This window comes from Acinetobacter sp. 1424608, assembly GCF_000588255.1.
GTDB lineage: Bacteria > Pseudomonadota > Gammaproteobacteria > Pseudomonadales > Moraxellaceae > Acinetobacter > Acinetobacter nosocomialis.
The window spans coordinates 115344-230686 of record NZ_JFXL01000002.1 but is presented as its reverse complement, the minus strand read 5'-3'; the positions used below and the strand labels follow the sequence as shown (position 1 = coordinate 230686).

Genomic DNA, 115343 nt, shown 5'->3' with positions numbered 1-115343 from the left:
CGCGTCAGAGAACTTATGCGCTTGCGCCAAGAAACCAATTTTTGGGTTTTCGTGGAAAATCTTTTGCCAGCCTGCTGTCATACAGGTCACGAACAAGAAAATAGTCGGAATAATCGTTACCCATACATATTTTTCTTTTTTCATTTTAAACAGAATGACTGTACCTAAAATGAGTGCCATAGAAGCCAGCATTTGGTTACCAACACCAAATAAAGGCCATAATGAATTAACACCACCAAGTGGGTCAATCACACCTTGATAAACGAAGAAGCCCCATCCACCTACTGCAACCGCTGTACCAACTAAATTACCAAAGAATGAACCTGATGCTTTAACCGCAGGAATAACAATACCTACCGTGTCTTGCACCATGAAACGACAAGCGCGAGTACCGGCATCGACAGCAGTTAAAATAAACAATGCTTCAAACAAAATGGCAAAGTGATACCAAAATGCCATCATTTGGCGGCTATTAAAAATTTCAGAAATGATATGAGCCATACCAATAGCGAAGGTAGGTGCACCACCTGTACGTGAAAGAATCGAGCTTTCACCTACTTCTTGAGCCAACACTGTCAGCATTTCTGGGGTAACAACAAAACCTAAGTTACGTACAGCTTCTGCCGCAGTTTCTACAGTTGTACCGAGTACTGCCGCTGGCGCATTAATCGCAAAGTACACACCTGGGTCTAACACTGTCGCACAGATCATTGCCATGATCCCGACAAAAGACTCCATAAGCATACCGCCGTAGCCAATCATACGCATGTCAGCTTCGTTATCGACGAGTTTTGGTGTTGTACCACTAGAAACAAGCGCATGGAAACCAGAGATGGCACCACAGGCAATGGTAATAAATAGGAATGGGAATAAGCTACCTGAGAAAACTGGACCTGTACCATCAATGAAGTGGGTTACAGCCGGCATTTTCAATTCAGGTAATGCAATGATAATACCCACCGCCAAACCAAGAATCCCCCCGATTTTGAGGAAGGTAGATAAATAATCACGCGGTGCTAATAACAACCAAACTGGCAATACCGATGCGATAAAACCATAAATGATGAGACACCAAGTAAGTTGTGTACCCGTTAAAGTGAAGAACTCACCCCAGTACGGGTCTGCTGCAACATGTCCACCATAGACAATTGCCAGCATCATTAAAACAAAGCCAATAATTGAAACTTCTGCAATACGTCCCGGACGGATAAAGCGCATATAAACGCCCATGAACAATGCAATTGGAATGGTTGCTGCAATACTAAAGACACCCCATGGACTATGTGCAAGTGCTTTAACAACCACCAACGCCAGTACGGCAAGGATAATAATCATTACCCCGAGTGCGCCGAGCATCACCACAACACCAGCAAAAGAACCAAGTTCCTGCTTTGCCATTTCACCAAGTGATCGGCCATCACGGCGTGTTGAGATAAATAAAACTAAAAAGTCTTGTACTGCCCCCGCCAGCACAACACCGACCAATAACCAGATCGTTCCTGGTAAAAAGCCCATTTGTGCAGCCAGAATTGGTCCAACTAACGGTCCTGCCCCTGCAATTGCAGCAAAGTGGTGACCGAAAAGCACATATTTATTGGTGGGTACATAATCCAGACCATCGGCTAAACGATGTGCTGGGGTTAAACGTCTTGGGTTTAATTCAAATACTTTAGTTGCAATAAATAGACTATAAAATCGATATGCGATGCTATATACACATGCTGCAGCCAGTACAAGCCAAACCGCGTTAACATGTTCACCACGACTGAGTGCCAGCATCCCAAAAGAAATTGCACCTATAATTGCCACTAGGCTCCAGACCAGCTTGGAGGGAAGCGTAGATTTCGCTTGCATTGTGTCCATTCTTAACCTCTCAATAAATAACTACAGCATTTTTATATTGTTATGTACTGTTTCTCTTAATCCCTGTGACTCTACTCCTCCTTTTTCTTTTTTCCTCTTATACTTTCGCATAAAAAAAGGGATGATTTACATCATCCCTTCGATAATAGTTTATTTTTTAACTATTATGCACGCTCTAAATACTCACCAGTACGAGTATCTACACGAACGCTTTCTTCTTGCTGAACAAATAACGGAACACGAACAACCGCACCTGTTTCAAGCTTAGCTGGTTTACCGCCACCGCCAGATGTATCACCACGTACGCCCGGATCAGTTTCAACGATTTTTAATACAACGAAGTTCGGTGGGTTTACAGTTAAAGGTACACCGTTGAACAACATAATTGTACATTTTTCATTTGAATCGTCTTTTAACCATTTAGCAGCATCGCCCATTGCAGTTTTGTCTGCAGCGATTTGCTCAAAAGTTACAGGATCCATGAAGTTCCACATTTCACCATCGTTGTATAAGTAATCCATTTCAACTTCAACGATGTCAGCCGCTTCTAAAGAGTCACCTGATTTGAAAGTTTTTTCTAATACTTTGCCAGTTTTAAGGTTACGTAATTTTACACGGTTGAACGCTTGACCTTTACCTGGTTTTACATATTCGTTTTCCATGATAGAACATGGGTTACCATCAAGCATAACCTTAAGGCCAGCTTTGAAATCATTTGTAGAATAATAGGCCATGAAAGGCACACTCCAAACTTAACAAGTCAACTATGCGATATAATGCGTTGTTGCATTATCTTAATCGTGTCAAATGATAAACTATTTATACCAAGAGCAAAACTGGCAATCACAACTCAGTGACCTTATTACTGATCCTTCTGAACTGCTAAGCCTACTCGAGTTATCCTCAGATCAGCTATTATCAGGTGCGATTCTGGCTTCTGAAAAGTTTAAATTGCGTGTTCCTCGTGCGTTCGTCGGAAAAATGAACGCTAAAAACCCGCTTGACCCGCTTTTACTACAAGTATTACCTCATCATTTAGAGCTTGAAGAGCATCCTGAGTTTGTAACCGACCCTTTAGGTGAAGAAGCAGCCAACCAGTTACCGGGTGTTTTACATAAATATAAATCTCGTTTTTTACTGACCTTAACAGGCGCATGTGCTGTGCATTGTCGTTACTGTTTCCGTCGTCACTTCCCCTATCAGGAAAATCTGCCAAAAAATGATGATTGGCTCAATATTAAAAATTATATCGAAGCTAATCCTGATATTAATGAAGTGATTTTAAGTGGAGGTGACCCCCTTACGCTTTCTAATCGTAAGCTTGCACTTTGGCTAGAACGCTTATCATCTCTCAAACAAGTTAAGATTTTGCGAATTCATTCACGAGTTCCAATTGTCATTCCAAATCGAATCGACGAAGAGCTTATTTCTTTATTAAAAAACAGTAGGCTGCGTATTATTCTGGTGGTACACTCAAACCATGCTTCTGAACTCGATGACTTTACTTGTTCAAAGTTGATGGAGTTATCTTCGCACCACATTACTGTACTAAATCAGGCTGTATTGCTAAAAGGTGTCAATGATTCTGCTCAAACTTTGACTGATTTAAGTTATCGTCTATTTGAAGCTCGCGTTATGCCATATTACTTACACGTATTAGATAAAGTAAAAGGCGCACAACATTTTGATTTAATGCCATCTGAAATAGATGCGATATATCAAGACGTGTTAGCGAGCCTACCTGGATATCTGGTTCCTAAACTCGTCAGGGAAATTGCGGGCGAAAAGAATAAAACACCGCTTTTTGGGGCTACAACTTTTTGAGTTATATAATAAGTGATGATGAATAATGCACTTTCGGACATTTTTCACAATCAAACCTCACGTACCCGTGAACGGTTAAGCTTTTGTGAAGCCAACATTAAAGATCTTAATGAATGGGTCACTACCCTTTCTATTATGCAATTGGGTGATACTTCAAAAGCGCTATTTACCGCAATTTTGGAGTTAAATGAATTAAATTGCAGTGAAACGCTTCGCTTTGACTTAATTCAAACGCTTCACCCAACTATTAATAATGTTTTGGCAAGCTTAGAAAAAAACTTCTTTAACCAAGGGGTGATTAGTACCGACCGTAACGAGCATATTATTGAGCTGGCAATGCTGCTGCGTTGTTATTTTGCCAGCATTTATTTAAATATTGCACAGACCAGCCACGAGCAGCTACAAAGACAAAAGTTTTCTTTATTTTCTTTTAAACAAAAGAAAAACTTACAAACTGCGCGTATTTTGGCGACATTCCATGCATTGCAGCAACTCACCAACCTTTTATACCAACAGCATATGCTCTACAGCGAACCTGTAAAAGGTCAATGGTTAATTGCTCACCAGCTTTACGAAACAGCTGTTCAGTATAAATATCATTTAACCAATATTAATCATATTCAAGGTGTACAGCATCCGCTAGCCAATATTACACAGGCATATGCTCAGCTGATTTTATTAGATATTTTTAATACCAATCAGATTCGTCAATCAGAAATTCAGGCTTTGTTTCAATGTAGTTTTGACTGGGCACGCATGATTCAAATCTTGCCTAAAGACTCTGCTTTAACTAAATATGTAGTCGATCCGACTAAAGACCATCCGCCTGTATATAACAAAAAGCAAAGCTCAAATTTCAACCCAAGCATTTTCATTAGTACACAAGCCTTGCTTGAGCATGTAACTGCCACCATGCATAAAAATGCTCAATACATGTCTAAAAATGAAAAGATTTATTTGAGTCCAGCACTAAAATTCCACGTTCAAACCATTTTGGGTACCACAGCACAGCGCCGTCATGAACGTTATGAATACAATGCTGCATTGCAAATCTGTTTTGGCTTAAGTACTGCTCATTTTTATTTATCTAAAGCAAAAAACTTTGAAGAAACGCTACAGCTTAACAATAACTATAATCTACAAAGTGAATCGAAAGTTTTATCAAACTTAGAAAAAAAAGAGCAACAGACCAGCTCGTATCAGCGCTTGAGTCGTGAGAGCAAGACGATTTACCAAACTACAGTGCTTGATATTAGTGTTAATGGCTACCGTATTAAATGGTCTGGTGAAGCCCCTAAAAACTTAAGAACTGGCGAATATATTTTAGTCAAAGAAACGCTGCATGGTCAGTGGCGTGGCGGTGTGATTCGCTGGATTAAACAATCGACTGAAAAAAGTCTGGAGCTGGGTTTAGAAATTCTTTCGCAAGCCATGTTCCCTTGTGCCGTACATATTCAGGCAGAGCGCCATACTCGTAATTACCACCCTGCACTATTACTACAAACTCAAAACCTAGAAGAAATACAAAACACGCTTATTTTACCGGGGTCTCAAATTTTTAGAGAGCAACAAACAATTCATTTACGATTGGGGACAGAAGAAATCAAAGTGTATCTACTCAAAGCACAACTCATTACTCAAAGTTTTATTCAATTTCAATTTGAACTTTTGAATGAGCAACAACAACATCTGCTTGATCAGTTCATGCTGAAAAAGAATAGTAACGCGAATAACCAAGATTTATGGGAAGCATTAAAGTGAGAAACTCTTTACTATCTAAAAAGTTAAAACGTACTGAAATACGTTTACTCATTATTGATGATAACCAGTTACGTTATAACCAAATTTTAACTTTATTATCGGGGAATGATTATCAAGTTAATGCCTTATTACTTGATGATTTAAAAAGTTTTGAAAAGCAGTTAAATACATCGTGGGATGTCATTATTTTTGGCCGTGCGTACGATCTGAAAATTGAACAAACTCTCTCCCTTGTTCAAGCCTCAGAACAGCCGCAGCTTCCAATTTTACTTTTACAACCAGATGACTACCAATCATCGCAATATCAAAACTATATTCAAAAAGGTATTTATGATGTAGTTCCATTAGAACCTTTGGACTATTTCTATATTACGCTTGTTCGAGCGCTTTCATATAGCCGCCTTTTACAGAAAGAACAGCGCCTTTTGGCTGAGCTTGATACCATTCATACACATACGCAAACACTGGTCGATAGCAGCCATAAAGCGGTCGCTATTTTTCAAGAAGGTATACATATTAAGGCAAATACCGAATATTTGAATCTTTTTGGTTTCCAGCAAGAAGAAGATATTATTGGTTTGCCGATTTTAGATGTCTTACAACCTAACGATTTAAATATTTTTAAACAACGTTTTAAGAAAATTTCTTTAGGCCAGTTTGATCAAGCACGTTTCGAAATTCAAAGTCAGCATCAAGCTATTTCTGGTAATAATGCTTTAAAACTGGAATTTATTCCGAGCCAAGAAGAAGATGCTGTACAACTGACCATCGACTATCAAGTTGATTTAAAAACACTAGCAAATACAGCACTAACAGAGAAAACGACTGGATTAAGTGCAGCTTGGCCACAGATTAATCGTCATTTATCGACCCACCCTGCCCAAGCAAATGCTCTAGTTCTATTTAGACTTGCACAGTGTCCAGAACGACTTTTTCAACAAGGTTGGCAAACTTTAGGACTTTATTTCAATCAGCTACATGGTTTTTTAAAAGACCATGCTCAGATGCCAATTTTCCAAGTCGACTTGGGCAGTTATGTCGGGATTTTACAAGCTGAAAATAGTACGGTTTTAAATTCTCAGTTGACGAGTTTACAAACTTTGCAGAAAGAACACTTGTTAAAAGTGAATGAGCAAAACTTTTCGGTACAGTTAAAACTTGGCTATGCTCCGCTTAACCAACCATTAACTGAAACTACATTTAGTTCATTACTTAATGAAGCTGAAAAGCAGAACCTACCTCAAGTTACCCCTAAGCTTGAAATAACGCCTATTGTAGAAAAACCAGTTTCGCCGAGCATTGAAGCTGTTCCTCTTGATTTAACGATTGAGCACTTTGAGGTGACTTCGCAGTCTTCTTTGCTACAGCAGTTGAAACAAAAATTAGCTAAAGGTGAGATACATCTTAAGTATCAGCAAATTTACGATAAACATGATGAAGAAACTCATAACTATGAAGTGACGAGTGGCTTTATTGCAGACGAACAATGGCATGATTTAAATGACTTAGCTGAATTAAAAGAAGATGCTGAACTATCAATTCAACTAGATCGCTGGATATTAGTAGAAGCCTGTAAACAGCTTCATAATTTCATTGCTCAGTATCCTAAAGCAAGGCTCATTATTAACCTTAATATTGATATTTTGCTGAAAGATAAAACCTTCCCTGAGCTGATTTCCAAACTGCTTACTATCATTGGTAGTAAACTTGAATGTCCTTTGATTTTGCAATTTTCGGAACAAGCTCTTCATCACTACCTTCCAACAGTTCAACCGCTGATTGGTCGTTTACGTCAACATGGTGCAGAAGTTTCAATCCGAGAATTTGCTTCTTCTATATATAGCGATTCAATTTTACAGCAGCTTGATATCCAGCTTGTAAAACTGCAGTCTAGCAAAACTGATCTATTAAGCTCAGACCAAGGACTCAATAGCTTGCAAGAAAAAGTATTGAACTATTTGACTGTAAAACCAATTGGAATTTTATTAGCTAACTTAAATGACATGAATCTGTTTGCTAATGCATGGAATGTGGAAACACGTTTCTTACAAGGTGATTATTTTCAGAAGAAGCTTGATCGTTTAACAGATGTGCAAGACCAGTAATGGTCTTGTACGCTAAAAACAAAAAAACGGGCATAAGCCCGTTTTTTTGTTTCGTTTTGAAGTATTAACGCTTGATAGAGCGAGACATACCCGCAAAACGTTGTTTGAATTTGTCGATACGACCACCAGTGTCTACATTCTTTTGTTTACCAGTGTAGAAAGGGTGGCAAGCTGAACATACGTCAAGGTAAATAGTTTCTTTACCTAAAGCAGAACGAGTTTCGATTACGTTACCGCATGAGCAAGTTGCAACTAATTTTTCATATTTTGGGTGAATATCGGCGCGCATCGTCGATTACTCCTAATTGAAGAAAGGCTTAAGCTGTCATCGCAATTGATCACTCTCAATTAAATTGAGGAAAGCTTTTTACAAGCAGATCAACACCACAACAGACCATTCTTTTGGCCCACCGAAACCTCTAGGGTTAGAGCTAAGCACAACAAGTGGACAGTATTATACGCCATATAATTTTTTTTTGCGAATTAATCTTGGGATTTAGCCCAGTAATTTGCGATTACTCCACACACCATTAACTGTATTTGGTGAAATATCATAATTGGCAATACAATCATTCCTAAAGGCTGACCAATAAATAAGATTTGTGCCATTGGTACACCACTTGCCAAGGTCTTTTTTGAACCGCAAAAGAAAACAGTAATCTGATCGGCACGACTAAAACCAAAAGCACGCGGTAAATACAGGGCAAGCAACATAATAATAGTCAGTAATACAGAGCAAGCGAGCGCCAAAAGAAGTAAGGTTTTCCAGTTTACTTGATGCCAAAGTCCAGCAACCACCGCCCCACTAAATGCGCCATACACCACCATCAAAATTGAGCCTTGATCGAACGCTTTTACAATACTTGGTACTTTTGCCATATATGGAAAAACATAAGGACGAAGCAATTGCCCTAAAACAAATGGTACCAATAACAACAGCGTAATTTCTATAATAGATGATGTTGGATCAAAGCCATGCTGACTTTGTCCTAAAATAAAGAAACTCACTAAAACTGGTGTAATGAACATGCCAACCAAGTTTGAAAAAGATGCACTACATACCGCCCCTGCTACATTTCCTTTTGCCACTGAAGTAAATGCAATAGAGGACTGAACCGTAGAGGGCAAGAAACACATAAACAGAAAGCCCCAATAGAGCTGCTGTCCCAATAAAGGTAAAAGAATAGGTTTAGCCAATAAACCAAGGGCAGGAAAAATAAAGAACGTAATTGCAAATACCAGCAAGTGCATTTTCCAATGCAAAATACCTTCAATGACTGCCTCACGAGATAACTTAGCACCGTGCAGGAAAAATAAAATTGCAATCGCGACTGTAGTTAGTGTATTGAAATACTGCGCAGCTTGACCACTGACTGGAAAAAATGTTGCTAGTAGCACCATACCAACTAACAAAATTGTAAATCGATCAAGTGCCAAGAACTTCAGCATGTTCACATCCTATGATTATTTTAGACAAATAAAAACCCAGTTGATAAATTGACCATTTGGTCAAGCCTTCATCATACTGGGCTATAAAAATAAAGCTAGGCTTTTAAGACCTAAATCTTAAAGCGCCTGAGTCAATTACTTAATTATTTCTAGCGTTTGCATCTTGCTGAATGAGTTCGATTTTATAGCCATCTGGATCTTCAACAAACGCAATCACTGTTACACCACCCTTCATTGGGCCTGCTTCACGCACAACTTTACCACCACGTGCTTTGATTTCTTCACATGCTTTGTAAGCGTCTTCGACACCAATCGCAATGTGACCATAGGCATTGCCTAAATCATAACTTGATGTATCCCAGTTATGCGTAAGTTCAAGCACGGTATTATTTTCTTCATCGCCATAACCAACAAATGCTAGTGTAAAACGACCTTCTTCATAATCACGCTTACGAAGTAACTTCATCCCTAATACTTCGGTATAGAACTTTAAAGATTGTTCTAAATTGCCTACTCGCAACATTGTATGAAGCATTCGCATATATTTATCTCCAGAAAACCTTCATTCCGATGCTTGTTTAGCCAATAACTTACTTACCCAAATTACAAGTAGTAAAATTGGTAATCCCATCAAGAACGTAACCGTAAAAAAGCCAGAATAGCCTATATGATTTACTATTGTACCTGAGTATCCGCCAATAGTTTTAGGCAGTAATAACATTAATGAACTAAAAATAGCGTATTGCATAGCTGTAAAAGATACACTTGTTAGACTTGAAAGAAATGCAATAAAAACAGCTCCTGCCAGACCCGAAGCTAGATTATCAAATATGATTCCCATAACAAGCCATGTCTTACTGTAAGGTACAACTACTTTTCCTTTCAATTCGATATCAATATTCTTATCAATCGGAATCGCTGGGATATCTGATAAACTCATACGATATTCAGGTTGGATTTCTGATAAATTTTTTTGATAAGTATGAGTCTGAACTAAAGTCTTCGTTTGCCCATTAACCTCATAATTTGCCTGCACACTTATTGCATCAAGCTTAGCAAGTTCTGTCCCTGAAATAACTGCATTCCAGTCACTATTCTTAATTTTACCTTCTACTTTAACTTGTGGATTTAATAAAATATTTACAGATTTTATTTGACTATTTTTCGGCAAATTTAGCAAAGTGCCATGGAGGATTATATCTTTTGCCAACTCATCTTTATATACAAGATTATCACCCCCTATAGCTTGGATATAAATCTCCGGTTTTGGCTCATTTTTGTATAGTTTTAGTGGAATAGTTATTTTTAAAGGTTCAATATACCCTTTAGGTTGCGAAGCAATAGAAACTTCTGCTTGGGTTGTTAAAGTATTACTTGGAAATTTTAAAGACCAGTTCCCAACTTCATCAGGGTTTGCGGTATATACCTGATCACCAATATTAACCTGAACCTCTTGCATAGAAGCACCAGATTTGACTAAACCAACAAAAATTAAATTAGTTGTGCTCGCTAAAATTGCTCCTAACAACATCATTTTCATGACGTTATAACGCTGAGCTAACATCCCTCCGAGAAATCCACCTAATATTACAAAGAAAATCGCAAAAAACTTATTAAACCAAGCAATTTCTTCTTTATCAAAATTTAAATCTAAATAAAACAGATTAGCCATTACCCCAGCAACGACATCTGAAATACGATAGAAACCTATTAATAATAAAATTGCTAAAGCTACTTTTAATCCATATCGCTTAAAAAAGTCTAGTAAAGGTGATAACCATGTTTCTACAACAATTTTTTTATTAATTAAACCAAATTTAATTAAACCCAGAATAACAATAACAGCAATTGAGATACTAATTAAAAACTTAATAACTAAAAGTATAAAAGTTAAAAAAGCATCTTCGATAGAAAATGAATCAAAAATTAAACCGATTTGATAAAAACTAATTCCAAAAACTATGGTTGAAATAACAAAAACCGCAAATAACTGGACATAATCTTTTGCATGATAATGATGTTGTAGGCGCTTAACTACAGGTTCATGGATGAGTAAAGTTGTAATAATTCCTATAATCATCAAACCAGCCATTAATAAATAGGTGGTTCGCCATGCTTCATAAATATAATTACCAACTGCTGTTCCCAAAGAGGCAGCAAATAATAGTGCACCTAATTGAGTAATAATTGTAGCAGTGCGATACCCTGCATTATAGGTTGAAGCTAAAACAGTTTGTATATTTGGGTCTTCAGTTAATTCGATACGGTAAGCATCCACAATAATATCTTGTGTTGCTGAAGAGAAGCCAAGAAAAATAGCAGCCCCTGCCATAATCGTTAAATTTGAGAATGAACCGAAATCAGATGTGTTGGGTAATGGATTTGTAAATGCCATCATACAAATTGCACAAATTACCAAAAGTTGTGATACCAACAACCAACTACGTCTTAGGCCCATTCTTCTGGTTAGATATGGCAAGGGTAACTTGTCTATTAGCGGCGCCCAAATAAACTTAAATGAATAAGCCAAAGCTGCCCAAGAGAACATTGTAATAGTACTTCGGTTAATTCCAGCCTCAGTCAACCAAAATGATAGAGTTGAAAAAATTAGAAAAATTGGAATTCCCGATGAAAAACCCAAAAACAACATAATGATTGCACGGCGATCCAAGAAAGCTTTAAAAGAACTTTTCCACCCTTTCGATTCAGAAATCATTCGTTTTTTATTTTCCATAAATTATAAATGCGTCTATTCAATCGCTTCTTACAATTGCTTTCAAGATTCTTTCTGCAATCAAGTTTTGTTTTGGTGATAAAAGCAGCAAGTTTGCTTGATATTTTATGCTAAACCTGTATACCTTTAATCTTCAACCTTCGTTTTCTTTTGCTGGATATCAACAGTGACACAAAAACTTGATCAAGTGACAACTTCAACTTTATCACTCGCTAAAACAAACACCACAAACGTCACAATAAATGCATTTCCTTCAGCTTTTGAGCAACCTGATATAAAAATGACTTTGGATAAAACAGCCTTAAAACCCGAACAACTTACGCATATTCCAAATTTTGAAAATATTCCAGCCTCAACAAAACGTATAAAACCGCTTAATAACTTTTTAGGACAAGATCGTGCCAAAGCTTCAGTAGAAGCCGGTATTTCTTTACCCTACTCTGGTTATAACATTTTTGCAGTAGGAACGGCAGGTTTGGGTAAACGCACCATGATTAAGCGTTTACTACAACAACATGCGAAAACAATGCCTACTCCAGATGATTGGGTATATGTTTATAACTTTAAGCAAGCGCGTCAGCCAATTGCGCTACGCTTCCCTGCCGGGCAAGGAACCAAGTTTCAACATACTCTTCATCAAACTTGGCAAATTATTTTAAAACAGCTTGAACGCCGTTTTAGTGCTGAGACTTATCATAACCGTATTGAGCGAATTCGTCAGGAAACTGGAGATGAGCAGCAAGAAGCGCTTGTTGAGTTAACAAAAGAAGGCGAAGAGCTCGATTTAAAATTAATTTCTCGAAATGAGAAGCATGGTTTTGTGCCTGTCCAAGTAAAAAATGATCAGGTTCAAGAACTGACCCAAGCAGAAATTGATGCTTTAAATAGTAAACAGCGTGCTGAAATCGCGGCGAATATTCGCTATATGGATAAAAAGCTTGAGCGTCTTGGTTTGCATTTAGGCGATTTAGAAGACGATGCACGAGACAAAGTCTCTGTTTTGAATCGAGACATCGCGACTCAAGTGGTTATGCCACGAATAGATTTAATTTTGAATAAGTATGGTCAAGTTAAAGGGCTTGAAGATTATTTAAAACAATATGCACAAGATGTAATTGACAATGTTGAGCTCATTTTAGAGCAAGAAGAAGATGACTTTGCTCCTGCTATGTTCAATCGTGTACCAGCACGTTATCAAGCAAATGTAATTGTTCCAAATAAACCAAACAGCGGCGCACCGGTTATTTTTGAAGATTTCCCAACCCACTACAACTTGCTTGGTCATGTAGAACAGCTTACGCACAACGGTACAATTACCACAGATTTCACACTCATTCGCCCAGGTGCTCTACATCAAGCGAATGGTGGTTTTTTAATGCTTGAAGCCGAGCAATTACTCGAACAGCCTTATGCATGGCAGGGTTTAAAACGTGCCTTAAAATCAGGTCAACTCAAACTCTCTTCTCTTGAACATATGTTGACGTTAACAGGTTCTATCTCGATAGAACCTGCTGCTGTTCCACTTGATATTAAAGTGGTTCTTATGGCAGAACCTGAGATTTATTATGAAATTTTAGAAGTAGAACCAGAGCTTGGTAGTGTATTTAAAATTCGTGCAGATTTTACCGATACATTACAACGTAATGACGAAAATGAACAAGCTTACATGCAGCTAATTGCTGACTATGTACAAGCAGATAAACTACTTCCATTTGATCGTAGTGCTTTAGCAGCTTTACTTACCGACTCAAGCCGTCAGGCGGAAGACCAAAGTTCACTATCATTACATGCTTCAACTTTGGGTGATCTCATTCGCGAAGCACATCATCATGCATTTAAAGCCAATGAAAAGATTGTAACTGACCAGCACATTAACCTTGCACTACAACATAGACAATATCGCTTAGGCTATTTAAGAGAGCTTTACTGGCAAGATCTGTCGCGTGGAACTCAGTTAATCGAAACTTCGGGCCACCGTTTAGGCCAAATCAATGCCCTCTCCGTTATTCACTATGCAGATGTTGAGTTTGGTTTACCTTCACGTTTGACTGCCTCAGTTTATCAAGGCGGTGGTGATATTCTTGATATTGAACGTAGTGTAGAACTAGGTGGTTCACTCCATGCCAAAGGTGTGTTGCTCATGTCTAGCTTCTTGAAAGCTCACTTTGGCCGTGAACAGATTTTACACTTCTCTGCCGCGCTTGCATTTGAACAAAGCTATGGGCAAGTCGACGGTGACAGTGCAACGGTTGCCGAGCTTTCTGCATTAATTTCTGCAATTAGCCAAATACCAATTGATCAATCATGGGCAATTACCGGTTCTATGAATCAGTTAGGCCAAGTTCAACCAATTGGTGGTGTAAATGCAAAAATTGAAGGCTTCTATGATGCTTGTAAATTACAAGGTTTAACTGGCAAACAGGGTGTCATTATCCCACGTCAAAACATGCAACATTTGATGTTACGCCAAGATGTAATTGATGCAGTAAAAGTTGGTCAGTTCCATATTCATGCGATTGATACGATTGACCAAGCACTTGAAATTTTAATGGCTCGTCCAGTCGGTACACTTGATAAAAAAGGCAAGTACAGTAAGCACTCTATTTATGCGGCTGTAATGGAGCAACTTGAATATTGGCAAGCCATTGAAGATGGTGCAGAAATTGAAGAGGAACCAAAGAAGAAAAAGAAAAACAAGAAAAAAATCAAAAAGCATGAAGAGCTCACAGCTGATGATCTTCCACAAGAGACTCAAGAAGAAGTTGCGACTCTGAAGCAAAAATAGCACTAAGTAAAAAAAGGGCTTGTAATCACAAGCCCCTTTTTATGAATAAGGTAAAATTAGCGAACAATTTGCATGGCCCTTCCGCCAGCCAATTGACTAAAATACTGTTTAAGCGCTTCAACACAACGCTGAATCTTCATTGGCTGTTGATCGTGTTTGGCGATCTCTGCATATAAAGTGAAAGCTGGAAGTTTCCAATCTGGAAGAATTTCAATTAAAGAACCAGCCTTCAATTCTTTTTGAGCATCTAAATATAAAATTCTAGCAATACCATGTCCTTGCTGACATAAGGCTTTAGCAACTTGCAAATTATTACTTTGCAAACGGCTTACCATCTCAATATTTAATTTTTCACCTGTTTTAGCATGCTGGAAGTTAAAAGTGCGTGATTCGTTCATTGCATTGATAGAAAGCAACTCATGGTTGTTTAAATCATTGGGATGCAAAATCGGGCTTGATTGATTGAGATAGCTGGGAGAGGCTACCAAAATCTGATCGACAAAAGCCATAGGAACTACAGAACTACTCTCTTCTACTGGCGTAGAGCTCATACGTACTGCAATATCAATTCGCTCTTCAATTAAGTCGATATAACGATGCCCCACTTCAAAATGAACAGATAAACCGCGATGGGCAGACATCCAGTGAGATAAAGCAGGAATAATGTGCTGAACTGCTAAGTCTGGGGTTGTTGCAATACGCAAATCACCAATCAAGTCATCTCGCAATTCATTGATTCTGATTTTGCCTCTTTCTGCTGCTGCCAACATTTCTTGGCAACTTGAGAAAAAAGCCTGTCCAGCCTCTGTCAAACTAAGTTTTCGAGTAGAACGGTGTAATAAAATTACATCCATTTCATTTTCAAGAGAACGTATTTGCTGACTGACAGCACTTGTTGTAATGCCTAATTCACGTGCCGCACCACTAAATGAACTTTTTTCAACCACACAAGCAAAAACACCCATCGCACGAAGCTGATCTAACATAGGTTTCCTCAAATCTAATTCTAAATTTATAAAAAATGCTTATTGTTGTAATGAAAGCAACCAATTACATTATACGAGGAAACCTATATTTATTGCATTAGCTAATTTGGTAAAAGATTTGCCGGATTGATTGGTTTACCGTCAAGGCGAATTTGGAACTCAAGCATGACACGAGAAGCCCCTGAAGACCCCATTTCAGCAATCTTTTGGCCTGCGGTTACATTGTCTCCACTCTTCACCATCATCTTGCTATTGTGGGCATAGGCACTGATATAGCCATCAATATGTTTGATTAAAACGAGATTACCATATTCTTTTAAACCATCGGCTGCGTATACAACTTGACCGTCAGCTGCCGCATAAATAGGATCACCTTGGTTACCACCGTAACGAATTCCTTTGACATTATTCGCCAAATTAAATCCTTGGATAACCGGACCATTATTTGGTTTCACCCAACGCAAGCTTGAACTTGGAATTGAAGCCCCTACGCTAGTATTGGTTGTTGGTGCAACTGTTCTTGGCGGCGGTGTAGTAACCGTTGTTGTTGGCGGAGTTGTGGTTGTCGGTAATGCAATTGTTTGGCGCTTAATTGGCTCTTGTTGCGCCATGACTTGTGTCGACACGGTTTTTGGTGAAGAAGATTTTTTCAATCGTAATGATTGATTAACATAAATACGATATGGCGGAGCAATATCATTCATCTCTGCAATACTGAGATAGTCCAAACCATAACGCATTGCAATGCCACTTAAAGTATCACCTGAACGAACGGTGTAATAGTTAGGAGCCATTGAATAGCGAGAACTATTATTAATTTGTGGTTTAGAAGCACATCCTGCCATTGCAACAGTAAAACCTACAGCTACAGACAACATCATAATTTTCATTATATTGTCTCTTTGAATATGCGATCTGCTTTGTTGCCCAGTTAAATGCATCGATCTCCCTCACTAAATGCTACAAATCATTTCGGCTAAGAGTACCAAAAAAGTAAGAGGAAACATGTTCCTCTTTTTCTATATTCACAAAGTTATAACATTCGGGCCAAATTATTGACCCAAGCTTGCCTGCAAATCCTCTAAAACCGCATAGTTTGTTGCATCCATCTGAATTGGGGTCACACTCACAAAACCGTTTGCAACCGCAAAAAAGTCAGATTGAATCTGGCTAGCAATACGCTGCGGATCCGTAACTGCTTCACCTGCCAGACCAATCCAGTAAACCTGTCTTCCTCTTGGGTCGACATGACTTGTGATGGGTTTAGACTGAGCACGGCGTCCTTGATAGGTAATTTGTGTACCTTTCAACTGAGGTACATCCGGAATATTAATATTAAAAATATGTCGAGGTGGTAGCGCAGGTAAACCTTTGGCAATAAAGTCATGTACCCATTTGGCTGCTTGCGCATAATCATCTTTATGGTTATATGAACGCACATCAGAACCCGCTAAAGAAACCGCAATTGCAGGCTGTTTCATTAAGCGTCCTTCAAATGCAGCGCCGACTGTTCCCGAATACAGAACATCATCACCTAAGTTTGCACCACTGTTGATTCCACTAACTACCAAGTCAAATTCGAAATCAAACAATCCATTCATAGATAAATAGACGCAATCGGCTGGCGTTCCATTTACAGCCCATACATCTTCAGCAATTTGAATAGGACGTAAAGGGCGATCTAACGTTAACGCGCTCGAAAATCCACTTCTTTCACTTTCTGGAGCAACTACTACAACACGGCCTAATGGTTTTAACGCTTCAGCTAAAGCCTGTATACCTGGTGCAAATACACCGTCATCATTCGCAATTAGAATATTCACAAAAAATCTTTCTCGACAAATAAACCCGAAGGTTTTCTCAATTGAATTATTTGTTGAATTATATATATTTATGCCTCCATAGCATTATAAAATTGTGAAAAAATGAAAACTTTCGCTCCTTTTTTTCAAGTATTGGGGATCAGTATCACATTGTGTACGCAAACGGTTTTTGCTGATGAGGGTATCTCGACACAAGAAGCTGATAGCTTAATTAAAGATGACATTGCATCTACTCAAGTTTTACAAGAAATTTGCCCTAGTTTTGTTGGCGCAAATAAAAATCTTGAAACGAATACTAAAAAGATTATTGCAATGTACCTTGGTGGTTATTCCAATAAGTCAATTACCTTTTCTGCCCTACAAAATGATGCGGAATACAAGACACTTTTAAGTGAAGCTCGCCAAGCGGCAAAAGAAATGGACCACCATGAGCAACACGAACTTTGTCAAGAAGTGGTAAATTACAAAGATTAAGCTTATTTGACTCAATACGCTTTTCTTTGAAGGGTTTTCTGTTTATGTAAAGCAGAAAACCTACATAACAATACATTTTTTCCATTTTTTTAGCGTTTAAATTGTTTAAGCTATCGGCATATTTCAAATTTTTGTTTCAGGTTATCCATGTTTATGAAAAAAAGCTTAGTTCAATCACTTTCTGTTGTTTTACTCATGACAATGGCAACAGTGGGTTATGCTGCTGACAAGAAAAAAACAGCTGAAAAGAAAACTGAAAATGAAAATGTTGTTGAAGTTACGCCGACCAAAGGGACTACACCCGAAGAATTAGCAGCAATTCAAGTACTTTCTGAAATTTGTCCAAGTTTAATTGGCAAAAAAGATGCTGAATTTGCCCAAGGTTATGAGCGCCTTGTAAAAGATTATTTACCAAATGAAGCAGACCCAGTTGCAGCTTTAGAAAAACGTAGCAAAGACAAAAGTTTCAAGAAAGTCTTAAAAGAAGCACGTAATGATGCGAAAGCTGCTGGTAACGAGCAAAACAAGTTAGTTTGTCAAGACGTAAAAGCTTATCAATCGCAAAACTAAATTAGTTAAAAACTCTCTAGTTACAATACTGTTTGAAAAAGCCGACTTCCCCCATAGAAGTCGGCTTTGCTTTGTCCTAAAATGCTAGGTTCTTCTGCTTCACACAAGATATTGGAATTACCTAGAATGACTCGAAAAAGCGCTATTGCTGCACTCCTCCTCTTACCAAGTTTTTCTTATGCAGCAACTGTCTTATCAGCTCCGCCAGAATTAAATAATAAGTCTTATGTATTAATGGATTACGAGACAGGACAGATTCTCGCTTCTAAAAATGAAAATGAAAAGCTTGCGCCAGCTTCTATGACTAAAATGATGACAAGTTACATCATTGAACAAAAACTATTAAAAGGTGAGCTTACCGAGAATGAAAAGGTTCGTATGAACGAATCTGCTTGGTGTAAAGGAAGCAGCGCTGAATCATGTATGTATGTACCATTAAATGGTACTGCAACAGTTTTAGAAATGCTTCGAGGTATTATCATTCAGTCTGGTAATGATGCGTCAAAAGCAATGGCTGAACATATTGCTGGAAATGAAGGTACTTTTGCTCACCTCATGAATCAGGAAGCAAAACGTATTGGTATGACAAATACCCAGTTTATGAACTCTACGGGCTTACCTGCAGAAGGTCATTATTCAACTGCAAAAGATATGGCTGTTCTAGCTCAACATATTATTAAAGACAGCTCAAGATACTACCCAATTTACTCTGAGAAAGAATTTACATTTAACGGTATCAAGCAAGGTAACCGTAATGCGTTACTTTATACTGACCCAAGTGTTGACGGTTTAAAAACAGGCCACACAGATGAAGCTGGTTACTGCTTAACAACTTCAAGTAAACGTGGCCCAATGCGCTTAATCTCAGTTATTTTTGGTACTGACAGCGTTAATGAACGTGCTAACCAAACACGCGCGTTGTTGTCTTGGGGCTTTGCGAACTTTGAAACTGCAAATGTTCAACCTGCAAACCAAGTTCTTGCCAAAGCTAAAGTATGGTTCGGTAAAGAAAATGAAGTTCAAATTGGTTTAGCAGAGAACTTCAATGTCACTATGCCAAAAGGCAAAGCAGGTGGTATAAAAACTCAATTGGTTGTTCAACCAAATTTAAATGCCCCTCTTCAAAAAGGCCAAGTGGTAGGTAAACTTGTTGCAAGTTTAGATGGCAAAGTTATTGCTGAAAAACCTCTTGTTGCATTAAAACCAGTTGAAGAAGCAGGCTTCTTTGCACGCATGATCGACCATATCAAACAATTCTTTAGTAACTTATTCTAATTTTAGAATAGTTCGATTAAGCACTCATGCTATTAGCTTGAGTGCTTTTTTATTTTATACTTCTATTAAATTTTATTTTGATGCTTCTCATGACAAAAAACATCCGTCCTTATTTAGATCATCATCCACAAATTGATCCAAGTTGTTACATTGATGAAATGTCCGTGGTTGTCGGTGATGTTAAATTGGCCGAAAATGTTTCGGTATGGCCTTTTGCAGTCATTCGCGGAGATGTAAATAGTATTCAAATTGGTAAAAATAGTAATGTACAAGACCATTGTATGTTACATGTCAGCCATAAAAATGATGCTAAGCCTAATGGTTCGCCTCTTATTATTGGTGAAGATGTGACGGTGGGTCACCATGTGACTTTACATGGCTGTACTATTGGTAACCGCGTACTAGTCGGGATCAATACCGTCATTTTAGATGATGTTGTTATTGAAGATGATGTGATGATTGGTGCAGGAAGTTTAGTGCCACCTCGTAAAGTCTTAAAAAGTGGTTATCTTTATGTTGGAAGCCCTGTACAACAAGTACGCCCATTAACCGAAAAAGAATTGGCATTTTTACCTTATTCAGCAAGACATTATGTAAAAGTGCAAAATAACCATAAAGATAACCAAACCAATTAGTACATACTCAATTTTTCAAACGATAGAGCTTTTATAGTTCTCTATCGTTTGTAAGATCACCGTAGCCAAAAACCCCTAAATTTCGTATCATACGACTTTTAAATTCATGGTGCTTTTTTATGGCCGCATGGACTCCTCATGTCACTGTCGCTACAGTCGTAGAAAAAGATGGACGCTATCTTTTTGTCGAAGAACATAGCGAAGGTTTTGTACACACTGTGTTTAATCAACCTGCTGGTCATGTGGAATGTGGTGAAACGCTAATAGAAGCGGCTATTCGTGAAACACTTGAAGAAACGGGTCATCATGTTGATATAGATGCCTTACTTGGTATTTATACATATACCCCACCTATGTTTCCGGACCGTACTTACTATCGCTTCTGCTTTTTAGCACATGTCACTCATGTCGAAAGCGACCCAAAACTTGATACAGGTATTGTTTCTGCTGTCTGGATGACTCTAGATGAGCTTCAAGAATCTGCCCGCGCTCGTAGTCCTCTGGTCATTAAAGCGATTGAAGATGCCATAAAAGGACACCATTATCCTTTAGCTCTTATTTATGAGCACCCTTTCTCTCCCTCATTAACTTCTCATTTGGATGCCTAGTCCTATGCAACAACGTGTCATCGTCGGTATGTCTGGTGGCGTAGATTCATCTGTTTCTGCGGCACTCTTACTTCAACAGGGTTATCAAGTTGAAGGTCTCTTCATGAAAAACTGGGAGGAAGATGACGGCACGGAATACTGTACAGCAATGGAAGATTTAGCCGATGCTCAAGCAGTAGCAGATAAAATCGGTATTAAACTTCACACTGCAAACTTTGCGATGGAATATTGGGATCGTGTATTCGAACACTTCTTGGCTGAATATGCAGCTGGTCGTACCCCAAACCCAGACATCTTATGTAATAAAGAAATTAAGTTCCGCGCATTTTTAGACCATGCCATGACTTTAGGTGCTGACTTTATTGCAACAGGTCACTATGCTCGTCGTGCTGAAACTGCATATAACTCTAAAGGTGAAGCATATGCGCCTTTATTACGTGGTTTAGATAATAATAAAGATCAAACTTATTTCTTGCATGCAGTACATGGCCGCGAAATTAATAAAACGCTCTTCCCTGTTGGCGAAATTGAAAAACCGGAAGTTCGTAGAATTGCCGAAGAGCTGGACTTAGCAACTGCGAAGAAAAAAGATTCAACTGGTATATGTTTTATCGGTGAACGCCGTTTTAATGACTTCCTTAAACAATATTTACCCGCTCAACCAGGTAAAATTGTGCTGGATAATGGTAAAGAAGTTGGTGAACATCACGGTCTGATGTACTATACGCTCGGTCAGCGTGGTGGTATTGGTCTGGGCGGTATGAAAGGTGCAGCTGAAGGTGCATGGTTTGTACTTCATAAAGACGTTGCCAATAACCGTTTAGTTGTAGGCCAAGGACATGAACATCCACTTATGCAAAGTACGCAGCTTTGGAGTGAGTCTATTGACTGGGTAGCTGGTGAACAACATATTCCGGCTGAAGGATTACGTTGTACCGCTAAAACACGCTATCGCCAGCCTGATCAAGCTTGCACAGTGTTTATTGATGAAAATAGTGAGCATGGTGTTCGTGTTGAATTTGATGAACCTCAACGCGCAGTTACACCAGGTCAAAGTGTTGTATTTTATTCAGATGAAGTTTGCCTAGGCGGGGGTGTGATTCACCATACAAATGCCCCTACACCAAATTTTATTTAAGGGAATGAATGGCATGGTGGAGTTACCCTTTCAACAATCACAAGCCTTGAATGTTCGCCAAAACCGTGCCCTTGCCTTGGCGGGGGTATTTCAAGCGACCCAGCTTACGCATATGACCGCTATGACAGGTCAACAAAGTATTGGTGAAAGTGGTAACTTCTATTTTGAGCTATTAATAAAGGCGAGTTTAAATATTCGCCCTACAACAAATAATAATACCGTTCAGACATTAGATTTTTTTAATCAATTGGCTGATATTTCTCTAGGTCTTAAAACTCTTGAGAATTGTATTACCCAGCCTTTTACCAATGCGCCCAAATCTCGTTTGCCTAAAATGCGTAGTGCAAAACTTCCTATGTCTTACGCGATGTCACTTTTGCAGCTAGAAAAGAAGGTCTATAGCAATCCTGAATATGTGGCCATTATTGAAAAAGCACAGCAGAAGATTTTAAAACAGCTTTCTTTTTTCGATAATAACTATTTACACCCCAGCATTTTAGCCAATTTGGCACAAACCTATGTTGATACTGCCGGGCAAATTAATCCACGCATTCTTGTTCGTGGTAATGCTGAGGCATTTAAAGATACCAACCATACCAACCGTATTCGTGCTTGTCTGTTTACAGGGCTACAAATGGCTCATTTATGGCGACAACTCGGCGGTAGTTCATGGAACATGATTTTTAGCAAACGTAAATTGCTACAGGATATTCAAGCTCTTGCTCGCTTACAGTACCAAGTTATCTAAGGCTGTAACGAGATTATTTTTGTTTTATGTTTATTCCAGCATTAAGGAATCGTTATGAACGCTTTAACCGCACTATCACCATTAGATGGACGTTATGCCAGCAAATGTGATGCGCTACGCCCTTTTCTTTCTGAGTTTGGTTTAATTCATGCTCGTGTCACTGTAGAAGTGCGTTGGTTACAAGCGCTTTCTAACCGTCCAGAAATTATTGAAGTTGCTCCTTTCTCAGCTGAAACAAATGCAGCTCTAGATGCAATCGTAAGCAACTTCTCTGAAGAAGATGCGAATCGCATTAAAGAAATTGAACGTACAACTAACCATGACGTAAAAGCCGTTGAATATTTCTTGAAAGAGAAAATTGCTGGTATTGCTGAATTACAAAATGCGGGTGAGTTCATTCACTTTGCTTGTACATCAGAGGACATCAACAACTTGTCTCATGCACTTATGCTTAAAAACGGTCGTGAAGTTTTAGTATCAAGCATGAAGCAAATTTTAAATGCAATTTCTGCTTTAGCAACGACTCATGCTGAACAACCGATGTTGTCTCGTACACATGGACAAACTGCTAGCCCAACAACTTTGGGTAAAGAAATGGCGAACGTTGCATATCGTTTAGCTCGCCAAATCAAGCAATTTGAAAATGTTGAGTTACTCGGCAAAATCAATGGTGCAGTAGGTAACTACAATGCTCACCTTTCTGCTTACCCAGATGTTGATTGGCCAGCCCATTCACAAGCTTTTGTTGAATCTTTAGGTTTAACATTTAACCCATACACAACTCAAATTGAGCCACATGACTACATGGCTGAATTATTTGATGCGTTACGTCGTTACAATACAATTTTGATCGACTTTAACCGTGACGTATGGGGTTATATCTCTTTAGGTTACTTCAAACAAAAACTTAAAGAAGGTGAAGTTGGTTCTTCAACTATGCCGCACAAAGTTAACCCGATTGACTTTGAAAACTCTGAAGGTAACTTAGGCATTGCAAATGCTGTGTTGGCTCACTTAGGCGAAAAATTACCAATTTCTCGCTGGCAGCGTGACTTAACTGACTCAACTGTACTTCGTAACATGGGTGTTGGTTTTGCTCAAAGCTTAATTGCTTTTGATGCTTGCTTAAAAGGTATTGGCAAACTTGAATTGAATGCAAACCGCTTGAATGAAGATCTTGACCAAGCTCAAGAAGTTCTTGCAGAGCCAATTCAAACAGTTATGCGTCGTTATAACGTTGAAAAACCATATGAGAAGTTAAAAGCTTTAACTCGTGGTCAAGCAATGACTCGCGACATGATGGTTGATTTCGTAAATGGTAATGAACTTGCTCAAGTACCAAGCGAAGAGCGTGCTCGTTTAGCTGAGCTTACACCTGCAACTTACACAGGTAATGCAGCTGAACAAGCAAAACAAATTAACGATTTAATTAGCAAAATCTAATTAAAAAAATTTGATAAAAGCGAAGCTTAGGCTTCGCTTTTTTATTACACTCATATTCATCAAAAGAAATCTTATTTAGAAAATGATCGAAAAAAAATTTAAGCTTAAACATTATATTGCGCTTAGTCTGCTTTTTATTGCCATTATCATTTCAGGTATACAGCCTCTTGAGTTTGAAGCTTATTTACTTCATCAGGCTGGAACTGTTTTGATGCTGATTCTACTTTTTATTATTTTTAAAAAAATTGGTCTCGATTTTTTAAGTTTTTGTTTTTATTTACTGTTTCTTTTAATCCACGTAATTGGTGCTCATTATCTTTATTCATACGTTCCATACAATGACTGGATTCAGCACATCTTTCATTTTAATTTAGATGGATACATGGGTTGGTCTCGCAATATGTATGATCGACTTGTACACTTTTCATATGGCGCTTTGCTCTACCCTCTTATTTATCGCGTTTTTCAAGTTTGGTTGCCGACTGCACGTCCGTTTTCCCTATTTTTACTTGTAGTTCAATTCGTGATGGCATCGAGTGTTTTTTATGAACTGATCGAATGGGCAATTGCTATTGGCTTATCACCTGAACAAGCGGAAAATTATAATGGGCAACAAGGCGACATGTGGGATGCTCATAAAGACATGTTACTCGCCACAATTGGATCAATTGTTTATGGAGTTATTACTCTTATAACAACACCGAAAATCAAAAATTAGCCATAAATAAAAAGCGCTCATTGAGCGCTTTTATATTTTACATAGAGTCTTTTAAACAACTGGATAAGTCTGTTCTAAAATATTTTGCAAAGGTGAAGAACTCGTATTTGGTAAAATTTGATCAAGATTTGTTGTTTGATCAATTGAAGTATTTACATCAGTTTGCTCAGGTATCTGCGTTGTTTTCAATGCTGTCGATGATAGAAGTTTTGAGACAGGATCTGAATCGTTTAAAGAAGAGCTTTTTAGCAAATCATCTACAGGAACAGTTTTCTGCTGATTCGTAGGCTCAGTTGTCGTACTTTGCGTAACCTTTAAAGTGTGTAACCCAACACTATCTGCTAAAGATGGTGTTTCTGTACTTAAAGTATTGACTGAAGCATCAGCCAGACTCGCGACTTTCGGTGCAACCACATAAAAAGTAAATGGAGAGCTTGCTTCACTGGTCAGCCCTGCTGCATCAGTTTGGGTTAAAGTAATGCTGTGCTTACCAAGAGTTAAATCCTTATCAAAAGTAAATGACCAAGATCTACCAGCCGTTACAGTCACCACCCCAATTGCAACACCATTATCATAAATCGTAAGTGTCGCATTCGCTTCACCTGAACCTGTAAGTTTTGGCCTAGCATCGTCAGTTTCAGAACCTGCTGCAATAGCACCTTTTATGTCACCTACATCATCTTCTACACTATTTAAGATAGGTTTTGTCGGGGGTATGGTGTCTTTTGTCCCCACAATGTCGAGACTTTCAGATCTATTTCCAGCACCATCGATCGCTGAAACAGCACCATGGTTGTTATCAGTTAATGCAGGCGAAATAGTAATCGTAAATTTTCCATTCGCATCTGCCGTTCCAGTACCAATCACTTTACCAGTTGCATCTTTAATTTCAATTTTGGCATTGGCTTCCGCTGTACCAGTTACCGAAGTTCCATCTGCATTAATTTGAGCCGTTGGTTTATCTGGTGCAATCGAGTCAAAGCCCGGCTTAATTTCAACGGGTTTAGACATATTACCGGCTGCATCTTCAACAACCACTGTACCTTTTTGGGATTCTGTTAAAGCAGGTGAAAGTGTAATTTGAAAGTCACCTTGAGCATCGGCGGTCCCACTTCCAATCACTTTACCATCGGCATCTTTTATTTGAACTTTCGCATTTGCTTCAGTTTTACCATGTATTACTGACCCTTCTTTGTTGACTTCAACAAAAGGAGAAGCTGGTGGCACGGTGTCTTTACCCGCAATAATTTTAACTTCTTCAGATTTATTACCAGCAGCGTCTTCAGCAACAACTTTACCGCCCGCTTCACTGGTTAACGGCGGAGGAAGCTTTAAAGAATAAATACCATCTTTATTTGCAAAAACAGAACCTAATACTTTGCCAGTGGCGTCATAAACTGTAATTTTGGCATTTGCCTCTGCCTTACCAGTCAACAATGAACCATCATCGCTCAATTGGGCCTGCGGAACATCTGGAGGTATTGTATCTTTTGTACCTGTCACAACAGTCGCTTTAGAACTATTTCCAGCCGCATCTTGGGCAATAACGTTTAATTTGTCCCCATTCACGAGCGGCTTATCTAATTTAACAGTGTAGTTACCACTTGCATCTGCAACACCCGATGCGACTGTATTGCCTGCAGCATCTTTAAGATAGATTTTTGCATTTGCTTCAGTTTTACCAGTCACTGTCACGGTATCATCAGCAAGCGTAGCTGTAGGAGCAGCAGGTGCGATTAAATCAGGTGCACTTGATGAGTCATCCTTATCATCTTTCTTAAAAGCCCAAAGATATAATCCTTCCGCAGCTAAAACTGCTAAGCCTGCTTTGAGTACATTCCCCATCGTAAAACTTGGATCACTATCAACCGCCATAGTTGCAGCTGCTGGACTCGTACTGGCATAGCCTAAATCTGTAACATGATTTAAGCCTTTATAATCGATCACTTTACCTTGAGCATCGAATTGCGCTTCAACAAATTTTCCATGTTCAGTCGGAAAAACAAGTGAATGCTCTGTTGTATTTGTTGCTTCATTAAAGAAATTTTCTAAGACAATAGTCTCTCCATTTTTTAAATGGATAACTAAGCGCCCACCCTGTTTTTCCATGGATGCAATATCTTTTTGGCTTACACCAATCTGAATAATAGTAGGCTGATTTAAAATTACTTTATTGAGTTGACCATCTTGCAGAACGTCCAAACCCTCTTTGGATGCCACAATTATTCTTGTCATTATTTCCTATCCCGAATTTCAGTTATATTTTTAAATGTGTAACTTTTTAAATGAAACATCTAAAAGCTATTTTATTGTTGCCTAAAATATCAAAATCACTTATCTATCACAATTCAATAAGTATATTTATCAACAATATTTTTTGAATTTTCATTAAAAAATAACTTTGAATAGAGTTTATATAAAACTTATATATTACATTCTTAAATAAACAAAGCTAAAAACTCCCACAAGAAATAAAATGAATAATGTCATAAATTTAGTTATTTTTTTATCTGCCCATGTTATTTTAAGCATCGTCCAACCCTGAAAGCGTTTAGCAAGAATGCTATTTAAAATAAGCGTTGAAAGATGCAATATAACTAAAGCTAAAAATAAGTTTGCGAAAAATGAATGTAAGTCTCTCAAAGCATAAGTAAAGTGTTCTGTTCCGTATCCAAGTGCTACAACAACAGGAATGAGTATGAAAATAAATACAATCGAAGCTTGAAATAGCCCGATACTGAACAATTGAATTGTATTTTTCGAAAAAAGATTGACTGAATTTGTATGGCTAAAGGACTTTTTAATTGCATTAAATGCCATACTGCTCCGCTTCTTTAAGCCAAATGGCGCAGTACTTGAAACACGTGGACTTAAAAAGTGCCAAATAACTCGTGCGGTAATACCAATCAGGAGAATATAACCAAACATCATATGCACCTGATGTAAGTCCTCGTTATCCCCTGTAAAATAAGCACCAACGAACGAAACCATAATAATGATGTGCAAAACTCTTATAAGAATATCAATATGCGATAACGTTTTTGACATCACAAAACTCAAAAATTTAAAAATAATATTAACTTTGGCAATTAAAACTTAAATAAATATTAATCAAATTTGGTTTAATCAATTCCATAAAAAAAGAGCACCTATAAAGGTACTCTTTAGTTAAAAACATATCTTAATTAAAATTTGTTATCGCGCATTTGCACTAAAGTTGAATTCGCTTTTGCCAACGTATCTGCAACTTTATGCATTACTGCTGGAATCAAGCTATCTGCCATTTGTGCTGCTTGTAAACCTAACTTTTCACCCAAAGTCGCCTTTTTGCGTGTGTTAATCACATAGACGTCATGCTGAGGTAACAACGCTAATAGGTATTCATCGGAAGTTTGTAATTTATCTACAAGGTTTAAATCAAGCGCATCTTGTCCATACCAGTGCTCACCTGTAGCAACTTTATCTACATTAAGCTGTGGACGATACTTTTCTACAAAGTGCTTAAACAGGATATGCGTCTGTTGTAGCTCTTCTTCAAATTTCGCTTTACCTTCAGGTGTATTTTCACCGAACATAGTCACAGTACGCTTATATTGCCCTGCTGTGTAAAGTTCAAAGTCTACGTTATGCTCTTTTAAAAGACGATTGAAATTTGGAACTTGAGCAACGACACCAATCGAACCCACAACAGCAAATGGTGCAGAAATAATTTCATTTGCAATACAAGCCATCATATAACCGCCACTTGCAGCGACTTTATCGACACAAATCGTTAAATGAAAGCCTGCATCACGTAAACGAACTAACTGAGCTGCTGCTAGTCCATAACCATGAACCATACCACCTGGACTTTCAAGACGTACCACTACGCGGTCACGTCCAGCTTTAGCGGTAGCTAAAATAAGTGTGATTTCTTCACGGAGGTTTTCAACCGCAGATGCTTGAATATCACCTTTAAAATCTAAAACAAAAATTTTCTGATTGTTCTTACGGCGGATTTTAGCTTCTTTCGCAAGTTGCTGAGCCAATTGTAAAAGCTCTAAACGGCTTGCTGTCGTTTGTGCAATTTTTTTTCTCTGTTCATTTACACGTGCATTTAAATGACTAACACGTATTTCCGCAGGGAGTTTAGGCAAATGGAATAACATAAAATTCTATGCTCATAAGTTTGTCTTTATAGCCTTAAGATGTGGTTCTTTTGATTAAAATTCAATAGCGATTTTGCAAAATAGATTCATTTTCATTTATTAAATAAAAAAAAAGAGCACGAGGCTCTTTTTCTTTTATAACTATAAATTAACCAAAACGACCAGTAATGTACGCTTCTGTCAATTGATGGTCAGGTTGAGTAAATACTTTCTCTGTAGAGTTTACTTCGATTAGATCACCTAAATGGAAGTAAGCAGTACGGTCTGAAACACGCGCCGCCTGTTGCATTGAGTGCGTTACAATCACAATCGTATATTGGTCAGAAAGTTCTGAAATCAGTTCTTCCACTTTTGCTGTTGCAATTGGGTCAAGTGCAGAACATGGTTCATCCATCAAGATGACTTCAGGACTTACCGCAATTGTACGCGCAATACATAAACGTTGTTGCTGACCACCAGATAAGCCTGTACCTGGCTGATTTAAACGGTCTTTAACTTCTTCCCATAGACCAGCTTTACGCAAGCTATTTTCAACAATTTCTTCTAGGTCGTATTTATCACGTGCTAAACCATGTAACTTTGGTCCATATGCAACGTTATCAAAAATAGACTTAGGGAATGGGTTTGGCTTTTGGAATACCATGCCCACTTGAGCACGTAGTAACACTACATCCAGATTCGGATCATAGATATTTTTGTCATCTAAAGTGATCTTACCTGTTACACGACAACCATCAATTGTGTCATTCATACGGTTTAAGGTACGCAGGAAAGTCGATTTACCACAACCTGACGGCCCGATAAATGCAATCACTTCATTTTGATAGATATCTAAATCAATGCCTTTAATAGCTTCGAAGTCACCATAATAAACATGGGCATCTTGTGCACTAATCTTGATTTCGGTTGAGTTTGGCTTTTTTGAAGTATGTGGCTCAAAATGCGAAACATACGAAGTGCCATGATGCAGTTGTGTATCTGTAAGTGGAGATTGTTCAGTATTCACTAACTTATCCTTTTCTAAGGAATTCGTAATATCGATAGTATTCATTATTTATCCTCTATTACCAACGCACTTCGAACTTTTTACGTAACCAAATTGCAAGGCTGTTTAAACCAATCATTAATGCAAGGAGTACGATAATCGCAGCAGCTGTACGGCCTTCGAAGAAGTTACGCAACTCATTACCTTGCCATAAGTAAACTTGAACAGGTAAAGCAGTTGCTTGATCAAATGGAGTGGTTGGAATACTTGCAACGAATGCACTCATTCCGATTAAAAGTAACGGTGCAGTTTCACCAAGCGCATGTGCCACACCAATAATTGAACCTGTCATGATGCCCGGCATAGCCAAAGGTAAAACATGGTGGAAAACGGTTTGTACTTTAGATGCCCCTAAACCAAGAGCAGCTTGTCGAATTGATGGAGGTACAGCTTTTAAAGAAGCACGTGTTGTAATAATGACTGTCGGTAATGTCATTAAACTTAATACCAAACCACCGACAAATGGAGCTGATAATGGTAAATGCATCCAGCCAATGAAAATTGCAGCACCAAGTAAACCGAATACAATTGAAGGAACAGCAGCAAGGTTATTAATGTTGACCTCAATGATGTCGGTAATAAAATTCTTTGGAGCAAACTCTTCAAGATAGATAGCGCTGGCAACACCAATTGGGATCGAGATAATGATCACAATCAACATCATGAATAATGAACCCATGAATGCGCCTGCAAGACCACTAATTGCTGGTGAGCTACGAGAATCCGGATTCTTAAATAAGTTAGTATTAAACGTATTTTCAAGAATACCTTTTGCTTTCAAATCATCTGCGAGCTTACGGATTTCCGGATCGAGCTGCTGCTGGTCATCTGGTAATGAACGGTCAATGTTACCTTTTAACCAGACATCTACGTTAGCATCACCCAAGAAAGTAAGATTCTCTTTTTTACCAATAAGTGATGGATCAGCAAATACCATGTCACGTAAACGATAAGCTTCCGAGCTTGCGTAAAGGCTACGTAAAGAATCACGTTGTGACTCAAGTGAAGGGTCTTTAGCAACTATTCCATTTACGATGAGGCTGTCCCAATCCACCATACCCATTTTTGTTTGCCAATCGACATAACGTTCTTGGTAATGAGCAGGTGTTTCACCTTGTGCACGTACTGGCAACGGACCAGCATCAATCACTTTAGGATCGAAGTAAACTGGTACATTCATACTGGTTTGCCAAAAAGCTGGTAAACCTTTTGCCAAAATACTACCAAACAGTAGCGCTACGAATGCAAGGCCAATAACCACTGCTGATAAACCAGCAATACGGAAAGCTTTTTCTTTACGGTGACGTTTAGCCAATGACTTTTCAATCACTTTTTTACGGCGATCACGTGCTTGAGCAGCAGCTTGTGGATCAAATACGTTCTGATCCATAGGAGACGATGTATTTGATGTACTCATTCGTATTGCTCACGGTATTTACGCACAATGTACAGTGCAACAATGTTTAATCCCAAGGTGATTACAAAGAGTGTTAAACCCAATGCAAATGCCACCAAGGCCTGTGGGCTTGCAAAATCGGTATCGCCAGTTAACTGTTTTACGATGGTTACGGTAACTGTCGAAACAGCTTCAAACGGATTTGCATGTAGAAGTGGACTGTTCCCCGCTGCCAAAACCACAATCATGGTTTCCCCCACGGCACGCGATACAGCCAATAAAAATGCCCCTGTAATACCCGGTAAAGCTGCTGGTAAAACCACTTGGCGAATTGTTTCTGATTTAGTTGCGCCAAGTCCAAGTGAACCATCACGAAGTGCACGAGGTACTTGAGTAATAATGTCATCAGATAAAGATGAAACGAACGGGATAATCATGATTCCCATTACGAAACCAGCAGTCAAAGCACTGGTTGCATTAATTTCAATACCAACATGAGCACCAACAGCTTTAAAAAATGGACCAATAATCATCATGGCAAAAACACCATAAACAATTGTTGGAATACCCGCTAAAACTTCAATCGTTGGTTTTGCCCATGAGCGCAACCATGGTGACGCATATTCAGCTAAATAAATGGCAATCATTAAGCCAACCGGTACTGCAACCAATAAGGCAATACCACTGACCATGAGCGTACCCCATAGCAATGGTAATAACCCATAGCTACCTTCGGCATTGCCTGAAGTACTAAAGCCAGGGTTCCATTCTGTACCAAAGAAAAAGTCGATTGGACTTACAAAATGGAAAAAGTGCATTGCTTCGCCAAACATCGACATTACAATGCCGATTGTGGTCAAAATTGCCACGCCAGAACATAAGATCAAACCAACATTAATCGCACGTTCCACTTGGTTACGTGCACGATATTCTTGGCTAATTTTTTTCTTTGCCCAGACTAGACCTAATAATGCAGCACAAACAACAACAGCAAATTTGGCAAAAGAGCCAATGGTTTGAAATTTTGCATATTGCTGAGCAGCAGCCAACTCATAAGCAGCTGGATGATCACTTACCCCAAAACCAGAAGCAATCGCTTGAACTCGATCAACAAGTACACTTCTTGCTGCTTCATCAAGAGAAGCTGACACAGAAGCTGGAATATTATTAAAGATAATATGATTTAAAATATTTGGTTCAACCAAGTTCCAAATTATCAAAATTAAAAAAGCAGGGATACCGCACCAAAGTCCAACCAGTGCGCCATAATAACCAGGACGAGAATGTAATGTCGCTGAGTTGCTTCCCTTACCTGCTAGGTTACGGCTTTTTCTCAGCCCAAGTTGATATGCAATTGCCACAAGGGCTAACAACACACCGATAAGTAGCAGATTCATGTATTCTCCACTGTTTTCTCAATTGTCATAATTTGGGAAAAACGTGTTAGACAAAAAGGCTGATGATCACTTGGGATCACCAGCCCCTATTCAAAACAAATTATTTAACAGTTTTACCTGCTTTAAAGTCAGCTAGGACTTTAGCGCGCTCTGCATCAGACATCGCGATTAAGCCATCACGCTCAGCTTTAGAACCTTTACCAGTCGCTTTTTTGCTTAGGAAGTATTCTACATACTGTGGTAAACCTTTAACTGATTTTAAGTGTTCGCCTTTCACATAGAAGAATAATGGGCGAGATACAGGATATGTACCATTTAACACAGTTTTCTCAGAAGGAAGTACGTTGTTTACTGATGCTACACGTAACTTGTCACGGTTCATGTCATAGAAACTTAAACCAAACACGCCTACTGCACTTGGAGAAGTTTTTAAGCGAGCTAAAGTTTCTGTATAGTCACCAGCAATTTCAATGACACGACCGTCTTTACGGAAAGTCGAACATGCTTTCTTCTGAGCATCTTTATCTAAGTTTTTGAAGTATTCGTATGATTCACAACCAGCATCAACCATTTTCTCTTGGAAAACTTCACGCGTACCGTGGTTAGACGCAGGAATTACAAGTGTAATAGGTTCATTAGGAAGTGATTTGTCGATTTGATTCCAGTTTGTATATGGGTTTGGAACCAATTTACCTTTTGAAGGCAACTGTGCAGCTAAAGCAGCAAACACATGGTAAGGTTTTAATTTATAAGCTGCTTTGTGTGAGCTAGACGCGAATACAATACCGTCATAACCAATTTTGATTTCTTGAATTTGTTTTACACCAGCTTTATTACAAGCTTCAATTTCAGTGCTTTTAATTTTACGAGAAGCGTTTGCAACGTCGATCGTGTTGTCACCAACGCCTTGACAGAACTGTTTTAAACCAGCAGAAGAACCACCAGAACCTACAACAGGAGTTTTAAATTGAGGGAATGTATTACCAAACTCTTCAGCTACAACGCTGGCAAACGGTAATACAGTTGAAGAACCAGCAATTTGAATCGTATCACGAGCTGCATTTGCAGTCGTTGTTACAGCGGCCCCAGTTACTGCTAACGCAATTGCGATTTGACGTGGATTTAAGCGCATTCTGTTCTCTCTCATTAATGCAATAGGTTGTACGTCACTTTTTGTTTAGTGCTTGTACGCTCTTCGATAGCTGCATTGTGAATAGAAAATATGACAAATAAGTTACAGTATTATGACGCTTTAATGATTTTTATAATGTTCATTGTCACATTTTTAATTTTATTTTATATCAAGCATTTAAACTTATTTTATAAGGCTTAGAGAACCTAATTTTTATATTAAATATGACAATCATCCCAATTACCAAATTTACAATTATTCTTAAATTATAAAAACTTAAAGAATTTAATAAATTGTTATTACAAATTTAATTTTTGACACATTTCTCAAATTTTTAGATGACATATTTGTTTTTAAAAAATTATTTCGTTCAAAGATGAAAATATTATGACAAAAAGATAAACGGTTACCTGCTTTTTGTCAGATAACCGCAATATCACCGTAAATTAAGCTTATCAGTTTGATTGTACTTCTGGCATTGGGACCATTTTTTTACGGTACTTCAAGAAATACATAATGGCTAAAACAGCAAGCCAGATCGGCCCCAAAATCACAGCCAGTCTCATATCTGGAGTCATTGCCATAATAATGAGAATGAAACATACAAAGCTAATAGTTAAATAATTACTCCATGGGCTCATAATGCTTTGGAATTTGGTTTGACGCTTTTGCAATTTCATTGCTTTGGTAAATTTCAAATGCGTGACTGAAATCATAAGCCAATTAATAACAAGCGCAGCCACAACCAACATCATAAAGAGCTGAAAAGCTTGGCCAGGAATTAAATAGTTCACCACCACACAGACTGCTGTGATTGATGCAGACACAACTGCCGCCGGAACTGGAATACCACGGCTATTTACTTTTTTCAAAATTGCTGGCGCATTACCCTGCTCTGCTAAACCATGCAACATACGGCTATTACAATAAATACAACTGTTATAAACCGAAATAGCAGCAATCAAAACCACAAAGTTCAGAACATTGGCAACACTATTACTATTGAGTGACTGGAAAATTAAGACAAATGGACTACCGCCTTCTGCCACCATATTCCAAGGATAAAGACATAAAAGAATACCAATTGCACCGATATAAAAAATCAAGATGCGGTACACAATCTGGTTCACTGCTTTTGGAATTGTTGTTTCAGGTTTTTTGGTTTCTGCCGCTGCAATACCAATAAGCTCTAAACCACCAAATGCAAACATAATGACAGCCAAAGCCATAATAAAGCCATGAATACCATGCGGAAAGAAACCACCGTGTTGCCATAAATTTGCAACACCTGCTTGCGGACCTGCTGAGCCTGAAAGTAAAAGATAAGCACCGAAGCCAATCATACTTAAAATCGCAACAATTTTAATGCAGGAAAATAAGAACTCGGATTCCCCAAAAAAGCGGACATTTACCAAGTTAATGCCGTTAATTAAAATAAAGAAAAATAATGCAGTCATCCATGTTGGAATTTCAGGCCACCAGAACTGTATAAACGTGCCAATTGCACTCAGTTCGGCCATACTTACCAGTACATACAACACCCAGTAGTTCCAACCAGACATAAAACCAGCCATTTTGCCCCAGTATTTGTTCGCAAAATAACTAAAAGAACCACTTACCGGTTCTTCAACAACCATTTCACCTAAATGACGCATAATTAAAAAGGCAATCACTCCTGCAATTGCATATCCTAATAAAATTGAAGGACCAGCCAATTTAATTGTTTGAGAAAGACCTAAGAATAACCCAGTTCCGATCGCCCCTCCGAGTGCGATGAGTTGAATATGTCGATTGGATAAGCCTTGTTTTAACTCGTGCTTATTGTTTGCATCCATAACATTATCTCCAATGTTGGTGTCACTTCCTGTACACCTTTATTCAGCACCACATCCGAAGATCAGAAACCGACCTTCGGACATAAATTGCTTTAATATGAGTCCATTTAATTTTGAGAAGACGTGTCCTATCTTCTATTTAAAACGAGCTTGCATCCTTACATTTAATAGGTTGGGAACGCTCCTTTAAAATTTCGTAGCCACGATCGCCGTAATCAAAACGTGCAATCACAGAAGCAAATTTTTTCAAACTCACCGGGGCATCCATTGCTGGTAGTTTTAATTCAATAAAAGTTAACTGGTCATTTTGCTGAACGTTGTCTAGAACACTCTTTAACTGCCCTGCGGTTTCAACCACATAAGTTGTATGGCCTTTCTTACCGTTAAATACCGCTGGAATTTCAGTGTATTTCCAGTTTTGCACGTCGTTATAGGCAGCGTTTTCACCCATAATTAAGCGCTCAATGGTATAGCCGCCATTGTTCAGCAAGAAAATAATAGGTTTTAAACCATGACGGATAATCGTAGAAAGCTCTTGTACCGTAAGCTGGAACGAACCGTCACCAATAAACAAAATTTGACGGCGTTCAGGGGCAGCCAACAAACTACCAAGCAAAGCCGGTAAGGTGTAACCAATAGAACCCCAAAGCGGCTGTGCAATATATTTAGCGGTAGCAGGCAACTTTATACCTGACAAAGCAGAGTTTGAGGTCCCTACCTCACCAATAATTACATCATCTTCTTTTAAGAACCCTGAAATGTAGTTCCAAAGCACATCTTGGCTAAGCTTCTGTTGCGCTGGAGCTTCAATTACTTTCTGAGGTTGTTTTTCAAGAAGAGGTACTGACGATTTACGTGGCGCAACTTTTTTATTTAGCTCGACAAGTAATTGTCCAATTTCAATACCCGGAAAATCCTGACCAAAAATATTTAAGCCATAAGATTTAATTTCGATGTAATTCTTGATGTCAATTTGATGAGTAAATACAGCTGAGCCTACATCGGTAAAGCGCGCGCCAATACCAATTAAACAGTCAGATTGTTCAATGATATTTTTCACATGCGGTTGGCTTGCCCCACCAACATAAGTTCCGATATAACGAGGTGAACCTTCATCCATAATATTTTTTGCAGTATTCATACCTGCAAATGGAATTGAGCATTTTTGAGATAAATCATTTAAAAGTGAAGTTACGCCAAAAACTGAAGCTTCATTATCAATTAAAAGCGCTGGACTTTGAGCATTCTCAATAATGTCACAAAGTTTGCTCACCACACTTTGCAATAATTCAGGCTCAACAGCTGGATAACTTAAGTCGAGCGGACGCTCACACACTTCAATTTTAACGTGGGTAATATCACCAGGTAGTTGGATGTGTACAGGACGGCGTTCAAGGAAACACTGACGTAACACACGATCAATTTCAGAAGCTGCATTTGCAGGAGTTAAACGAGTTTGGGCAACTGTGAACTCTTTCATACAGTTCATAATATTGTCATAGTTACCATCGACAAGCGTGTGGTGAATTAAAGTGCCCTTTTGAACTGCATGTAAAGGTGGAATACCTGAGATATGAATAAGAGGTACATTTTCTGCATAGGCACCAGCAATACCATTAATGGCACTTAAGTCACCTACACCATAAGTCGTAGCCAAGGCAGAAAAACCGTTAATTCGTGCATAACCGTCTGCTGCATAGGCAGCATTTAATTCATTACAATTTCCAATAAATTCGAGCTGTGGGTCTGCTTCAACTTGTTCTAGATATGAGAGGTTAAAATCACCAGGTACACCAAAAAGATGTTGGATACCCATTTGTTTTAGACGAAGATTTAAAAATTCACCAATTTCTATGAACATTGCTCTATATCCTTTGAGACCAATTTTTATTCCATAGAAAAATAATATTTCATCTATCTTTTAGATTTCGTGCATAATGAAAACGCATTTTAATAAAAATACATGATTTGTGTATCATAAAAGGATTTTATGCAATGGATAAGTTCGACTGGCAAATCATTCAGGCACTACAAAAGAATGGACGACTCACCAATCAGGAAATTGGAGATTTAATCGGTTTATCTGCTTCTCAATGTTCAAGACGACGTCAATTGCTTGAGCAAAAGGGCGTGATTCTTGGCTACACGGCACGCATCCAGCAACAGGCGCTAGGGCTTGAAGTTACAGCAATGATTCACATAAATTTAAGAACACACGAAGCCAAATCACAACAAGCTTTTCAAGAGCTGATTGACGCTGAAGATAACATTCAGGATGCTTTTTCAATTAGTGGTGATGCTGATTTTATTTTAAAAGTCGTTGCTGAAAATTTAGAGCAGCTTTCTCAATTTGTGACTGAAAGATTACTTTCTTACAATTTTATAGGCCATATAAAGTCTTACATTGTTCTGAAAAAAATTAAAGAACAGAATCATTTTTTAATCAAGCCTAAAAGCATGAGCTATCATCACTCTCAATAAAATAACTCAGCTTTTCACTCTTAAAAGTGAAAATAAAAAGGCGGATACTAAATCCGCCTTAAAATTAATATTTAGATTTTACTAATATGGACCGTTTGCCCAATCGTATTTTCAAGCAAACCTTCCAAACCAAATTCAGCGCCTAAGCCAGACATTTTCCAGCCACCAAAAGGTGCATGAGGCAACACTTCTGCATGGGTATTAATCCAAACCGTTCCGCATTGAAGCTGCGTAGCATAGGTCTGTGCGGCTTTAAGATCAGAAGACCAAATTGAACCGCCTAAGCCAAACTCACTGTCATTGGCACGGGCAATTGCATCGTTGATATCGGTATATTTTAAAACAGGCAACACTGGACCAAACTGCTCCTCTTGCACCACGCGACAAGAGTCAGAAACTTCAGTCAAAATAGTTGGCGCAATAAAGTAGCCTTGCTCTGGTAGCTGTTGTTGTCCAGAAAGTGCTTTTGCACCTTGTTCAATCGCTTCAGCAATAAGAGCTTTCACCTTGTTATATTGCATTTGGTTTTGTACTGGACCAAATGTTGTAGAAGATGCCATACCATCTCCCACCACTTGAGCGTTGGCAATATCAGCTAACTTTTGAGATAAAGCCTCATATTGGCTTTCATGTACATATAAACGCTTCAATGCCGCACATGTTTGACCAGCGTTTAAGAACGCCATATTAAAAATCTTAGCTGCAATTTCATCGATATTTGCATCTGGCAATACAATACCAGCATCATTGCCACCCAACTCTAAAGTTAAGTGTTTTAGCTGTTGAGCTCCCCCAGCCATAATGTGCTGACCAGTTCGAGTTGAGCCAGTAAAGACAACTTTTTGCACATCTGGATGAGAAGATAATGCTTCGCCAATCTCACCAGCTCCAACCACAATTGAGATTACACCAGCCGGAACTTCTTGCTGAATGATTTCACATAAACGTAAAGTCGATAGTGGTGTGTATTCAGAAGGTTTGCTAATCACAACATTACCCGCACGCAATGCAGGCATGATGTGCCAAACTGCAATCATGAGTGGCCAGTTCCAAGGGGTGATAGAAGCCACTACACCTAAGGGTTGGCGATGGCGCTCAATACGCTTAGTTTCACTGTCTTCAATTACTTCTACCGGTAAATCCATAGAAGCCGCATAACGCGTCCAGCCAATTGCACCCTGCACTTCCATTTGTGCAAGTGCCAGTGGTTTACCTTGTTCAAGAACAACCAGCTCTGCGAGCATTTCAGCGTGCTTTTCAATGCCATCTGCAATTTTATTTAGGATTGATTTACGTTCATCATGCGAGATTTGTTGCCAAGCTTTAGATGCCTGTTTAGCTGCACTCACTGCTTGGTTCACCTGCGCAACTGATGCTTTTGCACAACGTGCAGCAGTTAAGCCAGTAGCAGGGTTAAGAATTTCTAGTTCACCTTGTTCACCTGAACAACGTTGACCGCCAATAATGAGTTTAAATTCATTGAGCATATTCGCTTGTTGCATTTCTTCTTCCTTGTCTTAATTGTAATTACAGCCACTTACTTTTTTCAGTTAAAGCGGGATTATTTAAAGTAAGTGCGATATTGATATATCAATACAACCCAAAATATCTGGAACCTACCAATACAATAAGAAATTTGCTCCCCATAAATCATGCATAATTATTTTTGTTTTTTGAAAATATGCATATTTTGTGCATATTAGTCTTTTCCGATGCACACTTTTAATAAAAATAATATGTAATAAAAAAGCCCGGCAATAAACCGAGCTTTTTTAGTATCAACTCAATTAGTCGATTGGTGGTACGTAATTACCAGAAGCAATCGCATCTTTAATGCGGTCAGCTTCAGCCAATACTTGAGCTAAAAGGTTTTTAACATTTTCAAATGTTACAACAGGGCTTAATGTAGTCATTTTCAATGACTGTACATTACCAACTTTTGTTACACCGATATTTGCTTCACCACGTGCAAACAATTCGTCTGCTACGTTTTGATTTAAGCTATCGATAAACTCAACTGGATAACCTTCTGGTACAACACGGAACAATACCGAAGCAAATTGTGGTTCAACTAAAAGCTCTAAACCGTCAGTTGCCTTGATGTAATCTGCAACTTCACGAGTCAGTTTTACACCATGGTCAATCATTGAACCATATAGGTCTTCACCAAGTGATTCAATTGTCATCCACAATTTTAATGCATCAAAACGACGAGTCGTTTGTAATGACTTAGACACAAGGTTAGGTACACCATGTTCTTCGTCATAAGCAGAGTTCAAGTACTCAGCTTCATAGTGCATGAAACGATAGTTCGCTTCGTCTTTTAACAAGAACGCACCACAGCTAATGCTTTGGAAATAATGCTTATGGAAGTCGAGGGTGATCGAGTCAGACAACTCAATACCATCAAGCATTGCACGATAGTCATTTGACAAGATCAGTGCACCGCCCCATGCAGCATCGATGTGCATCCATGAACCATATTTCGTTGTGATTTCACGAATTTTCTTCAATGGATCAATTGCACCAGCATCGGTTGTACCTGCTGTCGCAACAACACAAGCAACAACTTTACCTTCGGCTTGAAGATGCGCCATCGTTTTTTCGAGAGCATCAACATCCATCTGAGCATTTTCATTCACAGGTACAGTTACAACTGACTGGAAGCCCATGCCCATCATTGCCATGTTCTTTTGCACAGAGAAATGCGCATTTTCAGAACAAATGACTTTGACGTTTTTCATTGCTTCAGCTGGAATACCATCACGCTGTACAGACCATGGATTACCATTTTCGTCTTTCCAGTTTTTCGCAATGCACCAGTCACGAGCAAGCAACACACCCATCAAGTTAGATTGAGTACCGCCAGAAGTGAAAACACCTGCCTGACCAGAACCATAACCTACTTTTTGACGCAACCAATCAATCAGCTGAACTTCCATTAATGAACCTGCCGGGCTTTGATCCCATGAGTCCATAGACTGGTTAGTTGCATTGATTAACACTTCCGCGATCTGGCTCATCACCATAGTTGGGCAGTGTAAATGCGCTAATGAATGTGGATGGTGTACTTTCAAGCTTTTATTTAAGAAAAGCTCAATCATACGTTGAAGAGATTGTTGTACACCCATACCTTCTTTTGAAGGTTGGAAAGAAATTGCTGAACGCAATTCTTTAATGCTACCGCCTGTGTACATTTTTTCATTTTGCAACCATGCTGAAACGGCTTTTACCGCTTCGCCCATTGCTGACTCATAGTCAGCAATGGATTGTGCATCATTGCAGAGTAACGCTTTACGATGTTCTGCAAAATCCACCATATTTAAGCGCCTCGTACTGCAACCAATGCTTCTGCAACTGCTTTCTTGAAGCGGGCAATTACTTCAACACACTCTTCTTGAGTAATGATGAGTGGGCAAAGTAAACGAATTACTGTACCGTTACGACCGCCTTTTTCAAGCAATAACTTGTTGTTAAAGCAAGCAGTTTGGATCGCAGCCGCTAACTGAGAATCAGCAGGATGAGAACCGATACGGTCAGCAGGTTTACGCTCGTCAACGATTTCAACGCCGATCATTAAACCGCGGCCACGTACGTTACCGATACATGGGAATTCAGTAGCTAATTTTTTCAATTCAGCTTGTAAGAAGTCACCACGCTCTTGCGCATTTTGAGCAAGATTTTGTTCGCTAATCGTTTTTAATACGACAAGACCAGTACCCATAGCAAGTTGGTTACCACGGAAAGTACCCGTATGACCAGCAGGCTGCCAAGCATCAAATTTACGTTTAATACCTAATACTGCAAGTGGTAAACCACCACCTACTGCTTTAGACATTACGACAACATCAGGTTCAATACCTGCATGTTCAAATGCAAACATTTTGCCTGAACGTGCAAAGCCAGCTTGAACTTCGTCTAAAATTAAAACGATGTTGTGCTTTTCAGTTACTTCACGGATTTTTTGCAACCATTTTACTGGAGCTGTAACAACACCGCCTTCACCCTGAATTGCTTCAAGAATGACAGCAGCCGGCTTAGTTACACCGCTTTCAACATCTTCAATAAAGTTTTCAAAATAGTAAGTTAAAGCATCAACACCAGCTTCACCACCTAAACCAAGTGGGCAGCGATATTCATGCGGATATGGCATGAATTGTACGCCTGGCATTAAACCATTAACTGCATTTTTCGCACTTAAATTACCAGTCATTGCCAGTGAACCATGGGTCATACCATGATAACCACCAGAGAAACTGATTACTGAACTACGACCAGTGTAAGTCTTAGCAAGTTTAATTGCTGCTTCAGTCGCATCTGCACCAGCAGGACCACAGAACTGTAAGCAATACTCTTCTTTACCACCTGGTAAATATGCTAACAACGCTTCAGTAAACGCATCTTTTAAAGGTGTGGTTAAGTCTAAAGTATGCAATGGCAAACCACTTGCCAATGTGTCTTGAATACTTTGAATCACCGCAGGATGATTATGACCTAAAGCCAATGTACCTGCCCCAGCTAAACAATCAAGGTACTGTGTACCTTCAACATCAGTAACCCAGCAACCTTGTGCTTTCGCTATCGCTAACGGTAATTTACGTGGATAGCTACGAACATTCGATTCCATTTGACTTTGGCGAGTCAAATAATATTCGTTAGTAGCATTAGTGGCAGGGGTGACAGAAGTAACGCTCATATCGGATTACCATCTCTGATAAGGGTAGAAAGAAATAAGTCTGGTGACTTTTGGTCCTTTGACTCGGTGCTTTATAGAACTAGCGAAGACACATATTTTATATCTTGTAACTAGGAGCGCGATGATACCTAATTTTGCAAGAAAAAAAACGTCTTTTGTGTACTTTACTCATCTAATCTTATTGAAAAAATGTATTATCCCAATAGTTATGATGAATTATCATCATACTATGTGACAACCTAAAGAAAATATTCTTTTTTTATATTAGTTTGATTTTTTAAGTTACATTGAAATACTTTCTTTTTAAGTTTTTATTTTTTAAAGCTTTTGTCTGCGCCAAAAATTAAAAAACTTGATTTAAATATTACAAATACCCCACAAAATCTGCAAAAGTTATGCATAACTTATGTTTAACATTTCTTAATGAAAAAAATTAAATTTATATTAATTTTTAAAGGATAAATTTATGCGTACTTTAGCAATATCTACTCTTCTCCTTGGTACGGTACTCAGCCCTATGGTTTTTGCCCAAGATGATAATGCACTTCACTACAATATTGTAAATGTTCAAGCAGAAGCTTCTCGTCAGGTATCTAACGATGAAATGCATGCAACGTTATATATTGAAAAAAGTAACAAGCAGCCTGCTGAACTTTCAAATCAAATTAACCAGTTAATGAATCAAGCACTGGCGACTTCACGCAAATATCCACAGGTAAAAGTGGAAACCGGTGCTCAAAGCACTTATCCAATTTATGACAATGACAGTAACAAATTAAAAGAATGGCGTGGCCGTGCAGAAATCCGTTTAGAAAGTAAAGATTTTAAAGCAGCAAGCCAATTAATTAATGAGTTACAACAAAGCTTTCAAACTCAATCCATTAATTTTAGTGTTTCAGATGAGCAACGTAAAAAAGTTGAAAACGAGTTAATGGTTGAAGCGTCAAAAAGCTTTCAGCAACGTGCTCAAATGTTGACTCAAGCTTGGAATAAGAGCCAATACACGTTAGTTAATCTAAACCTAAACACGAATAACTATTTTCCTCAGCCTGTAATGCGTGCAAGTATGGCTAAATTTGCGTTGGCCGAAGCTGCAGCCCCAGCTCAAGATATGGCTGCTGGGGAGTCTAAAATTACCGTAAATGCAAATGGTTCAATCCAGTTTAAATAATTATTTTTCAAACTAAAAAACCGCATTCTTAATGCGGTTTTTTTATACTCCACATTATTGTTCTAAACATAAATCTTGCAATGAACTCCATGCTGCTTTGGCTAACAAGTCTTTATAGATTTTAGGGTCAGACTTTACACGTTGTGATAACCACGCACGACAATAACTTTCTGTAGAACCAATGACCAGTGACAGCAAAAGTTCATGTGGAATCATATGGAAAGCTTTAAATTCTTCAAAATCTGCAATCAAGCTGAATATCTTTTTGTTTCTACTTTTATTTTTTTGAGCAAGTTGTTGCTGTTCTTCCCCTTGCATAATATTGAAATGAGCAGTAATTAAGAATTTTGCAAATTCGGGTTGTTCACTTACCCAGTCTACATAACTATGAATTAAACCAAATACCACCTCTTGTAATGTTTTGGCCTGTTTTAAATATTCATCTCTTAATGCTGTCTGATCATCTAAAGCTGAAAAAAATAAAGCCGCGACGACTCCCTCTTTATTTTTAAAATGGTGATAAACCGCTCCAACACTCGTTTCTGATTTGGCACGAATCATTTCAATGCTAGTCGCTTCAATGCCATGCTCTAAAAAACAATCTAAAGCATCTAACAATATTTGTCGTTTTAACGCAGCCCTTCTTCCGGGATACAAACGTTCTAATAAATTTTGAGCAGACACCATTTTGTATTCTCTGACCAGTCATCGGAGATATTTTGAATGACTTGACGCATATTTGTAAACAGAACTATATTCTTTAACAGAATAATATTCTGTATTTTCAAATTAAAGGAAAATTAATTATGGCAACAACATTAGAACTCTGGAATAAAGTCACTGCTTTCCCTAAAGGAAAGTGGACTTTCTCTCGCATGCTGTGCCTAAAAGCACCTTATTTCGGCAGTATTTCCCCTCTTTTTATTGAGTTAAAACCGAATTATTGCGAAATTTCCATCAAAAAGAAGCGTTCTGTGCTTAACCATATTGGAACAGTACATGCAATTGCCATGTGTAATATGGCAGAACTCGCAGGTGGAACTATGACAGAAGTTACTGTCCCTTCTACTCATCGCTGGATTCCAAAAGGCATGACTGTTGAATATTTAAAAAAGGCAGAAACGGATCTTATTGCTGTAGCAGCGCCTGTACACGCGAATTATGATTGGGAAAAGGCTGGAGAATATTTAGTTAATGTAGATGTTTACGACACTCACAAAGACAAGGTATTCCATGCCACTATTACGATGTGGATTTCTAAAAAGAAATAAAAAAAGCCCTGAACTCTCAGGGCTTTTTCATATTATTTTTTAAATGGGAAAGCATATTTTGCAATACGCCCGACCACTTGACCGAACTGTTTAACAAAGCTGGCATTGTTATAGTTCAAACCATATTTTTTACAAACTGCTTCAACTTTTGGAGCCATTTGACGATAACGACGAGCAGGAATATCTGGGAATAAGTGATGTTCGATTTGATGACTTAAGTGACCAGACAAAATATGAAATGCCTCAGAACCTGTTAAGTTAGAAGAACCACGAATTTGGCGCATATACCAGTGTCCACGGCTTTCTTCTTGTAAAACAGATTTTGGAAATACTTCTGCATCTTTTGTGAAGTGACCACAGAAAATAATACTGAATGTCCAGATATTACGAAGACCATTAGCGACTAAGTTACCCGTAAATACTGGTAAAGCTGCTGGCCCTGCAATGAGAGGGAAGAAAACATAGTCTTTAAAAAGTTGCTTACCAATTTTTTTATTCACTGGTTTTAACTCTTCTAAAAATTGTGCCTTGGTCTTACGTTTATAAAGCACACGCCCAATTTCAAGATTCTGAATTGCTACGCCCCACTGGAACAATAAGCAAAATGGAATACTATAAATCGGTTGCAGTAAAAACCCTGGTTTCCAACGTTGCTCAGGGAATAAACGGAGTAAGCCATAACCAATATCATCATCAATACCTTTAATATTGGTATAAGTATGATGTTTATAGTTATGAGTTTGGCGCCAGTTATCAGATGTACCTACCGTGTCCCACTCATAAGTTTGGCCATTAAATTTTGGATCATTCATCCAGTCATATTGACCATGCATAACATTATGGCCAAGCTCCATGTTCTCCATAATTTTAGAGAAACCTAATAGACCTGTACCCAAAATCCATGCTGGTGGGAACCAACCTGCAAATAAGCATGCTCGTCCTAAAAGACTGCTATAGCGAACGGCAGCATAAACACGACGGATATATTTTGCATCTTTTTCACCCAAATCATCCAATACTTCTTGTTTGATCTGGTCAAGCTCTTTTGCAAATGCTTCAAGTTCTGCTGGAGTCAAATCGCGATTTTTAGGATTTTTAAAATATTCGACTTTCACTGGCATATTCATAAGAGGTCTCTCTTAAAGATCAATAACTAGATCGGATTGTGCTGAATTCACACAAATTTTAAGTAACTGGCTTGGTTCCGTATTTTGACTACCGTTTAGTAGGTTACGTGTAGAACCTTGCGTTTTACTACAAACACATTTATTACAAATTCCCATACGGCAACCGTGTGTTGGCTTAACACCTTCATGCTCAAGGCTCACCAAAATCGATTGTCCCTTAGGAATTGCAATCACTTTATTAGACTGAGTTAATGTGACATTCACATAACCGACATCATCTGCAGAACTTGCATTGCTTAAACTAAACGCTTCAGTAAGCACGGCTGGTGCTTTTTCAAAAAGCTCTTCGACAGTTGAAACAAAGCCAGATGGACCACATGCGTAGACCGTGCTGTTTTCAATATCATCAACCAAAGCAAGATGTTGGGCATTTAAGCGCTCATCATTTGGTGTTTCTTGTGTGTAAAACACCTGATAGCTGAAATTTGGGTTTTGTTCAGCCACTTGCTCGAAATACTCTGTAAAAGCAGCATCAGAACGCTGTTTTACCCAATATAAAAGCTGAACCTGCACTTTTTCTAATTGCTGGCTTTGCTTAATTGCTGTGATTAAGCTCAACATTGGTGTAATACCACTACCAGCAGCTAACATAATTAATTTTGGTGTCTGGATATTTTGTTGCATATCACCATAAGGTTGACCAAGCTCAAAAATATCACCAATCTTACTTTCAGCAATGAACCAATTACTAACAACACCATCAGCAACTTTTTTAACGGTTAAACGTAAGTGCTCTGCATCGATTTGTGTCAAGCTATAAGTACGTTCATAACGGCGGCCCGCAATTTCAACAATCACTGGATGATGCTGACCTGCTGCTCCCATTTTGACCAAACGGTTGCATTTTAAAGTAAGGCTCACAGTGTCATGAGCTACGAATTCTTTTTTTACAATTTGAACGAGTCCGTGCTGTACAGACCATAAGGGATTTATTTTTTGTAGCCAGAAACTCGCCATATCTTTATCAAATACGGCTTGTGTTAATGAATTGAATAGAGAATTTCTCTTTTCGATTGCTTGCATAACTGAGGGCTCTGTCGCTCTTTTTTAATTATTATACACATGTATATATATTTGTATATACACCCGTACTTTTAATTACAATTTCACAAGTTCCCTGTCTAACGCTATAATCCAGAGAGTTTAAGAATATATTGAAAAGCATGACCCAAACCTCACTTTCTCAGAGCCAAAATGACACAAGCTCTTCACAAGATGTCATTGAAATAAAAACAGTAACGCGTTCTGTTGGAAGAAAAGCGACGATTACTAAAGAGGAACTTTTTCAGGCTGCACTTAACCTGATTGGTCCACAAAAAAGTATCGCCTCACTCAGCTTACGTGAAGTTGCGAGAGAAGCTGGTATCGCACCAAACAGCTTTTATCGCCACTTTAAAGATATTGATGAATTAGCCATTTCACTCATTGACCGTGCAGGTATCGTTTTACGTAAGATTATTCGTCAAGCTCGTCTACGGGCATCTTTTCAAGACAGTATTATTCGTAGTTCTGTAGAGATTTTTCTTCAACAGCTTGATGCAGATGAAGGTAATTTAAGTCTGTTGTTACGCGAAGGCTTTACAGGTTCAGCTTCTTATAAAGCTGCTGTAGACCGCCAGCTCAACTTCTTCCAGCAAGAACTACAAGAAGATTTAATCCGTCTAGAGCGATTAAACAACAACCATCTATACCATCCAGAACTCGTTGCAAAAGCAATTACGCAACTTGTATTTCATATGGGTGCTAAGGTGATTGATCTTCCGGTTCATCAACGTGCAGAAGTCGCAGAACAAACCATGATTATGATAAGAATGATTTTAGAAGGTGCCCGTCATCTAGACGAAGCAAAAATACGATAAATTCAACATAAAATGGTTTGTGATTTTACAAGCCATTTTTTATACAGATATACCAGTTTCTTGATAAAAATATAATTCGTAGATTGAAGCAACCAACATGCAAGAGTATAAGTAATTATTATTCTAGCAATACATACCCATATTTCCCCACGATATTTAGGGATTCACATGCAAAGTTTGAGTAATCGTCAAAGCCTGATTGCAAGTTATATTCTGATGGGCATTTTTTTGCTTTCGGTTATCCCCTTGCATCTCTTAGCAAGCTTTTTTGCTGGCTTTCTCATTTATGAAATTATTATTAGTTTAAGCTCTATTGTTGAACGTTATATTGATGGTCAAAGAGCCCGCATTTTTATTAGTATTTTACTCAGTATTATCACGGTTTCACTCATCGCCTTTTTCATTACAAGTTTAATTAGCTTTGTGGTTTATGACTTAAAAGGTGTAGGTATCCATAATATCAACAATAAAGTCGATCAAACGCTATTACACTTACAAACCGAAATTGGCAAATATCTTCCAGGTTATATTCCAGACAGCGTTACAGAACTAAAAGATGAAATTTTTGCGTTTATGAAAGATAACGTAACTACATTAAAAAATGCCAGTTCCGATATCTTACATAACTTCGTAACGATGATTATGGGCCTTATTATTGGTATTTTGGTGGCTATTCATGGCTTTCACCGTCGAACACCACAGCCTATATTTAAGTCTTTACTCATCCAACGTATTCAAAAGTTATCAATTTCTTTTAGAAACGTCGTTTTTGCTCAAATTAAAATTTCAGCAATTAATACGCTGCTGTTTATATTATTTGCGTTTGTAATATTGCCGATTTGGGGTGTTCACCTCCCTTTCGCCAAAACCTTAACCATTCTTACTTTTTTGTTTGGTCTCATTCCAATTTTAGGCAACTTAATTTCAAATACGCTCACTTTTATTGCTGCATTGACGGTTTCACTCGGTCTAGCAGGCGTTGCTCTGCTCTATCTCGTATTAGTACATAAGTTAGAATATTTTATTAATGCGAAAATTATTGGACATAAAATTAATGCCAATGCATGGGAAATTTTATTGGCAATGTTAATTTTTGAGTCAATTTTTGGTTTAGGTGGATTGATTGCAGCACCAATCTTTTATGCGTATTTAAAACTAGAATTAAAAGATGCCAGAATGATTTAATTAAATTTTACTCAATAAAAAAGCGCCGTAACGGCGCTTTTTTATGATTGCTTACTTATGGTTTAACCACCACAAGTACTTGAATCGCTTCCGGAGTTACAGTTAAGCCATCGAGTAAACTCAAGCCTTCTTTTTGCAACTTCTTTAAGCGCTCAATTTCGTCTTGACGAATACTTGGGTTGAACTGTTTTAAATAAGTTAAGCGGTCAATCTCGTATTGCCATTTACTACCATAATGCTCTTTTGCCTGCTGTTGTAACTGTGGCAAGCCTACTTTAGCAATATCAAGTGCTTGTCTATAACGCTCTTCAATTACTTCACGGCGAGCTTTAACCACTTGGCGGCAGCTATTGCCATCTAAATGGTGCAAATATGGTTTTAAAATGGTTGGATCGATCTTTTCAGACAAGTCCTGACCATTTTCACTTAACAACACGCGAATGAGCTGTTTTGGCAAGCTTGATGGCAAGTTCAAAGATTTTGGTGCAACTACATCAACTTTAAACCAAACTTCAAGTAATACAGAACCTTGCTTTAATGCATTTGACTTAAGAACAGCAACATTAGTACTACCGAAGGATTGTGTACGGATCATTTCCATTACACTTTCAATGAACGGATGCTCTAAAGTCAGGTATTGAGCGTCTTCACGCATTTGTGCTTGATCACGGTAGAAGGTAGCTGTCATGCCCTCTTCGTCTAGTGCCAAACCTTGAACTTGCATCTGGTCTGTCGGACGAATAATAACAGTACCGTTACTTTGCTCATCAAAATCGATATTGGTTGAAGACATAAAACGCTTCACAAACATAGGTAATGTTGTGTTGTCATCGTAGTCTTCTAAGGCTTGAACAATTTCTTGTGCAACGATAGGACGACATGAGTTGTATTCAAGCAAGCGATCTCGACCAGCTTGTAACTCTGTTTCTAAAGCTTGACGTTGAACATTGACTTCTTCGAGTAAGTCTTCGAATGTTTGGCCTTGATCTGAAAGTAAGCAGTCTTTTAATTCAACAATAAAGTTTTCTTGCAGCGTTTGAGCTGTCGGAGAAATATTGCTAAAAATATTTAATGCTTCATTGTACCAAAGGAACATACGCTCTTGAGCGGTGCCCATTAAGTAAGGTACATGAATTTGAATACGGTTTTCTTGACCAATACGGTCTAAACGACCAATACGTTGTTCTAAAACATCTGGGTTTGCAGGCAAATCAAATAAAATGAGATCACTCGCAAACTGGAAGTTACGACCTTCTGAACCAATTTCAGAACACAGTAAAATTTGAGCACCATAGCTTTCTTCTGCAAAGTAAGCAGCTGCTTGGTCACGCTCAAGTAAACTCATGCCTTCATGGAACATTGCAGTACGAATACCTGCATGCAAACGAAGTGCGCTTTCTAAAGATTCAACTACAGGACCACTACGTGCAATTAAAAGAACTTTTTTATGTTTAAGTTCTTTACGTAGAATTTCCATTAACCACGGTACACGCGGATCATTTTGCATCCATGAGCCATCAATTTGTGCTTCTTCTGGCCACATTTGCTCACGTAATTTACCGTCTTTTGACCAATCTGCTGGCGCAGGTAAAGGCGCAGGTTGGCAATCACGGCCAGGGAAGCCTTGAATCGCTTCACGCGTATTACGGAATAAAATACGACCTGTACCGTGACGGTCTAACAACTCATGAATCGCTCTGAAACGTTGCTCAGGTTGGTCTTCAATTGAATGACCTAACAAACCTTCTAAAGCAGTTAAATGCTCTTGAGTTAAAGGTTCATCCGACATAAGCACTTCTGCAACTTGCGCAGTTTGCTGATATTGAGCTTCTTCATCCAAGAAACGCTCTAAACTACTAAAGCGCTGTGGATCTAACAAACGTAAGCGCGCAAAGTGGCTTTCTACACCCAGCTGTTCAGGCGTTGCAGAAAGCAACAATCCCCCTGCCGTATTTTCAGCAAGCTCTTCAACCAAGTCGTAACGATCGTTACCACCCTCTTCTTCGCTCCACATCAAGTGATGTGCTTCGTCGACGACGAGTAAATCGAAACCAGCTTCTAATGCTTGCTCACGCAAATCGTCATGGTCCACCATCAAGTCGACGCTGGCAATAATGCATTGCTCAGTTAAGAACGGGTTAAGTTCTGGATCATGTTCTTTAATAGATGCGGTACGGGTTAAATCAAACAGAGAAAATTGCAAATTGAAACGGCGACGCATTTCAATCATCCACTGATACTGAAGAGAATCAGGGACTAAAATCAGGATACGTTCAGAACGGCCGGTTTTAAGCTGTTGGTGGATAATTAAACCAGCTTCAATTGTTTTACCTAAACCTACTTCATCAGCAAGTAAAACACGCGGTGCGAAACGTTTACCGACTTCATGTGCAATATAGAGCTGATGCGGAATTAAACCTACACGCGCCCCAACCAAGCCGCGTAATGGACTGGTTTGCATTTGCGCCTGCATCAGCATTGCTTCAATGCGTAGGTCATACCACTCTTTATAATCAATCTGGCTTGCGAGCAAACGATCTAAAGGTTTTGATAATTGAATTTGTGCACCAATACGTGTTTCGTTTAGCGCTTTACGTTCTTGCTCGCCATTTTCTAAAGTACGAACCACGTTGTAACGCAAAACACCATGACGGTCTTCAATAGACTCGACATTCCACTTATTGCCTTCTTGGTCTTGAACTTCATCATTTACATTAAAGATGATACGAGAAAGCGGTGCATTGTTGCGTGCATAAACACGCGTTTCATCGCTCTTGGGGAATAAAATGCTGACAGATCTTTCATCTACATCAATAAGAACACCTAAACCGAGCTCAGTCTCTGTATCTGATAGCCAACGTTGACCAATAGCATACTGCTGCAATTTTTCCACCTTTTTCTCAAGTTCGCACTACATATTGTACGATGCAAAGTAGCTTATTTTTGCATCTTTTTATGTAGTCTTTAAAGCAAAATTTTGCAGCAAAAACTAATTAAATTGTTTTGCTACAAAAATTACTCATCGAAAGTTTTTACATTAAAACGGTACAGGACAGTTAAAAGTTAATGATTCCCCTGTGACAGGATGATTAAAGCTTAACTGTTTAGCATGCAAGCACAGACGAGGAACAAGTAATTGTTCCGGTGTTGCATACAATGTATCACCTACAATCGGGTGTCCCAGATATTGCATGTGTACACGGAGTTGATGAGAACGACCGGTAATCGGTGTTAATTTGACACGCGTAACCGGTTGCCCTTGAATCTGGAAATGTTCAATTGCCTGCCAATGTGTTAAAGCAGGTTTGTTATGAGAAGCATCGACAATATGTAAAGGTGGTCGACTCGGGTCATAGACGACAGGGATATCAACTGTCCCTTCACCCTCTAAATGACCAGCAACTAGCGCTTCATATATTTTCGAAGTTTGACGGTCTTGAAATTGGCGTGCAATCGCACTCTGTCCACGCTTAGATAACCCAAAAACCAAAATACCCGAAGTATCACGGTCAAGGCGGTGAATGAGCAAAGTTCGTGGTTCAATTGCCACCAGTCTTGTCAAAACGCTGTCATGTAAATCACCCTTACCAGGGACACTCAAGATGTCCGAAGGTTTATGAATCACCATAAAATCATCATCACGATAGATCAGATGTTCACTTAGAAAATCACTCAAAGTTGTATTCCCAAGGCAAGATGAAAAACAAGCGGGCAATAATAAAAAGCTTACGTCCGAATTACAATGCCGTTCGGGTAAATTAACGACAGAATTTTCAAATATTATGAATCACATTACGGCTAAAGCCGGTTAGCGCTTCAATAACTGCATAATATGTTGCAATGTAGGAGTTTGCATCAGCTCATCAATAGTTAGGCTCGCACCATTAGCACGCCATAATTCCACCAAATAATTGACTCCCGAAGCATCTAAACCATAGTTTCTTAAATCTATTTCGGGATGAATTTCCATTGGATGCCGCCCTACCTGTTCAGCAACTGCCAATAAAATTCCTTTATCAGACAACACCTGTGATGACGGTGCACTTAAAGACCATAAGCGCATTAAAGTTTGCGTGTTTATATGTTGAATATGGTCAAAACTGATTTTTTCAATCCATTGTATATGCTGCTCTAAACTACTCGCCAAGATTGCATCATTTACAACAGCGACATAATCGGTAATGGATAAAACAAGCTGCATGACTTGCTTAAATAGCGGTGATAAATTCCCCGCCATAATTACCTGTGCCTGAGTGTTTGATGACAAGTGCTGCCCAAGCTGTAACATGGTCTGTTGAAGTTGAGATGACTGAATCATCATGACCGGAATTTCGAGTGCTTGCGCTCTTTTGCTTAGCATTTCTAAATGATCGGCTAATGGCTGATGCGCCCAAACAGATATATTTTCAAGATCATCTAGCCTGACTAGGAGCAATATGCTTTGCCTAGATTCAATAGGCCAATTTGAAGTACTTGCGGCTAACTGAATTTTTCGAGGTAAGGGATAAAACATTGTTCTCTACAAATATAAAATAGCTCAAATTAAAAAGCCCGTTTTAAACGGGCCTTTTTGCTTACTTCATTTCGGCGAAGGTTTCTTTTGCGGCTTTAATGGTAAACTCGATATCTTCATCAGAATGAGCAGATGAAATAAAGCCTGCTTCAAATGCAGACGGCGCCAAGTTTACGCCACGTTTTAACATACCATGGAAGAACTTTTTGAAAGCTTCAATATCACATGCCAACATAGAGTCAAAGCTTGTGATGTCTTCTTGATCGGTAAAGTAAAGGCCAAACATTGCGCCCGCTTGCTGAGTTTTAAATGGAATACCAGCTTCATCTGCTGCTGCTTGTAAGCCTGCAAGTAACTTTTCAAGTTGAGCCGATAACTTGCTGTAAAAGTCAGGCTGACGTAAATGTTTAAACATTTCAATACCTGCGCGCATAGCAAGTGGATTACCAGATAAAGTCCCCGCTTGGTATACACCCCCTAAAGGTGCGATGCACTCCATGATTTCACGCTTACCGCCAAATGCACCAACTGGTAAGCCAGCACCAATAATTTTACCTAAAGTCGTTAAGTCAGGTTTAACGTTATAAACTGACTGAGCACCGCCCAATGCAACGCGGAAACCTGTCATCACTTCATCAATAATAAATACAGATTTGTATTCATCACACACATCACGAATCGCTTGTAAGAAACCATCAATTGGTTTCACCATATTCATGTTACCTGCGACAGGCTCAATAATGACGCCGGCAATTTCATGACCAAATTTTGCAAAGCATTCTTTTAATGCTGCAATATCGTTATATGGCAGTGTTAAAGTGTGTTTAGCAAAGTCAGCTGGTACACCTTTTGATGTTGGCTCGCCCTCACCTTTAGTTAATAAACCAGAACCTGCTTTTACTAACAATGAGTCAGAGTGTCCGTGGTAACAACCTTCAAACTTCACGATTTTGTCACGGCCAGTATACCCACGTGCTAAACGAATAGCAGTCATAGTTGCTTCTGTACCAGAGTTGGTCATACGTACCAATTCAATAGATGGCATGATTTCACAAATAATATCTGCCAACGTTGTTTCGTGTACGGTTGGCGCACCAAAACTTAAACCATCTTCTGCTGCTGTTTGCACAGCCTTAATAATATCTGGATGAGCATGGCCCAAAATCATTGGTCCCCAAGAGCCCACATAATCTACATAGCGCTTGCCATCTACATCCCACAAATACGCACCTTTGGCTTTCTCAATGAAAACTGGTGTTCCTCCAACGCCATTAAAGGCCCGTACTGGAGAGTTCACACCACCAGGAATATGTTTACTGGCTTGTTTAAATAACTGTTCTTGCTTTGGAGATAAACTCATGGAAATGCTCGTCTTAAATATCTAAAAAATAATTTTGAAAGCTTAAGAAAATAATTGTGCCCACGCTTGTACACGGGCAGGAATTTCAGCAGTTGATCGACCTAATATATCACTAATGACTGCACAGAGGTCAGCTCCGGCCTCAATCACAGGTTTTGAGTTTTCAACAGTCAAACCCCCAATTGCACAAATAGGTAAATCGTATTGAGCTGCTGCTTGCTTAATGACTTCAATACCTACATTGCCAGCTTCCGGTTTGGTGGCAGTTGCATAAACCGCACCAAAGGCAACATAAGTTGCGCCATCGGCAATTGCTTTTTGGGCAAGTTCTAATGAGTTTAGGCAAGTACGACCAATAATGACACCTTCTGGTAACTGCGATTTTGCATCGGTAATTTCACCATCGCTTTGCCCTAAATGCACACCTAAATTAAACTGAGCAGCCAGTTTTAGGTCATCATTAATGACAAAAGGAACCTGATATTTTTCACATAACTGTTTAATCTGTTCAACTTCAGCAGGCTGTTCGGCTTTGTCTATTTTTTTACGGCGGTACTGTAAAATTGCGATTTGACGGGTTGCGAGTGCGGCGTCTAATTTTTCTAATAATAATTGGATTGGGTCATCATTGGTAATGAGATATAAACCGCGCATACTCTACTCTCGCTTTTTAAAAACTTCGCTAGTATAACGGATTTATAAGTCATCATAAGTACCGATTGATATAGGCTTACCAGTACCAATCGGTATATTAAGAATTGAAATAAAAATTAACTCGGAATTTTATCGTGCTTACGATCAATCAAACTTAATCGGCCAGTCGCAACATCAGAGAGCATTCGCCAATCAGAAATAAAGCTATAAAGCGGTTGTTTAAAACTGGCAGGCTTATTTTTTTCAAACACAAAATGTCCAACCCATGCATTTGCGTAACCCGCTACCAAACCATAGAGCACATATTTGGCTTGTTTCTTACGAATCGCTTTTGAAAAAAAGTATAGACCAATGCTACTACCCACCACATGCAAACGTCTGCTCATGATGTTACGGTGTTCAGTTAAATAAAAACGATAAAATTCCTGATAGTTTTTAATCGGTAACTCAAACTCTGGCTGAGTTTCATGGCTAAAGTTTACTGGTGCATTCACGATCATCTTCCTGATTTTTATTTGATCAAAACATCACCTGATTGTACACCTAAATAAAAGTGTAGCGTCATATGTTTGATTGTAACTTTCTCTATCAAAAACATTATTTTTAGCGCTAAGCTATTATACTTATTCAAGATAGTTTAAATACCTGATTCAGGGAGATCCATTATGGTTGAAGTTGAGCTTAAGTTTCAGTTACCTGAATCGAAGAAAAAAACTGTTCAGCAGTATTTAAAAAAGCATAAAGCGCAGCATATTCATTTACAGGCTAAGTATTACGATACCCCAGATCGCCTACTTGCAAAAAATGGTATGGCCTTACGCTTACGTAAAGAAAATGACCTGTGGGTACAAACATTTAAGGCTGCCGGCCAAAGTCATTTACATCGGGTTGAAGAAGAAGTTTTTTTAGGAAAATGCGAACAAGAACCTGAACTAAACCTTGAGTTATATAAAGACAATAAAGCCGTCACAGATTTGATTACTCAAGCTTTAGGCTCTGAAGTCGAAAAGCTAAGCTTACAGTTTGAGACTGATGTACAACGTACTTATCATGTTTTTGAAGCAGATGACACAGCAATTGAAGTCTGTCTTGATGACGGCGTCGTAAAAACAGCAACAGCACAAAGCAAAATTTGCGAAGTTGAGTTCGAACTTAAACAAGGTGCAGTTAAAACACTTATTCAATTTGCTCAGCAATGGATTAATCGTTATGAACTTTGGCTCGATGTTAGAAGTAAAGCCGAGCGAGGTAATTTACTTGCGTTGGGGCAAGCTGCTTCACCGGCTGTTCACGCAAAAAATCTGAACTTAGATAAAGACGTTTCAGCAGAACAGGCGCTCAAAAAAATTGTAGAAAACTGTTTGGGACAGTTCTTGCCGAATATGGCTGCAATTGCTGATGGTGTTGCCGACGCTGAACACATTCATCAAGCACGCGTGAGCTTACGCCGTTTACGCAGCGCACTTCATCATTTTGCAACATGGTCAGACGAGTTAAACCCTGGGTGGGAAGAACAAATTGCCGAGCTTTTCCGCAAGCTTGGAGACACGCGAGACGAAGATGCCATTCGTACTGAAATTTTACCGATGATTGTGCAGCATGGTTCACCTGAACTTTTGCTACCTATTTCTGAGCAGCCATTAAAAGACCTAACCACACTGTTTAAATCTGCAGAAACCGTTAAGCTCGTGCTCGCATTACTGGCATTTGTTTATTCAGAAGAAGATAACCAAAACGCTAAAGGAAAATTGAAAAAACAGATAGAAAAAAGCTTAGACAAGTTACATCACCAAGTCATAAGTCATGCCGATCATTTCATAGAACTTGAAGTCACTGAACAGCACAAAATACGTAAAAAAGCGAAGCAATTACGTTACTGTATCGAATTTATATCAAGCTTATATCCACGTAAAAATGTTCAGCAGTTTTTAAAAAAATTACAACCTGTGCAAAATACTTTAGGACTTTATAACGACTTGTTTATTGCCGAAGATCTATTTAATAAAGCAACTGAACATGACCCACATTTTTGGTTTGCATTAGGATGGATTAAGGCCAAACAGCCTTATTTACAAAATCAGTCTGCCGAAGCTTTGCAAAAATTTAAACAGGCAAAAATATTTTGGTAAGAATTTTAAAGTCGCGGCAAATATGTCGCGACTTTTTAGCGGTATTTACCAAATACTTTCCATACACCATTATCTGCTAATGGGTCGCTATAGCTATCACTACGCTGTTTTCTTGGCTTATCACGAGCGTCAACAAGTTTAAAGTGAGGCTCAACACCCAACACAATCCCATTGGTATAAAAACGTGAACGCGTATATTCACTTTGACCATGCTGGAATACATAAGTTCTTAAATCGATAAATTCACGGTGTGCAACTAAGGCTGCTGTGTCGTCACTCTGCAACCATTCTTGCATGGTAAATATCTGATCTGTTTCAAACTGCCCACATTTTTCAATAAGACTCGCCACACCACGGAAAGTTTTCGATTCTTTAGCACGTGTTTTATTAATACGAATTCGGTCCACATGAAAAAAGAATAAAGGTAAATTTAGATGGCTTGGTAAATGAATGGCATCTGGTAACTCATCTTCCATAAAAGGTTGAAAAAGCTCTTGTGCCCTTTCTATTAAATCTTTCCATTGTTGATAATAGGCTAAGACTTCTTCTTGCAAACCATAATAAATTGGCAGCCCTTCGACATGCTCCAAATATTGGGGCGGAAAAACATGCTGACGTAATAAAGCAATATCTGTTTTTAGACTTTGAACGGCAATTGCATCTTGCATATTATAACTCCCAATACTTAGGCTATTTACAGACTAAGGCAAAGGTTTTGTTTCCGCAAGGCTTTGCCTATAATAAGCAGCTCTATTTTTGCGGGAATAAGTCATGTCTCAAAAGATTAATGCAACAGATATTACTGAAGAAGAAGCGTTAAATGCTGTTTTCTTTGAGCGTGCGGATGAATTCATTAAACAAGCGAATGATTTTTGTCGCCCGCCTAAAGGCCAAAAACCTGATCCAGCTGAGCTTCGCGGTCAAGTGAGTGCTGCGATGTTATTTGCAACTGCCCGTTTTAATACATGGGTCGCTGCCAATAATTTTAAAGATGGCAATGAAATGCGTGATGCAAAAGAACAAGTGATGTCTTATCTGCTTCAACAATTTCAAATGATGCTTGAAGATAACTTTGATGAGTACTGTGAACAGTTCGAAAACTATTTACGTTTCCGTAAGAATGAAGATTTTCATACTCACAAGCATGACCATGATCATTAATAAATTTTAAATACCCAAATAAAAAGCCACTTCATGTGGCTTTTTATTTGGCAAGTCATTTATTGCTTTTGCGGTTGACCATATTGGTCAGCCATCACTTCAACGAGATTGGAAAGTTTAATATATTTTTTAATGACTGCATTTACATCAGCAACAGTTAGCTTTGTTAAATCTTGATCATGCTTAACACGATCCAGTAATGTTTTACCTGACTCAAGCTCAATATTTAACATACCGTGAATATTACGCTCATCCTCTAATGCAGTAACACGTTTTTTCATGAGATCTGCTTTAGCTGCTGCAAGCTCTTGCTCGGTAATACCATTGGTTAATAAGTCATTTAATACCTTATGAACTGAAGCAGAAACTTGTGCCGAACGCCCAGCCGTATAGTTTGCACTAATACTTAATGCACCCACATTGGTGTCCTGATCAAGTTGCAGTCCTGTTCCAAAACCATAAACTAATGCATTTTTTTCACGAAGCTCTTGAGCCAAACGTGAAGAAATTTGAGATTCACCCAAAATGTAATTCATTAAAATTAATGCAGAAGCGTCAGGATGGTTTTTCCCAACTGGTAAGGCCAGTACACTTTGATAACTACCAAACTCTCGCTGCTCAGATAAGACATGTACTTGCTGAGCAGGGAAATCAACGTGCTGAATCAAGATTTTTTCATACGGTTGTTTGCTATTCCAGCTTCCGAACTCTTGATTCAATAGCTTTTTCATTTTTTGGGCATCAAATGCACCTGTAATCGCAATTTGCGCATGATTCATGGCAAAGAAATGCTGATAAAGCTCTTTGACTTGTTCTTGAGTCACATTCTTTAATTGTTTTTTAGCCAGCTCCGGTTCAAAGTGATAACGCAAATCACCCGGCTGGTATTCTTCTACCAAGCGAGATAATGTTAGACCTGCTACCACATCCGGTTCTGTATAAGGGCGATCAAGACTAGATAAGCTTTGAGATTTAATTAAATCAAATTGAGATTGTTCAAATTTAGGATTTTTCATGACCTCTAGAACAAACTTGAAAAACTCATCGAACTTTTCAGTTTTAGATTGAATATTAATGGTCATGCCATTGCCATCGGCACTCGCATAAGCTGCGCCACCTGCATCAATCGATTTATCGGCAATATCTTGCAAGCTATATTTATCAGAACCGCGAAGCAATAAATATGAAGTTAAATCAACAACCGTACCTTTATCGAATAAAGATTTCTCTGTACCAAAATCCATAGTAATGGTGGCATAGGTACGATCATCACGGGTTTCTACAGGGAATAAAGCATACTTCATTCCATTTTTAAGCTTTCCGCGAAGGATTTTTTTCTCATTACTTTCGGCATATTGCTTAGACGTTTTTAAAAACTCGGCAACTTCTTGTTGATAAACTTTCGGATCTTTTAAAGGCTCTACTTTAACATCTGTTTGATCTAATGTTTTAGGCTTATCTTTTGCGTCGAGTTGTAATGCTTTCTTTTGGTCTTCTGGTGTTGGCAAAATATCGCCATCAATACGATGACCTGCAACAAGGAACTGTTTTAAAGTTTGATTTACCTCATTGAGCTTCACTTTATCAATTGAATCTAAATCTTTGAAATATTGGTCCCATTGCCCATCCGCTACAGTGTAATCACTTAAACGGGAACCCAAAGCAACGGCATCTTTATTGACTAACTCACCTTGCGTTTTCATTAAGCTTTTTACACGATTTAGCTCAGTCTCTGTAAAAGGTTTACCCTTTTCAATTCCAGAGAGCAAAGCGCTTTCAACTTTTTTAGGGTCATTTTTTGGTGAATAAATAGCACCTAAAAATACGACGTTAAAATCTTGATCTAGCCATGTTGATGCCTGAACGTCTGTACTAACACCTGTTTCAACCATATTTTGGTACAAATGACCACTTGGCTGCATGGTATACAACATAGGTGCGAAAGCCAGTTCCGGTTGAATTTTTGTGTTTTTACCATCCATATAGATATGGAATTTGGCCAAATCACTACCCTTTTTCACCACAAACTCACGGTTTTTGAGTTTTGTAGAATCTAACACAGGCACTTGAACAGGCTTAGGCACAGCTCTTGCAGGAATTGGGCTAAAATATTGGTCTATCGTTTTTAAAACATCAGTTTTATCAAACTTGCCTGAAATCACCATGACCGCATTATTAGGCGCATACCAACTGCGATAGAACTGGTTCAACTCAGGCATTTTAATTGACTTAAGCTCAGGTAAATCACCAATCGGTAATCGACCTAGATATTGATTACCATAAGCCGACTTCCACATTTGATCCATCAAGACAGCAAAAGGCTGATCCATACGGACTTCACGTTCACGCTTTACGATTTCAATTTCAGAAGGCACAAATTTTTCTTGTAGAACTAATTTGTCCATGCGCTCAGATTCAAGGTACAGCACTTGATCGAGTGCTGTTTTTTCTGGACGGACAATATTGGTGTATTTGGTTGAATAGTAATCCGTGCTCGCATTCGTCATTAACGTATATTGATCTAAACGGCGTTGGAATTCTTCACCTTTTACATTTTGCGTGCCTTTAAATGCTAAATGTTCGAGTAAATGTGCTAAACCACTTTTACCCTGTGGATCATTTAAAGAACCCGTTAAATAAATGGTATTAATAAAGATTTTATTTTCTTTGTCATTCGGCGCAAGCACTACCCGAAAACCATTATCTAATTTATATTCCTCAACATTTTGCTTACTTTTTACTAATGTTGTTTGTGCAAAAGAGGCAGCACTTAAACCAAAAATACATAGGGAGAGAGTCAGTTGTTTAAACTGCATAAACATATAAATACCAATTAATTTGAATAATAAAAAATCAATAGTTGTGTGACTATAGTAGGAAATTTGAGCTGACTTTCATAGTAAAGATTTGAAAAAAAAGCCGTTTATTTAAACGGCCTTATATTTTAAGGAAAAATTTCGGCTTGCATATAAAGTTTGCCATATCCCGAAATTTCAATACGTTCCTGATTTAAGACATTACAATACAAAACGCCTCCACGGCTAGAAGCCTGATAGGCCACAATATTATTTTTAGCGAGTTTCTCTGTCCATAGTGGCGCTATTGCGGTATGAATTGAACCAGTAACCGGGTCTTCATCAATGCCTGCGACAGGTGCAAAATAACGAGAAACACAGTCATATTGATCGTCAGCTTTTGAGGTGATTGCAACATCCATTGCTGTAGTTGTAATTGCAGTCCGCTTACCTAAGGCTTTAAGTAAGTTCATGTCGGGTTGCTCATCTAACACATCTTGCACTGACTCATATTCAACAATGTAGGCTTGAACATTTTGATAAACCGCTTTAAACGGTTTTGTTAATGCTTGACGTAAAATAGCCGGATAATCTTCAACTTGCTGAGCTTTACGAATTGGGAAATCCATTCTGATTTTGCCGTCTTCATCTTGATGAACTACAAACAAACCTAAGTTTCGTACATGAAAATTAAGAGTCTTTTTCTCAGTAAAATCTTTAAATAATATGAAAGCACTCGCAAGAGTCGCATGCCCGCAAAAATCCACCTCAACCGTTGGAGTAAACCAACGTATTTCATAATTTTCAGAGTCTATAATTTTTACAAAAGCAGTCTCGGATAAGTTATTTTCAAGTGCTATCTTTTGCATTAAATCTGCATCTGGCCATTCTTTTTCAACAATCACAGCAGCCGGATTTCCACGAAATAACTCTTTGGTAAAAGCATCGACTTGATACATTTTCATGTTAGTGCTCTCTTTCTTAATAGGCTCATTTTCGAAAATTATTTAAAAGAAAAACAGATACAGTTTTTTAAAAATTAACATCACAGTCGCAAGTTACACATATAAAAAACGGCTCATCCAGAGTGAAGAGCCGTTTAATATTAACTCTTAATGATGTTGAGTTAATTCAATTTCATCTTCGCTATTCATTATAGCTTTGTCGGTCTGCCCCATAAATTGGCTTGTAACTACACCAGCAGTCATCGAACCATTTACGTTTAACGCAGTACGTCCCATATCAATGAGTGGTTCAATTGAAATAAGAAGAGCAACCAATGTTACAGGTAAGCCCATAGCAGGAAGTACGATCAATGCTGCGAAAGTTGCACCACCACCAACACCGGCTACGCCAATTGAACTTAAAGTCACAATACCCACTAACGAAGCAATCCACATTGGGTCTAGGGTGTTAATACCCATAGTTGGCGCAACCATGACTGCGAGCATGGCTGGATATAAACCCGCACAACCATTTTGTCCAATAGTGGCACCAAAAGAAGCAGAGAAACTTGCAATAGACTCAGGCACGCCCAAACGACGAGTTTGCGCTTCAATGCTCAGTGGAATACTTGCAGCACTTGAACGACTCGTAAATGCGAATGTTAGAACCGGAGCAACTTTCTTGAAGAACTTAAGTGGAGAAACACCAGTCAGAGTCAAAATAATGGCATGCACGACGAACATAATCGCCAAACCTAAATAAGACGCCACCAAGAAACCACCTAGGTTCAAGATATCTGCGACATTTGAACTTGCCACAACTTTCGTCATTAGGGCAAAAACACCATATGGTGTAAGCGTCATCACTAAACGAACAAGCTTCATTACCCAAGACTGTAATGTCTGAATAGCCGTCAGAATACGTTGACCTTTTTCTGCGTCATCTTTCATAAGGTTGAGTGCTGCTATTCCTAAAAAGACAGCAAAGATAACCACGCTAATAATTGAAGTCGGATTTGCACCCGTTAACTCAGCAAAAGGGTTACTCGGAATAAAAGAAAGAATAAATTGCGGTACACTTAAGTCTGTTACTTTACCCACATAGTCAGTCTGAATTGCAGTAAGTCGAGCTGTTTCAGCCGCCCCTTGTACCAAACCTTTGGCAGTTAAACCAAACAAGTTCGTCACAAATACCCCCACCAGCGCAGCGATGAGTGTGGTAAATAACAAAGTCCCGATGGTGTAGAAGCTGATTTTTCCTAAAGAAGAAGCTTGGTGTAGCTTCGCTACCGCACCTAAAATCGAAACAAAGACCAAAGGCATCACGACCATTTGTAAAAGTTTTACATAGCCGTTACCAACAATATTAAACCAACTAATAGATTCAGCAAGAATCGGATGGCCACCGCCATAAATCAAATGTAGTCCTAAACCAAACACTACACCTAAAATTAAGCCAGCTAGAACTTTTTTAGATAAGCTCCAGTCCGTTTTACGTGTTTGGGCGAGTAAAAATATTAACCCGACAAAAACCACAATATTGATGATTAAGGGTATATTCATTCCCAAACTCCAAATTATTGCTTGTGTCATCTTTTAAGGGGGCATATTTGACCATAGCCGGCCTATATAAACTACCCTTTTCAACAATTTTCTAGCATGCAGATCATTACCGATCTGAATGAGAATATAAAATGACTTTTAAATACATATATATCACTTTTAAAACATAAGTTACGTTAGATATTTATGTATAAAAATTAAGCGCATTTCTGTATAAATTGTTGCTCAATAAAACAAATAAACTGCTTTAGATTACTGCCCCATGTTTCAGGAGGCTGAGCGACCAAATAAGTAGTGAAATGTGCAGATTCAGTGTTAATTTCAAAACAACTTAATGAGACTTTATCGGCTACTTTATTCAGATATGACTTTGGCAATAAAGCAAAACCGACACCTAATTCCACACAGCTTACAATGCCATCCAGACTGCCCATTTCCATAATTTGCGAAGGTGGCACACTGTGATCATTTAAAAACAACTCAATTGCATGCCGATAGGAACATCCTTGTCGAAATGCAATAAAACGAGTCTTTGCGAGGGTGGCAATGTCGGGAAAATCAATTTGTTGTTTTGGGCAAACCAAAACCAGTTGTTCTTGCCACACCGGAAAACTATATAGCTCTGGAATCACATATTTAGAAGCGACAAAAGCACAATCGACTTCTCCTTGTTGCACAGCATTTAACAAATATCCTGTCGGGTGAGTTTGAAGTTCAAGCGGCAGATTCGGATGTTGCTGCATACATTCATTAAGCAATTGAGGAAGTCGTATTGCTGCTGTCGTTTCCATACTGCCCAAACGAATAGTTTCATTCGGGTCAATATCACCTTCTCGGAAGATTGTCTTCGCTTTATTATGCAGTACGATCATTTGCACAGCATAACCATGTAGCTGGTGTCCTGCATTGGTTAATGTAACGGGGTTATGACGATTTAATAAAATCACACCTAACTCTTCTTCAAGCTTTTTCACGTGGCTCGTGATATTGGATTGAACCGTACACATTTTTTGTGCAGCCAATGAAAAACTTCCACTCTCTGCAACCGCTAAAAAAAACTCTAAAGACTTAAGCAACATGCCACTATCTCAAAACAAGATAATTAATATCATATTAAATCATTTCTAATGATAAATAAACTCGCTTTTAATAATAAAAAAATTGAGAGATTTCTCATGTTTACATTCTATCGAATGAGCCTGCTTGTCTTTTTAGCGACTTGCCTAGGAATTGGTATTTTTAGATTTTCCTATACCGCACTCATGCCTATTATGATTGTGCAATATGGATGGACTCATGATTTTGCAAGCTACTTAGGCAGCGCAAATTTATTGGGCTATCTGGTTGGCGCATTATTGGCACTGTTTAGCATTAAAGAAAAATCTATCCCCGCTTTGATTATAACTTCGGCGGTTTTAGGCAGCTTAAGCCTAATCTGCTGTTCTTTTATACACATGCCTTTGGCTTGGTTTGTTCTCTGGCGCACCATTTCAGGTGTCGCAGGTGGCCTACTCATGATTTTAGCACCTAGCTTTGCTATGAAAAATATTGCAATTAGCCAAAGACTTAAAGTTAATTTTTTAGGGTTTAGCGGTATTGGTGTGGGGGTGCTGTCTGCTACTCTCATTATTCCTGCACTCAAAAACATGTCTGTTCAATATGTATGGAGCATTTTTGCAGTACTCTCTATTATTGGCAGTTTCGTTCTTTTCCGTTTATTAAAATATCAGTCTACTCAGGCCGTACAAGTCACAACACAAGCTCCTCAAAACTTCACACACTCACGTTTGGGGATTGTCATTATTATTGCTTATATGTGCAGTGCTTTTGCTTATATTCCCCACTCTTTGTTCTGGATGGACTACTTATCGGGAACCCTACACTTTCCCTTGCAACAACGAAATTTATTTTGGGTTCTTTATGGGTCAGGAAGCTGTATTGGCGCCTTTGTGGCTTATTTTTTAAGCCGCTTTACTGGTTATTTAAAAGCCATAAAATGGCTATACGGTGTCTACTGCTTGGCAGTTGCTTTACCATTCTTTTCCCATGCTACTGCTTTACTCGCCTTATCGTCCTTTCTTACAGGTCTACTTACACCAGCCACTGTATTTATTAGCTCTTATAGTCTGCTACAGATTTATGAGCAGCGTTATCAAAAAATCTGGAGCCTTGCCACCATTGGGTTTGCCAGCACTCAGCTATTAGGTGGCGTTGTTATTAGTACTTTACACCACTTGCATTGGTCTTATGCCCATTTGTTTTTAATGGGAGGCATTGTTTTGTTATTTGCATTGAGCCTTTTAATTCGTACACATTCTTCCATACCAAATTCTCTCGGAGAAACCAAACTATGAAAACTTTGTACTTTCCTCTCTTTTTAATTGTCTTTGTACTTATTATTCAGGCTTTAGACCAAAGCTATCAAAAGAAAATTGGTAGCTCTAAGCCCCAGAAACATCCGGAATTTATGCAATAAAAAAAGCCCCTATACATAAGGGGCTTTTCATTGAGTAATCGTAGTTTGTCAAAATTAAAATTAATGAGTAGATCAGTAGAGCTAACTGCATAACACCTATGTCCATACGCCTACTCAGTAAGCTCAACTGACAAAAAATGTCATATTATGTCAATGTAGAGTGTTATTTTCTGATCTATATTCGATAAAAATTTATAATTTTTAATACTTAAAATAGAGTAAGACATGAGCAATAACAATTATATTGATGAGCTTTTAAAGCTCTTGGCGATGTTTGCTTTTATCTGTGTTTCATTACTGGCATTTAAATGCCGGACCATTTTTGCACTGGATATCACAACATCCTATGAGGTCTCTGTAAAGATCATTATCTATATTGCCACAGCAGCTATTCTTGGCTTTTTAACACGCGATCATATTGAGTTTACAACACAATTTTTAATTGCTGTTCCATTCGCGTACTTTTGGCTAGAACCAATTCTTGATTATAAAGCCCTTCAAACCATCCCAGATGTTCCGTTTTATCTTTCGGGTCATGGTCAAAGTTTAGGTCTACTAATAGTCATTATATTCTCTTTTGCCTTATGGGTATTTAAAGAGACTAGTTCAAACTCGCGTGAGTCGCAAAATGTCTAAATCAGATTTTTTGAGGAGTTTTATAAAGTTAAAAATAGTCAATGTACTATACTTTTTTATAATATATATTTTATTCAAATTAATTTATACCAATTAAAAACTTTAAAAATGTACAATGTATCAAACCCAGCAAATGCGGTTGTTGTCGGCATTATTACAATAATTGCTACAGTTAGCCTTCTTATATGGAAGTTTAATTTTTATATTGGCATAGATATATATACCAGTGGTGAAGTGCTTTTCAAAACGCTGCTATATGCGGCTACGATAGGGCTATTTAGTTACTATTTCCGCTATAGCATTAAAATTAGTAATACAGTGATTTTATCATTACCTCTTTTTTTCTTTTGTATCAGGCCTGTTTTGAACTATAAAATGACGCATAGCATTGGTAATGTACCTCTGTATGCTACTCATCACGGACAAGGTTTAATATTGCTAAGTTTTACAGTATTGGCTTGTTTATTATGGGGATACACTGCCCACTCTTAGCTTTAATTTTTAATAGCATAAAAATGTATAAATACTTATATACATAAAAAAACCCTCGTTCGAGGGCCTTTTTATTTAAGTTTAATCTTCCATATGTTGAATTATGGCATCACCAAATTCAGAGCAACGCAATAAGGTTGCGCCCGGCATTAAACGCTCAAAATCGTAAGTTACCGTTTTAGCTGCAATCGCTCCTGAAATTCCTTTAATGATCAGATCAGCCGCTTCAGTCCATCCCATGTCTCGAAGCATCATTTCAGCAGATAGAATAATTGAACCCGGGTTTACTTTATCTTGCCCAGCATATTTAGGTGCTGTTCCATGTGTTGCTTCATAAACTGCAATAGCGCCGCCAATATTTGCACCGGGTGCAATTCCAATCCCCCCTACTTCTGCTGCTAATGCATCGGAAATATAGTCACCATTTAAATTAAGGGTTGCAATCACAGAGTAGTCAGCAGGACGCATCAAAATTTGCTGTAAGAAAGCATCTGCAATTACATCTTTAATAATAATGTCTTTACCATTTTTAGGGTTCTTAATTTTAACCCAAGGGCCACCATCTATGAGTTCACCGCCGAAACGATCTAGTGCTAACTCGTATCCCCATTCTTTAAATGCACCTTCGGTATATTTCATAATATTGCCCTTGTGAACAAGAGTCACCGATGGTTTGTCATTATCTATGGCAAACTGGATGGCCTTACGAACTAAACGTTGTGATCCTTCTTTGGAAACGGGTTTAATACCAATACCACATCCTTCAGGAAAACGAATTTTTGTGACCCCCATTTCTTCTTGAAGGAATTTAATAACTTTTTTAGCTTCTTCCGAATCGGCTTTCCATTCAATACCTGCATAAATATCTTCCGAATTTTCACGAAAAATAACCATGTCGGTTAATTCAGGATGCTGAACAGGTGAAGGGACGCCTTGGAACCAACGCACAGGACGTACACATACGTACAAATCTAATTCTTGACGTAGCGCCACATTAAGTGAGCGAATACCACCACCAACTGGAGTAGTTAGGGGGCCTTTAATTGAAACGACAAATTCACGCAGGGCTTCAAAAGTTTCTTCTGGCATATAAGTGCCATAAATTTTATTTGCCTTTTCACCACAATATACTTCCATCCACTCAATGGAACGTTTGCCGCCATAGGCTTTTAAAATTGCCCCATCAACAACTTTTTTCATTGTCGGTGTAATATCTACACCAATACCATCACCCTCAATAAAAGGAATAATTGGATGATTCGGTACATTCAGTGACAGGTCTGCTTTTACTGTAATTTTATCACCGTCGGCAGGAACAACGATCTTCTGATAACCCATTGTGTAGATTCTCCCTTTTATAATATTTAACTAACCAAACAAAAATAATTATCGATAAACAATACTTTCAACTTTTATTCACGCATAATAGCTTAATCGAATTTAATCCTTTTTGAGATTTATGTGGGAAATAAGCAAATTTCACACTTAAATATTGCTCAATGTTTTTACCTCTTATTTGAAAGAAGAAGTCATTTTTTATGAAAATCGTCATTCTCAACAAACCTTATGACGTGCTCTCCCAGTTTCGTAAAGACGAAGCGCATATGACGGTGTCTGACTTTATAGATGACCCGACTTTACGCATAGCAGGCCGTCTTGATATGGACTCTGAGGGTTTAGTTTTTTTAACCGATCATGGTGGTTTGAATCAGTTCATTACTAACCCTGCGAATAAAAAATACAAAACGTATTTAGTTCAAGTTGATGGCGATGTAACCGAAGAAGCGCTTGAGCAACTGCGCAAAGGTGTAGAGCTTAATGATGGTATGACTTTACCAGCTAAAGCGATTAAGGTAAGTGAACCTGAATGGTTATGGGACCGAGACCCTCCTGTACGTTACCGTGCCAGTATTCCAACATCTTGGATTGAAATCTCTATTTGTGAAGGTCGTAACCGCCAAGTTCGTCGCATGACCTCTGCGGTAGGTTTCCCGACTTTACGTCTCATTCGTACTAAAATCGGTTCAATTGATTTAGTCCAATTAGGATTACAGCCGGGCGAGACCAAAGAAATCGAACCTCTACTCTACCCAGACTTTAAAGATGTTCCGGCTGAACAACCTTATCGTTCACGCTCGTATGTGAAAAAACCTGGGGGTACAGGTGGCAAACCAATGGTTCGTAAGAATAAAGATGGTTCTGTTAAAAAGTCTGGTACAAAACGTATCTGGCAAATGGATGAAAGTGAAAAGCCACGTCGTAAAACTAACGGTACAACTCGTCCAAATACTAAAGCACCTCGTGGTCGTAGCCGTAATGGTCGATAAAAACATTTAATTTTTAAAAGCTCACATAAGTGGGCTTTTTTAATAGCTATTATTTATAAAAATAAAAAAGCCGGCGCATATGCACCGGCTTTTCAGCTATTTACTAACGAATTAGTTATTAAGCTTGAACAGTTGAAAGCGCCGCATTAAATGTAGCACTTGGACGCATTACAGCGCTTACTTTCGCAGGATCAACTGCATAGTAACCACCGATGTCAGCTGCTTTACCTTGTACTTGAGCAAGCTCAGCAACGATCTTCTGTTCGTTTTCAGCTAATGCTTTTGCAAGTGGAGCAAATTTAGCTTTCAACTCAGCATCTTCGTCTTGAGCCGCAAGTGCTTCTGCCCAGTAAAGTGATAAGTAGAAATGGCTGCCACGGTTGTCAAGCTCGCCTGTACGGCGTGATGGAGACTTGTCATTATCGAGTAATTTACCAGTCGCTTCATCAAGTGTTTTCGCAAGTAACTTCGCACGAGCATTATTTTCTTTAATACCCATTTCTTCTAAAGAAACTGCAAGCGCAAGGAACTCACCAAGCGAATCCCAACGTAAGTGGTTTTCTTCAACAAGTTGTTGTACGTGTTTAGGTGCTGAACCACCTGCACCAGTCTCGTACATACCACCACCCGCCATAAGCGGAACGATAGACAACATTTTCGCAGAAGTACCAAGTTCCATAATTGGGAACAAGTCAGTTAAGTAGTCACGTAAAATGTTACCAGTTACAGAAATTGTATCGAGACCACGAACTACACGCTCAAGTGTGTAACGCATTGCACGTACTTGAGACATGATCTGGATATCAAGACCAGTCGTATCGTGATCTTTTAAGTACTTCTGTACTTTCTTGATCAATTCATTTTCGTGTGGACGATATGGGTCAAGCCAGAAGATCGCAGGCATGCCTGAGTTACGTGCACGAGTCACTGCAAGTTTTACCCAGTCACGAATCGGAGCGTCTTTCACCTGACACATACGCCAGATATCACCTTCTTCAACATTTTGAGTCAATAACACTTCACCAGTGTCAAGATCGGTAATGTTTGCGATACCTGCTTCAGGAATTTCAAAAGTCTTATCGTGAGAACCGTATTCTTCAGCTTTTTGAGCCATCAAACCAACGTTTGGCACTGTACCCATAGTCTTCGGATCGAAGTTACCATGCCATTTACAGAAATTGATCATTTCTTGGTAAATACGGGCAAATGTTGATTCTGGCATTACTGCTTTAGCATCGTATTGCTTACCATCAGCACCCCACATTTTACCACCAGCACGGATCATTGCAGGCATAGAAGCATCTACAATAATGTCGTTAGGCGAATGGAAGTTAGTGATACTTTTTGCTGAGTCAACCATCGCAAGTGCAGGACGGTGTTCTTGGCAAGCATGTAAGTCTTCGATGATTTCTTCACGTAATGATGTTGGAAGAGTTTCGATTTTCTCGTATAACCCAGCCATACCGTTATTTACGTTAATACCTAATTCATCAAACAACTTACCGTGTTTTTCGAAAGCTTCTTTATAGTAAATTTTCACACAGTGACCGAAAACAATCGGGTGTGAAACTTTCATCATTGTCGCTTTAACGTGTAAAGAGAATAAAATTCCTGCTTCTTTACAATCATCAAGTTCTTTTTCATAGAAATCACAAAGTGCTTTCTTGCTCATGAACATTGAGTCAATGATTTCGCCTTCTTGAAGCGCAACTTTTGGCTTAAGAACAATGCTCTTACCACTGTTTGTAATAAGTTCCATTTTTACGTTGCGTGGACGGTCAAGTGTCATTGACTTTTCACCGTGGTAGAAGTCACCTTCTTCCATATGTGAAACGTGAGTTTGCGACCATTGTTTCCACTCGCTCATTGAGTGAGGGTGTTTCTTAGCGTAATTTTTAACGGCAGCAGGAGCACGACGGTCAGAGTTACCTTCACGAAGAACAGGGTTTACTGCTGAACCTAGGCATTTGCCATAACGAGCTTTGATTGTTTTTTCTTCTTCAGTCGCTGGGTTTTCCGGATAGTCAGGAATTGCATAACCTTTAGATTGAAGTTCTTTAATACATGCTGTCAATTGCGCAACAGAGGCACTAATATTTGGGAGTTTGATAATGTTAGTATCTGGATCTTGTGTAAGACGACCTAGCTCAGCAAGGTTGTCGGATACCTTTTGCTCTTCACTTAGGTAGTCAGCGAATTCTGCGAGCACACGTGCAGCTACAGAGATGTCACTTTTAACAATCTCGATACCAGCTGGCTTAGTAAAGGTCTCAATGATCGGCAGTAGCGAATAAGTCGCCAATAATGGCGCCTCGTCAGTCAGTGTGTAAATGATGGTTGACTTTTCACCAGCCATATATAGCCCCTTCCGTTGAATTGAGTTTTGAGGACCGAGCTTTTGGCCCAGTGCCTACGAACCGATATGCTTAAATAAAACCCTGAGAGTATCGGCTCTCATTGGCTTTCAGTCAACGAAATATCCAGTGATAACGACATTTCGCAGCGAAATAATACATAATTTAAATCTATCGATAATAATCTTATACCTAACTTATGGTAATAAATGTGCTTTTACCAACTTTTTAGGTATAGAACAGTCTTAAATTACATGAGATATCTTTCAGAGTTCTGACAATTATTATACTTTTCATTCAAAACAAACTCAAAGATAAAGACTCTTTCTATGTTTTGAAGTTAGAAAAAAACAAAAACCGATGCACGAAACATCGGTTTTTTATAAATTAATTAACGGTTATTTAGGCTTTTAACCATTTGTCAGCTTTGCTTTGATCTTCAATAATAAGTTCAACTTCAGTTAAGTTTATGCTGTCACTTGTAACTTCAAACGACAATAACTCATCACGGCGGAAAGCCAAAACTGGATAACTGCCCTTTTGTTTAGCATATTTCTCAATAAGTTTTGTGGTCGCTTTTAATCCATCAATTGCAATAATGACATCATTGGCAGAAATACCAGCTTTTGCACCAGCTCCTTCACGGTGAGCATTTTGTACTAATACGCCCTCCGGCTTATCAGTTAACTTTAAGCCATAAGCCAAGGTCTTATCATTTTTAAGCGTATAGCTTAAACCAAACTCAGGAAATAACTGATCAAGCGGTAATTCTTCAGTGGTATTAATCAAATGATTAATCTGCTCAACCCAACTATCGCCAGTTAACTCTTCACATAAATCAAAAACAGTACGCTCATTGACCTGAATACCATTTTGCGTGTTTTCATACAAACGACGCATTAAGGCATCTAGACTGGAACCACGTAAACGTAAGCCTAAATCTAGACATAAGGCAACTAATGCGCCTTTGTTGTAATAGCTCGTACCAGCATTATTCGTATTTTCATCTGGACGATAAAACTTAATCCATGCATCAAAACTTGATTCAGCTACTGTTTGAACAAAGCGCCCCGGATTTTGTAAATAACGATCAAGCTGTGACTTCAACAAATCTAGATAAGACTTCTGAGAGATCACACCGCTACGTAATAAAATGAGATCATCATAATATGAAGTAAACCCTTCAAAGATCCACAGTAGCGAGGTATAACCTTCTTGATGAAGATTATAGTTTGCAAAGTTTTCTGGACGGATAAACTTCACTAACCAAGAATGAAAATACTCGTGGCTACATAAACCTAAGAAACGTTGATAATCTTTCGAAGGTTCAGTTGGTTCATTCGATTTTGGTAAATCATCACGTGGTGTAATCAAACTTGTGCTGTTGCAATGCTCTAAGCCACCATAACTATTTCCTGTAGCCATCGTCATAAAGGTATAGTTTTTAAATGGAGCTGAACCAAACATTTCAATTTCGGCTGCACAAATTTTTTCAATGTCTGTTTTTAAACGTTCTACATTGGTATTGTGCTGTCCAGAAATTGCAAACTCATGTTCAATTCCATGAGCTTCGAAGCTAAAACGTGTTTGCTCCGCAAGTTCAAATGGGCTATCTATGAGTTGATCATAATGATCAGCTTTTAAGGTAAAACGTCCCTTAACTAAGCTTTTTGAAGCTAAACCAGTTGCTAATTGAAAGTGTTTCAGCTCATCAGGCAAAAAGACTTCTACTTCACAAGCAGATTGCTCTTGACCTTCCAAGCCTAGACACACACAGGCAGGGTTAATATATAGACGCGTTTGATCTACATAAGCACCACGTACCGACAAATCATAAGCATACGCATCGTATTCAACAGTAATTAACTCATGATCGGTATTAAATAACCGCCAGCGATTTTTTTCAGTTTTTTTAATATTGAGCATGCGTCCAGCTTCATCATAGGCCTTTACAGCCTCAATATGCTTAGAAAACTCACGAATTAAATAACTGCCTGGAATCCACGTTGGTAACCATAGTTCCTGATTTGGATTCGCTAAAAAACGAATTGTTACGTGAACAAGGTGTTGTTTGTAATCATCGAACTCTATTTGATAATGCAACATAAATTCTTCAATTTAAAATAAGAACGGTTTCACATTAGATTATCACTTTTTTGTATCGACTTGCGTAGATGTATTTTTTGGCAACAATTCACACTAGCCTTCTACAAAAAAAAGGCATAGCATGCTGGGCATCTGTGTTCCGTATTTGCCAGTAAACGTCAAGGTCACCTAGTGAAATTCTTCCTATCTCTTTTTACACTGTTCAGTATTTTCTGTACTACTCTTACCAATGCTGCTCTACTTAATATTGCTCCTGAAAGTGTTGAAGCCGCTGCATGGACAATTGTAGACACTCAATCTGGACAAATCATTGCTGAGCATAATAGTCATGTACAACGTGCGCCAGCATCTTTAACCAAAATGATGGTTGCCTACATTGCATTAAAAGAGATTAAGGCTGGAAAGCTAAAACTGAACGAAGTCATTACCGCAACACCAGTCGTAAGCGTGGTGCAGTGGGATGAATCACAAATGTACCTTAAAGCAGGCGAGCAAATTTCAGTTGATCAGCTTTTGGCTGGTTTAATTGTGATGTCGGCAAATGATGCAGCTGTGACTTTAGCCGAAAAAATTTCTGGTGATGTGCCTCATTTTGTACAACGTATGAACCAAGAAGCTCAAGCTTTAGGCATGAAAGACACGCATTTTAGTAATCCTGCCGGGATTACAATGCCTGATCATTACACGACAGCGCATGATTTAAGCTTATTAAGTCAGGCAGTGATTCACCAAACTCCTGAATATTTACATTATTCAAAAATGCCAAGCTTTAGCTACAATCAACGTTTTCACCATGCAACTAACCTTGCTCTGAAATATGATCCATCTGTAGATGGTTTAAAAACTGGCTATACCAAAGCAGCAGGTTATAACTTGGCTCTAACGGCTTCACGTCCTTCATTTTCACCCAACTTACCGCAAAGACGTTTACTGGTTATTGTTTTAGGTACACCAAGTGCCGTGAAACGTGCTGAGATTGCCGATAAATTAATGAACCTTGCTTATGCGTATACACGTGATGAAGTGGTTATTCCTGAACAAAAATTGATTGCTGAACTACCTGTCATTAAATCAACTTTAAAAATGTTTAAAGTAGAAACTAAGCAGCCGACCATTGTCACAACTTCTTTATATGCTGAGCCAGCACCAATTGATTTAAATACATTTGACTACGCTACACAGCGAATTCAAGTTCTTGATAGCAATAAGCAACCGAAGACTATTGTTCCACTTGAAACAACCCAAACTCGTGTAAATATTCAGTTAAATGAGCAAAAGTTAACTGCGCCTTTAATGAAAGCCATGAACTTGGCAACTGTTTCAATTTATCAAAATAATCAGCTGATTCGCAGCTTACAAATTGAAAATGATGTGCATATTGAAGAAGCGAATATTTTCCAAAGAATCGTGATGTGGTTCTCAAATTTGTTCTCTATTTTTTCATCGAGTAACCATAGTGCCGCAAAACTTTACCCAGTAGATTCGCACTAAAAACATCAAATTGTGCACAGAGGCACAATAAATTTTATAAATAAAAGATGGCATAATTTAGCCATCTTTTATTTATAGAAAAATAATTAGGTGATAAAAATGGCCGAAAGTTTACATCATATTGTTATTGTCGGTGGTGGTGCGGGTGGTTTAGAACTTGCCACACAACTCGGTGAAACTTTTGGGAAAAGTGGTAAAGCTAAAATTACATTAGTCGACCAAAATTTGACTCATATCTGGAAGCCTCTACTTCATGAAATTGCTGCGGGTTCCTTAAACCCTCACGAAGAACAAACCAATTATTTTGCCCATGCAGAAAAACATCATTACGAGTTTGTATTAGGAACACTTGTTGCGATACACAAAGATCAAAAAATAATAGATGTCGTACCACCTCAAGTATCCAAAGAACAAAACACGCATGTTCAACAACTGAGTTATGACACGCTTATTTTAGCGCTTGGTTCAGTGTCAAATGACTTTAACACACCTGGGGTACGCGAAAACTGTCATTTCCTCGATAGCCGAAAACAAGCAGATATTTTCCAGCAAGATCTTTTGCATTTATATATCGAAGCACAAAATCAACCAGATCAACGCACGTTAAATATTGGAATCATTGGTGCGGGTGCAACTGGTGTTGAACTTGCAGCAGAACTGATTGAAACAACCAAAAACTTTTATCGCTATGGTTTGAAAAAGATACATCCTAAACAGGTCAAAATCACACTGATTGAAGCATCAGAACGAATCCTGCCTGCTTTAAGTGAAAAAACGGCTGAGCATAGTGCAAAACAGCTCCAAAAAATGGGCATCGAAATTTTAACTCAACACCGTGTTGAAAAAGTTGATAAACACTGCATTTATTTCAGCAACGGTAATCAACTCACAAGTGATATTACGGTATGGGCAGCTGGCGTAAAAGCGCCAAAAGTTCTTGAAAGTTTTACTGATTTCGAACGTGACAATATTAATCGTTTAATGGTCTACGCAACTCTGCAAACTTACTCCGATCCAAATGTATTTGCTTTCGGTGATTGTGCATACTGTCAACTCGACGCAAGAAATCCCCCACTCGGACCACGTGCTCAAGTTGCCAGTCAACAAGCAAGCTTTTTAGTCGATGCAATGGCTGCTCGGCTGAATGGCCGCTCACAGCCAATGTTTACATTTAACGACAAAGGTTCGCTTGTGTCTTTAAGTCGTAATAAAGCCGTTGGAGAATTGCTGGGGGATGTCAGTGTACAAGGATATATTGCTAAAACGATGTACGTATCTTTATATCGTTTACATCAAGCAACAATTCATGGATACACTCAAGCTGGACTACTCACAGTGAAAGATTTACTTACAAGACGAGTACGTCCAAAAATTAAGCTGTATTGAGTTGAATTTTTTAAGTTCATCCCTATATAGATAAAAACGCATTAGAAAAAGTGTTAAAGATTGAGATTTTGTAGTCTACAAAATTTATTTTTCACTTTATGATGTACGCTTTAATTGATTGAATGGATCAAAAACATGACTGCAATTGCAAATAACCACGTGGTTTCATTCCACTATAAATTAACAAACGCTGAGGGTGAAACACTTGATCAATCTCAAGGTGAACCACTTGCCTATTTGCATGGCGCAGGCAATATCATTCCAGGTTTAGAAAATGCATTAACTGGTAAAACTGTTGGTGATAAATTCACTGTAAACGTACCAGCTGCTGAAGGTTATGGCGAATACAACCCAGACCTAGTACAAGAAGTTCCAGCTCAAATGTTCCAAGGTGTTGATAACATTCAACCTGGTATGCAATTCCAAGCTCAAACAGATGACGGCGTTCAAATCGTTACTGTTAAAGCGGTTGAAGGCGACAACGTTGTAGTTGATGCTAACTTCCCACTTGCTGGCCAAGATTTAACTTTTGAAGTTGAAATCGTAGAAATCCGTGAAGCTTCTCAAGAAGAGTTAGATCACGGTCACGTACATGGTGCAGGTGGTCACCACCACTAATTCATCTTTCACAAGATGATAAAAAGCAAAGCTTCGGCTTTGCTTTTTTTATGCGTTTATTTTATATAATATTCAGTAAGTTAATTTATTATTGGACTATGCATGTCAAATGCTTATCAATTGATTTGGTTCCGACAAGATTTACGAATACATGATCATGCAGCTTTATGGCATGCCTGTCAGCAAGGGCCTTCAATTGGATTAGTCATCTTATCGCCAGAGCAATGGAAACAACACGACGATGCTCCAATAAAAATTAGTTTTTATTTACGGCAGCTCAAAGAGCTTCAAAAAGAATTAGCATCACTTCATATTCCACTTGTTATCCAAGTCATTCCTTATTGGGAAGATATTGCTAAGTTTATTTCTGATTTCAGCAAGAAATATAATATTGAAAATGTCTATGCCAATATTGAAATGGGTGCAAATGAATTAAAAAGAGATAAAACAGTACAAGATTCTTTAAATAAGGAAAGCAAAGAACTTTTTTTATTTCATGATCGTACAATTTTCCCTTTACGTTCCATTCGCAATCAATCACAACAACCCTATCAGGTTTTTAGTGCATTCAAAAAAGCATGTTATGCAAAACTAAATACCAGCGGTTTACCTCAATGCTTCCCTTTACCACATAAGCAAAATGAAATTTCATTAGAGTTTTTAGATGAAAAAAGTGTGGACTTGGCAGAAATTGAAAAACTATTTTGTTCATCTATTTCTAAAGAACAGCAAGATTTATGGCCTGTTGGCGAGTCATATGCATTAGAACAACTAGACCAATTTGTCGAAGATTCTGTATCCCATTATAAAGTTGAGCGAGATTTTCCTCATGTGCATGGCACAAGCAAACTTTCTCCTTATTTAAATATTGGAATCTTATCTGTAAGGCAGTGTTTACAAGCACTCTTTCGTAATCAACACGGCAACTTTCACTTAGACAATGAAGGTCAACAAACATGGCTAGATGAACTTATTTGGCGAGAGTTCTACCAGCACATCTTATTTGATTTTCCGTATGTTTCTAAGCATCTTCCATTTAAGAAAGATACTCAGAAAATTAAATGGAACCATAATCCAGAGCACCTAAAAGCTTGGCAAACAGGACAAACTGGTATTCCTATTGTGGATGCCGGGATGCGCCAACTTTTACAAACAGGTTGGATGCATAATCGAGTACGTATGATTACAGCCATGTTTTTATGCAAAAACTTATTGATTGACTGGCGTATTGGTGAACTGTGGTTTATGCAACATTTAATTGATGGAGATTTGGCAGCAAATAATGGGGGGTGGCAATGGTGTGCCTCAACAGGAACAGATGCTGTGCCTTATTTTAGAATTTTTAACCCGATTTCCCAATCACAAAAGTTTGATCCTAATGGGGACTATATTCGTAAATGGGTGAAAGAACTGGCTCATCTGGACAATAAATCCATTCATGACCCCTACTCAAGCAAAATCAACTTGAGTTTAAATTATCCAAAACCAATTGTAGATTTAAAAGAAACACGATTAAAAGCAATTGAAACTTTCAAGCATATTTAGATAAGAATTGCGTCTTATCTGTTTATTTTTGATTAAAAAATAAAAACGGGATTTGACTATAAAGGGACTTTCATCTACAAATAAACATAGCAGATACTTAAAAAGGACAGAAACAACAACAACTTCGCAAATGGACACCTTTCATTATAAAAGTATAAAAAAATTAACATTACAAAAAAGGTAGCATAGCTCGCATGCAACAAAAGAACCCAGGTAGAACACTCGTCTTATGGATTATCGCAGCACATCTATTTATGGGAATGGTTGCATATGAGTGGTTGCCTGTTAGTTTTAGAGGAAGCTGGATCTTTATTCTTCTTCTTTTAATTTCGGGTGCTTTTTTAGAAGTTGGCTTGTCTTTAATTGTTGGTTTACTCGCATTTATTGGAGTTGCTGTATATTTTCTACTCGACTTAGGTGCACAAACTCATATTGAGCGGCAGCTTCTCTTACTGTTTATTATTCCTCTTATTCCGCTGTTTTTAAGTGCTGTACGCCACAATATTGAAATTAATGTTCAAAAATATCGAGATATTCAAAGCTATGATCGGAATTATCGCCGCGATATTTTCCCGATCAGCGCTTTAAAATATTTCCAGCGTAGCTTTTTTAAGCTTCTTGATCACCATAATGTACAAGACTATGAAGTCTTTTCAATCAAGATTCTTAATCGTAGTCTCATTAAAGAAATGCTAGGTGATGACGTCTGGAAAACTACTCAAAACGAAATGATCAAAATTTTGAGTCAGCATCAGCCCAATGAAATTGTTTTTCAGTTTGCAGATGATGATCTCGAAAATATATACAGCATTATGATTCGTCAGCAAAAAACTGAACAAGAACCTGAATTTATTAAAAAATTAAGAGAAATTATGACGTTGCGTCTTGAGGTGGAATATAAAATTATTCCAATTCCACCTGAGGAGATGAATTAATGTCTAATCTTCTTAACATTTGTGGAATTGTGATTGCATCTAGCCAATATCCAGATGCCACTCTACAGCAGTTCTATCGGCAATATTATCATTGCGAAATTAAAGCAGAACAAATAAAAACTGAAGTGCAAAGTTCTAACGATCTTTCCATGTTTTTTCCTTATCAAGATACATGGTGGCCTGTCTTCACCCTTGATCAGATTAGTTCCGAAAGTTTTCAAAAGTTTGTTCACAACGGAATTCGCCCCGGCATTATCTTGCCAGATGAAGTATTTGGTTTCCCCCACTATTTTTTATTAAAAGAAGCCGTGAGCCAAGGTGCTATCCCCATCGTGCTTTTTAAAACTGAACAACCTCAGTATTTTGCCGCAAAGGCTACTTTTTCAACTGCTATTGGTTTAAGGCCAATGGCTGCTTTCGTAAGTACAGGATGGGATGAAAATTTAATTTCACAGCCAGCTGGAAGTTATATTGTCCAGTTAAATTCTTCAGCCGTCCCTTTACCATCTAGAGAAATCCGACAAGGTCAGCATTTATTTTATTCGGCCAAAGACTTTAACGGCCATGTATCAGGTTATGAGATTATTATTAATCCTCCTGCCGACTTACCCCTATCTAATATTCGTTATCCTCAACTCGGTATTTCATGGAAATTTAATAATATTGATTATGCCAGTACTCCTGAACATGTGAATACGAGTCTTATAGGTTATATATTTATTGGTTTAAGTGTTGTTGTAGTTCCTCTTGATCTGATTTTAACAACAACTTATCCAGATCTTCTGGGTACATTTGGTAGCTATATTTCATGGATCTCCTTAGTAGTGGGATTAATTCTATTATTAGTACTCATCTCTTCTATTATTAGGAGGGTCCGTAAAAATGGCTCCAATTGATATCCTGTTTTTATTTGGCTTTTTAGGTATTTGGATTCCACAAGCATTTTGGGCATGGTTAAGTTATCAAGCGTGGAAGTATTCTAAAACGGCTGAAAAAGAGCTACAAAACTTACCAATACCAGAAAGATGGCCCATCTTAAGTGTTTTGATCCCTGCTTATAATGAAGGCGTGGTGATTGAAGACACTTTGCATGCCATTGCTCAACAGGATTATCCGGCAGAGTCTTATGAAGTCTTATTGATCAATGATGGCTCCAAAGATAACACCCTTGAAATCGCAGAAAACCTCGCAAAAATTTATCCATGCATAAAAATTGTCAACGTTCCCAAGGGAATGGGCGGTAAAGGTAAATCAAGAACGCTTAATAATGGTCTTCCCCATGCCAAAGGTGAGCTAATTGTTGTTTATGATGCCGATAGTACCCCTGAACCCGATTGCGTCCGATTACTTGCCCAAACTTTATTGGCAGACAAAAAGTTAGTTGCTGTAAATGGCAAAGTAAGAACCCGTAACTGGCAAGATAGTATTTTGACTCGTTTTATTGCGATTGAATTCATCTTTTTCCAATGGATCTTCCAAGGTGGGCGTTGGCAACGTTTTGAGTTATCAACATTAATGGGAACCAACTACGTCATTTGGCGCGATGCACTAGAGACTTTAGGCGGTTTTGATGAAAAATCGTTAGTTGACGATACAGAAATGAGTTTCCGAATTTTTATTGGACAAAAACGAATTAAATGGGTTCCCTATGCTATTGGTTGGCAACAAGATCCCCCATCGTTAAGTGTATTTGTTAAACAGCGCTCACGTTGGACCCAAGGTAACTTTTATGTGACACGTAAATATTTACCTGTAGCACTTAGAACACCTTTCCCAATCGGGATTGAAATTCTGTATAACATTATGTGCTATATCCTTTTCGTACCAGCTCTATTCTGGAGTCATATTACTTTAACGCTTGGGTTACTTGATATCGCAGGTATTTCCGTTCCGGGACCATTTACGCTCTTGTGGGGCCTTTCATTTTGTCTCTATGTGGCACAAATGTGGTTTACTCTTTCCTTAGAAAAAGTTAAACCGGAACTCTATTTTTACTCTGTCTTATCTTACGTCAGTTACTCACAAATCTTCTTATTTATTGTCTTTAAAGCCGCATTTGACATGCTAAAAAATAAAATACAGGGCAACTCCCTTCAATGGTACAAAACAGAACGTAGCAAGGAGAAAAAATAAATGAAAAAGACTTTCGATCTTTACCAGACAGCTCAAGTGCTCCTTGCCAGCACCAGTTTTTTACTTGCCATATCTGCTCATGCATATACATGGAAACTTGATGATATAAGTACCTCGACCAAATATACAGTCGAGCCTCATTTTTTCTATGTTGGAAAAGGAGCTGAATGGCAGAATATTCAGTTCTCTAGTGACTATTCAACTGAGAATGACACAACATTACTGGTGAAATATGATGATAAACTGATCTATAACACGACCTTAAATGGTGATGGCCAGTTTAAATTCAATATTCCTGCCAGTCCAAGTGGCTTTCATCGTTTAGATTTTATTATTCAACAATATGCTAAACCAACGACTCTCAACCAGACAAAAGAGACTTTCTGTACCGAAGATATCGACCATTTAACCTATTTGAGTAATTCTCAACTCGACTTTACGCCTGTTCGAAATATATACCGTTTAAAAGATTTACCAGATGCTCTATTTAACCCCCAAGCTAGACGTCCTACCCCATTTGTTGGAATTTTAAAATATAACCGTAAGGAAATTACCGAAGCATCCATGCTAGCTCGTTTGGCAAGTTCTTGGAGCTCAGTAACTCCTATTGAATGGGTTGATTCAGGTCAAACGAACCTGAATCCTGAAACAAACTTTATTATTGAAGTGATCAAATCCACAACTCCACTTAAAAATGGAGCGTTTGTACAAATTTCAAAACCTGCAGATGGAGTACCTACTCTCTCTATCACTTACCATACCGCCCAAGAGCTTACTGCTGCGATTAATGGTCTAATTAATCCGGCATACGTACAGCAGCTTAATACAGGTAGTGCTATTTTTCCCACTACAATTTCACCACCAGCATGGGCTCAATTTAGAAAAATTGATACGCTTGCAGATTTAGGTATTGATGACTTCAGACTCAACCATGCTGAAAAGAACCTATTCCTTGATTTTCCAGCAGTATGGCAGCCTACTGATATTTTACAGGGACAAATTGCACTTCGTATTCAAAGTGGTTTATTACAAGGCTCTAGTATCACAGCATGGCTTGATGGTGGCCTTGCCGGTAGTATGAAAACGGCGGATCTTGCTTCTGACCCAGTAAACCGACAGTTCAACATCTTTGCTAAGGAAATTTCAAATACAACAAACTTTAGCTTAAAACTGGAAAACTCAGTTATTGCAAATTCTCAATGTTTACCAAATGCTCATGGCTCACTTTGGGTAGATACCGCTAAATCAACGGTAAAACTTCCCCATAAACTCAAAAATGGTGTGGCAGCGCTTTCAATGACATTAGCAACCAAACCAACGATTGCAATTGATGACCAATCAGGGGCATTAAATATTGCCATCATTTTGGGACAAGTCGCTAAAAATATGCTGCTTACAGAGGCACCAATGCCTCTCAATCTGGTACGTTTCTCACCAAATGCTCCTCAAGCGGTCAATGTGAGAGTAAATAAAGAGATTTATAAGCAGCAAATCTTAATGCATCAAAATATTATTTATGCGCCTGCGGCAGCCAACGGTTTTATTGTGAGTTATAACAATAACCGCTTTGATGTGATTACTGATTCTGAAACCGGTGCACTCACCTTTATGCATTTATGGGGAAAAATACAGCATAAAATTCCAAATAATGTGACCAAAATGCTGGTTTCAGAAAACGGCAATATTTATGTTCTCCAAAAATTAATTGTAGGTAATCAAAAAGCGCCATTAGTTCAGCAGTCTTCATTCTTTTTATTAGTTGTGATTATCTCTGCAATTATGATAATAGTGATCTTCTTGTGGTATTGGTTACGACGAAATAATGAGAAAACAGATACCAATTAAAATAACTGCTTTTATTATTTTAATTATATGTAGCGTAGTGGCTTATGCGGGGTTGTTCAAAAATCATGGACAACCTCCCATTATTGAAGGTATTTTCTGGCAACCTGACAATAATACTACTCCCCCTAAAGGAAATTGGCATTACTTAGGTGTGAACACCTTTGTTCCTCAATGGTCAGTCGTTGAATCTAAATCGTGGTGGAAAAACTCCAATCTTCCTCAATGGGAAAATGCCATTGATATACAGAAAATTAAACAACAACCGTGGGCTAAAAATCTTATTTTAGGTTTAGCAGGTGAGTATAATGAACATGAAGCACGTGCAAATGTCGTTGCTTTAGGAGAAAAATCTGCACAAATTATTCAAGAACAAAATGATGCATCGTTAAAAGGATACTACTTTCCAGTAGAAGCCGATCCCACATGGCTAAGAGTAAGTACATTAGGTCATGTTTTAGAAAAGCTACCCTCACCTGTTTGGGTTAGTGTTTATAGCGGTGAAACTGAACCCGAAAATTATGATCTCTGGGTTAAAAGTTGGTTACCACAACAAGCGGGCATCTTTTTTCAAGACGGCGTAGGTGTGGGAGTAAGAACTCCTCAACAAGCTAGACGTATTCTAGACCAACTTGAACAAACACTTGGAAAAGATAAAACGGTGATTGTGCTAGAAGCCTTTCGCACCAAGAAAAATGGACAATTCCGGGCAGCCTATCCTTGGGAAATTATTTCTCAAATTAAAGCCTATGAAGGTAAAACTATTTACATTTTTGATGGTCCCCACTATATGGGACGCTGGTCAGTTTATATTGTCGGTTTATGGTATCGGCTCGTTTACGGCAGTACATCTACTGCCATAAACGAATCAGAACTTCAGAATAAATGATCTCTATTCATAAGTTTTAGCAATTTCATCTAATATTCGCTGAGCAGCACGTCCATCACCAAACGGATTTTCAACATTTGCCATTTTTTGATAATGCTCTGAATCTGTTAAAAGTTTCTCAGCTTCTTCAATAATTTTTTGCAGGTTTGTTCCAACGAGTACTCCTGCCCCCACCTCAACCACTTCTGGACGTTCAGTCGTGTCTCGTAAAATTAACACTGGCTTATTAAATGATGGGCTTTCCTCTTGTAAACCACCAGAGTCCGTTAAAATAAAGGTTGAACGGTCTATAACAGCTAATAAACTTGGGTAATCTAGAGGTTTCACAAGATGAATTTGAGCATGATTTCTAAACTTATCATGTACAACATCATGTACAGCTGGATTTAAATGCACAGGCCAAATAAAATGCAAATCTGGATGCTGTTTTGCTAAATATTCAACCGCATTACAAATATTTTGAATTCCCTCACCAAAATTTTCACGGCGATGAGCTGTAATAAGTACAACTTTATCATCTAGTTTTAATTCGATTCCGTAGGGATCAAGCTGATTTTTCAAACCAGATTTTTCAGCGATTATTTTTCTTCCTAAATACACAGCATCTACTACAGTGTTACCTGTCACCGTAATTAAAGCTGGCTGAATTTGCTCATTTAACAAATTTTGTTTTGACTGCTCTGTAGGGGCAAAATGCCATTTGGTAATACGGGAGACTAACTGACGGTTACCTTCTTCAGGAAATGGGTGGTCTAAGTCATATGAACGTAAACCCGCTTCAACATGAGCAACAGGTATCTTCATTGAAAATGCAACTAACCCAGCAGCTAAGACAGTTGTGGTATCGCCCTGAATGACAATCGCATCTCTTTTTTGACCATCGGTGTAGACATGTTCAAGTTGCGTCAAGCCATGAATTAAGAGCTGATTGAGGCTTTGCCCAGCATTCATAATCTTAAGTCGGTGATCAATTTCAACTCCAAAGAAATCGATAGCATCTCGCACTAACTCATCATGTTGCCCCGTGAAAATCACTTCTACCTGAAATCGTGAATCTTGTTTTGCTAATAAAATTACCGGAGCTAGCTTTATAAGCTCTGGACGAGTACCAAATACAATCGAAATAAAAATTTTTTTCATTATTAGAAGTCCTTATAAAAAACAAGTTCTACACGAGTGTTGTTGTAATGATCTTTTGTATTAACAGGTACGTCTTTAAAATAGTTGCCATATAAACGTTCAACACGAAGTTTTATTGGTTGATAATTAAAAGGCTGCCATGAAATACCCGGGCCATATTCAAATAAATTATTGTAATATTCATCTTTACTATCTGCTAAACCATGCAATTTTACATAAGCCTGTACAGTCCCACTCTCACCCTTATAAAGATTTAACCCTGTACGTAAGCGCAAATCCCCAATAACGTTATAATCTTCTCTCGAATAAGTCGCGACATTGCCATAAAGATCGGTAAAGTAATTATCTAAACAAAGTGTATGATTACAGTTCAATGGTGAATACCATTCTTGATAACCTGTCACCCCCCCAACTACACTTTCACGAAATTTTTTTCTATTTCTGTCAATCAAGTCATAACTTCCACCAACTTCGACATAAGCTCGAACCGGTATTGAAATCCATGGTTGATAATTTGCGCCTACCCCAAGAGTGACTGCGTTCTCATCAATAATTTCAGGTCGTACCCCACCTTGAGATTTAGTATCACGGTTTAAATTAAGAAAACCATAGACTTGAGCTCGTCCATTATCAATATTTTTCCCGTATCTTACTTTTAAAGGAAAAATAACATCGTCATAACGTGACTCATAAGAAGGTGCAAAATAAATATCGCTAAAATATGGCTTAATTTCTCCTCCACTTAAATTTTTAACTGCCTGAGTTGCTTTTGCTGCAATTGCTGGATCTGAAGACGAAGTTAATTCTTTAAATAGAACTAATGCATCACGATCTTTTTTTTGTTGATTCAGCAAATATGCTTCTTGTAATTTTAAAGTGTCATCATGAGGAGCTAAAGCTCTCGCTTGTCGTAAGCTTTGTAAAGCTTCATCTCTTTTTTCGAGCCGAATTTGTAAGTAAGTAAGGCTTTTCCAAACTTTAATATCTGTAGGGGTCAGCTTACTCAGCTCAACTAATATTTTTTCTGCTTCTTGGGGTTGAGCCTGTTCTATTTTATAAAATCTGTCCCATTTATCATAAATGAGATTGCCAGGTTTATAGTCTGAAGCTACTTGGTCTTGTGCATAAACAGAGCTCATACTCACTACCGTTAAAGAAGAGATCACTGCTCCCATAAGTAATATTGAATGTGTTATAGAGTTTTTTGTTTTGCTATTTTTCATTTTCACCTCTACAGTAAATTAGTCTTATTAAGGAGAACAAGTCTTTGAAATGATCAATAAATATTATAATTAAAAATAATAAGTTACATCGTTAAGTTAGGTTAAAGATGTTTTTAAAATGAATAATTTAATCTCCGTTTTTTATTATTGATCTATTCTGTCTTATCCCTAAATCTCCTATAATAATGACATATTTTTTGATCAATAATTTGTAAATTTTCATAGTATTTATAAAACTTTTATAAGGAAAAACACATGGCTTTTCCACATCATACAGAACACCATGCAATTCACCGTTCAGGCTGGTTAAGAGCTTCAGTCTTAGGGGCTAATGATGGAATTATTTCTGTCACTAGCTTAATTATGGGCATGGCAGCAAGTGGAGCCAACTCACACACTCTATTAATTACATGTATTGCTGGCCTTATTTCTGGTGCTACCTCAATGGCTGCTGGAGAATATATTTCCGTAAAATCTCAAGAAGATATTGAAAAAGCAGATTTAGCGATTGAAGCAAAAGAACTCTCAAAGCACCCTCAAAAAGAGTTAGATGAGCTAACTCAAATTTATATTTCTAGAGGGCTATCTAAAGAATTGGCTCAAGAGGTTGCTTTACAGTTAACAACTCATGATGCATTGGGTGCACATGCTCGTGATGAAATCGGCATTCATGAAAATACCGCAGCTAATCCTGTACAAGCTGCCTTATCATCTGCCGCATCATTTTCTTTTGGTGCTTTTTTCCCTATGCTCGCTATATTACTAAGCCCTAATCATTTGATTATGCCTGTGGTTTTGGCTACTGGTATTCTTTCGTTAGCGATTTTAGGTGCACTTTCCAGTTATTTTGCAGGTACATCTAAAATTAAAGGGAGTTTGCGTATTACGTTATGGGGTATTTTAGCAATGGCTTTTTCAAGCTGGATCGGTTCTTTATTTAATGTCACCCCTTTATAAAAAAGTTTTTAAATACTCCTCTAGAATATTTAAAAATTAAATAGCCAATATTATTTGCTCTTCATTCTATTTTCACGTTATGGTGAAGTGAAAGAAGTGAGGTGAATAAAATGAGCCTATTACAACAACTTGCAATTAAACATCCAATTTTTCTGGCTCCCATGGCAGGGGTTTCTACACCAGAACTAGCGGCCGAGGTTTCAAATCAAGGAGGCCTTGGATCATTAGGCTTGGGAGCAAATACACCACAAAGTGCACGTGAACAAATTTTAAAAACTCAGGCACTCACCGAAAACTCATTTCAGGTTAATTTTTTCTGTCATCAGTCTACAGAACTTAATCTAGAAAAAGCAAAACAGTGGATTGAATATCTACGTCCTCATTTTGAAAAATTCGGTGCTCAGCCACCTCAAGATTTGCACTGCATCTATCCAAGTTTTTTAGATAATGATGACTTTTTAAATGTTGTTTTAGAAACTAAGCCCAAAGCGGTGAGCTTTCATTTTGGTATTCCCCATCCGCATCAAATTAAAGCTTTAAAAGAGGCTGGTATTTTGACTATGGTTTCGGCTACCAATTTAATTGAAGCGCAAGCGATTGAAGCAGCAGGTATTGATATTATTATTGCTCAAGGTATTGAAGCAGGTGGCCATCGCGGAATTTTCAATCAAACTTTTGATGCTGCGATTAAAACCAGTGATTTAGTACAATTGATTGTGCAGCATTGCAAACTCCCGGTTGTCGCCGCAGGCGGGATCATGACTGGCTTACAAGCCAAACATATGTTGAGCTTGGGAGCAACCGCAGTCCAGTTAGGTACAGCGTTTGTTCAATGCCAGACCTCAAATGCTTCTGCTGAATATCGCAAAGCATTATTTAATGAACCCATAACACAAATTAGCGCTAGCCTTTCTGGGCGCCCCGCTCGCGGTTTATTCAACCATTGGCACAACCAAATTGATTCACCTACTCGACCTGCCCAACCAGAGTATCCATACGCTTACGATTTGGCGAAGCAACTTAATGCTCTTGCGAGTAAACACCATGACTATGGTTTTGGTGCATTTTGGGCAGGAAGTAATGTTGCACAGATACGCGAATTAGGAGCATCAGATCTGGTTAATCAACTCGTTGTTGAAATGCTAGATAATGAATAGATGAAGATTTTAAGCAACCAGCCTGTGTACTGGTTGCTTTATTTTAGTGAGTAGCTAATAAATTAACCTGTTCAACCTGAACATCGCTCATCAAATTACCTTCTGCAAGCAATTGATTAAAATAACTCTCGACAACTAATGCCTGTTCAGCAGTGGTTTCAACTTTATACATATTTTGTCGGAACTCGTTACTTGAGCGTAATCCTTTGGTGTACCAAGCAATATGCTTACGAGCAATACGACATCCAGAATATTCACCATAAAATTGATATAACTCAGACAGATGCCCTAAAAGTACATCTTTGACTTCTGCAATATTTGGAGCAGCCAAATGCTCACCAGTTTTTAAATAATGGGCAATTTCACGGAAAATCCATGGACGACCTTGTGCAGCCCGCCCAATCATAATTGCATCGGCGCCAGTATAGTCCAGTACATATTTTGCTTTTTCAGGACTATCAATATCACCGTTGGCAATTACTGGAATATTGATTAACTCTTTAACATGTTTAATCAATTCATAACGCGCTGTATTTAAATACATGTCTTCACGTGTGCGGCCATGCAATGCTAACGCAGCAATCCCCGCCTCTTCTGCACGTTTTGCCACCCTTAAAATATTTTCTTGGCCATTTAAAAATCCTAAACGGGTTTTTAAAGTCACAGGAACGTCAACTGCTGCAACAACTGCATCCAGCATTCGAGCAACCAAGTCTTCATCTTGTAATAATGCTGAACCTGCTAATTTATTGCATACTTTTTTTGCAGGGCATCCCATATTGATATCAACAATTTGTGCCCCATTTGCAACTTGATAACGAGCAGCCTCAGCTAACTGTTCTGGGTCAGAACCCGCGATTTGCGCAGAGATAGGAGCTAACTCTCCGTCAAAATTAGCACGATAAAGACTTTTTTTAGTCATCCGCAAAGTTTTATCAGCAGTCATCATTTCACTGACCGCATGACCCGCACCAAAATACTTGCACAACGTTCTAAATGGACGGTCAGTTACACCGGCCATAGGAGCAACAATTAAATTATTTGACAGTTGATAGGGACCAATATACATATATATTCATACAATTGATGATCAACATAGTATACTTCATCCGCTTGATCAGCTCATCTTTTTTGCAGGTGCTTTCCTCGCCATGAACAAACCGTTGTCTTCCCGTTTTTTATTAAAATCATTCGGTGTAGTCACCGTATGCATGAGTTTAGCTGCTTGTGGAGATAAAGCCTGGTGGTCAAAAAATGATGAGCCCGATTTAGAAAGTCAGCAAATTAAAAAGTTAATTCCAGCACGTGTGCATGATCGGGAGTCATGGGCTAAAGATATTGACGATATTATGCAGGACTTAAAAATTCCTAAAACCAAACAAAATGTTTGTAGTATTGTCGCGATTGTAGATCAGGAATCTAACTTTGTTGCTAACCCTGTAGTACCAGGTCTAGGCAAAAAAGCAGTTGACGAAGTCAGTACCCGTTTAAATGAAAAGTTTGAAGACAAACTTGGCCAGAAAGTGGGGGGTACTGTCGCAGGTTATTTTGAAGAAGTATTGAAAACCCAACCCTCTCCTGACAATAACTATATGAGTCAGATGCGTAAAGTCAAAACTGAAAAAGATCTCGACTTACTTTATCGTCAAATTTTTGATTTTATGACTCAACATTATCATGTCAGTGCGTTAACTGGTGCAGCTAAACTGGTTGGGCAAGATATTGGTGAAAAAATGAATCCAATCACCACATTGGGTTCAATGCAAGTTCATATTAATTATGCTAAAGCGCATAAACGTTCTAGCATGAATATTGCAGACCTTAGAAATGATCTTTATACGCAATATGGCGGTCTATATTATGGCATTCATCGCTTGATGGTATACCCAGCAGACTATGATAAGGCCATTTATCGTTTTGCCGATTATAACTCAGGTATGTATTCTAGCCGTAATGCTGCTTTTCAAAGCATGCTCGATGCCCTTACTGATAATGAGCTCACCTTAGATGGTGATTTACTACTTTACGATAAAGCTGGTAGTCCACTCGCAGTTCAGAGTCAGTCAGAAAAAGAGTTAATGAAACTATTTACTGCAAATAATGTCTTAATTACACCAAGACAACTTCGCGATGATCTTAAATTAGAAAAAGAGAAAAAGTTTGAGAATACACAAACTTATATTGCCTTAACTAAACTCTATAAGGCAAAAACAGGCAAAGAACCTATCTATGCTATTATGCCTCAAGTGGTAATTTCTGGGCCTAAATTAAGTCGTGACTATAATACTAACTGGTATGCAACCCGCGTAAACGGACGATATGAATCATGTATGCAACGAGCGAAACGAATAAGACAATAAAAAATCTCGCCCTGTTTGATTTTGATGGGACCTTGTGTAGTAAAGACAGTTTTACAGGGTTCATCTTTTATGCGTTATCTAAGCGCCACATAGTTAAGCAAGGCTTGAAAATCCTGCCATGGATTCAAGCCTATTATCTTAATTTTTATCCCGCCCATGCGATGCGTGCCAAACTTTTTCGAAGCATGTTTCGCAATACCCCAGCAATTGAGCTGCAAAGATTAGGCGAAGAATATGCACAAGAACTCGTCTCAACTCTTTCACCTGAAATTTTTGCACAATTACAACAACATCAGTTACTTGGTGATCAGGTAGTACTAGTTTCGGCTTCAATCGATATCTATCTTGCTCCACTTTGCAAATTACTCGATATCGAATTAATTTGTACTGAAACTCAAGTAAAAAATGGCATGATGACGGGTTATTACTCAACGCCAGATTGTAGTAGTGAACAAAAGAAGTTAAGAATACATGAACAATATTCTTTGCAGGATTATTATCAAGTTTATGCTTATGGAAATAGCTCAGAAGATTTAGATATGCTGAGCCTTGCCACCCACCCTTTTATGGTCGGCGAAGATCGAATCTTGCCATCGTTAACACCACAAAAAAAGCTCGCATAAAGCGAGCTTTTTTTTGTAGATCACTACTTAATAAATCGCCATATGATCGCGATGGATCATTTCAAGCGAACGAGCTTCTCCAAGTACTTGATAAACCTTGTCTGAAGAGAGGCCCTTAATAATTTCAGCTGAACGAGAACTAAAGTTTACTCGTCCAACCGCAATACGTTTGCCTTGCTTATCAACGCATTCAACCACATCACCACGATCAAAATGTCCTTCAACAGTTTTTACCCCTACAGGGAGTAAACTGCGATGTTTAGATTTAATCGCATCAACCGCGCCATCATCTATGACCAGACGACCTGCTGTTTGTAAATGTGCAGCAAGCCACTGTTGATGTGCTGTCATACGGTCTTTATCAGTCGTGAACAATGTACCAAGCATTTCACCAGCCATGACTCGTGACAATACATTATCACTTTCACCACTAGCGATCAGTGTTGGACAGCCCGACTTAGCCGCTAAACGGGCAGCACGGACTTTAGTGACCATGCCTCCTCGCCCAAGTACCCCACCACCGCCAGCCATTTCAAATAAAACATCATCCATGGCACGAACAGTTGATAACAGCTTTGCATCAGGGTTGTGACGTGGATCTGAGTCAAACATGCCTTGCTGATCTGTTAAAATGATCAGTAAATCAGCATGTACTTGACCAGCAACCATTGCCGCTAAGGTATCGTTATCACCAAAACGAATCTCGTCAGTAGAGACTGTATCGTTTTCATTAATAACCGGAATAACACGCCAGTCAATCAAGTTCTGCAACGCATCGCATGAGTTCAAATAACGACGGCGATCTGCCAAATCGTCATGTGTTAATAACACTTGAGCTGTTCGAATACTATGATTTTCAAGCACGCTAGACCATGTATGAATTAGGCCCATCTGCCCAATTGCGGCACATGCTTGTAAACTGGGTAGATCGGTGGGTCGACTCGCAAGCTTCATACGAACCATACCTTCTGCTACAGCTCCTGAAGACACTAAAATAATTTCGTGCCCAGCATTGTGTAAATCTGCAATCTGTTTCGCCCAATGCGAAATAGCATCCAGATCTAGCCCCTGCCCATTTGCTGTGAGTAAAGATGATCCGATTTTAACAACGATTCGTTTACACTCACTGAGCTTACGTTGCCCATCGACCACTTCTATCATGTTTTCCTCGGTTTTTTAGTCACGAACGTAGATGCTTTCTACATCATTGTCGTCTTCATCATCGTCAAAATCATCATCATCGTCCATCATGCTTTCAAGACGTTGTGCTCGACGCATTGCACGATATGCTTCTTTTGCCGCAATGGTTTGTTCACGTGTTTCAACTTCTAGTTGTTCACGGAAAGCTCTTACTTCTGCTGCGTACTCAGGATCTTCAACTTCGCGTTCACGTTGCTGTTCAATCTGATCCATCAGGTAGTACACAACTTCCTTTGTACCTTCACTTAATAAGCCCGATGTTTTAAAGACAGGTCCAGTCCACTCTAATTCATCTAGAATGTGCTGACACCACTCTTCACGGCTTTCCTCAGCAATTTGATCCAGTTTATTGAGCACTAAAACAACTGGTAGTTTCGCCAAAGTAGGTGAGAACTTAACCAACTCATTCATAATTGCTTTTGCATTATGAGCTGGATCTGAACCATCAATTGGTTGTACATCAATAATATGTAAAAGAATACGAGTACGCGCCAAATGTTTAAGGAAACGAATTCCTAGACCTGCACCTTCTGCCGCACCTTCAATAAGGCCCGGAATATCGGCCATTACAAATGAACGATGACGGTCAGCATCTACAACACCCAAGTTTGGAACCATGGTTGTAAATGGATAGTCTGCCACTTTTGGCTTTGCAGCACTTACAGCACGAATGAAAGTAGATTTACCAGCATTTGGCATACCTAATAAGCCAACATCTGCCAATACTTTCAACTCAAGACGAATTTCACGAAATTCACCTTTAGTACCCGTAGTACATTTACGTGGAGCACGGTTAGTTGATGATTTAAAGTGAGTATTTCCCAAACCACCTTCACCACCACCTGCAACCAGAATTCTTTGGCCGTCTTCAACCAAGTCGCCAATAATATCGCCAGAATCTGTATCAACAATTGTTGTACCAACAGGTACTTTTAAAACCACATCTTCACCACCGCGTCCGGTACAGTTAGCACCTGCACCGTTTTTACCACGTTCAGCGCGGAATTTACGGGTGTAACGGTAATCGACTAAGGTACTTGTATCATCATCGGCTTGAATATAGATACTTCCACCACGTCCGCCATCACCACCATCTGGGCCACCAAATGGTACAAATTTTTCACGGCGAAAACTGGCTACGCCATTGCCACCGTCGCCAGCCTCTACGGTAATGACTGCTTCATCAACAAAGCGCATTTGCCAATCCTCTAAAAACTCTAAAACCGCCTATTCTGCCATATTTTCATAAAATTCTCGAATAGAAAATCGAGAGAATTCTACTTTCCTAGGTCTTATTTTATTACTTTTTATATTGATAAAAACTTATAGCAGAACATAGCCTCTCTTTATGTATTTATTCCTTAAGGGTGTACATTACGCAGAGGTAAATCCATCTTCATATCTAAATTAGCTTTAGTGTGTTGCACAGAGTTATACATAATGGCATTAAAGCTTGAGATATTGCCCATTTCCATTGCATCATTAATTTTTAAGCTTGGATTAAATTGGTGTTTAATCGGTAAATTTACCGATTCATCGAACTCGAAATAAACTGGACCATTAAAAGCAATCTTAACAGGAATGGTATAGCTACGTTTTAACTGAAATGGAATATCCAGATTAATGGGTATATTTAGTTTTAGTGGAAACCTAGGTAACAACTTATTTTGGTATATTAAATCGGTTGTTGTTTCCAAAGGCATCACCTGATCAACTTTCAGCGTTGTTGCATAATCAACGCTTACTGTAATTGGAGTCTCAACTTCAAACGCTAAATCAGCCAAATATCTCCCCTTTAAAGGCACCGAAATCTGACGATTAATATCAATTGATGTATCTAGTTTACCTATGGACTGGACCTGTAAATTATTACCAACATGTATTTTAGTTTCTAATGATTCTGGTAATCGAATATCTGATTCGTGCGCAGAAACCACCACCGAAGCTTGTATATTTAAATAGAGCCAAAATAAAATTGCCGTGAGTACCATAATCAGAAAGAAACTGATGAGCATACTTTTTATTGAACCCAGCATAAGTCACCTTCCTACTTATTCTGGTTCTGTGCAGGTAAAGATGTAGCGTTATCATCTTTAACACGATTAAGGCTCATGCTTGATAGAGGTATTTTTAACTCGCCATGCTCAATTTTAACTGGCAAAGTATTTTTGACATCTACTGAAGCATTTAAAGCAGTTTTTACAGGTACATTTAAACTACCCTGAATTGGAATATTTGTTTTTAATTGGGCATTTAGTGGAATATGAAGATCTTCTTTTAAAACCGTTTTAACTGGAGCATCAAACTTCAAATGAACTTTTTGATCGAGCGGTACTTGAATATCAATAGGTACATCAAGCTTTAAGGGAATATTCCCTTTTAATGGTAAAGTAATATCCTTACCCAATACTCTGACTTGAACTTTGGTGTCTATCGGTAGGCTTTGATCAACTTTTAACGTTTCTTTTACAGGAATAATTGTGCTGATTGGCACCATATTATCGAAATAGACACGAGGAGTTAACGTCTGTGTTAAAGGTATCGTTAACTTTTCATTAATAGGAATATTCGCATTTACTCGGCCTTTTACATCGACATTTAAAGCATCTTTTACTTTGACCTGTACCTGTAATGGTTCTTGTAAATCAATCGCTACAGCTTGGTTTTTCAGCGGAATATAAATATTAAAATGCTTGAAAACCCAAATGGCGATGAGCACACCACATATATTCGCGATGATGATGAAAAAGAAGACTATCAATAATCTTTTAAACTGCTGCAATTCCAATCCCTTACTATTTCTTTTTGTTCCTTAAATCCTATTCTCATTGATTTCTAAAAAATAATCAGCATATATTTTGTACGGTTGTAAAAAAACCCAGTCTAAACTGGGTCTTTTTGTCACATACTTTTATCTAACGTTAAATCAAATTAAGCATTAGTTTCTGCAGGGATTTTTGTATAGCTTACGCCACACATTTGTTCAGCAATACGTAATACTTGGCAGCTATAACCTACTTCATTATCGTACCAAACATATGCAGTTAAACGGTTACCTGAAGTAATTGTTGCTTGAGCATCATATACACCAGCAGTACGAGAACCGATAAAGTCACTCGATACAACTTCTGTAGAGTTGGTATAACCGATTTGACCTTGAAGTTTAGAGTTAATCGAAATTTGACGAATGTATTCGTTCACTTCTTCGCGATCAACTTCTTTATCAAGTGTTAAGTTTAAGATTGCAAGAGATACGTTTGGTGTAGGAACACGTACAGAGTTACCAGTTAACTTACCTTTTAATGCAGGTAATGCTTTAGCAACAGCTTTAGCAGCACCAGTTTCAGTAATAACCATGTTCAATGTAGCAGCACGACCACGACGATCAGCTTTGTGATAGTTATCAATTAAGTTCTGGTCATTTGTAAATGAGTGAACTGTCTCAACGTGACCATTAAGAACTTTATATTTGTCATCCAATACTTTAAGAATTGGAGTGATCGCATTTGTTGTACAACTTGCAGCAGAGATGATTTTGTCTTCATCTAAGATGTCAGAGTTGTTTACACCAAATACAACGTTTTTCATTTCGCCTTTACTTGGTGCAGTTAATACAACACGTGCAACACCTGGGCATTTCAAATGTTGGCTTAAGCCTTCAGCATCACGCCATTTACCAGTGTTGTCGATTAAAAGCGCGTTTTCAATACCGTATTGAGTATAGTCTACTTCACTTGGGCTAGATGCATAGATCACTTTGATGAAGTTACCGTTAGCAATGATTGCTTCGTTTTCTTCATCAACAGAAATTGTACCAGCGAAAGTACCGTGAATAGAGTCACGACGAAGTAAAGAAGCACGTTTTGCTAAGTCACCGTCAGAAGACTTACGAACAACAATCGCTTTAAGGCTTAAACCACGACCTAAACCTGATTGGCTAATGATTAAACGAGCTAAGATACGACCAATACGACCAAAACCGTAAAGAACTACATCTTTAGGTTGTTCAGAAGTTGCGCTACCTTTAATTGACTCAACTGCTTGAGCAACAAAAGCGTCAACATCACCGCCTTTTTCTTTATATTCAACTGCAAGTTTACCAATATCAACTTCTGCAGAACCAATGTTTTCAACTTTTGCTAAAGCTTCTAAAATTGGGAAAGTATTTACTACAGAAAGCTCAACATCTACAACACGTGTACGACGGTGAGTTTTCAAAATTTGAATAACAGAACGGTTAATTAAAGAGCGACCGTAAACAGATACGACAATATTTTTTTCACGGTATAATTGACCGATTAATGCAATCATACGTTCCGCGATTTCTTCACGGTTTTTCCAACGGCCTTGGTGTTCAGCGTGCAGGGCGATGATAGTGTCTTTGCTCACAGATACGTCCTCTAATTAATTATATCTAGGCGTGATTTTTAAAACCCCGTAATTGTAATGGAATTATTAGCAAGAATGAATCAAAAGCTGACGTTAGTGACTAGATTTTCCCAAAATTCATCATAAATTCATAAAATACCTATAATTATTTTTTATTATCTTATTGTTTAAAGCAGCTAAATTTTTGCTTTTTCTTACTTTTTAGATTCTGTTGCTCTAATCATGAGCATGATTTTTTAATCTTTTTTGATATTTTTCGAGATTTAATTGCAAATTTTTGGCTTTTTTCTGCTGCTGATAAAGATGGAATGCACCTTCTAGCACAAGTACAAATACAGCACACCAAATTGGAATATAAGTAAACCATTCTTCTTGACCAATGCTTTCCCCTAGCACTAAAGATGCTAAAGCAAGTAATACTGGTTCAAGATATCCAAGTAAGCCAAATACAACTAAAGGTAAAAAACGACTTGCTAATATGTAACATCCCAAGCCTATAGCACTAAGTACTCCTAATCCTGCAATTACTAAGGCAAGAGTTGGTTGATCGAAAAATTTACTATATGGCAATAATCCTGTATGTGTTAGATAAATCGCCACAGGCATGATGATCAAAAGGTCCCACCAAAAACCACCTAAATTATCTGTTTTAATTTTCTTGCGTAACAAGAAATAAGCTGAGTAACCAATGGCCACCAAAGCAGTTTCCCAAGCAATACTTCCTAAACGAAAAATCTCATGGCCGACACCAACTATTGCCAGAATAATAGCGACCCACTGAAATTTTGATATTTTTTCCCCATATAGCACACTACCAGCCAAAACCAGCACAAGCGGTAGAAGGAAATATCCCAAAGATACTTGTAAACCACGTCCATGCATGGGTCCCCATAAAAAGAGCCATAGCTGTACCGATGTTAAAATTGAGGTTGTTATGAGTAACAAAAGTAAAGAAGGTTTTGCCAAAATACGTTGATAGATATTTTTAATATGACTTAAGTCACCACTCCACCACATAAATAGAGTTAAAAATGGCAAAGTAGCAATAATACGCCACCCAAATGTTTGTTCGCTATCAAGTTGACCAAGTAGTTGAGTATAGAAATAAAGAACACCGAAAGTTAATGATGCCATGACAGAGAAAATCACGCCTTTTAACATCACTAACCTCTTTACACTTTAAGAAAAATAAAGCGATACAATACTTGATTTATCCACTATAAAAAAGAAAAAACCATGCGAAAACATGGTTTTTTCTTAAGCAGAATTTATTTATTCTTTGTGCTCAGTATGAATAACATCACGAATATCAAATCCTAATGTTTTGGCATAATTTAGATATTCATCAATCAATTCTTTTTTGGGATGTGGTGTTCTAGATAATACCCAAAGATACTTACGTGAAGGCTCCCCTACTAAAACAGTTTGATAGTCTTCATCTAGCTTTAAAATCCAGTAATCTCCACGAATAACCGGAATCCATCTCACAGCTTCAGGTAAAAAACTTACTTTTAATTTTGTGTTATAGGGTGGATTGACTACAAAAGCTTCGCCAATAGATTGCTGTAATTGCTTCTGATTATCGTAGCAGCGATTATCTACAACGATATTTCCATTTTCATTTAAAGTGTAAGTTGCAGATACGTTGTAAGCACATTTTTTTTGGAAAAAAGCCGGTTTACGTGCGACTTCATACCACACACCTAAATAACGGTCTAATTCAACTTTATCGACAGTTGGTAAAGGCTTCTGCTGGGCATAGGCATATGTTCCAACGGCTAAGCCAGTTAGAACAATCCCGCCCAATGCAATTTTTGCCAAGCGCCAACTGGCTTGCGGAACATTATTTCGAAATGCCATTGTTGCCCTCAACTATTAGTTGTGAATACAAAAATAACTTAAACATCTACAGTAGCTTGTTTTTTAAACAAATCATGTAGTGTTATGTATCCATTTATTGCAACATTTGCGCTTTTAAACGAACGATTTCATCACGAATACGAGCCGCTTGCTCAAATTGTAGATCTTTAGACGCCTTTAACATTTCTTTCTCAAGCTTAGTAATATGCTTACTGAACAATTTAGGGTCAGAAAGAATATGACGGTCATCAGCACTTAGTGCTTGTGCCTGCTCCAATATTTTCTCATCAATTTGATCATCTGAAAGCACTTCACCCGTATCAATTTCTTTCACGGCCTGACGGACTGCACTACGTGGTGTAATACCATGCAGCTCGTTAAACTCGATTTGTTTAGCTCTACGGCGTTCTGTCTCATCAATTGCTTTTTGCATAGAGTCGGTAATTCTATCTGCATATAAAATTGCCTTACCTTTCACATTTCGCGCAGCACGACCAATGGTCTGAATAAGTGAACGTTCTGAACGTAAGAAGCCCTCTTTATCTGCATCTAAAATAGCAACTAAAGAAACCTCTGGCATATCTAAGCCTTCACGAAGTAAGTTAATACCGACCAAAACATCAAATACGCCTGTACGTAACTCATGAATAATTTTGACACGTTCAACCGTATCAATATCCGAGTGCAAATAAGCGACCTTAACGCCATATTCTTTTAAATAAGAAGTTAAATCTTCCGCCATACGCTTGGTTAAAGTCGTTACCAATACACGCTCATTTAAGTTCTTACGAATATTAATCTCAGACAGAACATCATCGACTTGGGTAAGTACTGGACGAACTTCAATTTCAGGATCAATCAAACCTGTAGGACGGACGACCTGCTCAACCACTTGTTCTGACTTCTCCAACTCGTATTTGGCTGGCGTTGCACTCACAAAAATAGTGGTCGGAACAATACGTTCCCACTCTTCAAATTTCATTGGGCGGTTATCAAGCGCACTTGGTAAACGGAAACCATAATTCACCAAGTTTTCTTTACGTGAACGGTCACCTTTATACATTGCACCAATTTGAGGAACAGTTACATGTGACTCATCAATAATAAGTAAAGCATCGTCCGGTACATAATCAAATAATGTCGGTGGTGCTTCACCTGCTGGACGGCCTGATAAATGACGAGAGTAGTTTTCAATACCATTGGTATAACCTAACTGCTGCATCATTTCCAAATCATAACGAGTACGCTGTTCGATACGCTGAGCCTCAAGCAACTTGTCATGTTCACGGAAGAACTTAAGCTGGTCTTGAAGTTCATCCTTAATGGTATCAATAGCACGCGTTAAGTTGTCTTTTGGCGTTACATAATGACTTTTCGGATAAATCGTAACACGTGGTACTTTGCGCACCATCTTACCGGTGAGTGGATCAAACCAACGAATTGAATCTACTTCATCATCAAAAAGTTCAATACGAATTGCGTGTTGGTCAGATTCTGCCGGGAAGATATCAATAATTTCGCCACGAATTCGATAAGTACCACGTAAAAATTCAAGCTCATTACGGGTATATTGCATTTCAACCAAACGGCGAATAATTTCGTCTCGACTCACTCGGTCACCCTGAACCACATGCAATAACATTTGCATATAGGCATTTGGGTCACCCAAACCATAAATAGCAGAAACAGAAGCTACAATAATTGCATCACGACGCTCTAACAAGGCACGTGTTGCAGATAAACGCATCTGGTCAATATGGTCATTAATTGCTGCATCTTTTTCAATAAATGTATCTGAAGACGGAACATAAGCCTCGGGTTGATAGTAGTCGTAATAACTTACGAAGTATTCAACTGCATTATTTGGGAAGAAGGCTTTAAATTCACCATAAAGCTGGGCTGCTAATGTCTTATTGTGCGCCATCACAATGGTTGGTCGCTGTGTTTGGGCAATCACGTTTGCCATGGTATAGGTCTTACCGGAACCAGTCACGCCCAAAAGTAACTGATTACGAAAACCTTTTTCGACGCCATTTACCAGCTTTTCAATTGCCTGTGGCTGATCACCCGCTGGCTGGTAATGAGTGACCAAATCGAAAGGTTGATTTTCGTTCACAGTTCTCTCTCTTTATAAAAAATTTGAATTTATCGTCTAGCAATTTAATGGGGATTTTTTCCCTAATTTAAAGTCTGTAGCCAGATTAATATACAGCGAAAATATTAAGCATCTTGACACTTGACCAATGCTTTAAACGGTTGCAACATGAACTTATCCATTAGATAAAAAGCATAACCATGACCTATCAATATCATGATGAAAGTATTGTAACTGAACTCCCTGAAGATACAGTGTTTGTCTTCGGTAGTAATATGGCTGGGCAACATGGTAGTGGAGCCGCACGTGTTGCCAGTCAGCATTTTGGGGCTGTAGAAGGTGTGGGACGTGGCTGGGCTGGACAAAGCTTTGCAATTCCAACATTAAATGAACACATTCAACAAATGCCTCTCTCCCAAATCGAGCATTATGTTGAAGACTTTAAAATTTATGCAAAAAATCATCCTAAAATGAAATACTTTGTCACTGCTTTAGGATGTGGGATCGCGGGTTATAAAGTTTCTGAAATTGCCCCGCTTTTTAAAGGCATATATCACAACGTGATTTTTCCAGAATCCTTTAAACCTTATGTTGAAGATAATGCTGTTTCACAGTTTCCGACACTCACTCAAAAAATGGTTCAAAGTTTTATTAACGATGAGGTTATTTTTTACTTTAATCATGGCAGTGAATCTTTTGAAGATGCTTTAGATAAAACTGATTTATCAGATGCTGAAAAAGCAATAGCGCTGATTGTTTTAAATGAAGAGTTGTACCCTCGTGACCGCTATGGCAGAGGCCGAGAGCACGAATTGAGTGATATTTTAGGGAAGCTCAATGGCAAGATTTTCAATATTCATGGTAACTCAGAAGGCGCAATGATTTTTGTCAGTGTCATTGTGGCACTGATGGAACTTTATGATTTTGATGAACAAGACTTCATTAAATTATGGCGCGGCGAGAAAAATATCGACCACCCGATTAACCGTTAATTTATTTTGATATTTTATGAGTAAAGCAGATAAATTCTGCTTTCTCATTATTTTAATTTTTCTAAAGATTTAAATTGATTATTTTCCCAAATCCTAATTTTTCTCATTATACTTTAAGACAAACTGAATACTTAAAGAAACAAATGGAAACTTTAGATTCTTCAATTTTTGACCTAACCCCAATTCCAATGTGGATTGAGGACTTCAGTGAAGTTAAACAGCTATTTGATCTATGGAGAAATCAAGGGGTCGAAAACCTTTACGAATTTCTAAGTCAAAATGAAAATTTGATTGTCGAATGCGCCCATAAAATTAAAATTATTAAGGTCAACCAAAAAGTATTAGAACTCTTTGAAGCAAAAAACCAAGAAGAATTATGCGCCAATTTAAATCTTATTTTTAAAAAAGAGATGTTTGAAGCTCACATTCATGAACTCGAAGCGTTATGGAATGGCAAAACTCATTTCTCAAGCACCACTATAAATTACACGCTCTCTGGTAAACGTATTGATGTACAACTACGGGGAGCAATTTTACCAGGTTCTGAAACTACATTTGACCGTATTTTAATTACCACCGAAGACATTACGCCTTATCAAAATGCACTTCGTCAGGAAGAGAAAAATCGACGTCTAGCAGAATCAATGTTTATCTACTCCCCCACTTCTCTTTGGGTTGAAGATTTTAGCCGTATTAAAAATAGAATTGATCAGCTTAGGCTATTAGGTATTGAAGACTTTAGAACTTTTCTAGATGTACATCCTGAGTTTGTGCGTCAATGTATCGAAGATATTTTAATCTTAGATGTTAACCAGTCGACTCTTGATTTATTTAAAGCACCCGACAAAACCGCTCTCTTAAAAAATACGCATAAAATTTTTGCTGAAGAGATGATGGAAACTTTTAGAGAACAACTAATTGAACTCTGGCAAGGAAATATTCACCATAAGCGTGAAGCCGTTAACTATGCATTAGATGGCCAAATCAGAAATGTTTTACTACAATTTACCGTATTCCCCGGTTATGAAGATACTTGGGGATTGGTACAAGTTGCTCTTACAGATATTACTGCACGAAAGAAAGCTGAAAATTATTTAGAATATTTAGGTCAGCATGATGTACTGACTAAACTTTATAACCGTGCTTTCTTTACAGAAGAGCTTAATCGTTTAAACCGCAGCATTATTCGTCCTGTTTCTTCAATTTTTTTAGACATGAATGGTTTAAAAGAAACGAATGATCAACTTGGCCACGATATTGGTGACGGTTTATTACGTCGTGTGGGGAATATTTTAAACCAAGCTATTACGAATACTGCTTATACTGCCTCCCGAATTGGTGGAGACGAGTTCGTAATTTTGATGCCTGGTGCAGATGAGGCAAATGTATTGATTATGCTTCAAACTATTCAGGAGCTTTTTAATATCGATAATCAATATTACTCAAGCCATCCTATTAGTATTGCAATTGGACACGCAACGACAAAAGAAAATGAACAAGTTGAAGATATGCTAAAACGTGCAGATCATCACATGTATCAAAAGAAAAAAATTTATTATCAAGAAGTATTACAAATAAAAAAACAGGCATATTGCCTGTTTTTTTAAATTAACGCTTACCCATAGAACGACGGGTACCACGAGGAGGCATCCAAGTTCTATCTGCATATTGCTCTGGCTTCGGACGCACTTGATTGTGTACAGCATCGCCAGTTTGATTGCTTTCATTCGGCATTGGGAATGGCAATTTCACCAAAGCCTTTTTCTGTTTTGGCTGTTGCTCAGTCATAATTCAGTCTCGATATTTCGATTGCGATTTATTATAAAGGATTTTTCTCATTTCTTTCGAAAAAAGCTTCAATTGAATAAAACCGCAACAAGAACGTTTCTAAATTAAACTTTTTTTACATCTAAAAATACCCACATCCGCAAATTACTTAATTTTTGCGATAAGATAGTATGCTTTTTATTTTTTAATCCCATAAGAGGAATATTGCCGTGGACGTACGTCTTTCTGATCGTGTCAATGCCATCAAACCGTCCCCTACACTTGCTGTAACTAATAAAGCAGCTGAGCTTAAAGCTGCTGGCAAGAATGTGATTGGTTTAGGTGCTGGCGAGCCAGATTTTGATACCCCTCAACACATCAAAGATGCTGCAATTGAAGCGATTAATAATGGTTTCACAAAATATACGGCTGTAGATGGTACTCCTGGGTTAAAAAAAGCAATTATTGCTAAATTGAAGCGTGATAATAATCTTGATTATCAACCAAACCAGATTTTGGTTTCATGTGGTGGTAAACAAAGCTTCTTTAACTTGGCACTTGCATTATTAAACAAAGGTGATGAAGTGATCATCCCTGCGCCATTCTGGGTAAGCTATCCAGATATGGTGATTATTGCTGAAGGTACGCCAGTTATTGTGAAATGTGGTGAAGACCAACGTTTTAAAATTACACCTGAACAACTAGAAGCAGCAATTACTCCTAACACTCGCTTAGTAGTATTAAACAGCCCATCTAACCCAACAGGTATGATTTATAGCAAAGCTGAATTAGAAGCTTTAGCTGAGGTTTTACGTCGTCATCCACAAGTATTTGTTGCTTCTGATGACATGTATGAACCAATCCGTTGGGAAGATGAGTTCTATAACATTGCAACTGTTGCTCCAGATTTATATGACCGCACAATTGTTTTAAATGGTGTATCTAAAGCATATGCAATGACAGGTTGGCGTATTGGCTATGCAGCCGGTCCAGCAAAAATCATTGGTGCAATGAAAAAAATCCAGTCTCAATCAACTTCAAACCCAACTTCAATTTCGCAAGTTGCTGCTGAAGCTGCATTAAATGGTCCACAAGATGTATTAAAACCAATGATCGAAGCGTTTAAACGTCGTCACGACTTAGTGGTAAACGGCTTAAACGACATCAAAGGCATCTCTTGTTTACCGGCTGATGGCGCATTCTATGCATATGCAAATATTCGCCCTCTTATTCGTGCAAAAGGCTTAAAGTCTTGCACAGAATTCTCTGAATGGTTACTTGAAGAAACTGGCGTAGCAGTTGTTCCTGGTGATGCATTTGGTTTAGGCGGCTTCATGCGCATTTCATATGCAACAGCTGATGAAGTACTCGTTGATGCTTTAGCACGTATCAAAAAAGCTGCTGAATCAATCGAAGGTGTTGACGCTGCGATTGCATCTATCGAAGCTGAAAAAGCTGCAAAATAATTTGTAAAACTAAAAAAGGCCTCAAAATTGAGGCCTTTTTTATAATTAAAATTATTCTGGGTTAAATAGCGCAACCACCTCGGCCCCAGTTAGTTTCTTGGTATCATTCTGAAAAGTATAAAAATCGGGTTTTGAATCAATAAAAATTTCCATATCAAGGTGTAAACCTTCTACCGGCTCATTTAAGGAAAATGCATTGATATTGCAATAACTATGATCTTTCGTTCTCCAAAAAATTGTTGTTCCACAAGCATTACAAAATCCCCTTTCACCCCATTCAGAAGAGTTAAATACACTAAGATGCTTTTGCTGAAGAAAATTTAAACTACCTTTAACTACATCAACTGTCATAATGACACCACTGGTTTGTCTACGACACATCGAGCAATGGCAAACATGTACATCATGATTTTTTAATTCAACTTCAAAAGTTGTTTCACCACATAAACACTGACCGTTCATTATTATTTTCCATACGAAATTTATATTTTTAGATTTATAAAATATTCTGCCCAATCCAACTTTACAAGTTTATAAACAGTTAACTCAACTATTTTTCTGGTATTTAGCAACTTGACAATTGTTTTTTTAACGCCTAACTTATCAACAAGTTCCATTTTAGAACTTTATTGATTGAAGGACTCAAAAATGAAAAATCCTATGGAAATGACAGGCCTCGAATTTTTACAAGCCATGGTTGAAGGCCACATTCCGCCTGCGAGTATTAGCAAAACTATACCTATGCAACCCACTGAAATTTCTGAAGGATCAGTAACTTTTAAAGCACAAGCAGATCATAGCCATTTAAACCCTTTAGGTGGCGTACATGGTGGTTTCGCTGCAACTGTTCTAGATTCAGTGACTGGCTGTGCTGTGCATACGATGTTACCTGCTGGTGTAGGTTATGGAACTATCGATCTGAATGTAAAAATGTGTCGTCCTATTCCTCAAAATCAGACTTTAATTGCTACAGGTAAGATTATTAATATAAGTAAAAATTTGGGTATTTCCGAAGGCAAAATTATTGATGAAGAAGGCAAAATTTATGCTTATGCAACAGCGACTTGTATGATTATTCGACCATAAAAACTAAGGCAGCTTTAAACGGCTGCCTTTTTTATTAAGTCAGGAAGATCTGGACGATCACAAGTTTGTGCGACCACATAAGGTGCCCAAATATTCTTAAGTTGAAGCTCTATCACTTTATGAAACTGAGTAGACCAAGCTAAAACTTTATTTTTACCCCACAATAACTCCCCTTCGAGTTGGAAAATATAAAGGGGTTTAGATTGATCTAATATATTGCAAGACTTTAAAACTTTCAGTGAAGTATGCGCATCCCATTTTGAGCTAAACCAGAGTTGTAATAAGTCACCTAAGTACAAATCCTGCTTTTTAAATGGAAAAGCATTGATCCATGCATCTTCTACAAGTGTGTAATAAGATTCTGGTTGATTTAAAATATTGAGATAATTGCGTTGATAAAAATCAAAATTAGAAAAAATAGAAGCAACAGTAAGTGTTTTCATACTTATCTCCGATTTAGCCATTTTAGTGCTGGCAAGTTGGTTTAAATCCACACTGTTTGGATTACTCCAAACGCTTGTTCTTTTTTGAATCTAGCAATTGAGTTTTTAAAGTGCAAGTAATTTCTATCCTCGCCACTCAACTTGATCAAATAAAAAGCATACAACACAAAAATGAAGGAAACATGACGATTTTCACTTGACCCTTGTCAAAATCTCCTTATAATCGCATGCAGATTCTCCCATAGCTCAGTCGGTAGAGCGACGGACTGTTAATCCGCAGGTCCCTGGTTCGAGCCCAGGTGGGAGAGCCAAATATTAAAAAGCCCGCAGCATTAAAGCGGGCTTTTTTATTGCCTTCTATTACAGTATACCTATAAAAAAAATCCCCTACCTATCTGTAGAGGATTTGCTTTCCATGAATTGATATTTACCAGATTGAATCATTAGATCTAAATTTAAAGAATAACCCCTCCATCTTTAGATCATTTTTAAAATTCTATTATTCGACTTCCACAACTTTTAAAGGGTTAAAAGTTTGCGTTGTTGGCATCATTTCTATACGGTTAATATTAATATGCGGTGGTTGTGATGCAATCCATGCGACCGTATTTGCAATATCTTCAGGCAAGATTGGATTCTTTTTATCATATAAACTACTAGCTTTCTCCTGATCTCCCTTAAAACGCACAAGAGAAAATTCAGTACCGCCACATAGTCCTGGCTCAATATTTGTTACTCGTACACCAGTACCAGCCAAATCTGCACGAAGATTTAAACTAAACTGCTCCACAAAAGCTTTTGTTGCACCGTAAACATTACCACCAGGATATGGATATGTTCCTGCAATTGACCCCATATTAATAATTAGACCCGATTTCTTCTGCACCATACTTGGTAAAATTAGTCTGGTAACAGTAACAAGCCCCTTAACATTGGTATCAATCATCGTGTACCAATCATCTAATTCAGCTTTATCTGCTGGCTCTAGACCCAATGCCAAGCCCGCATTATTGACTAGTAAGTCAATTTGATCGATTTGAAATTCATTTGGTAATTCTTTAAATAACTTATTTATATTTTCTACTGTATCTGTCATATCAAACACGAGTGGGTAGAATTTCTCACCAAGTTCTTGTTTTAATTCTTCTAGTTTTTCTGCTCGTCTTCCGCAACCAATAACTTTATAGCCCAACTCAATCAATTTTTTTGAAATGCTATAACCAAACCCTGCCGATGCACCTGTAACTAATGCTAACATTCTTATATCCTTAGAAATAATCAACTATTTCAGTTGAACTCATGATGAACATATCAGCCTTTATATTTACATAATATTTATTATTAGCCTAAAAAAATAAAAGTTTTTTTAAAAATTTTATGAGAAATTAAAATCTATAAAAAATATATTTATTAAATAATTATATGCATTAAAGAACTAAAAGCAGGACATGTCTGCTGACAAAGGATGAAGTTCACCTAATAAAAAAAGTTCACCATGAAAGGTAAACTTTTTTATTTGAGGCACCCAAGACTATGCAGGAATACCACTATGAAAGCGGAAAGTATCGTCCGGAGTCAAAATCAGGTTCTTTTCAACCTCACGGATATGTTCAATACGCTGGTGAATATCCTCTTCAGGATCTTTCATTTTGGCAGTTTTTGCGACATCAAGCGCTAGTGCTAAATAGTCTTCAAAATGACGAGATTCCGACTTCAGCAAATAACGATAATAACGTCCAAGTTCGTCATCTACACGCGGGGCAAGTGCATAAAAACGCTCACACGAACGTGCTTCTACAAAGGCTCCAATAACCAGTACGTCAATTAAAGCTTCTGGCTCATAGGTACGTATTTCTTTTCGCAAGCCACCTGCATATCGTCCTGCGCTTAAACCTTTCCACTCTTGGCCACGTTTCGTCATAAACTCGAGAACTTGTTCATAGTGAAGCATTTCTTCACGTACAAGTTGAGCAAGTTTGACTTGTAGATCTGTAAAAAAACTATAGCGGAACATCAAGTTCATTGCCGTACCGGCTGCTTTTTTCTCACAATTGGCATGATCTTGCATCAAGATGTCTAAATTATTAACGGCCTCATCTAACCATTCATTTGGAGTTTGACACCCCAAAAATGCCAACACAGGCTGCATTAATTCATCGTAATTGATACTCGACATTACTACTTATCCTGCTGCCTGAATCGCTTTTTTCATATCTTTAACAGCCTGTGCTAGACCTACAAAAACACTATCTGCAATAATTGAATGACCAATATTTAATTCATGGATTTGTGGAATTGCTGCAATTGGTGCAATATTTTTTAGGTTAAGGCCATGTCCTGCATTTACAACCAAACCTTTTGAAGCGGCATATTCAACACCTTTTACAATACGAGCCAGCTCTTCTTGTTGTTCTTGTTCTGTTGCTGCATCAGCATATGCACCTGTGTGCAACTCAATCGTAGGTGCGCCACATGCAACTGCCGCATCAATTTGAGCAAAATCCGCATCAATAAATAATGATACGTCACATCCCAAAGCAGCTAAAGCCTGGGTTGCAGCCTTAACTTTTTCAAAGTTAGCTACTACATCTAAACCACCTTCAGTTGTTATTTCCTGACGTTTTTCAGGAACGAAACACACGTGCTGTGGTTTAATTTCTTTGGCAAACTCAACCATTTCATCAGTAACGGCCAACTCTAGATTCATACGTGTTTTTAACAAAGGGCGCATGCGACGCACGTCATCATCTTGAATATGGCGGCGGTCTTCACGAAGATGCAAAGTAATCCCCTCTGCACCAGCTTGTTCACAAATAAGAGCAGCTTCTACAGGGTCTGGATAAGTAGTACCGCGCGCCTGTCTTAGAGTAGCAACATGGTCTATGTTTACACCAAGCAATGCAGCCATAAATAAATCCTAATTACGATTGAGTTTGAGTATTTTGAATCCACAATTGTCGACTTTTTAGGGGACGATCACCTAAAAGCGATGTAATCATTTGACGGTATAGTTTACCTAATAATTGCAATTGTTCATGAGAAAAATCCTGCCCTTGCTCATAATCCAGCATAGATAAAATTGCTTTTCCCGACAAAGATGAGCGGCCTGCCTGGACAACGGGAGCAAAGCCTTCAGTCACTTGAAATTGATAAAACTGATTTGGCAAAATTTCTTTTTGTGAGCTATCAACTGAAAAATCAATCGCATAGCCCAACTCTGGAAGTAAGATATGTTCGAACTGCCTTAAGATCTGTCTGAGAAAAAGATCGGGATTTTCGTGAGAAGATAATTGTTGTAACTGAAGCAAAGTTAATTGATATTGTTCAAAAGTTTGTGGCATTGGTTCTTCTAGCGGACAAAGTCTTAGAACAATTTCATTTAAGTAAAAGCCAGCAAAAAAAGCATCACCAAAAAAGAAAACCGGCTGATTTAATATTTCCAGCTTCGTAAAATTTTTGAGTTCACTTTTACCTGTAGCTTGCAACCGAATTGGTTGATATTGGGGAGGCGGAGTCTGTCTTAAAATGCCATCGACCCGCCCGTATTCCTGAGTGAAGAGATGCACAATATGGCTTTTTTCACGATATTTACGATGGTGAATCATATATCCATGTAGGACTTCATTGCGCATCATAAAAAGAAACTATTCCTTAGATTCTTTTTCTTTTTTATCGTCATCATCACCATCAGGAATTACAGCTCCTACAACAGCAGCTGTACCCTTCACCACACCTTTAGTTGTTTTATAAGCAATACCTACTGGTACGGTTACAAGCTTATATACACAACCTTGTAACATCAATGTACACCCAATAATAGCCAATATTGATGTAATTGTTTTCATACCAGTATTCCCTGCTTGTTAGATATCGCTATATCCTAAACTTTTCAAAGCACGTTCATCATCAGACCAACCGCCTTTAACCTTAACCCATAAGGTAAGCATGATCTTTTGTTCGAACATTTTTTCCATGTCTTTGCGAGCATCCATACCAATCGTTTTAAGCTTGGCACCTTTTTCACCAATCACAATCGCTTTTTGGCCAGGACGATCGACAAAAATTGTTGCATCAATATAGGTACAAGCTGGTTTTAATCGACCATTTTTCTCATTAACAGTTGCCTCTTCTGTTTTAAAAGATTCAATCTGTACTGTTAAATCATATGGTAACTCTTCACCCAACTGACGCATAATTTTTTCACGGATGATTTCACTTGCTAAAAAGCGTTCTGAACGGTCCGTAATTTGATCAAATGAATACAGTGGCGGCTGATAAGGAAGATATTTTTCAATTGTTTCACTTAAATGTTCCAAGTTTGCTCCACGAAGAGCAGAAACAGGAACAATCTCAGCAAAATTCATAAGCTTGGTACGCTCTTGAATTAAAGGAAGAATCTCTCTTTTATCTTCAAAAGTATCAGCTTTATTAATGACCAAAATAACTGGCATTTCAGCGTTCTTGAGTTTCTCAAGCACTAAATCGTCATTTTGAGTCCACTTATACGCATCGATAACAAATAAAACCAAGTTAACATCACGTAATGCAGAATGAGCAGCACGGTTCATCATTTTATTGATCGCACGTACTTCTTTCTTATGCATTCCCGGTGTATCTACATAAACCGCTTGCATCTTCTCACGTGAATCAATACCAATAATTTTATGGCGAGTCGTTTGAGGTTTACGTGAAGTAATTGAGAGTTTTTGACCCAATAAATGGTTCATGAGGGTAGATTTACCCACATTTGGACGTCCTACAATCGCCACAAATCCGCTCTTAAAATCCGAAGGAATTGTAACGCCTTTGGAACTAAAAAATTGATCAATCAGATTGTTTGGATCTTGGTTTTCATTTGAATCTGGATTGATTTGATCAGAATGCATCGACATGCAGGTTATTGCTCCAATAACTTTAAAATTTCCGCCGCTGCTGCCTGCTCGGCAAAACGACGACTTGACCCCTCACCATAAATCTTTGGTAAACCATCTACCAAACATTCGACTTTAAAGTGTTGATGAGGTGCATCACCCTGAATATCTACAACCTCGTAAACAGGGAGAGGTTTTTTACGTGCTTGTAGATACTCTTGTAAACGTGATTTTGGATCTTTGAGTTGATCTGTTGGCTCAATATGATCTAAATAAGGTACATACCATTTTAACACAATATCTTTGAGTAGGTTCAGATCACTACTATCAAGATAAATTGCACCAATAATCGCCTCTACCGTATCCGCTAATATTGACTCACGATGATGACCACCAGATTTCAACTCGCCTGTGCTTAATATTAAACACCGACTAAGTTGCAAATCGGTTGCAATTTTACCTAATGCTTCTTGGCGAACTAAAGTCGCACGCATACGTGTTAAACGCCCCTCATTTTCATGTGGATAGGCATGATATAAATAATTAGCAATGATCATCCCCAACAACGAATCGCCTAAAAACTCCAGACGTTCATAGTTATACTTATGACTCACCGAACGATGAGTCAAAGCTAACTGTAGCAATTCGGGCTGCTTAAATTGATAACCGATTCGACTGAGTAAGCGAGGATCACTTAGTTTGAACTGATGTTTTGTCAAAACTCTTCTCAAATGTTAAAACTAAATCAATATTTAGTAAGAAAGGTTTTCTTACTTCATATTTCTTTTTGACGATTAGACCAGACTCGTTAAACACTTCAGCAATTTCCTTAAAATGGAGATCACGAATATTGTTCATTTCCAGCCGTTGGTCCATCTGTGTCATAAACTTTTGGGGTGTGATATCAGCTGAGCTTTGTTGCATGAGCTCTGTAATCTGATTATTAATCACACGATCATCCCAATATGCTGGCCAAACTGCAAGTACGGCTTTCGCCGCAATTGCAAATATAACCACCCCAAATAAAATTGCTAAATACGAAGTACCCTGTTGTGCCTTACGCATTTTTGTTTTTCCTAATGGTTGTTTTTAATCTATTTTTCCATTTCGGTTAAAGCTTGGCAGGTGGAAACCAGGTTCTTTATGCATCCAGACATAGAAAGCTCGGCCTGTTAAATTTTCTTCAGGAACGAACCCCCAGAAACGACTGTCAGCACTTTGATCACGGTTGTCCCCCATTGCAAAGTAATGTCCTTTCGGAACAGTTACTTCCCAATATAAACCGTCTTGGTTTGAATATTTGCCATTATCAACATAGTTGATAAATGGTGCCTGACGCGCAACGTTTACACCTTCGAGTTCACGCATCGTAAAGGTATGATCACCAATTGTTTCTTTATGATAAATAGACGTTGGTGTATCTAAAGCATCTTTTTCACGACTAAATTGTGTTAGTACTTTAGGAATTTTCTGACCATTAATAATCAATTGTCCATGATCGTAAACAATATGGTCACCTGGTAAACCAATTACACGCTTAATATAACTAATGGTTGGTTGAGGTGGGTAACGGAATACGATGACATCACCACGTTTCGGCTCACCTACATCAATGACTTTTTT

103 protein-coding genes, 1 tRNA gene and 1 pseudogene (2 of these 105 cut by a window edge) are annotated in these 115343 nt (G+C 38.2%); 43 read left to right on the top strand and 62 right to left on the bottom strand.

Annotated features, from left to right (window positions below):
• Positions 1-1863, bottom strand: the 5' portion of a protein-coding gene (locus J678_RS07760) for a carbon starvation CstA family protein (protein WP_032027232.1). Its footprint begins 234 nt before the window's first position; the window shows 1863 of its 2097 coding nt (coding positions 1-1863); the start codon lies at positions 1861-1863; its stop codon lies off the left edge, out of view.
• A 164-nt stretch (positions 1864-2027) separates the two neighbouring features.
• The gene (efp, locus tag J678_RS07755; RefSeq protein WP_002052936.1) at positions 2028-2597 is read right to left on the bottom strand and encodes an elongation factor P; all 570 of its coding nucleotides are present in this window, start codon (positions 2595-2597) and stop codon (positions 2028-2030) included.
• A gap of 73 nt (positions 2598-2670) precedes the next feature.
• Here efp and epmB point away from each other — a divergent pair, with 73 nt between their 5' ends.
• The 3 genes from epmB to J678_RS07740 are packed head-to-tail and all read left to right on the top strand — an operon-like array spanning position 2671 to position 7553.
• Positions 2671-3687, top strand: a complete 1017-nt coding sequence (gene epmB, locus J678_RS07750) for an EF-P beta-lysylation protein EpmB (protein ID WP_002052728.1) — start codon at positions 2671-2673, stop codon at positions 3685-3687.
• 15 nt (positions 3688-3702) lie between these two features.
• Positions 3703-5448, top strand: coding sequence for a hypothetical protein (locus tag J678_RS07745; RefSeq protein ID WP_004707685.1), 1746 nt, complete (start codon positions 3703-3705; stop codon positions 5446-5448).
• The gene (locus J678_RS07740; RefSeq protein ID WP_079377409.1) at positions 5445-7553 is read left to right on the top strand and encodes an EAL domain-containing protein; all 2109 of its coding nucleotides are present in this window, start codon (positions 5445-5447) and stop codon (positions 7551-7553) included. Before J678_RS07745 ends, J678_RS07740 begins: the two co-directional genes overlap by 4 nt.
• Before the next feature lie 64 nt (positions 7554-7617).
• Here the strand turns inward: J678_RS07740 and rpmE are convergent, their stop codons facing one another.
• The 4 genes from rpmE to J678_RS07720 form a co-directional block, all read right to left on the bottom strand.
• Positions 7618-7842 carry a 50S ribosomal protein L31 gene (rpmE, locus tag J678_RS07735; protein WP_001200845.1) on the bottom strand — a complete coding sequence of 75 codons (225 nt, stop codon included), beginning with the start codon at positions 7840-7842 and terminating at the stop codon, positions 7618-7620.
• A 194-nt stretch (positions 7843-8036) separates the two neighbouring features.
• Positions 8037-9008, bottom strand: coding sequence for a bile acid:sodium symporter family protein (locus J678_RS07730; RefSeq protein WP_006580654.1), 972 nt, complete (start codon positions 9006-9008; stop codon positions 8037-8039).
• A gap of 133 nt (positions 9009-9141) precedes the next feature.
• The gene (gene gloA, locus J678_RS07725) at positions 9142-9543 is read right to left on the bottom strand and encodes a lactoylglutathione lyase (RefSeq protein WP_002052709.1); all 402 of its coding nucleotides are present in this window, start codon (positions 9541-9543) and stop codon (positions 9142-9144) included.
• Between the two features lie 21 nt (positions 9544-9564).
• Positions 9565-11736: an AmpG family muropeptide MFS transporter gene (locus tag J678_RS07720; RefSeq protein ID WP_025466200.1), complete on the bottom strand. Its 2172-nt coding sequence runs from the start codon at positions 11734-11736 to the stop codon at positions 9565-9567.
• A 166-nt stretch (positions 11737-11902) separates the two neighbouring features.
• Here J678_RS07720 and J678_RS07715 point away from each other — a divergent pair, with 166 nt between their 5' ends.
• On the top strand, positions 11903-14521 hold the full coding sequence (locus tag J678_RS07715; RefSeq protein WP_017394306.1) for a Lon protease family protein: 2619 nt from the start codon (positions 11903-11905) through the stop codon (positions 14519-14521).
• A gap of 56 nt (positions 14522-14577) precedes the next feature.
• Here the strand turns inward: J678_RS07715 and J678_RS07710 are convergent, their stop codons facing one another.
• The 3 genes from J678_RS07710 to surE form a co-directional block, all read right to left on the bottom strand.
• Positions 14578-15507, bottom strand: a complete 930-nt coding sequence (locus tag J678_RS07710) for a LysR family transcriptional regulator (RefSeq protein ID WP_002052792.1) — start codon at positions 15505-15507, stop codon at positions 14578-14580.
• 101 nt (positions 15508-15608) lie between these two features.
• Positions 15609-16448: a peptidoglycan DD-metalloendopeptidase family protein gene (locus tag J678_RS07705; protein WP_016804676.1), complete on the bottom strand. Its 840-nt coding sequence runs from the start codon at positions 16446-16448 to the stop codon at positions 15609-15611.
• A 111-nt stretch (positions 16449-16559) separates the two neighbouring features.
• Positions 16560-17330: a 5'/3'-nucleotidase SurE gene (surE, locus tag J678_RS07700; protein ID WP_002052561.1), complete on the bottom strand. Its 771-nt coding sequence runs from the start codon at positions 17328-17330 to the stop codon at positions 16560-16562.
• Positions 17331-17432: 102 nt separating this feature from the next.
• On the opposite strand from surE, the gene J678_RS07695 reads away from it, so the two are divergent.
• The 9 genes from J678_RS07695 to J678_RS07655 all read left to right on the top strand — a co-directional run bounded on the left by J678_RS07695 (position 17433) and on the right by J678_RS07655 (position 24939).
• A complete protein-coding gene (locus J678_RS07695; RefSeq protein WP_004886002.1) occupies positions 17433-17804 on the top strand; it encodes an MCR_0457 family protein in 372 nt (123 codons plus the stop codon).
• Between the two features lie 147 nt (positions 17805-17951).
• Positions 17952-18374: an MCR_0457 family protein gene (locus J678_RS07690; RefSeq protein ID WP_002052886.1), complete on the top strand. Its 423-nt coding sequence runs from the start codon at positions 17952-17954 to the stop codon at positions 18372-18374.
• A 126-nt stretch (positions 18375-18500) separates the two neighbouring features.
• The gene (dacC, locus tag J678_RS07685; RefSeq protein ID WP_002052555.1) at positions 18501-19649 is read left to right on the top strand and encodes a D-alanyl-D-alanine carboxypeptidase PBP5/6; all 1149 of its coding nucleotides are present in this window, start codon (positions 18501-18503) and stop codon (positions 19647-19649) included.
• An 89-nt stretch (positions 19650-19738) separates the two neighbouring features.
• Complete coding sequence (locus tag J678_RS07680) at positions 19739-20284, top strand: gamma carbonic anhydrase family protein (protein WP_004707665.1); 546 nt, start codon at positions 19739-19741, stop codon at positions 20282-20284.
• 119 nt (positions 20285-20403) lie between these two features.
• Positions 20404-20892, top strand: a complete 489-nt coding sequence (locus J678_RS07675) for an NUDIX hydrolase (RefSeq protein ID WP_004707663.1) — start codon at positions 20404-20406, stop codon at positions 20890-20892.
• Positions 20893-20896: 4 nt separating this feature from the next.
• Complete coding sequence (gene mnmA / locus J678_RS07670) at positions 20897-22030, top strand: tRNA 2-thiouridine(34) synthase MnmA (RefSeq protein WP_002052965.1); 1134 nt, start codon at positions 20897-20899, stop codon at positions 22028-22030.
• Between the two features lie 13 nt (positions 22031-22043).
• Positions 22044-22778, top strand: coding sequence for a high frequency lysogenization protein HflD (gene hflD, locus J678_RS07665; protein ID WP_000229973.1), 735 nt, complete (start codon positions 22044-22046; stop codon positions 22776-22778).
• A gap of 54 nt (positions 22779-22832) precedes the next feature.
• The gene (gene purB / locus J678_RS07660; RefSeq protein ID WP_002052704.1) at positions 22833-24221 is read left to right on the top strand and encodes an adenylosuccinate lyase; all 1389 of its coding nucleotides are present in this window, start codon (positions 22833-22835) and stop codon (positions 24219-24221) included.
• A gap of 82 nt (positions 24222-24303) precedes the next feature.
• A complete protein-coding gene (locus tag J678_RS07655) occupies positions 24304-24939 on the top strand; it encodes a DUF2238 domain-containing protein (RefSeq protein WP_004707660.1) in 636 nt (211 codons plus the stop codon).
• A 51-nt stretch (positions 24940-24990) separates the two neighbouring features.
• On the opposite strand, the gene blp2 is transcribed toward J678_RS07655, so the two are convergent.
• From blp2 to J678_RS07610, 9 genes are all read right to left on the bottom strand, one after another.
• Positions 24991-27174, bottom strand: a complete 2184-nt coding sequence (blp2, locus tag J678_RS07650) for an Ig-like repeat protein Blp2 (protein WP_031996558.1) — start codon at positions 27172-27174, stop codon at positions 24991-24993.
• Between the two features lie 195 nt (positions 27175-27369).
• Complete coding sequence (locus J678_RS07645; protein ID WP_017394308.1) at positions 27370-27987, bottom strand: cytochrome b/b6 domain-containing protein; 618 nt, start codon at positions 27985-27987, stop codon at positions 27370-27372.
• 137 nt (positions 27988-28124) lie between these two features.
• Positions 28125-29087, bottom strand: coding sequence for a protease SohB (gene sohB / locus J678_RS07640; protein ID WP_017394309.1), 963 nt, complete (start codon positions 29085-29087; stop codon positions 28125-28127).
• Between the two features lie 148 nt (positions 29088-29235).
• Positions 29236-30138 (bottom strand): phosphate ABC transporter ATP-binding protein PstB, encoded by a 903-nt coding sequence (gene pstB / locus J678_RS07635; protein WP_002052705.1) that lies wholly within the window; start codon positions 30136-30138, stop codon positions 29236-29238.
• 13 nt (positions 30139-30151) lie between these two features.
• Positions 30152-31549 carry a phosphate ABC transporter permease PstA gene (pstA, locus tag J678_RS07630; RefSeq protein WP_016804258.1) on the bottom strand — a complete coding sequence of 466 codons (1398 nt, stop codon included), beginning with the start codon at positions 31547-31549 and terminating at the stop codon, positions 30152-30154.
• Complete coding sequence (gene pstC, locus J678_RS07625; RefSeq protein ID WP_004707651.1) at positions 31546-32925, bottom strand: phosphate ABC transporter permease subunit PstC; 1380 nt, start codon at positions 32923-32925, stop codon at positions 31546-31548. Before pstC ends, pstA begins: the two co-directional genes overlap by 4 nt.
• 100 nt (positions 32926-33025) lie before the next feature.
• A complete protein-coding gene (locus J678_RS07620) occupies positions 33026-34057 on the bottom strand; it encodes a substrate-binding domain-containing protein (protein ID WP_004707648.1) in 1032 nt (343 codons plus the stop codon).
• A 455-nt stretch (positions 34058-34512) separates the two neighbouring features.
• Positions 34513-35892: an amino acid permease gene (locus J678_RS07615; protein WP_017394310.1), complete on the bottom strand. Its 1380-nt coding sequence runs from the start codon at positions 35890-35892 to the stop codon at positions 34513-34515.
• 139 nt (positions 35893-36031) lie between these two features.
• Positions 36032-37753, bottom strand: a complete 1722-nt coding sequence (locus tag J678_RS07610; RefSeq protein WP_017394311.1) for an alpha-keto acid decarboxylase family protein — start codon at positions 37751-37753, stop codon at positions 36032-36034.
• 134 nt (positions 37754-37887) lie between these two features.
• On the opposite strand from J678_RS07610, the gene J678_RS07605 reads away from it, so the two are divergent.
• Complete coding sequence (locus J678_RS07605; protein ID WP_017394312.1) at positions 37888-38373, top strand: Lrp/AsnC family transcriptional regulator; 486 nt, start codon at positions 37888-37890, stop codon at positions 38371-38373.
• A 71-nt stretch (positions 38374-38444) separates the two neighbouring features.
• Here J678_RS07605 and J678_RS07600 read toward each other — a convergent pair whose 3' ends face one another.
• The 3 genes from J678_RS07600 to J678_RS07590 form a co-directional block, all read right to left on the bottom strand.
• Positions 38445-39875 (bottom strand): aldehyde dehydrogenase family protein, encoded by a 1431-nt coding sequence (locus J678_RS07600; RefSeq protein WP_032010284.1) that lies wholly within the window; start codon positions 39873-39875, stop codon positions 38445-38447.
• 285 nt (positions 39876-40160) lie between these two features.
• Positions 40161-41693: a pyridoxal phosphate-dependent decarboxylase family protein gene (locus J678_RS07595; protein WP_004707641.1), complete on the bottom strand. Its 1533-nt coding sequence runs from the start codon at positions 41691-41693 to the stop codon at positions 40161-40163.
• Positions 41694-41695: 2 nt separating this feature from the next.
• A complete protein-coding gene (locus J678_RS07590; protein ID WP_031959613.1) occupies positions 41696-43069 on the bottom strand; it encodes a diaminobutyrate--2-oxoglutarate transaminase in 1374 nt (457 codons plus the stop codon).
• Between the two features lie 466 nt (positions 43070-43535).
• On the opposite strand from J678_RS07590, the gene J678_RS07585 reads away from it, so the two are divergent.
• On the top strand, positions 43536-44240 hold the full coding sequence (locus J678_RS07585; RefSeq protein WP_002052708.1) for an SIMPL domain-containing protein: 705 nt from the start codon (positions 43536-43538) through the stop codon (positions 44238-44240).
• A 54-nt stretch (positions 44241-44294) separates the two neighbouring features.
• On the opposite strand, the gene J678_RS07580 is transcribed toward J678_RS07585, so the two are convergent.
• Complete coding sequence (locus tag J678_RS07580) at positions 44295-44927, bottom strand: TetR/AcrR family transcriptional regulator (protein WP_017394314.1); 633 nt, start codon at positions 44925-44927, stop codon at positions 44295-44297.
• A gap of 119 nt (positions 44928-45046) precedes the next feature.
• Here J678_RS07580 and J678_RS07575 point away from each other — a divergent pair, with 119 nt between their 5' ends.
• Positions 45047-45511, top strand: coding sequence for a hotdog fold domain-containing protein (locus J678_RS07575; RefSeq protein ID WP_017394315.1), 465 nt, complete (start codon positions 45047-45049; stop codon positions 45509-45511).
• A 32-nt stretch (positions 45512-45543) separates the two neighbouring features.
• On the opposite strand, the gene J678_RS07570 is transcribed toward J678_RS07575, so the two are convergent.
• A complete protein-coding gene (locus J678_RS07570; RefSeq protein WP_002052591.1) occupies positions 45544-46638 on the bottom strand; it encodes a fatty acid desaturase family protein in 1095 nt (364 codons plus the stop codon).
• A gap of 12 nt (positions 46639-46650) precedes the next feature.
• Positions 46651-47721: a ferredoxin reductase gene (locus J678_RS07565; RefSeq protein WP_017394316.1), complete on the bottom strand. Its 1071-nt coding sequence runs from the start codon at positions 47719-47721 to the stop codon at positions 46651-46653.
• A gap of 140 nt (positions 47722-47861) precedes the next feature.
• On the opposite strand from J678_RS07565, the gene fabR reads away from it, so the two are divergent.
• Complete coding sequence (fabR, locus tag J678_RS07560; protein WP_004707630.1) at positions 47862-48557, top strand: HTH-type transcriptional repressor FabR; 696 nt, start codon at positions 47862-47864, stop codon at positions 48555-48557.
• A 168-nt stretch (positions 48558-48725) separates the two neighbouring features.
• Positions 48726-49742 carry an AI-2E family transporter gene (locus J678_RS07555; protein ID WP_002052593.1) on the top strand — a complete coding sequence of 339 codons (1017 nt, stop codon included), beginning with the start codon at positions 48726-48728 and terminating at the stop codon, positions 49740-49742.
• Between the two features lie 55 nt (positions 49743-49797).
• Here J678_RS07555 and rapA read toward each other — a convergent pair whose 3' ends face one another.
• The 6 genes from rapA to J678_RS07525 form a co-directional block, all read right to left on the bottom strand.
• Positions 49798-52635 (bottom strand): RNA polymerase-associated protein RapA, encoded by a 2838-nt coding sequence (gene rapA, locus J678_RS07550; protein ID WP_032027228.1) that lies wholly within the window; start codon positions 52633-52635, stop codon positions 49798-49800.
• Between the two features lie 144 nt (positions 52636-52779).
• Positions 52780-53418 (bottom strand): RluA family pseudouridine synthase, encoded by a 639-nt coding sequence (locus J678_RS07545; protein ID WP_001279315.1) that lies wholly within the window; start codon positions 53416-53418, stop codon positions 52780-52782.
• Between the two features lie 132 nt (positions 53419-53550).
• Positions 53551-54255: an isochorismatase gene (locus J678_RS07540; RefSeq protein WP_017394318.1), complete on the bottom strand. Its 705-nt coding sequence runs from the start codon at positions 54253-54255 to the stop codon at positions 53551-53553.
• A gap of 61 nt (positions 54256-54316) precedes the next feature.
• On the bottom strand, positions 54317-55615 hold the full coding sequence (hemL, locus tag J678_RS07535) for a glutamate-1-semialdehyde 2,1-aminomutase (protein WP_031955683.1): 1299 nt from the start codon (positions 55613-55615) through the stop codon (positions 54317-54319).
• 42 nt (positions 55616-55657) lie between these two features.
• Positions 55658-56269 (bottom strand): thiamine phosphate synthase, encoded by a 612-nt coding sequence (gene thiE / locus J678_RS07530; protein WP_017394319.1) that lies wholly within the window; start codon positions 56267-56269, stop codon positions 55658-55660.
• A gap of 116 nt (positions 56270-56385) precedes the next feature.
• Positions 56386-56769 carry a DUF962 domain-containing protein gene (locus J678_RS07525; protein ID WP_017398143.1) on the bottom strand — a complete coding sequence of 128 codons (384 nt, stop codon included), beginning with the start codon at positions 56767-56769 and terminating at the stop codon, positions 56386-56388.
• A gap of 165 nt (positions 56770-56934) precedes the next feature.
• Between J678_RS07525 and J678_RS07520 the strand changes: the two genes are divergently transcribed.
• Entirely contained in the window at positions 56935-58398 is a 1464-nt protein-coding gene (locus tag J678_RS07520) for a CYTH and CHAD domain-containing protein (protein WP_017394320.1), read from the top strand.
• Between the two features lie 35 nt (positions 58399-58433).
• On the opposite strand, the gene J678_RS07515 is transcribed toward J678_RS07520, so the two are convergent.
• Positions 58434-59066, bottom strand: a complete 633-nt coding sequence (locus tag J678_RS07515) for a hypothetical protein (protein WP_017394321.1) — start codon at positions 59064-59066, stop codon at positions 58434-58436.
• Between the two features lie 103 nt (positions 59067-59169).
• Between J678_RS07515 and J678_RS07510 the strand changes: the two genes are divergently transcribed.
• Positions 59170-59559 (top strand): DUF3144 domain-containing protein, encoded by a 390-nt coding sequence (locus tag J678_RS07510; protein WP_002052603.1) that lies wholly within the window; start codon positions 59170-59172, stop codon positions 59557-59559.
• Positions 59560-59618: 59 nt separating this feature from the next.
• On the opposite strand, the gene J678_RS07505 is transcribed toward J678_RS07510, so the two are convergent.
• The 4 genes from J678_RS07505 to J678_RS07490 all read right to left on the bottom strand — a co-directional run bounded on the left by J678_RS07505 (position 59619) and on the right by J678_RS07490 (position 65940).
• Positions 59619-62381 (bottom strand): M16 family metallopeptidase, encoded by a 2763-nt coding sequence (locus J678_RS07505; RefSeq protein ID WP_017394322.1) that lies wholly within the window; start codon positions 62379-62381, stop codon positions 59619-59621.
• A gap of 122 nt (positions 62382-62503) precedes the next feature.
• Positions 62504-63319, bottom strand: a complete 816-nt coding sequence (locus J678_RS07500; protein ID WP_017394323.1) for a PhzF family phenazine biosynthesis protein — start codon at positions 63317-63319, stop codon at positions 62504-62506.
• A 147-nt stretch (positions 63320-63466) separates the two neighbouring features.
• Positions 63467-64861 carry an L-cystine transporter gene (locus J678_RS07495; protein WP_001025080.1) on the bottom strand — a complete coding sequence of 465 codons (1395 nt, stop codon included), beginning with the start codon at positions 64859-64861 and terminating at the stop codon, positions 63467-63469.
• Positions 64862-65058: 197 nt separating this feature from the next.
• Positions 65059-65940, bottom strand: coding sequence for a LysR family transcriptional regulator (locus tag J678_RS07490; RefSeq protein ID WP_017394324.1), 882 nt, complete (start codon positions 65938-65940; stop codon positions 65059-65061).
• A gap of 96 nt (positions 65941-66036) precedes the next feature.
• Here J678_RS07490 and J678_RS07485 point away from each other — a divergent pair, with 96 nt between their 5' ends.
• From J678_RS07485 to J678_RS22900, 4 genes are all read left to right on the top strand, one after another.
• Positions 66037-67215 (top strand): YbfB/YjiJ family MFS transporter, encoded by a 1179-nt coding sequence (locus J678_RS07485; RefSeq protein WP_032027225.1) that lies wholly within the window; start codon positions 66037-66039, stop codon positions 67213-67215.
• Positions 67212-67337 carry a hypothetical protein gene (locus tag J678_RS22905; RefSeq protein WP_017394326.1) on the top strand — a complete coding sequence of 42 codons (126 nt, stop codon included), beginning with the start codon at positions 67212-67214 and terminating at the stop codon, positions 67335-67337. The genes J678_RS07485 and J678_RS22905 overlap by 4 nt, the downstream gene beginning before the upstream one ends.
• 225 nt (positions 67338-67562) lie before the next feature.
• Positions 67563-67973, top strand: a complete 411-nt coding sequence (locus J678_RS07480) for a hypothetical protein (RefSeq protein WP_017394327.1) — start codon at positions 67563-67565, stop codon at positions 67971-67973.
• Positions 67974-68465 carry a hypothetical protein gene (locus J678_RS22900; RefSeq protein WP_081403966.1) on the top strand — a complete coding sequence of 164 codons (492 nt, stop codon included), beginning with the start codon at positions 67974-67976 and terminating at the stop codon, positions 68463-68465. It abuts the gene before it with no gap.
• A gap of 81 nt (positions 68466-68546) precedes the next feature.
• Here the strand turns inward: J678_RS22900 and icd are convergent, their stop codons facing one another.
• On the bottom strand, positions 68547-69803 hold the full coding sequence (icd, locus tag J678_RS07475) for an NADP-dependent isocitrate dehydrogenase (protein WP_017394328.1): 1257 nt from the start codon (positions 69801-69803) through the stop codon (positions 68547-68549).
• 200 nt (positions 69804-70003) lie between these two features.
• Here icd and J678_RS07470 point away from each other — a divergent pair, with 200 nt between their 5' ends.
• Positions 70004-70792, top strand: a complete 789-nt coding sequence (locus J678_RS07470) for an rRNA large subunit pseudouridine synthase E (protein ID WP_004707608.1) — start codon at positions 70004-70006, stop codon at positions 70790-70792.
• 118 nt (positions 70793-70910) lie between these two features.
• On the opposite strand, the gene J678_RS07465 is transcribed toward J678_RS07470, so the two are convergent.
• Entirely contained in the window at positions 70911-73148 is a 2238-nt protein-coding gene (locus J678_RS07465; RefSeq protein ID WP_017394330.1) for an NADP-dependent isocitrate dehydrogenase, read from the bottom strand.
• 400 nt (positions 73149-73548) lie between these two features.
• Positions 73549-75252, bottom strand: coding sequence for a M61 family metallopeptidase (locus J678_RS07460; protein ID WP_017394331.1), 1704 nt, complete (start codon positions 75250-75252; stop codon positions 73549-73551).
• Positions 75253-75423: 171 nt separating this feature from the next.
• Between J678_RS07460 and J678_RS07455 the strand changes: the two genes are divergently transcribed.
• The 9 genes from J678_RS07455 (at position 75424) to J678_RS07415 (ending at position 86091) form a co-directional block, all read left to right on the top strand.
• On the top strand, positions 75424-76743 hold the full coding sequence (locus J678_RS07455) for a D-alanyl-D-alanine carboxypeptidase PBP6B (RefSeq protein WP_002052978.1): 1320 nt from the start codon (positions 75424-75426) through the stop codon (positions 76741-76743).
• 99 nt (positions 76744-76842) lie between these two features.
• Positions 76843-78129 carry an NAD(P)/FAD-dependent oxidoreductase gene (locus J678_RS07450; RefSeq protein WP_017394332.1) on the top strand — a complete coding sequence of 429 codons (1287 nt, stop codon included), beginning with the start codon at positions 76843-76845 and terminating at the stop codon, positions 78127-78129.
• Between the two features lie 135 nt (positions 78130-78264).
• A complete protein-coding gene (slyD, locus tag J678_RS07445; RefSeq protein ID WP_002052512.1) occupies positions 78265-78747 on the top strand; it encodes a peptidylprolyl isomerase in 483 nt (160 codons plus the stop codon).
• Between the two features lie 102 nt (positions 78748-78849).
• Positions 78850-80292 (top strand): deoxyribodipyrimidine photo-lyase, encoded by a 1443-nt coding sequence (gene phrB, locus J678_RS07440; protein WP_017394333.1) that lies wholly within the window; start codon positions 78850-78852, stop codon positions 80290-80292.
• A 194-nt stretch (positions 80293-80486) separates the two neighbouring features.
• On the top strand, positions 80487-81227 hold the full coding sequence (locus J678_RS07435; RefSeq protein WP_002052464.1) for a hypothetical protein: 741 nt from the start codon (positions 80487-80489) through the stop codon (positions 81225-81227).
• Positions 81227-82123 (top strand): hypothetical protein, encoded by an 897-nt coding sequence (locus J678_RS07430; protein ID WP_004707594.1) that lies wholly within the window; start codon positions 81227-81229, stop codon positions 82121-82123. Before J678_RS07435 ends, J678_RS07430 begins: the two co-directional genes overlap by 1 nt.
• Positions 82110-83360 carry a glycosyltransferase family 2 protein gene (locus tag J678_RS07425; RefSeq protein ID WP_031955686.1) on the top strand — a complete coding sequence of 417 codons (1251 nt, stop codon included), beginning with the start codon at positions 82110-82112 and terminating at the stop codon, positions 83358-83360. The genes J678_RS07430 and J678_RS07425 overlap by 14 nt, the downstream gene beginning before the upstream one ends.
• Positions 83361-85205: a hypothetical protein gene (locus J678_RS07420; RefSeq protein ID WP_017394335.1), complete on the top strand. Its 1845-nt coding sequence runs from the start codon at positions 83361-83363 to the stop codon at positions 85203-85205.
• Positions 85183-86091, top strand: a complete 909-nt coding sequence (locus tag J678_RS07415) for a hypothetical protein (RefSeq protein WP_017394336.1) — start codon at positions 85183-85185, stop codon at positions 86089-86091. Before J678_RS07420 ends, J678_RS07415 begins: the two co-directional genes overlap by 23 nt.
• Before the next feature lie 3 nt (positions 86092-86094).
• On the opposite strand, the gene wecB is transcribed toward J678_RS07415, so the two are convergent.
• Both wecB and J678_RS07405 read right to left on the bottom strand, forming a co-directional pair.
• Positions 86095-87231, bottom strand: a complete 1137-nt coding sequence (wecB, locus tag J678_RS07410; protein ID WP_017394337.1) for a non-hydrolyzing UDP-N-acetylglucosamine 2-epimerase — start codon at positions 87229-87231, stop codon at positions 86095-86097.
• A 2-nt stretch (positions 87232-87233) separates the two neighbouring features.
• On the bottom strand, positions 87234-88454 hold the full coding sequence (locus tag J678_RS07405; RefSeq protein WP_025466202.1) for a tetratricopeptide repeat protein: 1221 nt from the start codon (positions 88452-88454) through the stop codon (positions 87234-87236).
• Positions 88455-88709: 255 nt separating this feature from the next.
• Between J678_RS07405 and J678_RS07400 the strand changes: the two genes are divergently transcribed.
• A complete protein-coding gene (locus J678_RS07400; RefSeq protein WP_002052483.1) occupies positions 88710-89411 on the top strand; it encodes a VIT1/CCC1 transporter family protein in 702 nt (233 codons plus the stop codon).
• A 110-nt stretch (positions 89412-89521) separates the two neighbouring features.
• Positions 89522-90568, top strand: coding sequence for an NAD(P)H-dependent flavin oxidoreductase (locus J678_RS07395; RefSeq protein ID WP_017394339.1), 1047 nt, complete (start codon positions 89522-89524; stop codon positions 90566-90568).
• A gap of 43 nt (positions 90569-90611) precedes the next feature.
• Here J678_RS07395 and dusB read toward each other — a convergent pair whose 3' ends face one another.
• Positions 90612-91637 carry a tRNA dihydrouridine synthase DusB gene (dusB, locus tag J678_RS07390; protein ID WP_017394340.1) on the bottom strand — a complete coding sequence of 342 codons (1026 nt, stop codon included), beginning with the start codon at positions 91635-91637 and terminating at the stop codon, positions 90612-90614.
• Between the two features lie 82 nt (positions 91638-91719).
• Here dusB and J678_RS07385 point away from each other — a divergent pair, with 82 nt between their 5' ends.
• Positions 91720-92928: a DUF1615 domain-containing protein gene (locus tag J678_RS07385; protein ID WP_002052526.1), complete on the top strand. Its 1209-nt coding sequence runs from the start codon at positions 91720-91722 to the stop codon at positions 92926-92928.
• Positions 92895-93551, top strand: a complete 657-nt coding sequence (locus tag J678_RS0103920; RefSeq protein WP_004885875.1) for an HAD-IB family hydrolase — start codon at positions 92895-92897, stop codon at positions 93549-93551. Before J678_RS07385 ends, J678_RS0103920 begins: the two co-directional genes overlap by 34 nt.
• A gap of 27 nt (positions 93552-93578) precedes the next feature.
• On the opposite strand, the gene proB is transcribed toward J678_RS0103920, so the two are convergent.
• The 8 genes from proB to uvrB form a co-directional block, all read right to left on the bottom strand.
• The gene (proB, locus tag J678_RS07380) at positions 93579-94712 is read right to left on the bottom strand and encodes a glutamate 5-kinase (RefSeq protein WP_002052602.1); all 1134 of its coding nucleotides are present in this window, start codon (positions 94710-94712) and stop codon (positions 93579-93581) included.
• A 15-nt stretch (positions 94713-94727) separates the two neighbouring features.
• Positions 94728-95948: an Obg family GTPase CgtA gene (gene cgtA / locus J678_RS07375; RefSeq protein WP_002052725.1), complete on the bottom strand. Its 1221-nt coding sequence runs from the start codon at positions 95946-95948 to the stop codon at positions 94728-94730.
• A 164-nt stretch (positions 95949-96112) separates the two neighbouring features.
• On the bottom strand, positions 96113-96787 hold the full coding sequence (locus J678_RS07370; RefSeq protein WP_002052875.1) for a hypothetical protein: 675 nt from the start codon (positions 96785-96787) through the stop codon (positions 96113-96115).
• An 11-nt stretch (positions 96788-96798) separates the two neighbouring features.
• Positions 96799-97533 carry a hypothetical protein gene (locus tag J678_RS07365; protein WP_031944708.1) on the bottom strand — a complete coding sequence of 245 codons (735 nt, stop codon included), beginning with the start codon at positions 97531-97533 and terminating at the stop codon, positions 96799-96801.
• Between the two features lie 149 nt (positions 97534-97682).
• Positions 97683-99140 (bottom strand): glyceraldehyde-3-phosphate dehydrogenase, encoded by a 1458-nt coding sequence (locus J678_RS07360; RefSeq protein ID WP_002052743.1) that lies wholly within the window; start codon positions 99138-99140, stop codon positions 97683-97685.
• 216 nt (positions 99141-99356) lie between these two features.
• Entirely contained in the window at positions 99357-100304 is a 948-nt protein-coding gene (gene rarD, locus J678_RS07355; RefSeq protein ID WP_079377391.1) for an EamA family transporter RarD, read from the bottom strand.
• 108 nt (positions 100305-100412) lie between these two features.
• The gene (locus tag J678_RS07350) at positions 100413-101000 is read right to left on the bottom strand and encodes a lipocalin family protein (RefSeq protein WP_002052730.1); all 588 of its coding nucleotides are present in this window, start codon (positions 100998-101000) and stop codon (positions 100413-100415) included.
• 94 nt (positions 101001-101094) lie between these two features.
• Positions 101095-103116 carry an excinuclease ABC subunit UvrB gene (gene uvrB / locus J678_RS07345; protein WP_004707569.1) on the bottom strand — a complete coding sequence of 674 codons (2022 nt, stop codon included), beginning with the start codon at positions 103114-103116 and terminating at the stop codon, positions 101095-101097.
• Positions 103117-103295: 179 nt separating this feature from the next.
• Between uvrB and J678_RS07340 the strand changes: the two genes are divergently transcribed.
• Together J678_RS07340 and J678_RS07335 are read left to right on the top strand one after the other, a co-directional pair.
• A complete protein-coding gene (locus tag J678_RS07340) occupies positions 103296-104087 on the top strand; it encodes a hypothetical protein (protein ID WP_002052788.1) in 792 nt (263 codons plus the stop codon).
• A 143-nt stretch (positions 104088-104230) separates the two neighbouring features.
• The gene (locus tag J678_RS07335; RefSeq protein ID WP_031955688.1) at positions 104231-105694 is read left to right on the top strand and encodes a diguanylate cyclase domain-containing protein; all 1464 of its coding nucleotides are present in this window, start codon (positions 104231-104233) and stop codon (positions 105692-105694) included.
• A 1-nt stretch (position 105695) separates the two neighbouring features.
• Here J678_RS07335 and J678_RS07330 read toward each other — a convergent pair whose 3' ends face one another.
• Complete coding sequence (locus J678_RS07330) at positions 105696-105875, bottom strand: hypothetical protein (protein ID WP_000139633.1); 180 nt, start codon at positions 105873-105875, stop codon at positions 105696-105698.
• A 209-nt stretch (positions 105876-106084) separates the two neighbouring features.
• Between J678_RS07330 and J678_RS07325 the strand changes: the two genes are divergently transcribed.
• The gene (locus J678_RS07325) at positions 106085-107320 is read left to right on the top strand and encodes a pyridoxal phosphate-dependent aminotransferase (RefSeq protein WP_004707562.1); all 1236 of its coding nucleotides are present in this window, start codon (positions 106085-106087) and stop codon (positions 107318-107320) included.
• 51 nt (positions 107321-107371) lie between these two features.
• On the opposite strand, the gene J678_RS07320 is transcribed toward J678_RS07325, so the two are convergent.
• The gene (locus J678_RS07320; protein WP_017394344.1) at positions 107372-107782 is read right to left on the bottom strand and encodes a GFA family protein; all 411 of its coding nucleotides are present in this window, start codon (positions 107780-107782) and stop codon (positions 107372-107374) included.
• Positions 107783-107968: 186 nt separating this feature from the next.
• Between J678_RS07320 and J678_RS07315 the strand changes: the two genes are divergently transcribed.
• Positions 107969-108406 carry a PaaI family thioesterase gene (locus tag J678_RS07315; protein ID WP_017394346.1) on the top strand — a complete coding sequence of 146 codons (438 nt, stop codon included), beginning with the start codon at positions 107969-107971 and terminating at the stop codon, positions 108404-108406.
• Positions 108407-108420: 14 nt separating this feature from the next.
• Here the strand turns inward: J678_RS07315 and J678_RS07310 are convergent, their stop codons facing one another.
• Positions 108421-108849, bottom strand: coding sequence for a hypothetical protein (locus J678_RS07310; RefSeq protein ID WP_002052864.1), 429 nt, complete (start codon positions 108847-108849; stop codon positions 108421-108423).
• A 41-nt stretch (positions 108850-108890) separates the two neighbouring features.
• A pseudogene (locus J678_RS23530) lies at positions 108891-109035 on the bottom strand (hypothetical protein); the annotation flags it as partial.
• Between the two features lie 49 nt (positions 109036-109084).
• Between J678_RS23530 and J678_RS07305 the strand changes: the two are divergent.
• A tRNA-Asn gene (locus J678_RS07305) sits at positions 109085-109160 on the top strand.
• A gap of 188 nt (positions 109161-109348) precedes the next feature.
• On the opposite strand, the gene J678_RS07300 is transcribed toward J678_RS07305, so the two are convergent.
• From J678_RS07300 to lepB, 9 genes are all read right to left on the bottom strand, one after another.
• Positions 109349-110107, bottom strand: coding sequence for an SDR family oxidoreductase (locus J678_RS07300; RefSeq protein ID WP_004885840.1), 759 nt, complete (start codon positions 110105-110107; stop codon positions 109349-109351).
• A 273-nt stretch (positions 110108-110380) separates the two neighbouring features.
• Positions 110381-111025, bottom strand: a complete 645-nt coding sequence (locus tag J678_RS07295) for a tRNA-(ms[2]io[6]A)-hydroxylase (RefSeq protein WP_017394347.1) — start codon at positions 111023-111025, stop codon at positions 110381-110383.
• Positions 111026-111031: 6 nt separating this feature from the next.
• Positions 111032-111757: a pyridoxine 5'-phosphate synthase gene (gene pdxJ, locus J678_RS07290; RefSeq protein WP_017394348.1), complete on the bottom strand. Its 726-nt coding sequence runs from the start codon at positions 111755-111757 to the stop codon at positions 111032-111034.
• A 13-nt stretch (positions 111758-111770) separates the two neighbouring features.
• The gene (recO, locus tag J678_RS07285) at positions 111771-112484 is read right to left on the bottom strand and encodes a DNA repair protein RecO (protein ID WP_004707550.1); all 714 of its coding nucleotides are present in this window, start codon (positions 112482-112484) and stop codon (positions 111771-111773) included.
• Between the two features lie 9 nt (positions 112485-112493).
• Positions 112494-112694 (bottom strand): NF038104 family lipoprotein, encoded by a 201-nt coding sequence (locus J678_RS0103910; protein WP_004885836.1) that lies wholly within the window; start codon positions 112692-112694, stop codon positions 112494-112496.
• Positions 112695-112712: 18 nt separating this feature from the next.
• Positions 112713-113735 carry a GTPase Era gene (gene era, locus J678_RS07280; RefSeq protein WP_079376989.1) on the bottom strand — a complete coding sequence of 341 codons (1023 nt, stop codon included), beginning with the start codon at positions 113733-113735 and terminating at the stop codon, positions 112713-112715.
• An 11-nt stretch (positions 113736-113746) separates the two neighbouring features.
• The gene (gene rnc, locus J678_RS0103905) at positions 113747-114439 is read right to left on the bottom strand and encodes a ribonuclease III (protein WP_004707545.1); all 693 of its coding nucleotides are present in this window, start codon (positions 114437-114439) and stop codon (positions 113747-113749) included.
• Positions 114411-114785 (bottom strand): DUF4845 domain-containing protein, encoded by a 375-nt coding sequence (locus tag J678_RS07275; protein ID WP_001224037.1) that lies wholly within the window; start codon positions 114783-114785, stop codon positions 114411-114413. Before J678_RS07275 ends, rnc begins: the two co-directional genes overlap by 29 nt.
• A gap of 24 nt (positions 114786-114809) precedes the next feature.
• Positions 114810-115343: the 3' portion of a signal peptidase I gene (lepB, locus tag J678_RS07270; protein WP_017394349.1), read on the bottom strand. It continues 294 nt past the right edge of the window; 534 of the gene's 828 nt are visible here — the last part of the coding sequence; its start codon lies beyond the right edge, outside the window — the gene reads right to left on this strand; the stop codon is at positions 114810-114812.

Bases quoted from the DNA above. Each gene is read 5' to 3' on its own strand.
- phrB (WP_017394333.1), top strand. From the start codon at position 78,850: ATGTCAAATGCTTATCAATTGATTTGGTTCCGACAAGATTTACGAATA.
- proB (WP_002052602.1), bottom strand. From the start codon at position 94,712: ATGATAGAAGTGGTCGATGGGCAACGTAAGCTCAGTGAGTGTAAACGA.
- dacC (WP_002052555.1), top strand. From the start codon at position 18,501: ATGACTCGAAAAAGCGCTATTGCTGCACTCCTCCTCTTACCAAGTTTT.
- J678_RS07695 (WP_004886002.1), top strand. From the start codon at position 17,433: ATGAAAACTTTCGCTCCTTTTTTTCAAGTATTGGGGATCAGTATCACA.
- pstA (WP_016804258.1), bottom strand. From the start codon at position 31,549: ATGAGTACATCAAATACATCGTCTCCTATGGATCAGAACGTATTTGAT.
- J678_RS07570 (WP_002052591.1), bottom strand. From the start codon at position 46,638: ATGAATATGCCAGTGAAAGTCGAATATTTTAAAAATCCTAAAAATCGC.
- J678_RS07435 (WP_002052464.1), top strand. From the start codon at position 80,487: ATGCAACAAAAGAACCCAGGTAGAACACTCGTCTTATGGATTATCGCA.
- J678_RS07300 (WP_004885840.1), bottom strand. From the start codon at position 110,107: ATGTTAGCATTAGTTACAGGTGCATCGGCAGGGTTTGGTTATAGCATT.
- era (WP_079376989.1), bottom strand. From the start codon at position 113,735: ATGCATTCTGATCAAATCAATCCAGATTCAAATGAAAACCAAGATCCA.
- J678_RS07335 (WP_031955688.1), top strand. From the start codon at position 104,231: ATGGAAACTTTAGATTCTTCAATTTTTGACCTAACCCCAATTCCAATG.
- J678_RS07500 (WP_017394323.1), bottom strand. From the start codon at position 63,319: ATGAAAATGTATCAAGTCGATGCTTTTACCAAAGAGTTATTTCGTGGA.
- J678_RS07420 (WP_017394335.1), top strand. From the start codon at position 83,361: ATGAAAAAGACTTTCGATCTTTACCAGACAGCTCAAGTGCTCCTTGCC.
- J678_RS07405 (WP_025466202.1), bottom strand. From the start codon at position 88,454: ATGAAAAATAGCAAAACAAAAAACTCTATAACACATTCAATATTACTT.
- J678_RS07645 (WP_017394308.1), bottom strand. From the start codon at position 27,987: ATGTCAAAAACGTTATCGCATATTGATATTCTTATAAGAGTTTTGCAC.
- pdxJ (WP_017394348.1), bottom strand. From the start codon at position 111,757: ATGGCTGCATTGCTTGGTGTAAACATAGACCATGTTGCTACTCTAAGA.
- pstB (WP_002052705.1), bottom strand. From the start codon at position 30,138: ATGAATACTATCGATATTACGAATTCCTTAGAAAAGGATAAGTTAGTG.
- wecB (WP_017394337.1), bottom strand. From the start codon at position 87,231: ATGAAAAAAATTTTTATTTCGATTGTATTTGGTACTCGTCCAGAGCTT.
- J678_RS07400 (WP_002052483.1), top strand. From the start codon at position 88,710: ATGGCTTTTCCACATCATACAGAACACCATGCAATTCACCGTTCAGGC.
- fabR (WP_004707630.1), top strand. From the start codon at position 47,862: ATGACCCAAACCTCACTTTCTCAGAGCCAAAATGACACAAGCTCTTCA.
- J678_RS07565 (WP_017394316.1), bottom strand. From the start codon at position 47,721: ATGCAAGCAATCGAAAAGAGAAATTCTCTATTCAATTCATTAACACAA.
- J678_RS07675 (WP_004707663.1), top strand. From the start codon at position 20,404: ATGGCCGCATGGACTCCTCATGTCACTGTCGCTACAGTCGTAGAAAAA.
- J678_RS07705 (WP_016804676.1), bottom strand. From the start codon at position 16,448: ATGCATTTAACTGGGCAACAAAGCAGATCGCATATTCAAAGAGACAAT.
- J678_RS07430 (WP_004707594.1), top strand. From the start codon at position 81,227: ATGTCTAATCTTCTTAACATTTGTGGAATTGTGATTGCATCTAGCCAA.
- J678_RS0103910 (WP_004885836.1), bottom strand. From the start codon at position 112,694: ATGAAAACAATTACATCAATATTGGCTATTATTGGGTGTACATTGATG.
- J678_RS07590 (WP_031959613.1), bottom strand. From the start codon at position 43,069: ATGAGCGTTACTTCTGTCACCCCTGCCACTAATGCTACTAACGAATAT.
- J678_RS07350 (WP_002052730.1), bottom strand. From the start codon at position 101,000: ATGGCATTTCGAAATAATGTTCCGCAAGCCAGTTGGCGCTTGGCAAAA.
- J678_RS07385 (WP_002052526.1), top strand. From the start codon at position 91,720: ATGAACAAACCGTTGTCTTCCCGTTTTTTATTAAAATCATTCGGTGTA.
- recO (WP_004707550.1), bottom strand. From the start codon at position 112,484: ATGATGCGCAATGAAGTCCTACATGGATATATGATTCACCATCGTAAA.
- J678_RS07320 (WP_017394344.1), bottom strand. From the start codon at position 107,782: ATGAACGGTCAGTGTTTATGTGGTGAAACAACTTTTGAAGTTGAATTA.
- J678_RS07605 (WP_017394312.1), top strand. From the start codon at position 37,888: ATGGATAAGTTCGACTGGCAAATCATTCAGGCACTACAAAAGAATGGA.
- dusB (WP_017394340.1), bottom strand. From the start codon at position 91,637: ATGTATATTGGTCCCTATCAACTGTCAAATAATTTAATTGTTGCTCCT.
- J678_RS07450 (WP_017394332.1), top strand. From the start codon at position 76,843: ATGGCCGAAAGTTTACATCATATTGTTATTGTCGGTGGTGGTGCGGGT.
- J678_RS07515 (WP_017394321.1), bottom strand. From the start codon at position 59,066: ATGCAAGATGCAATTGCCGTTCAAAGTCTAAAAACAGATATTGCTTTA.
- gloA (WP_002052709.1), bottom strand. From the start codon at position 9,543: ATGCGAATGCTTCATACAATGTTGCGAGTAGGCAATTTAGAACAATCT.
- purB (WP_002052704.1), top strand. From the start codon at position 22,833: ATGAACGCTTTAACCGCACTATCACCATTAGATGGACGTTATGCCAGC.
- sohB (WP_017394309.1), bottom strand. From the start codon at position 29,087: ATGTTATTCCATTTGCCTAAACTCCCTGCGGAAATACGTGTTAGTCAT.
- efp (WP_002052936.1), bottom strand. From the start codon at position 2,597: ATGGCCTATTATTCTACAAATGATTTCAAAGCTGGCCTTAAGGTTATG.
- J678_RS07720 (WP_025466200.1), bottom strand. From the start codon at position 11,736: ATGGAAAATAAAAAACGAATGATTTCTGAATCGAAAGGGTGGAAAAGT.
- J678_RS07575 (WP_017394315.1), top strand. From the start codon at position 45,047: ATGGCAACAACATTAGAACTCTGGAATAAAGTCACTGCTTTCCCTAAA.
- J678_RS07480 (WP_017394327.1), top strand. From the start codon at position 67,563: ATGAGCAATAACAATTATATTGATGAGCTTTTAAAGCTCTTGGCGATG.
- epmB (WP_002052728.1), top strand. From the start codon at position 2,671: ATGATAAACTATTTATACCAAGAGCAAAACTGGCAATCACAACTCAGT.
- J678_RS07655 (WP_004707660.1), top strand. From the start codon at position 24,304: ATGATCGAAAAAAAATTTAAGCTTAAACATTATATTGCGCTTAGTCTG.
- J678_RS07555 (WP_002052593.1), top strand. From the start codon at position 48,726: ATGCAAAGTTTGAGTAATCGTCAAAGCCTGATTGCAAGTTATATTCTG.
- hflD (WP_000229973.1), top strand. From the start codon at position 22,044: ATGGTGGAGTTACCCTTTCAACAATCACAAGCCTTGAATGTTCGCCAA.
- J678_RS07505 (WP_017394322.1), bottom strand. From the start codon at position 62,381: ATGTTTATGCAGTTTAAACAACTGACTCTCTCCCTATGTATTTTTGGT.
- J678_RS07745 (WP_004707685.1), top strand. From the start codon at position 3,703: ATGATGAATAATGCACTTTCGGACATTTTTCACAATCAAACCTCACGT.
- J678_RS07490 (WP_017394324.1), bottom strand. From the start codon at position 65,940: ATGTTGCTTAAGTCTTTAGAGTTTTTTTTAGCGGTTGCAGAGAGTGGA.
- J678_RS07330 (WP_000139633.1), bottom strand. From the start codon at position 105,875: ATGACTGAGCAACAGCCAAAACAGAAAAAGGCTTTGGTGAAATTGCCA.
- J678_RS0103920 (WP_004885875.1), top strand. From the start codon at position 92,895: ATGTATGCAACGAGCGAAACGAATAAGACAATAAAAAATCTCGCCCTG.
- J678_RS07370 (WP_002052875.1), bottom strand. From the start codon at position 96,787: ATGCTGGGTTCAATAAAAAGTATGCTCATCAGTTTCTTTCTGATTATG.
- J678_RS07585 (WP_002052708.1), top strand. From the start codon at position 43,536: ATGCGTACTTTAGCAATATCTACTCTTCTCCTTGGTACGGTACTCAGC.
- J678_RS07520 (WP_017394320.1), top strand. From the start codon at position 56,935: ATGGTTGAAGTTGAGCTTAAGTTTCAGTTACCTGAATCGAAGAAAAAA.
- J678_RS07425 (WP_031955686.1), top strand. From the start codon at position 82,110: ATGGCTCCAATTGATATCCTGTTTTTATTTGGCTTTTTAGGTATTTGG.
- thiE (WP_017394319.1), bottom strand. From the start codon at position 56,269: ATGCGCGGTTTATATCTCATTACCAATGATGACCCAATCCAATTATTA.
- J678_RS07275 (WP_001224037.1), bottom strand. From the start codon at position 114,785: ATGCGTAAGGCACAACAGGGTACTTCGTATTTAGCAATTTTATTTGGG.
- J678_RS07710 (WP_002052792.1), bottom strand. From the start codon at position 15,507: ATGTTAGATCAGCTTCGTGCGATGGGTGTTTTTGCTTGTGTGGTTGAA.
- J678_RS07495 (WP_001025080.1), bottom strand. From the start codon at position 64,861: ATGAATATACCCTTAATCATCAATATTGTGGTTTTTGTCGGGTTAATA.
- J678_RS07600 (WP_032010284.1), bottom strand. From the start codon at position 39,875: ATGCAACAAGCGAATATGCTCAATGAATTTAAACTCATTATTGGCGGT.
- slyD (WP_002052512.1), top strand. From the start codon at position 78,265: ATGACTGCAATTGCAAATAACCACGTGGTTTCATTCCACTATAAATTA.
- J678_RS07610 (WP_017394311.1), bottom strand. From the start codon at position 37,753: ATGTTCATAGAAATTGGTGAATTTTTAAATCTTCGTCTAAAACAAATG.
- icd (WP_017394328.1), bottom strand. From the start codon at position 69,803: ATGGGTTATCAGAAGATCGTTGTTCCTGCCGACGGTGATAAAATTACA.
- J678_RS07540 (WP_017394318.1), bottom strand. From the start codon at position 54,255: ATGTTTTATCCCTTACCTCGAAAAATTCAGTTAGCCGCAAGTACTTCA.
- J678_RS07595 (WP_004707641.1), bottom strand. From the start codon at position 41,693: ATGGTGGATTTTGCAGAACATCGTAAAGCGTTACTCTGCAATGATGCA.
- J678_RS07680 (WP_004707665.1), top strand. From the start codon at position 19,739: ATGACAAAAAACATCCGTCCTTATTTAGATCATCATCCACAAATTGAT.
- J678_RS07525 (WP_017398143.1), bottom strand. From the start codon at position 56,769: ATGATCGTGAATGCACCAGTAAACTTTAGCCATGAAACTCAGCCAGAG.
- J678_RS07295 (WP_017394347.1), bottom strand. From the start codon at position 111,025: ATGTCGAGTATCAATTACGATGAATTAATGCAGCCTGTGTTGGCATTT.
- J678_RS07395 (WP_017394339.1), top strand. From the start codon at position 89,522: ATGAGCCTATTACAACAACTTGCAATTAAACATCCAATTTTTCTGGCT.
- J678_RS07620 (WP_004707648.1), bottom strand. From the start codon at position 34,057: ATGCGCTTAAATCCACGTCAAATCGCAATTGCGTTAGCAGTAACTGGG.
- J678_RS07510 (WP_002052603.1), top strand. From the start codon at position 59,170: ATGTCTCAAAAGATTAATGCAACAGATATTACTGAAGAAGAAGCGTTA.
- cgtA (WP_002052725.1), bottom strand. From the start codon at position 95,948: ATGCGCTTTGTTGATGAAGCAGTCATTACCGTAGAGGCTGGCGACGGT.
- J678_RS07415 (WP_017394336.1), top strand. From the start codon at position 85,183: ATGAGAAAACAGATACCAATTAAAATAACTGCTTTTATTATTTTAATT.
- J678_RS07315 (WP_017394346.1), top strand. From the start codon at position 107,969: ATGAAAAATCCTATGGAAATGACAGGCCTCGAATTTTTACAAGCCATG.
- J678_RS07310 (WP_002052864.1), bottom strand. From the start codon at position 108,849: ATGAAAACACTTACTGTTGCTTCTATTTTTTCTAATTTTGATTTTTAT.
- hemL (WP_031955683.1), bottom strand. From the start codon at position 55,615: ATGAGTTTATCTCCAAAGCAAGAACAGTTATTTAAACAAGCCAGTAAA.
- J678_RS07340 (WP_002052788.1), top strand. From the start codon at position 103,296: ATGACCTATCAATATCATGATGAAAGTATTGTAACTGAACTCCCTGAA.
- J678_RS22905 (WP_017394326.1), top strand. From the start codon at position 67,212: ATGAAAACTTTGTACTTTCCTCTCTTTTTAATTGTCTTTGTACTTATT.
- J678_RS07615 (WP_017394310.1), bottom strand. From the start codon at position 35,892: ATGGATGCAAACAATAAGCACGAGTTAAAACAAGGCTTATCCAATCGA.
- J678_RS07470 (WP_004707608.1), top strand. From the start codon at position 70,004: ATGAAAATCGTCATTCTCAACAAACCTTATGACGTGCTCTCCCAGTTT.
- J678_RS07690 (WP_002052886.1), top strand. From the start codon at position 17,952: ATGTTTATGAAAAAAAGCTTAGTTCAATCACTTTCTGTTGTTTTACTC.
- J678_RS07465 (WP_017394330.1), bottom strand. From the start codon at position 73,148: ATGGCTGGTGAAAAGTCAACCATCATTTACACACTGACTGACGAGGCG.
- J678_RS07580 (WP_017394314.1), bottom strand. From the start codon at position 44,927: ATGGTGTCTGCTCAAAATTTATTAGAACGTTTGTATCCCGGAAGAAGG.
- J678_RS07485 (WP_032027225.1), top strand. From the start codon at position 66,037: ATGTTTACATTCTATCGAATGAGCCTGCTTGTCTTTTTAGCGACTTGC.
- blp2 (WP_031996558.1), bottom strand. From the start codon at position 27,174: ATGACAAGAATAATTGTGGCATCCAAAGAGGGTTTGGACGTTCTGCAA.
- J678_RS07460 (WP_017394331.1), bottom strand. From the start codon at position 75,252: ATGTTGCATTATCAAATAGAGTTCGATGATTACAAACAACACCTTGTT.
- mnmA (WP_002052965.1), top strand. From the start codon at position 20,897: ATGCAACAACGTGTCATCGTCGGTATGTCTGGTGGCGTAGATTCATCT.
- pstC (WP_004707651.1), bottom strand. From the start codon at position 32,925: ATGAATCTGCTACTTATCGGTGTGTTGTTAGCCCTTGTGGCAATTGCA.
- rpmE (WP_001200845.1), bottom strand. From the start codon at position 7,842: ATGCGCGCCGATATTCACCCAAAATATGAAAAATTAGTTGCAACTTGC.